Source organism: Micrococcus sp. NPDC078436 (assembly GCF_040702705.1).
Lineage (GTDB): Bacteria > Actinomycetota > Actinomycetes > Actinomycetales > Micrococcaceae > Micrococcus.
In genome coordinates this window covers 1-113,196 of record NZ_JBFBLX010000001.1, presented here as the reverse complement: position 1 = coordinate 113,196, position 113,196 = coordinate 1, and the positions used below count along the sequence as shown (strand labels likewise).

At 72.7% G+C, this 113,196-nt stretch carries 103 protein-coding genes, 1 tRNA gene and 3 pseudogenes (1 of these 107 only partly in view); 25 read left to right on the top strand and 82 right to left on the bottom strand.

All coding sequences use genetic code 11. The features are described 5' to 3' along the window. Nucleotides 1–966, bottom strand: the 5' portion of a protein-coding gene (prfB, locus tag AB0302_RS00535) for a peptide chain release factor 2 (protein WP_248115209.1). The gene continues 168 nt to the left of window position 1, outside the view; the window shows 966 of its 1,134 coding nt (coding positions 1–966); it begins with the start codon at nt 964–966; its stop codon lies beyond the left edge, outside the window. 128 nt (nt 967–1,094) lie between these two features. On the opposite strand from prfB, the gene AB0302_RS00530 reads away from it, so the two are divergent. The 5 genes from AB0302_RS00530 (at nt 1,095) to AB0302_RS00510 (ending at nt 7,700) form a co-directional block, all read left to right on the top strand. Then, complete coding sequence (locus tag AB0302_RS00530; RefSeq protein ID WP_319074764.1) at nt 1,095–1,850, top strand: succinate dehydrogenase cytochrome b subunit; 756 nt, start codon at nt 1,095–1,097, stop codon at nt 1,848–1,850. Beyond that, a complete protein-coding gene (locus AB0302_RS00525) occupies nt 1,847–3,871 on the top strand; it encodes a fumarate reductase/succinate dehydrogenase flavoprotein subunit (protein WP_366370213.1) in 2,025 nt (674 codons plus the stop codon). Before AB0302_RS00530 ends, AB0302_RS00525 begins: the two co-directional genes overlap by 4 nt. 13 nt (nt 3,872–3,884) lie before the next feature. Continuing rightward, entirely contained in the window at nt 3,885–4,637 is a 753-nt protein-coding gene (locus AB0302_RS00520) for a succinate dehydrogenase/fumarate reductase iron-sulfur subunit (RefSeq protein WP_366370212.1), read from the top strand. A 258-nt stretch (nt 4,638–4,895) separates the two neighbouring features. Beyond that, the gene (locus AB0302_RS00515) at nt 4,896–6,296 is read left to right on the top strand and encodes an anion permease (RefSeq protein ID WP_298713466.1); all 1,401 of its coding nucleotides are present in this window, start codon (nt 4,896–4,898) and stop codon (nt 6,294–6,296) included. Between the two features lie 480 nt (nt 6,297–6,776). Further along, entirely contained in the window at nt 6,777–7,700 is a 924-nt protein-coding gene (locus AB0302_RS00510) for a hypothetical protein (protein WP_366370211.1), read from the top strand. A 312-nt stretch (nt 7,701–8,012) separates the two neighbouring features. On the opposite strand, the pseudogene AB0302_RS00505 reads toward AB0302_RS00510, so the two are convergent. Continuing rightward, nucleotides 8,013–8,177 (bottom strand): annotated as a pseudogene (locus AB0302_RS00505) (ATPase, T2SS/T4P/T4SS family); the annotation flags it as partial. A gap of 100 nt (nt 8,178–8,277) precedes the next feature. Between AB0302_RS00505 and AB0302_RS00500 the strand changes: the two are divergent. Further along, the gene (locus AB0302_RS00500) at nt 8,278–8,745 is read left to right on the top strand and encodes a hypothetical protein (RefSeq protein WP_366370210.1); all 468 of its coding nucleotides are present in this window, start codon (nt 8,278–8,280) and stop codon (nt 8,743–8,745) included. A 131-nt stretch (nt 8,746–8,876) separates the two neighbouring features. Continuing rightward, a complete protein-coding gene (locus AB0302_RS00495) occupies nt 8,877–9,062 on the top strand; it encodes a hypothetical protein (RefSeq protein ID WP_366370209.1) in 186 nt (61 codons plus the stop codon). Between the two features lie 125 nt (nt 9,063–9,187). Here AB0302_RS00495 and AB0302_RS00490 read toward each other — a convergent pair whose 3' ends face one another. Beyond that, nucleotides 9,188–9,451: a hypothetical protein gene (locus AB0302_RS00490; RefSeq protein WP_366370208.1), complete on the bottom strand. Its 264-nt coding sequence runs from the start codon at nt 9,449–9,451 to the stop codon at nt 9,188–9,190. 80 nt (nt 9,452–9,531) lie between these two features. On the opposite strand from AB0302_RS00490, the pseudogene AB0302_RS00485 reads away from it, so the two are divergent. Further along, nucleotides 9,532–10,426, top strand: a pseudogene (locus AB0302_RS00485) (IS5 family transposase). 104 nt (nt 10,427–10,530) lie between these two features. Here AB0302_RS00485 and AB0302_RS00480 read toward each other — a convergent pair. The 4 genes from AB0302_RS00480 to AB0302_RS00465 are packed head-to-tail and all read right to left on the bottom strand — an operon-like array spanning nt 10,531 to nt 14,537. Further along, the gene (locus tag AB0302_RS00480) at nt 10,531–11,379 is read right to left on the bottom strand and encodes a nucleotidyltransferase (protein ID WP_366370207.1); all 849 of its coding nucleotides are present in this window, start codon (nt 11,377–11,379) and stop codon (nt 10,531–10,533) included. Further along, the gene (locus AB0302_RS00475; protein WP_366370206.1) at nt 11,376–11,891 is read right to left on the bottom strand and encodes an SLATT domain-containing protein; all 516 of its coding nucleotides are present in this window, start codon (nt 11,889–11,891) and stop codon (nt 11,376–11,378) included. Before AB0302_RS00475 ends, AB0302_RS00480 begins: the two co-directional genes overlap by 4 nt. A gap of 4 nt (nt 11,892–11,895) precedes the next feature. Then, on the bottom strand, nt 11,896–13,059 hold the full coding sequence (locus AB0302_RS00470) for a DUF262 domain-containing protein (RefSeq protein ID WP_366370205.1): 1,164 nt from the start codon (nt 13,057–13,059) through the stop codon (nt 11,896–11,898). Next, the gene (locus AB0302_RS00465) at nt 13,056–14,537 is read right to left on the bottom strand and encodes an adenine-specific methyltransferase EcoRI family protein (RefSeq protein WP_366370204.1); all 1,482 of its coding nucleotides are present in this window, start codon (nt 14,535–14,537) and stop codon (nt 13,056–13,058) included. Before AB0302_RS00465 ends, AB0302_RS00470 begins: the two co-directional genes overlap by 4 nt. Nucleotides 14,538–15,710: 1,173 nt before the next feature. Between AB0302_RS00465 and AB0302_RS00460 the strand changes: the two genes are divergently transcribed. The 3 genes from AB0302_RS00460 to AB0302_RS00450 are packed head-to-tail and all read left to right on the top strand — an operon-like array spanning nt 15,711 to nt 18,940. After that, a complete protein-coding gene (locus tag AB0302_RS00460; protein WP_366370203.1) occupies nt 15,711–17,909 on the top strand; it encodes an FtsK/SpoIIIE domain-containing protein in 2,199 nt (732 codons plus the stop codon). A gap of 3 nt (nt 17,910–17,912) precedes the next feature. Beyond that, complete coding sequence (locus tag AB0302_RS00455) at nt 17,913–18,494, top strand: dienelactone hydrolase family protein (RefSeq protein WP_366370202.1); 582 nt, start codon at nt 17,913–17,915, stop codon at nt 18,492–18,494. Continuing rightward, complete coding sequence (locus AB0302_RS00450) at nt 18,491–18,940, top strand: hypothetical protein (protein ID WP_366370201.1); 450 nt, start codon at nt 18,491–18,493, stop codon at nt 18,938–18,940. The genes AB0302_RS00455 and AB0302_RS00450 overlap by 4 nt, the downstream gene beginning before the upstream one ends. A gap of 18 nt (nt 18,941–18,958) precedes the next feature. Here the strand turns inward: AB0302_RS00450 and AB0302_RS00445 are convergent, their stop codons facing one another. Together AB0302_RS00445 and AB0302_RS00440 are read right to left on the bottom strand one after the other, a co-directional pair. Then, nucleotides 18,959–20,374, bottom strand: coding sequence for an MFS transporter (locus AB0302_RS00445; RefSeq protein WP_366370200.1), 1,416 nt, complete (start codon nt 20,372–20,374; stop codon nt 18,959–18,961). Between the two features lie 70 nt (nt 20,375–20,444). Continuing rightward, nucleotides 20,445–21,023 (bottom strand): hypothetical protein, encoded by a 579-nt coding sequence (locus tag AB0302_RS00440; RefSeq protein WP_298712786.1) that lies wholly within the window; start codon nt 21,021–21,023, stop codon nt 20,445–20,447. 155 nt (nt 21,024–21,178) lie between these two features. Here AB0302_RS00440 and AB0302_RS00435 point away from each other — a divergent pair, with 155 nt between their 5' ends. From AB0302_RS00435 to AB0302_RS00425, 3 genes are read left to right on the top strand one after another with little or no spacing between them, the layout of a single operon-like run. After that, complete coding sequence (locus AB0302_RS00435) at nt 21,179–22,324, top strand: LLM class flavin-dependent oxidoreductase (RefSeq protein WP_366370199.1); 1,146 nt, start codon at nt 21,179–21,181, stop codon at nt 22,322–22,324. Beyond that, nucleotides 22,321–22,992: a CE1759 family FMN reductase gene (locus AB0302_RS00430; protein WP_366370198.1), complete on the top strand. Its 672-nt coding sequence runs from the start codon at nt 22,321–22,323 to the stop codon at nt 22,990–22,992. Before AB0302_RS00435 ends, AB0302_RS00430 begins: the two co-directional genes overlap by 4 nt. Next, on the top strand, nt 22,964–23,497 hold the full coding sequence (locus AB0302_RS00425; RefSeq protein ID WP_366370197.1) for a MarR family transcriptional regulator: 534 nt from the start codon (nt 22,964–22,966) through the stop codon (nt 23,495–23,497). Before AB0302_RS00430 ends, AB0302_RS00425 begins: the two co-directional genes overlap by 29 nt. Before the next feature lie 71 nt (nt 23,498–23,568). On the opposite strand, the gene AB0302_RS00420 is transcribed toward AB0302_RS00425, so the two are convergent. The 8 genes from AB0302_RS00420 to AB0302_RS00385 all read right to left on the bottom strand — a co-directional run bounded on the left by AB0302_RS00420 (nt 23,569) and on the right by AB0302_RS00385 (nt 29,915). Next, the gene (locus AB0302_RS00420; protein WP_366370196.1) at nt 23,569–24,939 is read right to left on the bottom strand and encodes a trypsin-like serine protease; all 1,371 of its coding nucleotides are present in this window, start codon (nt 24,937–24,939) and stop codon (nt 23,569–23,571) included. Between the two features lie 134 nt (nt 24,940–25,073). Then, on the bottom strand, nt 25,074–26,039 hold the full coding sequence (locus AB0302_RS00415; protein ID WP_366370195.1) for an SseB family protein: 966 nt from the start codon (nt 26,037–26,039) through the stop codon (nt 25,074–25,076). Further along, nucleotides 26,036–26,821, bottom strand: coding sequence for a bifunctional 1-(5-phosphoribosyl)-5-((5-phosphoribosylamino)methylideneamino)imidazole-4-carboxamide isomerase/phosphoribosylanthranilate isomerase PriA (priA, locus tag AB0302_RS00410; protein WP_366370194.1), 786 nt, complete (start codon nt 26,819–26,821; stop codon nt 26,036–26,038). Before priA ends, AB0302_RS00415 begins: the two co-directional genes overlap by 4 nt. 10 nt (nt 26,822–26,831) lie before the next feature. Beyond that, on the bottom strand, nt 26,832–26,990 hold the full coding sequence (locus AB0302_RS00405) for a hypothetical protein (RefSeq protein ID WP_248115232.1): 159 nt from the start codon (nt 26,988–26,990) through the stop codon (nt 26,832–26,834). Further along, nucleotides 26,990–27,649, bottom strand: a complete 660-nt coding sequence (hisH, locus tag AB0302_RS00400) for an imidazole glycerol phosphate synthase subunit HisH (RefSeq protein ID WP_298712770.1) — start codon at nt 27,647–27,649, stop codon at nt 26,990–26,992. The genes AB0302_RS00405 and hisH overlap by 1 nt, the downstream gene beginning before the upstream one ends. Then, on the bottom strand, nt 27,649–28,230 hold the full coding sequence (gene hisB, locus AB0302_RS00395) for an imidazoleglycerol-phosphate dehydratase HisB (protein WP_248115321.1): 582 nt from the start codon (nt 28,228–28,230) through the stop codon (nt 27,649–27,651). The genes hisH and hisB overlap by 1 nt, the downstream gene beginning before the upstream one ends. 140 nt (nt 28,231–28,370) lie before the next feature. Beyond that, nucleotides 28,371–29,486 carry a histidinol-phosphate transaminase gene (locus tag AB0302_RS00390; RefSeq protein ID WP_366370193.1) on the bottom strand — a complete coding sequence of 372 codons (1,116 nt, stop codon included), beginning with the start codon at nt 29,484–29,486 and terminating at the stop codon, nt 28,371–28,373. Nucleotides 29,487–29,543: 57 nt separating this feature from the next. Beyond that, nucleotides 29,544–29,915, bottom strand: coding sequence for a LysM peptidoglycan-binding domain-containing protein (locus tag AB0302_RS00385; RefSeq protein ID WP_248115235.1), 372 nt, complete (start codon nt 29,913–29,915; stop codon nt 29,544–29,546). A gap of 247 nt (nt 29,916–30,162) precedes the next feature. On the opposite strand from AB0302_RS00385, the gene lexA reads away from it, so the two are divergent. Further along, entirely contained in the window at nt 30,163–30,885 is a 723-nt protein-coding gene (gene lexA / locus AB0302_RS00380) for a transcriptional repressor LexA (protein WP_248115236.1), read from the top strand. A gap of 22 nt (nt 30,886–30,907) precedes the next feature. Here lexA and AB0302_RS00375 read toward each other — a convergent pair whose 3' ends face one another. The 4 genes from AB0302_RS00375 to AB0302_RS00360 form a co-directional block, all read right to left on the bottom strand. Then, nucleotides 30,908–32,527, bottom strand: a complete 1,620-nt coding sequence (locus tag AB0302_RS00375) for a DASS family sodium-coupled anion symporter (RefSeq protein WP_366370192.1) — start codon at nt 32,525–32,527, stop codon at nt 30,908–30,910. A gap of 129 nt (nt 32,528–32,656) precedes the next feature. Then, nucleotides 32,657–34,753 (bottom strand): ATP-dependent DNA helicase, encoded by a 2,097-nt coding sequence (locus tag AB0302_RS00370; RefSeq protein ID WP_366370191.1) that lies wholly within the window; start codon nt 34,751–34,753, stop codon nt 32,657–32,659. Continuing rightward, entirely contained in the window at nt 34,750–36,363 is a 1,614-nt protein-coding gene (hflX, locus tag AB0302_RS00365; protein ID WP_298712756.1) for a GTPase HflX, read from the bottom strand. The genes AB0302_RS00370 and hflX overlap by 4 nt, the downstream gene beginning before the upstream one ends. A gap of 65 nt (nt 36,364–36,428) precedes the next feature. Next, nucleotides 36,429–36,752, bottom strand: a complete 324-nt coding sequence (locus AB0302_RS00360) for a GNAT family N-acetyltransferase (protein WP_366370190.1) — start codon at nt 36,750–36,752, stop codon at nt 36,429–36,431. A 293-nt stretch (nt 36,753–37,045) separates the two neighbouring features. Between AB0302_RS00360 and AB0302_RS00355 the strand changes: the two genes are divergently transcribed. Further along, the gene (locus tag AB0302_RS00355; protein WP_366370189.1) at nt 37,046–37,681 is read left to right on the top strand and encodes a methyltransferase; all 636 of its coding nucleotides are present in this window, start codon (nt 37,046–37,048) and stop codon (nt 37,679–37,681) included. A gap of 33 nt (nt 37,682–37,714) precedes the next feature. On the opposite strand, the gene dapF is transcribed toward AB0302_RS00355, so the two are convergent. The 12 genes from dapF to dapA all read right to left on the bottom strand — a co-directional run bounded on the left by dapF (nt 37,715) and on the right by dapA (nt 51,100). Beyond that, the gene (dapF, locus tag AB0302_RS00350; RefSeq protein ID WP_248115242.1) at nt 37,715–38,656 is read right to left on the bottom strand and encodes a diaminopimelate epimerase; all 942 of its coding nucleotides are present in this window, start codon (nt 38,654–38,656) and stop codon (nt 37,715–37,717) included. 10 nt (nt 38,657–38,666) lie between these two features. Continuing rightward, entirely contained in the window at nt 38,667–39,593 is a 927-nt protein-coding gene (gene miaA / locus AB0302_RS00345) for a tRNA (adenosine(37)-N6)-dimethylallyltransferase MiaA (RefSeq protein WP_366370188.1), read from the bottom strand. 2 nt (nt 39,594–39,595) lie between these two features. Then, entirely contained in the window at nt 39,596–41,125 is a 1,530-nt protein-coding gene (gene miaB / locus AB0302_RS00340) for a tRNA (N6-isopentenyl adenosine(37)-C2)-methylthiotransferase MiaB (RefSeq protein ID WP_366370187.1), read from the bottom strand. Nucleotides 41,126–41,134: 9 nt separating this feature from the next. After that, entirely contained in the window at nt 41,135–42,052 is a 918-nt protein-coding gene (locus tag AB0302_RS00335) for a regulatory protein RecX (RefSeq protein ID WP_366370186.1), read from the bottom strand. Beyond that, nucleotides 42,052–43,116, bottom strand: coding sequence for a recombinase RecA (gene recA, locus AB0302_RS00330; RefSeq protein ID WP_248115244.1), 1,065 nt, complete (start codon nt 43,114–43,116; stop codon nt 42,052–42,054). Before recA ends, AB0302_RS00335 begins: the two co-directional genes overlap by 1 nt. Before the next feature lie 204 nt (nt 43,117–43,320). Beyond that, complete coding sequence (locus AB0302_RS00325; RefSeq protein WP_248115245.1) at nt 43,321–43,539, bottom strand: DUF3046 domain-containing protein; 219 nt, start codon at nt 43,537–43,539, stop codon at nt 43,321–43,323. 131 nt (nt 43,540–43,670) lie between these two features. Next, the gene (locus AB0302_RS00320; protein WP_282442432.1) at nt 43,671–44,081 is read right to left on the bottom strand and encodes a helix-turn-helix transcriptional regulator; all 411 of its coding nucleotides are present in this window, start codon (nt 44,079–44,081) and stop codon (nt 43,671–43,673) included. A 129-nt stretch (nt 44,082–44,210) separates the two neighbouring features. Then, nucleotides 44,211–44,705, bottom strand: coding sequence for a nicotinamide-nucleotide amidohydrolase family protein (locus tag AB0302_RS00315; protein WP_298712737.1), 495 nt, complete (start codon nt 44,703–44,705; stop codon nt 44,211–44,213). Beyond that, nucleotides 44,702–45,349: a CDP-alcohol phosphatidyltransferase family protein gene (locus tag AB0302_RS00310; RefSeq protein ID WP_366370185.1), complete on the bottom strand. Its 648-nt coding sequence runs from the start codon at nt 45,347–45,349 to the stop codon at nt 44,702–44,704. Before AB0302_RS00310 ends, AB0302_RS00315 begins: the two co-directional genes overlap by 4 nt. Further along, a complete protein-coding gene (locus AB0302_RS00305) occupies nt 45,328–48,432 on the bottom strand; it encodes a DNA translocase FtsK 4TM domain-containing protein (RefSeq protein ID WP_366370184.1) in 3,105 nt (1,034 codons plus the stop codon). Before AB0302_RS00305 ends, AB0302_RS00310 begins: the two co-directional genes overlap by 22 nt. 49 nt (nt 48,433–48,481) lie before the next feature. Beyond that, nucleotides 48,482–50,167 (bottom strand): ribonuclease J, encoded by a 1,686-nt coding sequence (locus tag AB0302_RS00300; RefSeq protein WP_366370183.1) that lies wholly within the window; start codon nt 50,165–50,167, stop codon nt 48,482–48,484. Between the two features lie 15 nt (nt 50,168–50,182). Then, entirely contained in the window at nt 50,183–51,100 is a 918-nt protein-coding gene (gene dapA / locus AB0302_RS00295; protein WP_248115250.1) for a 4-hydroxy-tetrahydrodipicolinate synthase, read from the bottom strand. A 72-nt stretch (nt 51,101–51,172) separates the two neighbouring features. On the opposite strand from dapA, the gene AB0302_RS00290 reads away from it, so the two are divergent. Next, nucleotides 51,173–52,354 (top strand): heparan-alpha-glucosaminide N-acetyltransferase domain-containing protein, encoded by a 1,182-nt coding sequence (locus tag AB0302_RS00290; RefSeq protein ID WP_366370182.1) that lies wholly within the window; start codon nt 51,173–51,175, stop codon nt 52,352–52,354. Between the two features lie 19 nt (nt 52,355–52,373). Here the strand turns inward: AB0302_RS00290 and AB0302_RS00285 are convergent, their stop codons facing one another. From AB0302_RS00285 to AB0302_RS00275, 3 genes are read right to left on the bottom strand one after another with little or no spacing between them, the layout of a single operon-like run. Further along, nucleotides 52,374–52,838: a hypothetical protein gene (locus tag AB0302_RS00285; RefSeq protein ID WP_248115252.1), complete on the bottom strand. Its 465-nt coding sequence runs from the start codon at nt 52,836–52,838 to the stop codon at nt 52,374–52,376. Next, nucleotides 52,831–53,610 (bottom strand): 4-hydroxy-tetrahydrodipicolinate reductase, encoded by a 780-nt coding sequence (gene dapB, locus AB0302_RS00280; RefSeq protein ID WP_298712721.1) that lies wholly within the window; start codon nt 53,608–53,610, stop codon nt 52,831–52,833. Before dapB ends, AB0302_RS00285 begins: the two co-directional genes overlap by 8 nt. 24 nt (nt 53,611–53,634) lie before the next feature. Beyond that, on the bottom strand, nt 53,635–54,954 hold the full coding sequence (locus tag AB0302_RS00275; RefSeq protein ID WP_319074714.1) for a pitrilysin family protein: 1,320 nt from the start codon (nt 54,952–54,954) through the stop codon (nt 53,635–53,637). 1,317 nt (nt 54,955–56,271) lie between these two features. On the opposite strand from AB0302_RS00275, the gene AB0302_RS00270 reads away from it, so the two are divergent. Continuing rightward, nucleotides 56,272–56,715, top strand: coding sequence for a hypothetical protein (locus AB0302_RS00270; protein WP_298714707.1), 444 nt, complete (start codon nt 56,272–56,274; stop codon nt 56,713–56,715). A gap of 119 nt (nt 56,716–56,834) precedes the next feature. Here AB0302_RS00270 and AB0302_RS00265 read toward each other — a convergent pair whose 3' ends face one another. Together AB0302_RS00265 and rpsO are read right to left on the bottom strand one after the other, a co-directional pair. After that, complete coding sequence (locus tag AB0302_RS00265; protein ID WP_298714704.1) at nt 56,835–59,096, bottom strand: polyribonucleotide nucleotidyltransferase; 2,262 nt, start codon at nt 59,094–59,096, stop codon at nt 56,835–56,837. 255 nt (nt 59,097–59,351) lie between these two features. Continuing rightward, nucleotides 59,352–59,621 carry a 30S ribosomal protein S15 gene (rpsO, locus tag AB0302_RS00260; protein WP_002855292.1) on the bottom strand — a complete coding sequence of 90 codons (270 nt, stop codon included), beginning with the start codon at nt 59,619–59,621 and terminating at the stop codon, nt 59,352–59,354. 167 nt (nt 59,622–59,788) lie between these two features. Here rpsO and AB0302_RS00255 point away from each other — a divergent pair, with 167 nt between their 5' ends. Continuing rightward, the gene (locus tag AB0302_RS00255; protein ID WP_366370181.1) at nt 59,789–60,787 is read left to right on the top strand and encodes a CPBP family intramembrane glutamic endopeptidase; all 999 of its coding nucleotides are present in this window, start codon (nt 59,789–59,791) and stop codon (nt 60,785–60,787) included. On the opposite strand, the gene AB0302_RS00250 is transcribed toward AB0302_RS00255, so the two are convergent. The 19 genes from AB0302_RS00250 to AB0302_RS00160 all read right to left on the bottom strand — a co-directional run bounded on the left by AB0302_RS00250 (nt 60,788) and on the right by AB0302_RS00160 (nt 81,168). Then, a complete protein-coding gene (locus AB0302_RS00250; RefSeq protein WP_366370180.1) occupies nt 60,788–61,678 on the bottom strand; it encodes a methyltransferase domain-containing protein in 891 nt (296 codons plus the stop codon). A gap of 8 nt (nt 61,679–61,686) precedes the next feature. Continuing rightward, nucleotides 61,687–62,664: a bifunctional riboflavin kinase/FAD synthetase gene (locus AB0302_RS00245; protein ID WP_366370179.1), complete on the bottom strand. Its 978-nt coding sequence runs from the start codon at nt 62,662–62,664 to the stop codon at nt 61,687–61,689. Next, nucleotides 62,665–63,105: a hypothetical protein gene (locus tag AB0302_RS00240; protein WP_366370178.1), complete on the bottom strand. Its 441-nt coding sequence runs from the start codon at nt 63,103–63,105 to the stop codon at nt 62,665–62,667. It abuts the gene before it with no gap. An 8-nt stretch (nt 63,106–63,113) separates the two neighbouring features. Further along, nucleotides 63,114–63,482 carry a hypothetical protein gene (locus AB0302_RS00235; RefSeq protein ID WP_248115262.1) on the bottom strand — a complete coding sequence of 123 codons (369 nt, stop codon included), beginning with the start codon at nt 63,480–63,482 and terminating at the stop codon, nt 63,114–63,116. Continuing rightward, entirely contained in the window at nt 63,479–64,405 is a 927-nt protein-coding gene (gene truB / locus AB0302_RS00230; RefSeq protein WP_319074791.1) for a tRNA pseudouridine(55) synthase TruB, read from the bottom strand. The genes AB0302_RS00235 and truB overlap by 4 nt, the downstream gene beginning before the upstream one ends. Before the next feature lie 96 nt (nt 64,406–64,501). After that, nucleotides 64,502–64,951, bottom strand: a complete 450-nt coding sequence (rbfA, locus tag AB0302_RS00225) for a 30S ribosome-binding factor RbfA (RefSeq protein ID WP_319074704.1) — start codon at nt 64,949–64,951, stop codon at nt 64,502–64,504. A 90-nt stretch (nt 64,952–65,041) separates the two neighbouring features. Then, nucleotides 65,042–67,954: a translation initiation factor IF-2 gene (gene infB, locus AB0302_RS00220; protein WP_366370177.1), complete on the bottom strand. Its 2,913-nt coding sequence runs from the start codon at nt 67,952–67,954 to the stop codon at nt 65,042–65,044. Nucleotides 67,955–68,144: 190 nt separating this feature from the next. Further along, nucleotides 68,145–68,489 carry a YlxR family protein gene (locus AB0302_RS00215; RefSeq protein ID WP_366370176.1) on the bottom strand — a complete coding sequence of 115 codons (345 nt, stop codon included), beginning with the start codon at nt 68,487–68,489 and terminating at the stop codon, nt 68,145–68,147. An 86-nt stretch (nt 68,490–68,575) separates the two neighbouring features. Beyond that, on the bottom strand, nt 68,576–69,562 hold the full coding sequence (gene nusA / locus AB0302_RS00210) for a transcription termination factor NusA (RefSeq protein ID WP_248115266.1): 987 nt from the start codon (nt 69,560–69,562) through the stop codon (nt 68,576–68,578). Continuing rightward, entirely contained in the window at nt 69,563–70,153 is a 591-nt protein-coding gene (locus AB0302_RS00205; RefSeq protein ID WP_298714695.1) for a ribosome assembly cofactor RimP, read from the bottom strand. It abuts the gene before it with no gap. Nucleotides 70,154–70,211: 58 nt separating this feature from the next. Beyond that, nucleotides 70,212–71,003, bottom strand: coding sequence for a TSUP family transporter (locus tag AB0302_RS00200; protein WP_298984847.1), 792 nt, complete (start codon nt 71,001–71,003; stop codon nt 70,212–70,214). Nucleotide 71,004: 1 nt separating this feature from the next. Next, nucleotides 71,005–72,831: a proline--tRNA ligase gene (locus AB0302_RS00195; RefSeq protein ID WP_366370175.1), complete on the bottom strand. Its 1,827-nt coding sequence runs from the start codon at nt 72,829–72,831 to the stop codon at nt 71,005–71,007. A 219-nt stretch (nt 72,832–73,050) separates the two neighbouring features. Beyond that, entirely contained in the window at nt 73,051–74,037 is a 987-nt protein-coding gene (locus AB0302_RS00190; protein WP_366370174.1) for a GNAT family N-acetyltransferase, read from the bottom strand. Beyond that, a complete protein-coding gene (gene ispG, locus AB0302_RS00185; RefSeq protein ID WP_248115326.1) occupies nt 74,012–75,163 on the bottom strand; it encodes a flavodoxin-dependent (E)-4-hydroxy-3-methylbut-2-enyl-diphosphate synthase in 1,152 nt (383 codons plus the stop codon). Before ispG ends, AB0302_RS00190 begins: the two co-directional genes overlap by 26 nt. A 138-nt stretch (nt 75,164–75,301) precedes the next feature. After that, entirely contained in the window at nt 75,302–76,297 is a 996-nt protein-coding gene (locus AB0302_RS00180; RefSeq protein ID WP_366370173.1) for a hypothetical protein, read from the bottom strand. A gap of 97 nt (nt 76,298–76,394) precedes the next feature. Further along, nucleotides 76,395–77,753: a site-2 protease family protein gene (locus AB0302_RS00175; protein ID WP_366370172.1), complete on the bottom strand. Its 1,359-nt coding sequence runs from the start codon at nt 77,751–77,753 to the stop codon at nt 76,395–76,397. Then, nucleotides 77,750–79,042 carry a 1-deoxy-D-xylulose-5-phosphate reductoisomerase gene (dxr, locus tag AB0302_RS00170; protein WP_366370171.1) on the bottom strand — a complete coding sequence of 431 codons (1,293 nt, stop codon included), beginning with the start codon at nt 79,040–79,042 and terminating at the stop codon, nt 77,750–77,752. Before dxr ends, AB0302_RS00175 begins: the two co-directional genes overlap by 4 nt. Before the next feature lie 135 nt (nt 79,043–79,177). Continuing rightward, nucleotides 79,178–80,794 carry a cation acetate symporter gene (locus AB0302_RS00165; RefSeq protein WP_298714673.1) on the bottom strand — a complete coding sequence of 539 codons (1,617 nt, stop codon included), beginning with the start codon at nt 80,792–80,794 and terminating at the stop codon, nt 79,178–79,180. Then, complete coding sequence (locus AB0302_RS00160) at nt 80,791–81,168, bottom strand: DUF485 domain-containing protein (protein WP_248115275.1); 378 nt, start codon at nt 81,166–81,168, stop codon at nt 80,791–80,793. Before AB0302_RS00160 ends, AB0302_RS00165 begins: the two co-directional genes overlap by 4 nt. Before the next feature lie 227 nt (nt 81,169–81,395). Here AB0302_RS00160 and AB0302_RS00155 point away from each other — a divergent pair, with 227 nt between their 5' ends. Beyond that, a complete protein-coding gene (locus AB0302_RS00155) occupies nt 81,396–81,866 on the top strand; it encodes a GNAT family N-acetyltransferase (RefSeq protein WP_319074688.1) in 471 nt (156 codons plus the stop codon). 64 nt (nt 81,867–81,930) lie between these two features. Here AB0302_RS00155 and AB0302_RS00150 read toward each other — a convergent pair whose 3' ends face one another. From AB0302_RS00150 to AB0302_RS00130, 5 genes are read right to left on the bottom strand one after another with little or no spacing between them, the layout of a single operon-like run. Further along, nucleotides 81,931–82,815 (bottom strand): CoA ester lyase, encoded by an 885-nt coding sequence (locus AB0302_RS00150; RefSeq protein WP_366370170.1) that lies wholly within the window; start codon nt 82,813–82,815, stop codon nt 81,931–81,933. Beyond that, entirely contained in the window at nt 82,812–83,369 is a 558-nt protein-coding gene (locus AB0302_RS00145) for a MaoC family dehydratase (protein WP_366370169.1), read from the bottom strand. Before AB0302_RS00145 ends, AB0302_RS00150 begins: the two co-directional genes overlap by 4 nt. Then, entirely contained in the window at nt 83,366–84,553 is a 1,188-nt protein-coding gene (locus AB0302_RS00140) for an acyl-CoA dehydrogenase family protein (RefSeq protein ID WP_366370168.1), read from the bottom strand. The genes AB0302_RS00145 and AB0302_RS00140 overlap by 4 nt, the downstream gene beginning before the upstream one ends. Continuing rightward, nucleotides 84,550–86,712 carry a biotin carboxylase N-terminal domain-containing protein gene (locus tag AB0302_RS00135; protein ID WP_366370167.1) on the bottom strand — a complete coding sequence of 721 codons (2,163 nt, stop codon included), beginning with the start codon at nt 86,710–86,712 and terminating at the stop codon, nt 84,550–84,552. Before AB0302_RS00135 ends, AB0302_RS00140 begins: the two co-directional genes overlap by 4 nt. A gap of 8 nt (nt 86,713–86,720) precedes the next feature. After that, nucleotides 86,721–88,340: a carboxyl transferase domain-containing protein gene (locus tag AB0302_RS00130; protein WP_319074680.1), complete on the bottom strand. Its 1,620-nt coding sequence runs from the start codon at nt 88,338–88,340 to the stop codon at nt 86,721–86,723. Between the two features lie 112 nt (nt 88,341–88,452). Between AB0302_RS00130 and AB0302_RS00125 the strand changes: the two genes are divergently transcribed. Next, nucleotides 88,453–89,103 carry a TetR/AcrR family transcriptional regulator gene (locus AB0302_RS00125; protein ID WP_366370166.1) on the top strand — a complete coding sequence of 217 codons (651 nt, stop codon included), beginning with the start codon at nt 88,453–88,455 and terminating at the stop codon, nt 89,101–89,103. 3 nt (nt 89,104–89,106) lie between these two features. Here the strand turns inward: AB0302_RS00125 and AB0302_RS00120 are convergent, their stop codons facing one another. The 9 genes from AB0302_RS00120 to rpsB form a co-directional block, all read right to left on the bottom strand. Further along, nucleotides 89,107–90,516 carry a dihydrolipoamide acetyltransferase family protein gene (locus tag AB0302_RS00120; protein WP_319074677.1) on the bottom strand — a complete coding sequence of 470 codons (1,410 nt, stop codon included), beginning with the start codon at nt 90,514–90,516 and terminating at the stop codon, nt 89,107–89,109. Further along, nucleotides 90,513–91,589 carry an alpha-ketoacid dehydrogenase subunit beta gene (locus AB0302_RS00115; RefSeq protein WP_248115284.1) on the bottom strand — a complete coding sequence of 359 codons (1,077 nt, stop codon included), beginning with the start codon at nt 91,587–91,589 and terminating at the stop codon, nt 90,513–90,515. Before AB0302_RS00115 ends, AB0302_RS00120 begins: the two co-directional genes overlap by 4 nt. Then, a complete protein-coding gene (locus AB0302_RS00110; RefSeq protein ID WP_366370165.1) occupies nt 91,586–92,755 on the bottom strand; it encodes a thiamine pyrophosphate-dependent enzyme in 1,170 nt (389 codons plus the stop codon). The genes AB0302_RS00115 and AB0302_RS00110 overlap by 4 nt, the downstream gene beginning before the upstream one ends. A gap of 181 nt (nt 92,756–92,936) precedes the next feature. Then, a complete protein-coding gene (locus AB0302_RS00105) occupies nt 92,937–93,557 on the bottom strand; it encodes a DivIVA domain-containing protein (protein ID WP_319074674.1) in 621 nt (206 codons plus the stop codon). 58 nt (nt 93,558–93,615) lie between these two features. Continuing rightward, nucleotides 93,616–94,446 (bottom strand): phosphatidate cytidylyltransferase, encoded by an 831-nt coding sequence (locus tag AB0302_RS00100; RefSeq protein WP_319074673.1) that lies wholly within the window; start codon nt 94,444–94,446, stop codon nt 93,616–93,618. A gap of 26 nt (nt 94,447–94,472) precedes the next feature. Next, nucleotides 94,473–95,030 (bottom strand): ribosome recycling factor, encoded by a 558-nt coding sequence (gene frr / locus AB0302_RS00095; RefSeq protein ID WP_248115288.1) that lies wholly within the window; start codon nt 95,028–95,030, stop codon nt 94,473–94,475. A gap of 53 nt (nt 95,031–95,083) precedes the next feature. Beyond that, on the bottom strand, nt 95,084–95,854 hold the full coding sequence (gene pyrH, locus AB0302_RS00090) for a UMP kinase (protein ID WP_248115289.1): 771 nt from the start codon (nt 95,852–95,854) through the stop codon (nt 95,084–95,086). A 213-nt stretch (nt 95,855–96,067) separates the two neighbouring features. After that, on the bottom strand, nt 96,068–96,904 hold the full coding sequence (tsf, locus tag AB0302_RS00085; protein ID WP_366370164.1) for a translation elongation factor Ts: 837 nt from the start codon (nt 96,902–96,904) through the stop codon (nt 96,068–96,070). A gap of 110 nt (nt 96,905–97,014) precedes the next feature. After that, complete coding sequence (rpsB, locus tag AB0302_RS00080; RefSeq protein ID WP_366370163.1) at nt 97,015–97,941, bottom strand: 30S ribosomal protein S2; 927 nt, start codon at nt 97,939–97,941, stop codon at nt 97,015–97,017. Nucleotides 97,942–98,344: 403 nt separating this feature from the next. On the opposite strand from rpsB, the gene AB0302_RS00075 reads away from it, so the two are divergent. After that, complete coding sequence (locus tag AB0302_RS00075; RefSeq protein WP_366370162.1) at nt 98,345–99,031, top strand: peptidoglycan DD-metalloendopeptidase family protein; 687 nt, start codon at nt 98,345–98,347, stop codon at nt 99,029–99,031. Here the strand turns inward: AB0302_RS00075 and AB0302_RS00070 are convergent. Then, nucleotides 98,931–100,130 (bottom strand): glycosyltransferase, encoded by a 1,200-nt coding sequence (locus AB0302_RS00070; protein ID WP_366370161.1) that lies wholly within the window; start codon nt 100,128–100,130, stop codon nt 98,931–98,933. The two genes, AB0302_RS00075 and AB0302_RS00070, sit on opposite strands and share 101 nt — an antisense overlap. A gap of 446 nt (nt 100,131–100,576) precedes the next feature. Here AB0302_RS00070 and AB0302_RS00065 point away from each other — a divergent pair, with 446 nt between their 5' ends. Beyond that, nucleotides 100,577–101,467 (top strand): LysM peptidoglycan-binding domain-containing protein, encoded by an 891-nt coding sequence (locus AB0302_RS00065; protein WP_366370160.1) that lies wholly within the window; start codon nt 100,577–100,579, stop codon nt 101,465–101,467. A gap of 131 nt (nt 101,468–101,598) precedes the next feature. Continuing rightward, nucleotides 101,599–102,306, top strand: coding sequence for a hypothetical protein (locus tag AB0302_RS00060; protein ID WP_366370159.1), 708 nt, complete (start codon nt 101,599–101,601; stop codon nt 102,304–102,306). A gap of 8 nt (nt 102,307–102,314) precedes the next feature. Here AB0302_RS00060 and AB0302_RS00055 read toward each other — a convergent pair. The 8 genes from AB0302_RS00055 to glsA form a co-directional block, all read right to left on the bottom strand. Next, nucleotides 102,315–102,388 (bottom strand) — tRNA-Ile (locus tag AB0302_RS00055). 58 nt (nt 102,389–102,446) lie between these two features. Continuing rightward, complete coding sequence (locus AB0302_RS00050; RefSeq protein WP_366370157.1) at nt 102,447–103,670, bottom strand: glycosyltransferase; 1,224 nt, start codon at nt 103,668–103,670, stop codon at nt 102,447–102,449. A 46-nt stretch (nt 103,671–103,716) separates the two neighbouring features. Further along, nucleotides 103,717–104,658, bottom strand: coding sequence for a DMT family transporter (locus AB0302_RS00045; protein ID WP_366370155.1), 942 nt, complete (start codon nt 104,656–104,658; stop codon nt 103,717–103,719). 7 nt (nt 104,659–104,665) lie between these two features. Beyond that, nucleotides 104,666–105,307 (bottom strand): CDP-alcohol phosphatidyltransferase family protein, encoded by a 642-nt coding sequence (locus AB0302_RS00040; protein WP_298984891.1) that lies wholly within the window; start codon nt 105,305–105,307, stop codon nt 104,666–104,668. A gap of 107 nt (nt 105,308–105,414) precedes the next feature. Beyond that, nucleotides 105,415–106,416 (bottom strand): phage holin family protein, encoded by a 1,002-nt coding sequence (locus AB0302_RS00035; protein ID WP_366370154.1) that lies wholly within the window; start codon nt 106,414–106,416, stop codon nt 105,415–105,417. Nucleotides 106,417–106,577: 161 nt separating this feature from the next. Beyond that, nucleotides 106,578–107,414, bottom strand: coding sequence for an aldo/keto reductase (locus AB0302_RS00030; protein WP_298984895.1), 837 nt, complete (start codon nt 107,412–107,414; stop codon nt 106,578–106,580). Between the two features lie 105 nt (nt 107,415–107,519). After that, nucleotides 107,520–108,446, bottom strand: a complete 927-nt coding sequence (locus AB0302_RS00025; protein ID WP_298714600.1) for an SDR family oxidoreductase — start codon at nt 108,444–108,446, stop codon at nt 107,520–107,522. A gap of 75 nt (nt 108,447–108,521) precedes the next feature. Beyond that, the gene (gene glsA / locus AB0302_RS00020) at nt 108,522–109,478 is read right to left on the bottom strand and encodes a glutaminase A (protein WP_366370153.1); all 957 of its coding nucleotides are present in this window, start codon (nt 109,476–109,478) and stop codon (nt 108,522–108,524) included. Nucleotides 109,479–109,551: 73 nt separating this feature from the next. Between glsA and AB0302_RS00015 the strand changes: the two genes are divergently transcribed. Then, nucleotides 109,552–110,379: a hypothetical protein gene (locus AB0302_RS00015; RefSeq protein WP_366370152.1), complete on the top strand. Its 828-nt coding sequence runs from the start codon at nt 109,552–109,554 to the stop codon at nt 110,377–110,379. Nucleotides 110,380–110,489: 110 nt separating this feature from the next. On the opposite strand, the pseudogene AB0302_RS00010 reads toward AB0302_RS00015, so the two are convergent. Together AB0302_RS00010 and AB0302_RS00005 are read right to left on the bottom strand one after the other, a co-directional pair. After that, a pseudogene (locus tag AB0302_RS00010) lies at nt 110,490–111,026 on the bottom strand (YdhK family protein); the annotation flags it as partial. A gap of 738 nt (nt 111,027–111,764) precedes the next feature. Next, nucleotides 111,765–112,832 carry a 2,3-butanediol dehydrogenase gene (locus tag AB0302_RS00005; protein WP_298984919.1) on the bottom strand — a complete coding sequence of 356 codons (1,068 nt, stop codon included), beginning with the start codon at nt 112,830–112,832 and terminating at the stop codon, nt 111,765–111,767. Nucleotides 112,833–113,196 lie beyond the last annotated feature (364 nt).

Genomic DNA, 113,196 nt, shown 5'->3' with positions numbered 1-113,196 from the left:
GCGCATCTGGTCGCCCCAGGACGCCTTCACGTCGCCGGCCATCTCCTTCTTCTTCGCGTTCTCCTCGGCCTTGCGCTGCAGGAGCAGGCGGGACTGGAGGACGCGCAGGGCGGCGGCGCGGTTCTGGATCTGGGACTTCTCGTTCTGCATGGAGACGACGATGCCCGTGGGGATGTGCGTCATGCGAACAGCAGAGTCCGTGGTGTTCACGGACTGGCCGCCGGGGCCCGAGGAGCGGAACACGTCCACCTTGATCTCGGACTCGGGGATCTCGATGGAGTCGTCCGACTCGATGAGCGGCACGACCTCGACGGCGGCGAAGGAGGTCTGGCGGCGGCCCTGGTTGTCGAAGGGGCTGATGCGCACCAGGCGGTGCGTGCCGGCCTCCACGGAGAGGGTGCCGAACGCGAAGGGCGCGTTGACCTCGAAGGTCACGGACTTCAGGCCCGCCTCCTCCGCGTAGGCGGTGTCCATGACCTTGGTGGACCAGCCCTTCTGCTCGGCCCAGCGCAGGTACATGCGCATGAGGGTCTCGGCGAAGTCGGCGGCGTCCACGCCGCCGGCGCCGGCGCGGATGGTGATCACGGCGTCGCGCTGGTCGTACTCGCCGCTGAGCAGCGTGACGACCTCGAGCTCATCGAGGGTCTTGCGGATGCCGACGAGCTCTTCGTCCGCCTCCACCAGCAGGTCCGGCTCGCCCTCCTCGGTGGCCAGCTCCACGAGGCTCTCCAGGTCCCCGATGCGGTCCGCGAGCGAGGTGATGCGCTTGAGGTCCGCCTGGCGGTGGGAGAGCTTGGAGGTCACCTTCTGGGCCGCCTCGGGATCGTCCCAGAGGTCCGGCGCGGAGGCCTGGGCCTCGAGGGTATCGATGTCCGCCTTGATGCGCTCGACATCCGAGACCTGCTCGATGGAGGCGAGGGTGTGGCGCAGAGCGTCGATCTCTGCGGAGAAGTCAGTGTCAGCCATGGTGGGGCGAGTCTACCGCGCGGGGTGGGGCGGGGGTGGGGCGACGTCGGCGGCCCGGTCACGGACGATCCCGCCCAGGTCAGCGGGCATAGACTCACAGGGCAGTCACCGAACCGCCGGGAGTCGCCATGGCACAGTCCACCGTCCGCCGTCCCGCCGCTGCGCCGAAGGGCCCCGGGGTCCGCGCGACCCCGGTCCGCCACGGCCCCTCGAACGCCCTGCTGAAGGTGGTCATGGCCCTCACGGGTGCCGTCTTCACCGCGTTCGTGTTCGTGCACATGATCGGCAACCTGAAGGTCTACCAGGGCGCCGAGCACTTCAACGCCTACGCCCACTGGCTGCGCGCCGCGTTCGAGCCCGTCCTCCCCCACGAGGGCCTGCTCTGGATCCTGCGGGCGTTCCTCCTCCTGTGCCTCATCGGCCACGTGTGGGCCGCCGCGCTGATCGTGATCCGGGCCCGGCGCGCTCGGGGCCCGCACCCGCGGAGAAGGATCCGGCCCGGCTCGTGGCTGACGCGCGCGATGCCCACCACGGGCGTCGTGCTGCTCCTCTTCCTGGTCTTCCACGTGCTCGACCTGACGCTGGGGGCCCGGCCCGCGGCGCCCGACGTGTTCCAGGCCGCGACGCCCGAAGCGAGCAGCGCCTATGCCAACGTGATCGCCAGCTTCAGCCGCTGGCCCGCCTCGCTCGTCTACATCCTGGCCATGCTGGCCCTCGCGGCGCACCTCATCCACGGGATCGTGGCCATGGTGGCGGACCTCGGCATCGCCGGCGGACCCCGCTTCTGGCGCGTCCTGAAGCTGATCGCCCTGGTGCTCGGCCTCGTGATCGCGATCGGCAACATCACCATCCCCCTCGCCGTCCTGACGGGAGCCCTCGCATGAGCAGCCGCGCCGCCGACCACACCGTCGACCTCTCCTCGCGGGAGGCCACCCGACCCGCGGCCCCGCCCACCACTGCCCCCGCCGCCCCCTTCGTCCTCGACGGCCGCGCCCCCGACGGCGACCCGGCCACCGCCTGGACCCGGCGCAAGCTCGAGTACAAGCTGGTCAGCCCGCTGAACCGCCGCAGGTTCACCGTGGTCGTGGTGGGCACCGGCCTGGCCGGGGCCGGCTGCGCCGCGGCGCTCGGCGAGCTGGGCTACCACGTCGTGAACTACACGATCCACGACTCCCCGCGTCGCGCCCACTCCGTGGCCGCACAGGGCGGCATCAACGCCGCGCGCGGCCGCAAGGTGGACAACGACTCGCTCGGGCGCTTCGTGAAGGACACCGTCAAGGGCGGTGACTTCCGCGCCCGCGAGGCCGACTGCTTCCGCCTGGCCGAGGAGTCCGTCCGTGTGATCGACCATGCCGACGCCCTCGGTGCGCCCTTCGCCCGCGAGTACGGCGGTCAGCTGCGCACGCGCTCCTTCGGCGGCGTGCAGGTCTCCCGCACGTACTACACCCGTGGGCAGACCGGCCAGCAGATGGAGGTCTCCGCCACCAAGGCCCTCCTGCGCCAGGTGGCCGCCGGGACGGTGGAGCTGCGCACGCGCCGCGAGATGCTCGACCTGATCGTGGAGGACGGCCGGGCGCGGGGCGTCGTCGTCCGCAACCTGCTCACGGGCGAGGTCGAGGCGCAGACCGCCCACGCCGTGGTGCTGGCCACGGGCGGCTACGGGAGCGTGTTCCGCCAGTCCACACTCGCCAAGAACTCGAACGTGACGGCCGCCTGGCGCGCACACCGGCGCGGAGCACTGTTCGCCTCGCCGTCCTTCATCCAGTTCCACCCCACCGCGCTGCCGGTGAGCTCGCGCTGGCAGTCCAAGACCACGCTCATGAGCGAGTCCCTGCGCAACGACGGCCGCATCTGGGTGCCCGCCCGCGCCGGGGACGACCGCCCGGCGAACGAGATCCCCGAGGGCGAGCGCGACTACTACCTCGAGCGCAAGTACCCGGCCTACGGCAACCTCGCCCCGCGCGACATCTCCTCCCGCGCCGCGCGCGAGCAGATCATCGCCGGCCACGGCGTGGGCCCCCTGAGGAACAGCGTGTACCTCGACTTCCGGGATGCGATCGAGCGTCTGGGCGTGGAGACCATCAAGGAGCGCTACGGCAACCTGTTCGAGATGTACCGCGACGCCACCGGCGAGGACCCGTACACCGTGCCCATGCGCATCGCTCCCGGCGCCCACTTCGCGATGGGCGGGCTCTGGAGCGACTACGACCTGATGACGTCCGTCCCCGGCCTGTTCGTGGGCGGCGAGGCCGGCTGGGCCTATCACGGGGCCAACCGCCTCGGCGCGAACTCCCTGCTCTCGGCGTGCGTGGACGGCTGGTTCACCCTCCCCTACGCCGTGCCGAACTTCCTCGCGGACCACCTCCACGAGCCGCTCCTGGACGCGGACGCGCCCGCGGTGCGCGACGCCGTCGCGGGGGTGCAGGACCGGACCCGGCGCCTGCTGGAGATCCGCGGCACGCACTCCGCGGACCACTTCCACGCCGAGCTCGGCGAGATCCTCTACGAAGGCTGCGGCGTGAGCCGCACGGCTGCGGGCCTGGCCGAGGCACTGCGGCGGATCCGCGCGCTGCGCGAGCAGTTCTGGACCGACCTGCGCGTGCCCGGCACGGGCGAGCAGCTCAACCAGGAGCTCGAGCGCGCCGGGCGCGTGGCCGACTTCCTGGACATGGGCGAGCTCATGTGCCGGGACGCCCTGGACCGCGAGGAGTCCTGCGGCGCCCACTTCCGCGAGGAGCACCAGACCCCCGAGGGCGAGGCACTGCGCGACGACGACGCCTGGCGCTTCGTCTCCGCCTGGGAGCACGTGCCCGGCGACGACGACGTGCACCCCGGCGAGCCGGTGCGTCACATCGAACCCCTCGACTTCACCACGGTGAAGCTGCAGACCCGCGACTACCGGTGAGGACGGACGCACCATGAGACTGACCCTGGAGATCTGGCGGCAGGACTCCCCCGCCGCCGAGGGACGCTTCGAGACGTACGTGGTGGAGGACGCCACCGAGGAGATGTCCCTGCTCGAACTGCTGGACCGCGTCAACGAGCAGCTCGTGGAGGAGGGCCTCGAACCGGTGGCGTTCGACTCGGACTGCCGCGAGGGCATCTGCGGCGCGTGCGGCATCACCGTGGACGAGCGCCCGCACGGGCCCGTGGCCAACACGCCGTCCTGCCGCCAGCACCTGCGCTCCTACCGGGACGGCGACCGCATCCGCCTCGAGCCGTTCCGGTCCGACGCCTTCCCGGTGCAGCGCGACCTGGTGGTGGACCGCGGCGCCCTGGACCGCGTGGTGGCCTCGGGCGGCTTCGTGGGAGTCGACGTCGGCACCGCGCCGGACGCGGACGCGCGCCAGATCCCCTTCCGCACCGCCGAGAAGGCGCTCGACTTCGCGGCGTGCATCCAGTGCGGCGCGTGCGTGGCCGCCTGTCCCAACGGGTCCTCGCACCTCTTCACCGGATCGCTGCTGGAGCACCTCGCCACGCTCCCCCAGGGCCAGCCGGAGCGCGGCCGCCGCGCGCTGAGCATCACCGCGACGGCGGACGCCGAGTTCGGCCCCTGCTCCGTGTACGGCGAGTGCGCCCAGGTGTGCCCGGCCGACATCCCGCTCTCCGCCATCAGCGCGGTGAACCGGGAGGCCGTGCGCGCGCGGCTGCGCGGCGGCCGCGACGACTGACCGGCCGAGCGCCCGCACCCGGCACCCGGCACCCGGTGAGCCTGGTCTCACCGGGTGCCGGGAGCGCCTCGGAGATCCCCGCCGAGAGTAGATTTGTCCGTGTCAGAACCCGCACATCCGCGTCAACTCCGTGAGGGGATGAGCCGCATGGCTTCTTCCGTTTCCCCGTCCGCCGCCGCCCCGAACGGCTCTGTCACCGAGAAGGGCGCGGGCGCCGGAACAGCGCCTCCCGCGGCGGCGCCGCCGTCGTCCACGGGGATGATCCTGAAGGTCCTGGCGATCCTGCTGGTGACCGTGGCCGTGTGGCTGATTCCGCCGCCCGAGGGCGTGGACCCGCGCGGCATGCACATGGCCGGCATCTTCCTCGGCACCATCCTGGCGCTCATCCTCCAGCCGCTCCCGACGGCGTCCGTCGCCCTGGTGGGGCTGGCGGCGGCCATGATCACGGGCACCATGGACCCCGGCAAGGAGGCGCTCACGGGCTTCGGCAACAGCGCCGTGTGGCTGATCGTGGCGGCGTTCTTCATCGCCGACGGCTTCCTGCTCACGGGCCTGGGCCGGCGCATCGCGCTGTGGTTCGTCACCAAGCTGGGCAAGTCCAGCCTGGGCCTGAGCTACGGCATGGCCGTCACGGACCTGATCCTCGCCCCGGCGACGCCGTCCAACACGGCGCGCGCTGGCGGCGTCGTCTTCCCGATCATCTCCTCCCTGGCCCGCGTGCAGGGCTCCACCCCGGACACGCCGGAGTCCCGGCGCCGTCTCGGCGCCTACCTCTCGATGACCGCGGTGCAGGTGAACACGATCACCTCGGCCATGTTCCTCACCGCCATGGCCGGCAACCCGCTGGCCGCCAAGTTCGCGGCGGACAACGGCGTGCAGATCACGTGGGGCTCGTGGGCGCTGGCCGCGATCGTGCCGGGCCTCGTGGCGCTCGCCGTGATGCCGTGGGCGATGACCAAGATCTACCCGCCGGAGCTGACGAAGACCCCGGATGCCCCTGGACGCGCCCGCGAGCAGCTGCACCAGGCCGGCCCCATGAGCCGCGGCGAAGTGATCATGGCGGGCACGTTCGTCGCGCTGCTGCTGATGTGGGTCCTCGGCTCCCTGCTGGACCTCAACGCCACCGCGGTGGCGTTCGTGGGCGTCGCCGCCCTGCTCGTCACCAAGGTGCTCACCTGGAAGGACATGGCCGCCAACGGCGGCGCGTGGTCCACGCTCGTCTTCTTCGGCGTGCTCGTGGGCATGGCGACACACCTGAACGAGCTGGGCGTGATCGACTGGATCGGCCGCTCCGTCTCCGGCGCGGTCGGCGGCCTGCCGTGGTACGTGGCCTTCGCGCTGCTGGCCCTCGTGTACTTCTACGTGCACTACCTGTTCGCGTCCAACACGGCGCAGATCGTGGCGATGTACGCCGTGTTCCTGACCGCCGCGGTGGCCGCCGGCACCCCGCCGGTCTTCGCTGCCCTCGCCTTCGGCTTCATCGGCAACCTCTTCGGCGGCCTGGCCCACTACTCCTCCGGCCCCGCGGGCGTGGTGTACGGCTCCGGCTACGTGCCCACCAAGGAATGGTTCCGAGTGGGCTTCCTGGCGAGCCTCGTGAACATCGTCATCTGGACCGTGGTGGGCGGCGCCTGGATGAAGGTCCTCGGCATGTGGTGAGGTCCGCTCGGGAATGAGCAGCGCGCCCCCGCCTCGGGAGTCCTCCTCGACGCGGGGGCGTTGCCGTGTCCGGTTCCTCCCGCGCCGTGTCCGGTTCCTCCCGCGCCGTACGATTCCTCCCGCGCCCACCAGCGAAGCATCATGACCGCGCCGATGATGCGCCCGATCTCAGCGCCACCGCTCGAGGGCCTGGGCAATCTCCGCGAACGCCCGCTGCCCGGCCGCCACGCCGACCACGAGGTCGTCGGCGCCGTCGTCCGGTGTTGCTCCTGCGCCCCCCGTAACGGAAGTTCTCCCAGGCGAAGTTCGTACACAGCTTGCGCTCACTACAACCCCAACGACGACTACTGTCGACGATCGTCACTTTCCGTTCGGCCCTTAGACATATTCCGTTCATAGAAGTGTGAGAGTCTCCCTCACGTCTCCCGCTGCATGCGCCTGCTTTAGCGTGCCCAGTTTCAGTCCTATCGAAAGGCTGCCATGTCCTACACCTACACGCCCCAAGGCGCCGAGCTCAGGGATTCCCTCGAATATCTACGGGACATCCTCCGCAACCTGGACACGCAACACGCCAGGTACCGCCAGATCGTGCAATCCCGCATGGGTCGACTGCAGGAGCAACGAAAGCCTCTGCCGAAGCCTCTTCTGGCCATGGCGCTAGCGGCCGTCGTTGTGCTCGTGCTCGGCTTCGGTGGAGACTTCGGCTCCGCGCTGTATCGAATGCTCGGGATCGGCGTGGTCGCCATAGCACTGGGCGCCTACTGGATGACCCATAGTGCAGGTAGCGCCCGGGTTCTGTCGAGCATCCTGATCGCCGTCGGCGCGATGATCGACCTACTGTTGCTTGTCCCGGCGATCACGCACATCGAGCCCGCAGACTTCACGCTCCCACTGCTGGCGGCCGGCCTGATCCTGGCGCCCATCCTGGCCATCGCCATCCGTGAGAAGCGTCTGCCCGAAGTGAACGCCTCGATCGCAGAGCGCAACGAACAGATGCGCACGCACGCCATCAGCACGGCCGAACCCGAGCTGCGGCCGGTGCGTGAGCAGATCCAGGCGCTCAACGCCGCATATACGCAGGGCGGATTCGACGACTGGTTCCCGCACCGGTACATGTCCGGCGACGTCGTCGCGGTTCTGCATGAGCTGGTCCGCGACCGCCGGGCAGACACCCTGTCCGAGGCCATCCGTGAGTATGAGACCATCCTTCACCGTCAGGACATGGCAGCCAGGCTCGACGCGCAGGCAGCCCAGGCAGAGCGTCACGCTGCAGCGCAGGCCCGACGCGACGCCATCATCGGTGGCGCCTCGTTCGGCATGCAGATCTACCAGGGGAGTGCGACTCGACGGGCCATCCGCCAGGCGGCGGCTACGCCCCGCACCGTGTACCTGTACCGCCGCTGAGTCGGCCAAGACGAGAGACCCCCGGCCCCGCCTGGTGCCGGGGGTCTCTCGTGTTGGGAGGGAAGTTCAGTCGGCCTTGCATTGGATATACGCGCGGCGTTGCAGGACGGACCGCACGCGCCCGGTGAGCACGAAGGGCGCAAGGCCGTCGGGCGAGCTGCAACTGGCCCACGTCGATGCCCGACGAAGAGATGTCACGCCGCCAGCGGATATGCGCGCGGGCGAACTCGACAAGCAACGGCGGTTTCGGGATCTGACACATCGGGCGCGCGACCAGGGATTTCTGTCATAGTCACTGCACCCCCTGTAACAAACGTTCTCCCCGGCGAGCAGGGGCAGGGTGCACAGCTTGGTGAGGGCGTCGGAGGCCGAGTTGGCATGGATCGTGCACATGCCCGCCAGACCCGAGTTCAAGGCGACGAGCATGTCGAGCGCCTCAGCCTCGCGGACCTCGCCCACGATCAGGCGGTCCGGCCGCGTCGACGGCAGCAGGTCGCCGAGCAGGCAGCGGGTGTATCCGGCCAAGTACACCTGCCCGCATGCCGGCTGCCATGGCGTCACGCGCCGGATGGATGTCGTGGACGAGTTCGTCGAGCGGCACATCGTCGCGCTGCTGGAGGCAGAAGGCGTGCGGGTGCTGGGAGGGAACCAGAAAGCCGCAGATGAAGCGCTGGTGCGGGTCGAGGAGATCGAGGCGCAGATGGCGCTGGTCTCGGACCAGTGGATCGACCGGAAGATCACCCAGGCACAGTTCGACCGGCAGAACGCGCGGCTATTGGCGCAGCTGGAGGACCAGCAGGCGCAGTTGCGCTCTGCCAGGCCGGCGCTGGGCCTCGAGGAGTTCGCTGGCACCAACGCCGGCGACGCATGGGAAAACGCGACCGTCGTCGAGAAGCGGGCGGTGCTCAAGGTGCTGATCGACACGGCCGGCCTGCGGATTGACATCGACAAGATCGGCCCCGGCGCATTTTCAGCCGCTGGCGCAAATCCCTACGAAGGGATCCGGGTGGAGTGGGAGCAGGCGCTAGAGTCGTTCTCGAACTAATCACTTGAGTGTCGCTGCACGAAGAGGCAGCAGGCCGAGCCGGTACAGCCCCCGGCTCCGGGACGATTGTCCCGTGAAGGCCCAGACGCGGGGTCGCCGCACGAAGCACTCCTCATCATGAGGAGCATTCCGTGCAGAGCACTGCCATCCGAGACACCACCACTCCCGCAACGCACCTGCAGGCGTCCATCTCCAGGTTCCTGGACGCCAGGCCCGATTTCACCGACGAGTTGCGCGACCGGCTGGCTGTAGCACTCAAGCCCAGCACGCAGGACGCAGCGCGGGCCTCCCGCGGCTCGGAGGTCCTGGCGGCCTGAGAGACAGCGCTGCTGGCTCGCGTCGCCACAGCAACGAGAACAGCCCCAGCAGAGAAACCGCTGGGGCTGCGTTACGTTGCCGGAAGTCTCGAGGCTGCCGGCGCGAGCCAATGGCGATCGAGCGTTCAGTCGTCGTTCGGCAGATACCAGCCGTGCTCCCGCCGCCGCGGTTCGGGCGGGTTCAGGTTCTCGCGGTCGTACGCCTCGTTCGCACGACGGGTCATCTCTTCGTCATAGCGATGCAACTCGTTGTAGAGAGCAGTGGCCTTGTCCACGTCCCCGGACGACACGTACTGCTCCCTCAGGGCCTCGCGCTCGTCCTCGAGCTCCTGGTCGGAGAGCGGGCGGAGGCTTCCCAGAGCACGGGAGACGGAATCGAAGAGGCCCATGCCCGCCATGCTCTCACGGAGGGTTCACTCTAGGGCGTGTCTGACAATGAGTCCAGGGGCCGGCTGACACCCTGAAAGGCATGTCTCGTTTCCAGATGCTCTCCGATACCCAATGGGAACTGATCGCCCCGATGCTCCCGACCCAGACCGGTCGGCAGGGCCGGCCGTTCTCGGATGCCCGCACGATGGTGGAGGCAATCATCTACCGGTACCGGTGCGGGATTGCCTGGAGGGATCTGCCCGAGGTCTACGGGCCCTGGCAGACCGTGTGGACCTGGCACCGCCGGATGGCGGCCGAGGGCACCTGGGACACGGTGCTGACAAAGCTGACCGCCGCCGCTGACGCGCAGGGCTTGGTGGACTGGTCGGTCTCGGTGGACTCCACGATCGCCCGCGCTCACCAGCACGCCACGAACACCACCCGCCACACAGGGGGATGGATCGAACTACAAGAATCCGCGTGAAGAGCCGGCCGATCACGGCATCGGACGTTCTCGCGGCGGGCTGAGCACGAAGATCCATCAGCTCGTGGACGGGGCCGGGCTGCCGCTGGTCAGCCTGATCACCGCCGGCCAAGCAGGAGACTCGCCCATGCTGCTGCCGTTGCTGGGGCAGCTGCACGTGGCCCGCCCGGTGGGCCGGCCCCGGACCCGCCCGGACGCGCTCCTGGGCGACAAGGCGTACTCATCACGGGCGATCCGCGCCCACCTGCGTGCCCGCCGGATCAAGGCGGTCATCCCCGAGCCGGCCGACCAGTAGGGCCATCGCAGACGCCGCGGCCCCCGCGGTGGTAGGCCCGTGGGCCTTGACGCGGCCGCCTACAAGGGCCGCAACGTCATCGAGCGCCAGTACGCACAACTCAAGCAGTGGCGCGGGCTGGCAACCCGGTATGACAAGTACTCCACCGTCTACCGGGCCGCCGTGGTGCTGAACGCGGTGATCGCGTGGTCCAAACGATTGTCAGACACGCCCTAGCCGCCGACGCCATGAAGAGCTTCGTACGCGTCATTACCTTCCGCCCCCTTCGTGCACACAAGAGCCCAATGGGCGAGGATGCGTCCTATCCGAAGCGGAGCGATTCATGCCTGCACATTGAACAGCCGGATGTAGTGGGCAACGGCGCTGGCATGATCGTCCGCGTCGGAGGCGTCCTTCGCCAGCGCAGCTAGGCGTGCCGCCTCTTCAATTGCGTACTTCGCCATGATGGACTCGGCCAAGCTGCTCGTCCCGGTCACGATGCGACGCCCGTAGTTGGTGGGGTCATTCATATCGCGAAGGCCATCGCCCGTAAGACCCTTGAAGAAGTCCCTCAAGTCCCAGTCGTAGATGATGATCGTGTTGCTCAGCGCGTATTGAGCCGTACGCATCTCCAAATAGAACGAGGAGAGCGGGACCGAGTTCCAGGCTTTCCAGGTCTTCACGAGGCGGATCAAGCTCTTTGTCCGGCCGTCGGTCGCCTTCTGAGCCTTGTTCACATAGTCAAGGTGGACGGCAGGGTTACTGCGGATCCAGCCGGTTCCGCTGGGATCGGGGATGTCGTAGTCGTCGGTTTCCCTGAAGTAGGCCGGCGTAATCTCCACTGCGGGCGTGCCGTCGAAGTAGGTGATCCGAACTGCTGGACGATCGATACGGACTAGGCAATCTGGCAGCCCCCGAGCCAACGATGCCCGTAGCTGCTCCAACGCATCCCAAGACTTCGTCGGCCTGAGCCCTGGCATCGTCACGAAGTAGTCGACGTCGCTGCTATTGCTGATGGCGGTGCCGTGGTGCCACGAGCCGGTCTCGCGCATCCGGACGATCTTGAGATCCGACTCAAGCCACGCCTCGATGGAAGACCGATGGCTGGCAGCTGCGACTCGTGCGTCCTCGTCGGGCGTCATGGCCTTGATGATGGACGCCAGCGTCGATTGCGCTGTTGCTTCGGTCATGCAGCATCGACCTTGAATCGCTGTCCGCCATCACGTTCGATGTTCCGCTTGGCGAGCAGATATGCCAGACGCGGGATCGGATCGGCGGCGTGGTTCAGATCGGACTCCCGTTCAGCAAGCTGTGCGAGGGCGTTGCGAAGCTCAGGTAGAGCATCCATAGGCACCTGAATGTCGCGCAAGCGGCGGACATCGTTGCGAAGACGGGTGTAGTCGTTTCCGCTGCTCTGGGCACGCTCTGCGAGTCTGTCAGGGCGGGCACCGGTCATCAATGCAGCGGTGATCGCCGCCAGAACAGCCAAGACCCCGGACGCCACCTGCCCCGCTGCAGCGAACGTGATCACAGCAGCGGCGGTGCTCAAGGCTGCGGCGAGAGCACCGAGCGTCCAATGCAACCCCCGCCAGAACTTCGCCGCCTCCAGCTGCCCCTGGGCCGAGTAGATGGCGCTCTCGTGGATCCGGGAGACCTCGACGCTGATCGCGTTTCTCTGGGTGGCCTCTGCCGCGTCCGCCACAGTGCTACCTGTTGCCCTTGGAGCGGTTGTGGGGAACGCAGAGCATCTCGCAGTTTCCGAGATTGGTGGGTCCATGCTTTGACCATGCCGTGACGTGGTCCGCGTCCATCTCACCGTAGCTGTAGATGCGCGTGGCGTTGTTGTTCGTGCCGCTGGCGCAGATAGGGCAGTTCGAGACTCCCGTGTCCTCTGCCTGTTTGGTCTGCTTCTCGTAGGCAGCCAGCTTGGTCCTCTCATCGAAGACACGAACTTCAAGCAGCTTGGTCTCGACCTCGCCACCGAGGACGAACTCGTAGATCCCGCGCTTGTTCTTGACGTCGACGTCGCCCATGAGCTCGGCGATCCGCAGCTCCAGATCGGCAGGATCGTAACTGCCACCCTTGAACTCCTTGTGCAGCGGGCCCCACTTGACCGACTTCATCGGCGCACGCTTCTTGGGGAACGTCGTCTCAACCCAGTCGATGACGCCCTTGAAGTACAGCCACAGCTCGTTGGCATTCTTGTCGTGCTGGTGGGCAGCCATGTATTCGTCGATCTTGCCGTCGTTGAACCACTCGATGGCCGTCTCTAGGTAGTCCTGGCGAATTGGCGTTCCGGACATGTAGTCCGAGGCGATGCCGTAGGCAGGGCAGCCGTTTTTGCTGAAGTACTTCTTGGCAGCGGTCACCCATGGCCCGTGGTAGACGGCGTTACGGAGCTCCTGGTCTGTGAGTTTCTCGCCGGCGATGTTGATCGTCTTGAACCAATCGAGCTTCTCGGAATCGGTGCCCTCGCAGAGGTAGACCATGAGCTCATAGTCGAGGATCTGGTCTTGCTGGTCGCTCTGAAGGTTGTGGAAGGCGAGCTGGTGACCATCGATCTCGATGGAGAAGTCACCCTCGACGTACTGGCAAATCGAGATGGTTCGCTGCTGGCCATCGATGATCTCGTACTCGACGCCATCGTCGCCTGGCTCATCGATCACGGCCCAGTACATGACGTTCAAAGGGAAGTCCCGGCGCAGCGTCTCCAGGACGGCGTCACGCTGCTTGTCCTTATAGACGAACTCCCGCTGGTAAGGCGGACGCACGTCGAGCTTGCCCCCGTAAGCGCGGACGCCCAGCTCGTCGTTGTCTTCATAGCCCTCGATCAAGTCGCGGACCTTGATGCGCTGAAGCTCGATCTTCATTTGTCCGCCCCCTTGCGACGAATGAGAATGCGCTTGAACTTCTTCTCTCCGTCCACCACTGCGGCGGCGTTGAGGTCATAGACACCAGGCTTTCCAAACCTTTCGAAGTATGCCTCTCGACATTCTTGCGACGAGTACCAGCGGGTTCGGTGCGGATTATCAGGATCATTCGACTCAGTGGTCCCCACTATGTCGAACTGATCCGGATTGTGCTTTCCGAGGAAGGTGATGGGCACCCCCATAATGCCCCCGAAGTCCATTGGAATATCGACCGCCTTGCTGACCTCTATGGCGTCGTAGTTGTCATACGCGGGATAGAGCGCCGGGTCGTACTTCTTGTACAGGATCAGATCTTCGTGTCGCTTGGTGTGATCGAGGTTGGTAAACCACGCCGAACTGCCGATGGTCTGCCAGCGCTGACCGTTCTCGTCAGTTCGCTGTCCGGATTTGACTGGAAAGTCATCATTGATGCGGAACCACATCTGACCCGTGCCGGCTCGAGTGACGCCAAGCCATATGCGATTCTGCTCGACGTGCGGCCAGATCTCCTTGTATGTCACGGCATTCATGTTCCCGATGACGAGGAACTTCTTGTCGTACTTGATGAGCTGGGCGATGTACTCGCGGAACAAGCTGAACGGAGGGTTGGTAACAACGATGTCCGCCTGCTGGAGCAGTCCGACGCTTTCTGGCGATCGGAAATCTCCGTCCCCCCTGAAAGGCTGCACCTCGATCTCGTCGCGCCCTGGGATCCGGTCGCCATCCTTGTCACCGGTGTACTCGAGATAGACGGCCTGTTCGCTGTCCTCGGTGGAGAACAGGTCGATGTCCTGGCTCTTGTAGCAGGCGGCGATGAGCTTCTTCAGGCCGAGCTTTTCGAAGTTGTAGCTGAAGTAGTGGAAGAACTCGGACTCGCGGGGATCGTCGCAGTTGAGATAGACGACCTTGTCCTTGAAGTGCTTCTTGTAGTGCCGCACCTCCTTCTCGATGTCGGAGAGCTGCGTGTAGAACTCGTCGTCCTTGGCAGCCTTAGCGTTGCCCAGGCTGCGCTGCTTCGACGCCATCCACTTACCCCGTTCACCCGGCCGCTTCGCACCACCGGGCGCGGGGTGCGTCATCTGACAGGTACATCCTATCGAAGGGCTACGACCCGACCTGGGATGTGCGGCAAGACGGTCGTCGGAATGTAAGAGCAAAGATCCAGCTCGTGAGGGGGCGTTCAGCCAGATCTCCTCCACTCCGGGGTCGTCCATCAGCCGCTGGAGGGGTCCGAGACCGGCGATGCAGTCATAGAGGTCCTGTCTCGCCTGGCCGGCATCGTCCAGCGGCGGCAGGGAGCTCACCAGCGAGCGGGACTCGTAGCCCGAGACCGCCTCGTGGATCAGCAGCCGGACGCGTTCGCCCTCCCGTTGCGGATCGACACCCTGACGACGGACGACTTCTCTGACCTCGTCCTCGAGTATGCGCACGGCATCCATGCATCCTTCTGTGCCCGTTTGAAGCGCCGTCCCCCGGCGGCACCGCATGTCGTGATCGAACCTATCTCCCCGACTCGGATGGGTTCCATGGGGTTCCCCAAGTTGTGGACAACTGTTCATCGGACGTCTTCCCGGGGCAGGTTCTCCACAGTGAGGGACACCCCGTCGCGTCCGCATCGCCCCAGCTGTCATCCTGGCCGCGGCGTCAGCCCGGCGCCCCTGGACACCGGCCCCGAGAGGATCCGTCATGACCTGGACCGTGCGCCTCCTGGGCGAGTCCGGGGACGACGACGTCTGGGTCGTCTCCGACCTTCCCGCCGACCCCGCACGGCAGGACGACGAGGTCCGCCGCCGCTTCCCCGCAGGCTCGCTCCGCCGCGGCCGTTCCGCAGCCGGCGCCCTCACCTACGTCGTCCGTCCGGCCGGCGCAGGCCCGGCCCGACGCGCCCCCGGGCCTGAACTGAGCATCCTGTCGGACGACGGACCGGATGCGGGGCGGATCGCTCCCGTCTCGCCGGCCGGAGTCTCGGCGGGGCGCGGCACGGGCGACCTCCTCCTGGACGACCCGACCGCGCCCGCCCGCCCCACTCGGTTCGCCCTCGCGGCCGCCGGGCTCACGGTGCGACGGCCTGGCCGCTCGACGCCCGAGCAGTGGAACGGCCTGGAGCCCCTGCTCGTGGGCCGATGCTCCCTCGGAACGATGCGCGGGCCACAGCGTCCCCTGGACCCGCCCCGCGAGGTGGCGGCGGCCGTCGTCGACCTCGGCGGTCCCCCGGGCGAGCAGGCGATGCTGCTGCCGCTCCTCATGGCTGCCGGGCCGATCGTCATCGGCCTCGTGCTCGCCCTGACCAGCGGAAGCGGCCTCTTCCTGCTGTTCGGCCTGATGTCGGTCCTGACGGTCGGGACCATGATCGGCCTGCAACGACGTGCCCGGCGCGAGCACGCCCGTGCCCTGCGCGGCCGGCCTCGGAGCTGGCCGCCCGTCGCTCGGGCCAGGTGCCGTGCCCGGGTCAGGTCACCCGTGCCGCGCGGTCGCGCTCCGCGGATCGCTTCGGGGTCTCAGGGCAGGGGCAGGGGCAGGACGCAGCGTGCGTCCTCCGCTGGGGGACGGGCATGGGGCCGTTTCCGCTGTCCCGGCCGGAGGCCGCGCGGCAATGGCAGGAGGCCGTCGTCGTGTCACAGCCCGCCCTCTCCACCCTGGCCGACGAGCGGAGCATCACGGTGACCGGTGCACGGCGTCCCCTCGACGCCGCGGCCCGGTGGGCCCTCTTCCAGCTCCTGCGCCAGGCCGTTGCCGCTGGACTGACGCTCACGGTCACCACGCCCCACGGCAGGGAGTGCTGGTGGCGGGGCGGGGCGGCCGCACGCGAGCTGCACCTCGGTCTGCCGGCTTCGGACTGGGTCGCACCGACGCGGGCACGATGGCTTGAGGCGCTGGGCCGGGCCGACGTCGCTCCGCCACCCTCCGCGGATCCGCAGCGCCCGGTGTCCGAGGTGCGATTCAGCGCCGAGGCCGAGGATCCGTCCGTCCCCTCCGTGCCTGGGGATCGTCTCGACCTCACCGCCCGTTCCCTCCACCACGCCGGGGACGGGACCACGCTGGCCGACGTCGAGATGACGGGCATCTCCCCCGCGACCCTCACGTGGTGGCTCCTGGAGCTGGCCGACGACGTCGTCGGCCTCGGGCTCCTCTCGGGGACGACGGCGGCACCGCCGTTGCGCCCGCCGCCGCAGGTGGGGACGCTCTCGGCGGTCGACGGGGTCCGCGCGCCCGTGACGACGGGCGATCCCGCGCGTCCGGCCGCTGGCGGGCCGCCGGCCACGGGCGGGCTGTGGCTGGATCTCGCGGCCGACGGGCCCCACATCCTGGTCGCCGGGACGACGGGCTCGGGGAAGTCCGACCTGTTGCTGTCCCTGCTCGTGGGTCTGAGCGCGCACCACCCTCCGGCCGAGCTCGCCTTCATCCTGCTGGACTTCAAGGGCGGGGCATCCTTCGGGCATCTGGCCGCCCTTCCGCACACCATGAGCGTGGAGACGAACCACGTGGGCGCCGCCTCGCTGCGCGCCCTCTCGGCGATCAGCGCTGAGCTGAGGCGACGCGAGGCGCTCTTCGCGGGGCTCGGGGTGAGCGACTACCCCGCCTTCCGCCGTCGCCGTCCGGACGTGGCGCTGCCTCGCCTGGTGGTGGCGGTCGACGAGCTGCGGGTCCTCATGGACGACCACCCCGACGCCGGTGCGGTGCTCCAGCGCCTCGCCGCGACCGGGCGGTCCCTCGGATTCCACCTGCTGCTCGCGACGCAGCGGGCGACGGGTGCAGTCAGCGGGGACATCCGCTCCAACCTGGGCGCCACGATCGCCCTGCGCACGGCCACGGAGCAGGAGTCCTGGGACCTCGTCGGCTCGCGGGACGCCTTCCGCCTGGACGCCTCCCGCCCCGGATCGGCCATCCTCGCCCGGGCGGGCCGCGCGCCCGTCGCGTTCCGTGCCTCGCAGTGGGCGGTGGCTGCCGCCGAACCCGTGTGGCGGCGGGCGGGCGAGGAGGCCGTGCCGGCCGCCACCGCCGCTTCGTGGGAGGCCGTCGTGGAGCACGTGAGGGACGCGTACGCGCAGGGATGCTGGCCGACACCGGCGCCGGTGGTCTCTCCCGCCCTCCCGGGAGTGTGGGCCCCCGACCGCTCGAGCAGGCGGGGCCGCGACGCTCTCGCCCTCATCGACGACGCGTCCCGCGCACGGCACGTGGCCTGGCGCTGGCCGCACGGCTCCGCGGGGAACACGGCATGGATCGCGGAGGCGGCCGGCGGCCGCGAGCTGATCCTGGAGTCCGTCCTCGACGTGGCCGCTCGTGGGCCGGGCGGCGTGCTCGTGCTCGACGGCTCCGGAGAGACGGGTCACCCGGGCCTGCCCCATGGCCACACCGTCCTCACCCCCGACGGGGGTGACGAGGCCGCCCAGGCTGCCGTCGCGGCGCTCGACGCGCTCGCCGATCACGGCGGCACCGCGGTGGTCACCGGGTGGGCCGGCTGGGCAGGTCTCCGGGTGGGCGAGACGTACCGGTCCTTCGATGAGGAGCTGCACCACTGGCTGGGCACCCAGCGGGGGAGACGGGTGCGGTTCGCGGCCCTGGGCGGCCGCGACCTCGCGACCTCACGCCTCCTGCTGCACCTCCCCCACCGGTTCTACGTGCCGGCGGGCACGAGCGGGGAGCACCGGCTCGTGTGGCCGAAGGTCATCGCGGTGGAGCCGCTTCCCGGCCGGGCCGTCTTCGTCTCCCCCGATCACCCGGAGCCCGGCATCCCCGCTCAGCTGTCCTTCCCCAGCAGACGGCCCGCCCGCGGACCCGCTGCGGTGTCCGGCCCCGCGTCTACGCTGTGACCCATGGCTCAGATCATCCTCTTCCACCACGCCCTCGGCCTCACGGACGGTGTCCGCGACCTCGCCGAGAAGATCGCCTCCGGCGGCCACCAGGTGCACACCCCGGACCTCTTCGACGGCGCCGTGTTCGGAACCCCGCAGGAGGGCATCGCGCACGTGGAGAGGCTCGGCGGCTTCGAACGGATCGCGCTCGAGGGCATGCGCGTGGCCGCGGAGTTCCCGTCCGCGTCCGTCGTCGCCGGTGTCTCGATGGGCGTGGTCCCCGCCCACAAGGCGGCTCAGACCGTGCCCGCCTTCCGCGCGTGCATCGACATCTCCGGGTTCGTCCCGCTCACCGCGTTCGCCCCTCTGTGGCAGCCCCACACGGCCCTGCAGGTGCACCTCGCCTCCGAGGACGCCTGGGTCAGGGACGAGGACCTGCCGCTGGCCCGCTCGATCGCCGCGACGGATGAGAATCCGGACGCCCCCGCGGTGCTCTTCGAGTACGAGAGCGCGGAGCACCTCTTCATGGACTCCTCCACCTCCGGCTACGACGCCGACCTCACGGACGTGGTGGTCCGCCGCATCCACGAGCTGTTGGCGTGAACCTCTCCGCGCGCTCCGGAGCCCGGGCCCGCACGGGCGCCGGACGGACGGCGCTCGCCGCCCTGCTGCTGGCCGTGCCCGCCGCGGTGGGCTGGCTGTGGCTCGCCGTGCCGATCGACGGTGTCCTCCGGGTCCTCCTCCCCGTCCTCGGCTCGCTGGCCTCCCTCGCCGGGGCTGGGCTGCTGCTTACGGACGCACGGCGCCGAACGTGGGCCGCTGCCGTGCGCGTGGCGGACCTCGTCCTCGGCGGGCTCGGCGTGATCCTCACCCTCGCGTTCGGCGGGTCCTCCCTGTCCATGATCTCCACCCTCAGCGACGAAGGGTGGGACGCCGTCGGCTACGCCGCGGCCGCGTTCTCCGCCGCCGCCGCTCTCGTCGCGCTCGCCGCGGTCACGCTGCTGTTCACCATCGTGCGGCGCTGGTGGCCGGGCGACCTCACCCGCTGACCGCCGCCACCGCCGTGGTCAGCGCGCGGCACCCCGCCGTCGTCGGGTCAGCGTGGCCAGCGCGGCCACCGCCACGAGCACGAAGCCCACGAGGGCGGCGAACACGTAGCCGGCCGCCGGCGAGATCGCGTCGATGAAGACGCCCGCCACCGGCGCGCCGAGAGCGGCGCCCGCAGTCATGGCCGAGCCGTAGAAGCCCATCGCCTCGCCGCGGCGCTCCTCCACCACCAGGTTCGAGAGCCGCGAGGACGCAGCGGCCAGCGTGGGCGCCGTGAGCAGGCCCGAGGGGATCGAGGCGAGCGCCAGCGGCCACAATCCGTCCACGACCGCCATGGGCAACGTGAACAGGGCGAACAGGGCCATGAGCAGGTACGGGTGGACCTGGCGCCCCCAAGCCCCGTAGAACAGGCCGCCGATCGCCGAGGCACCGCACCACAGCGCATACACCACGCCCACCGCGGCCGCCTGGCCGGCGCGCTCCAGCTCGGCCACCATGGACACCTCGGTGCCCACCATCACGATGCCCGCCGCCATGGACACCACGAGCACGCCCAGGGCCTCCGGGGTGACCCACGCGAAGTTCTTCTCCCGCCACAGCGCGAGCCGCTCCCGCCGCGTCAGGCCCGGGCGGGCCTGGGGCACCGGCTCGGAGCCGTCCTCCGCGATGCGGGGCATGGCACCCGTGATGATCGGGATCGCCCCGGTCACCAGCGGCACGGTGCCCGTGGCGAGGTCCGGGGCGGTCATCTCCACGTGCATCGGCGCGCCGTGCACGGACTGGGCGACCGCCTGATCACGGTCCTCGGCCTCCGTGTACGGGTCGTCCGTGGCCGGCCCGACGACGGCCAGCTGGCTCGAGCGCGTCGGTGGGTTGAACCACATCAGCAGCAGGCCGCCAAGGGCGCTGGAGAGGCCCACGATGGTCAGCCCGAGCGCGCTGGACCACGTGGCGGCCACCACGGCGCCGAGGGCCGGGCCCATCATGAAGATGGTCTCGGTGACGATCGAGTCGAGGGCGAACGCCGTCTGGCGATCCTTGCCGTGGGTGAGCACGCCGAGGCCCTGGCGCACCACGGAGAAGATGGGCAGCGCGAACACGCCGCCGAGGAACACGGCCAGCAGCATCCAGGGGAAGGGCAGCCACGGCACGATCGGCCAGATGAGGGCCTCCGCCACCACGGACGGCAGCAGCGCCCGGCGCAGACCCTTGGCGTCGACCACGCGGCCGCGCCACGGAGCGCCGACGGCGATGCCCAGCGTCATGGCCGCCGCCGCGAGGCCGGCCTGGCCGTAGCCGAGGCCGAGCGTCAGCGCCACGTGCAGCGTGAGGATCACGCCGGCCGCCGTGTGGGGGAAGCGGGCGATGAAGCCCACCATCAGCAGATGGCGGATCCGAGGGTCCTGCAGCAACCGTCCGTACGCTCCGAAGTCCACCCCAGAAGCTTAGGGCTTCCGGTGTGTGGTGCAGTCCGGCTCACAGCGGGCCTGCCGAGACCGTGCCCGCTCAGTTCTTCCGCTGGTCCTTCGCGCGCAGCAGGTCCAGGGCGATCGCCGTGCCCAGCACCGCGCAGCGCACCACGGGCGGCATCGCGGGGTCCACGGTGAGCTGGTACCGCGAGCGCCCCGCGAGAGCGTTCAGGAACCCGGCGAACTCCGCCGTCACGCGGGCGATCTGCCGCTCCCCGGCCGCGAACGTGTAGTCGTAGTCGAACAGGTCGCCCGTCACGGAGAACCGAGTCCCGTCGACCACCTCCACGCTCACGGCGGTGCGGAAGAACGCGAACTCCCGGGCCACGTTGGCCAGCGGATACCCCTGCGCGTCGAACACCTGGAAGCGGTCCCGCCCGAAGGTCGCCGGGTCCTGCAGGTGGAAGAGGACGCGGCCGTCCTCCCCGTCCACCACGTCGAACTCACGCGAGCCCATCAGCATGCGGCTCAAGCCCCCGCCTCGCGTCACCACCGTCGCCACGGTCTCCCCGTCGGGGCCGAGGATCGCCATGTCGTTGGAGTTCCACGTGGTCATCTGCTGCACCGTCACGGCGTTCACGTGCGCGAGGCGGCCTGCGTCGAAGGTCCCGGTCATGCGACCAGTGTCCCGCCGTCGTCGTCCTCCCGGAATACCCCCGGCTCGGCACGCGTTGACGGATATGGTTCAGTTTTGAAAGACGACGAGGGGCCCGCCCCTCGCCCGTCCGGCACCGCCCCGCCCCGCCCCGCCCCGCCCCGAAGGAGCAGCCCATGCAGTTCGGCGTCTTCACGATCGGTGACATCACCACCGATCCGACCACCGGCACCACCCCCACCGAGCACCAGCGCATCAAGGACACCGTGCGTATCGCGCGGCACGCCGAGCAGGCGGGCTTCGACGTGTTCGCCACGGGCCAGCACCACAACCCGCCGTTCGTGGCCCCGGGCAACCCGCCCACGCTGCTCGCGTACCTGGCGGCCGTGACGGAGAAGATCCAGCTCTCCACGGCGACCACGCTCATCACCACGATGGACCCGGTGCGCCTGGCCGAGGACTACGCGTACCTGCAGCACCTCGCCGACGGCCGCGTGGACCTCACCCTGGGCCGCGGCAACACCGGACCCGTGTACCCGTGGTTCGGCAAGGACATCCGTCAGGGCATCGCCCTGGCCGTGGAGAACTACCACCTTCTCCACCGCCTGTGGCACGAGGAGACCGTGGACTGGAACGGGACGTTCCGCACGCCCCTGAACAACTTCACCCTCACGCCCCAGCCGCTCGACGGCGTGGCGCCCTTCGTGTGGCACGGCTCCATCCGCTCGCCCGAGATCGCCGAGCAGGCCGCCTACTACGGCGACGGCTTCTTCCACAACAACATCTTCTGGAACAAGGAGCACGTCATCCAGATGGTGCGCCTGTACCGCCAGCGCTTCGAGCACTACGGCCACGGCAAGGCACACCAGGCCTACGTGGGCCTCGGCGGCCAGGTCTACATGGCCAAGAACTCGCAGGACGCCGTCAAGGAGTTCCGCCCGTACTTCGACAACGCGCCGGTGTACGGCCACGGCCCCTCCCTCGAGGACTTCACCCGCCAGACCCCGCTGACCGTGGGCTCCCCGCAGGAGGTCATCGAGCGCACCCTCGGCTTCCGCGACTGGGTGGGCGACTACCAGCGTCAGATGTTCCTGATCGACCATGCGGGCCTGCCCACGGACACCGTCCTGAAGCAGATCGACATCCTGGGCGACGAGGTGCTCCCCGTGCTCCGCAGGGAGTTCGACGCCCTCACGCCGGCCGACGTGCCCGAGGCGCCCACCCACGCGTTCCTCGTCGAGCGCGCCCGTCGCGGCGAGGCGCCCGTCCCCGGCGGCGCCGAGGGCTCGGCCGCCCACGCGGAGCGGGAGTCCGGCCGATGAGCGCCGTCACCGGCCCGTTCACGCCCGAGACGCGGCACATCGCCGTCGTCTCCGGCGGCCTCGGGGAGTCGTCCCAGACCCGCATGCTCGCCGAGCGCCTCGCCGAGGCGGCCTCGAGTGCCCTCGCGGGCCGGGGCTCGGCCCCCGAGATCCACCTCATCACCCTGCGGGAGCTGGCGGTCGACGTCGCCCAGGCGCAGGTGACCGCCACCACCTCCCCGGCCCTGCGCGCCGCGCTCGACGAGGTCGAGCAGGCCGACGCCGTCATCGCCGTCTCCCCCACCTTCAAGGCGTCCTATGCGGGCCTTTTCAAGGCCTTCTGGGACCTCGTGGACGACGACGCCGTGCGCGGCACCACCGTGCTGCTCGGCGCGACCGGTGGCACCGCGCGGCACTCGCTCATGATCGACACCGCGATGCGGCCGCTCTTCTCCTACCTGCGCACGCGCATCATCCCCACGGCGGTGTTCGCCGCCTCGGACGACTGGGGCGAGGTGACCGGGGCCGCGGCGTCCATGCGGGACCACCCGCTGAACGCGCGCATCGCGGCCGCAGGGAGGGACCTCGCCGAGGTCATGCTCCTGCGCCCCGTGCGGCCGCGCCGCGCGAAGGGCGAGGCAGAGCTGGAGGTGACTCCGTTTGACCAGCTCCTCAACCCCGGCGCCTGAGCCGGTTCCCGGCGCCGCCGACGCCGCGACGTGGTACGGCTCCGCCCCCGAGGACCGCAGGCCTGAGGGTGCGGCCCAGCAGGCGTGGCGCGCGTACTTCGAGTCCACCCAGATGCTCTCCGAGCTGCTCGAGCGCGGACTGAAGCGGGACGCCGGGCTCTCGCTGGCCGACTACAACCTGCTGCTGCTCCTCTACGAGTCCCCCGATGGCCGCCTGCGCCTCGGAGAGCTCGCCGGGCGCATGGTCTTCTCCCCCTCGCGCATGACGTACCAGGTCAAGAGCCTCGTGGCCCGCGGCCTGATCGAGCGCCACCCCGCGGAACGGGACCGGCGCGGCTTCGAGGCTGTGATCACGGACGAGGGCCGCCGCGCCTTCCGCCGCGCAGCCGTCCATCACGCGCGCGAGATCGACGACCTCTTCCTCAGCGCCCTGGAGCCCGGGGAGGCGGAGACCCTCGGCCGGGTGTTCTCCCGGCTCGGCCACCGTCTCGAGGGGCGGTGCTGACGCACGAGGCCCGGTGATCCTCGCGGAATCACCGGGCCCGGTGTGCTGCTGTGGCCGTGAGGCCGGACGGATCAGCCGATGCGCTGGCCGCCCAGGGTCACCACCGTGTCCGCGGGGGCGTCGGCGGAGCTGACCGCGATCACCTTCACGGAGCCGCCGGCGGGGACGTCCGCCGGGACGTTGATCCAGGCCATCGGCTGCACGGTGTGCAGGTGCATCTCGCCCAGCACGGCGCCGTCCGCGTCCAGGGCGTAGACCTTCATGTACTCGAACCGGCCCTCGTCCGTGGTGATCTGGGTGCGGGTGCCGCGGGCCACGCCCTCGGCGGCGGTGTAGGTCACCTCGGTGGTGAGGTCCGGGGCCGGCGTGGCCTTGGCGGAAGCGGAGGCCTTGGCCTTGGCGGGAGCGGAGGCCTTGGCCTTGGCGGAAGCGGAGGCCTTGGCCTTGGCGGGAGCGGAGGCCTTGGCCTTGGCGGGAGCGGAGGCCTTGGCCGGAGCCACAGCCTTGGCCGCGGCGGGAGCCTTGGCGGCCTTCTTCTCCGCGGCAGCCTTCTTCTCCGCGGCAGCCTTCTTCTCGGCGGCCGCCTTCGCCTCCTGCTTCGCGATCAGCTCGTCGGCGATCTCCTTCTGCTCCTCCGCCGGGATCGTCGTGACCTCGGACTCGGCCACGGGGGCCGCTCCGGCGGTGGGCATGTCGGCGGCGTGCTTCGGGGCGGGGCGCGCGGCGTGCTTGGGGGCGGGGCGGGGGGTCTTGCCGGACGTCGCCGAGGAGGCCTTGGCGGCGTCGAGGGCACGGGTCGACTCGATCGGGACCATGATCGAGGACATGGCCTTCGCGTCGCAGCTGACCGCCTCGCCGTCCTCGTCGAAGGTCACCGGCGCGACGCCCGAGATGACGCCCACCACGCGCTGCTGCGCGTCGTAGACCGCTCCGCCCGAGTCGCCGGGGTGGGTGGTGGCGGCGTCGAGGGCGACCTGGTCGGCATAGCCGTCGGCGCACACGGCGTCGCTGTCGAAGGCGTGGGCGTGGCTCAGGGAGTTGGGGTGGCCCATCGGGACGGAGGAGCCGTGCGTGTACACGGTCTCGCCCGCCTCCACGGAGGCGGCGGGCCGGGTGGCCCAGTCGCCGACCACGCGGACGTCCTCGGCCAGGCCGATGCGCACCAGGTCCACGCCGGACTCGCCGGGCAGGGCGGTGACGGTGCCGATGCGCGCGCCCTCGGCGGAGCGCACCGGGGAGCCGACCTCCCACACGGCCCCGCCGCAGTGGGCCGCGGTGTAGGCGGTGGACTCGTCCACGATGGTCAGGCTGCACGCCCCGGCCGGCGCCGAGAGCGCCGATCCCTGGGTGAGCGGGGTGGACGCGAGGGCGGGGCCGGCGGCGGCGACCGCCACGGCGCCCAGCGCGGCGGTGGCCGCGCCGGTCAGGGTTCTGCTTCTCATGACATCTCCTCCAGATGGATGCCTAGGACCGGCCGGAAGTGCACGGTCGTCCAGGGCGGGGCGGCCGCAACGGCGGCGCCCCTCCCCCACCACGGTAGCCGATGGGGGTCGGCACGCCCATGGGAGCGCGGGGCTCAGGGCCGGCGGACGGTGATCTCCACGGAGTCGGCCCGCTCAGCCAGCAGGGGCAGGTCCGACAGCACCATGCGCAGCGTGGCGGCCATGAGCCGCACGTCGGCGTCGTCCGCGCCGCGGGTCGGCATGGCCACGACCTTGAGCTCCGGGCCCGAGCCGCCGCCGTTCATCACCGCGCCGGACGCCGTGCGCGTCGCGACGCCGGATCCCGGCGCGAGGCCGAGGTTCAGCAGGTGCGGCACGAGGTCCGCGACCTCCGCGATCTCATCGGCCACCTCCTGGTCCACGTACGACGGCGTCCACTCCTGCTGCTGTGCGAGCGCCCACACGGCGGGGCGGCGCACCACGTAGGTGTGCTCGGCGCCGGCGTCGACCACCACGAGCTCACATCCCTCGTCCACCGCCGAGAGGCACGCCCGCGGCATCCACACGGCCACCGGCCGCGCCTCGGGGTTCCACGCCGTGAGGGCGGGCACGTTCGTGAACACGGGCAGGGCGGCGCGGCCGTCGGCGGCGCGCAGGGTCACCAGGGCGACGTCGGCCGCCTTGTCCCCGTGCGCGCCGACCTCGTGCCCGTGGCCGGCGTGGTCCGCGTGGTCGTGCACGTCCGCCTCGTCGACCGCGAGCGTCGGGACCACCGCGGCGAAGACCCGGATGTGCCCGAGCACCGCGGCGACGTCCTGCTCGGTGGCCTCCGAGCGGGCAAGCCGCTCCATGACGTCGCTCCACCGGTCGTCGGCGGTGCCGTCGTCGGCGTCGAACGCGTGCAGCGGATTGGCGGAGCCGTCCACGCCGCCGCCGGCGAGGTCGCGGCCCTCCCACGGGACGCCGGCCGTGTCCGCGACGTTCTCCCCGGCCGTCTTCTCCCGCATCCGGTCCAGCGCGGCGCGGATGTGCCCCGGCAGCTCCCGCGATGCCGGCCGCTCGAGCGCGACGGTCTCCTCGTGCGCGGAGTCCGCGCTCATTCGGCCACCGCGAAGGGGTGCGCGGCCCGCGCCTCGTCCACCGTGGAGCCGCCGGCCACCGCGAGCGCCTGCTCGAGGCTGAACCGGCCCGCGTAGAGGGCCTTGCCCATGATGGCTCCCTCGACGCCGTCGCCCACCATCCCCGCGAGCGCGGCGACGTCCTCGAGCGAGGAGATGCCGCCGGAGGCGACCACGGGCTTGGCCGTCTTCGCGCACAGCTGCGCGAGGAGCTCGGTGTTCGGCCCCTTCAGGGTGCCGTCCTTCGTGACGTCGGTGACCACGTAGCGGGCGCAGCCGGCGTCCTCGAGGCGGGCCAGGACCTCCCAGAGGTCGCCGCCCTCCTTCGTCCAGCCGCGGGCCGCGAGGGTGGTGCCGCGCACGTCCAGGCCCACGGCCACCTGCTCGCCGTGGCGCTCGATCACGCGCGCCGTCCACGCCGGGTCCTCCAGGGCCGCGGTGCCGAGGTTCACTCGGGTCGCGCCCATCTCGAGGGCCCCATCGAGGGACGCGTCGTCGCGGATGCCGCCGGAGAGCTCGATCTTCACGCCGAGCTCCTCCACCACGCGGCGCATGACGTCGCGGTTGTCCCCGCGGCCGAACGCGGCGTCGAGGTCCACGAGGTGGATCCACTCGGCGCCGGCGCGCTGCCAGTCGAGGGCCGCGGTGAGCGGGTCGCCGTAGGAGGTGGCGGAGCCGGCCTCCCCCTGGACGAGACGGACGGCACGGCCGTCCTGCACGTCCACGGCGGGCAGCAGCTCGAGGGCGGGGGTGTTCGGGGTCATGGGGTACCTCTCAGCGGGAGACGGTCAGGAAGGCGGCGGCGATCGCCATGGCGGCGAGCACGAGGGCGATGACGACGGCCCACCCGGGGGCCTTCTGCGTGCGCATCGACCAGGCGGCACCGAGCAGGATGCCGCCGAGGGCGAGGTAGAGGACGGACCAGTAGGGCATCAGAGGGTCTCCAGCCAGTTGCGGAGCAGCGCCTGCCCGGCCTCGCCGGACTTCTCGGGGTGGAACTGCGTGGCGGACAGCGGCCCGTTCTCCACGGCGGCGATGAAGTCCGCGCCGTGGTGCGCCCACGTCACCTGCGGGGGGCGCATGGTGGGGATGGTCTGGTCGAACTCCCAGCGCAGCACGCCGTAGGAGTGGACGAAGTAGAACCGCTCGTCCTCGATCCCCCGGAAGAGCGCGGAGTCCTCCGGCGGTCGGACGGTGTTCCAGCCCATGTGGGGCAGGACCTCGGCCGGGAGCTCCTCGACCACGCCGGGCCACTCCCCCATGCCATGGGTCCGCTCGCCGTGCTCCACCCCGGCGTCGAAGAGGACCTGATGGCCCACGCAGATGCCCAGCACGGGGCGACCGCCGGCCACGCGGCGGCCGATCCAGCGGGTGCCGCCGACCTCGGTGAGGGCGCGCATCACCGAGGCGTAGGCGCCCACGCCGGGCACGAGCAGCCCGTCCGCGTCCAGCACGGCGTCCGGATCCCGGGTGAGCTCGACGACGGCCCCGGCGCGCTCGAGGGCGCGCACAGCCGAGTGCACGTTGCCGGAGCCGTAGTCCAGGACGGCGACGCGCGGGCGCACCCCGGGCACGGACGTGGGCGCCGCCATCAGAGCGCGCCCTTCGTGGAGGGCACGTCGTCCACGCGCGGATCGTCCTCGACGGCCGCGCGCAGGGCGCGGGCGAACGCCTTGAACTGGGCCTCCACGATGTGGTGGGGGTCGCGGCCGCGGACGACGTCCATGTGCAGGCAGATGGCCGCGTGCTGCGTGATCGACTCGAAGACGTGCCGGGTCAGGGAGCCGGTGAAGTGGCCTCCGATGAGGTGGTACTGCTGCCCGTCCGGCTCGCCCTCGTGCACCAGGTACGGACGCCCGGAGACGTCCACGACGGCGCGCGCGAGCGCCTCGTCCAACGGCACGGAGGCCTCGCCGAAGCGGCGGATGCCCCGCTTGTCCCCGAGGGCGACGCGGAGCACCTCGCCGAGCGTGATCGCGACGTCCTCCACCGTGTGGTGCACGTCGATGTGGGTGTCCCCCGTGGCGCGGACCCTGAGGTCGATCCGCGAATGGCGCGAGAGCGCCGTGAGCATGTGGTCGTAGAACGGGACACCCGTGGAGATGTCCGCGGCGCCGGAGCCGTCCAGGTCCATCTCCACGTGCACGTCCGACTCGCTCGTGGTGCGCTCCATGCGCGCCCGGCGTCCGGAGATCAGCTCGGCTTCCACGGGTCCTCCTGGGGATACGGGGTGACGGTCGCATCCATCCTAGGTTCGGCGGCGCATGCCCGGCCGCGCGCGTCGTTGCGTCTCGCGCGGCGGCCGGCGCGGGGTCACCGTGCACCCGCGGCGAGGGCCTCCTCAAGGGCGGTGAGGAACGCGGTGGTCTCCTCCTCCGTGCCCGCGGTGACGCGCAGGTGGTGCGGGATGCCGACGTCGCGCACCAGCACCCCCCGCTCGAGGAGCGCCTCCCACACGGCGTGCGCGTCCTCCAGGTGGCCGAAGAAGACGAAGTTCGAGTCCGAGACGGCCGGGTCCAGGCCCAGCTCGCGCAGCCGGGCCACGATCCGGTCGCGCTGGGCCTTGATGTCCGCCACGGTCTCCAGGAGCGTCTCCACGTGCTCGAGGGCGGCGATCGCGGTGGCCTGCGTGACCGAGGAGAGGTGATAGGGCAGGCGCACGAGGCGCAGGGCATCCGCCACGGCCGGGTCCGCGGCGAGGTAGCCGAGGCGGGCGCCGGCCAGGGCGAACGCCTTGGACATGGTGCGGGTGACGATGAGCCGCTCGCGCCCCTCCAGGAGGGTGAGGGCCGAGGGCGTGCCGTCGAGCGCGAACTCGGCGTAGGCCTCGTCCACGACCACCATGGCGCCCGGGCCGCCCTCGGCCTCGTTCCGGGCCTGGGCGGTGTAGACGGCCTCGATCACGTCCAGCCCGAGGGCGGTGCCCGTGGGGTTGTTGGGCGAGGCGAGGAAGACGAGGTTCGGACGGTGCTCGCGCACCATGGCCGCGGCATGCTCGGCCGAGAGGGTGTGGTCAGCGGCGCGCCCGCCGTCGACGAATGCCGTGTCCGTGCCCGCGGCCAGCAGCGGATACATGGAGTAGGAGGGGAGGAAGCTGAGGACGCTGCGGCGCGGCCCGCCGAAGGCCTGGAGGATCTGCTGGAGCACCTCGTTGGAGCCGTTGGCCGCCCACACGTGTGCCGCGGTCAGCCCGTGGCCGAGGTACCCGGCCAGGCTCTCCCGCAGCCGGGTGAACTCGCGGTCCGGGTAGCGGTTCAGCCCCCCGGCGACCTGCGCCACCCGTGCCACGACGGCCTCCGCGACCTCCGGGGGGACGGGGTGCGTGTTCTCGTTCGTGTTGAGCATGAACGGCACGTCCAGCTGGGGGGCGCCGTAGGGGCTCTGCCCGCGCAGGCCCTCGCGCAGCGGGAGGGAGGTCAGATCGGTCATACGGGCCATTCTAGGAACGGGAGCACGCCGAGCGCGCCGTGAGTCGCCGGCCAGCCCTCAGTCCCCCGCGGGCACGAACAGGGACTCGCCCAGCTCGAGCTCCCGGCCCTCCAGGCTGTTCAGCTCGGCGATCCGCGTCATGGTGGTGAAGGGGTCCTCCTCCGGCGCAGCCTCGGCGGCGATGGACCACAGGCTGTCCCCCGGCATGACCGTGACGGTCTCCAGACGCGCGCCCGGACCCTCGGAGGAGACCGCCGCAGGGGAGGTGAGGACGCCCGCGAGGAACGCCGCGACGACGGTGAGCACGGCCGCCGCCAGCATGAGCGGAAGCCCGCGGAGCACGAGACGGCCGCGCCTGTTGAGGCGGAACCCGCTCGGAGCGGGGCGAGCGGGGACGGGACGGGAGAGAGCTGCGGTCAGGGTGGTCATGGTGATGGTCGCCTTCCTCCCGCTGCGGGCGGGAATTCGAACGTGTGTTCGAACCTGTTCGAATCCATGTCTAGCACACACCTTCGAGACACGCCCAGCGTGGATCGAACATATCTTTGGATCCGGTGACGGACTCCACTAGGGTCGAGGGCACCGGACGTGCTCCGACCCGCGGTGGATCGCCTACAGGGCAAGACCATCAGCAGGGGTGGACACGCTAAGCGACCTCGGGAGAACGGACCGCCGCATGGCCACCCCTGACCACCAGACCCCAGCCGGGTCCGCCCCCTCGCTCACGTCCCGCCAGCGGCGGATCGTGGAGACCATCCGCCACGCGATCGCGGAGTGCGGCTACCCCCCCTCCATGCGGGAGATCGGGGACGCGGCGGGCCTCGCCTCGCTCTCCTCCGTCACGCATCAGCTCGGCCAGCTCGAGCGCTTCGGCTACATCCGCCGCGATCCGGGCCGCCCCCGCGCGCTCGAGGTGCTGCTGGCCGAGGACGGGACGACGCTGACTGCCGAGACGGCCTCCCCCGTCGCCCCGGTCTCCGAGCTCCCCCAGATCCCCTCGTGGCACACGGACGCCGCCGAGGGCGACGCCGTCTCCATCCCGTGGGTGGGTCGGATCGCGGCCGGCGGCCCCATCCTCGCCGAGCAGCAGGTGGAGGAGGTCATGACGATCCCGCGCCGCCTCACGGGTGAGGGCGAGCTGTTCATGCTCCGCGTCTCCGGCGACTCGATGGTGGACGCCGCCATCTGCGACGGCGACTGGGTGGTGGTGCGCCGGCAGGAGACCGCGGACAACGGGGACATCGTGGCCGCGCTGCTCGACGACGAGTCCACCGTGAAGACCTTCCGCCAGCGCGACGGCCACACGTGGCTGCTCCCCCAGAACACCGCCTACGAGCCCATCATGGGTGACCACGCCACCATCATGGGCCGCGTGGTCACCGTGCTGCGGGCGCTCTGAACGGCGCCCGCGGCGCGGACGGTCAGACCAGGCCGAGCCACCGCCAGTACGTCGCGGAGAAGAGCAGGACCATGAGGTAGCCGATCACCGTGATGGGCAGTCCCGCCTTGAGGAACTGCATCGGGGTGAACGCGCCCGTGCCGTACGCGAGCATGTTCTGCGGCGCGGAGACCGGCAGCAGGAAGCCGAAGCAGATCAGGAACTGCATGATCACGACGAACCCGAGGCCGCCCTCCGCGGCGTTCGGGATGGACGCGGCGAAGGCGATGAACACCGGGATCAGGGCGCTCGAGAGCGCGGTGGCCGAGGCGAAGCCCAGGTGGATGAGGATCGTGAAGGCGCCCATGACGGCGATCAGCGCGACGATCGGCAGCTCGGCGAGGCCGAGCGCGGTGAAGGTGCGCTCCGAGAGCCACGCGGCGGCGCCCGTCTTGAGCAGCAGCGAGCCGAGCGAGATGCCCACGGCGAACACCACGAGCGTGCCCCAGTTGACGAGCTTCTCCACGGTCTTCCACGAGAACACGCCGACGCGCGGGAGCAGGAGGAAGGCGACGGCGGCCAGGGTCACGGTGGTCGCATCGACGGGATGCAGGACGCCCTGGGTGGCCCACGCGGTCACCAGGAGGACGGCCACCACCGTCAGGCGCATCTCCTTGCCCGTCATCGGGCCGAGGGCGGCGAGGTCGCGCTGGACGACCTCGCGACCGCCGACCATGCGGTCGGTCTTCGGCTTGATGGCCCAGCGCATCACGAAGTAGAGCACCACGGACATGACGGCGGCCCACGGCGCGCCCCACACGAACCACTCGAGCCACGTGATCTGGCGGCCCATCTGGTCCTGGATGAAGCCGACAGCGACGAGGTTCTGGGCCGCGGAGGTCATGATGCCGATGTTCCAGATGGAGATGGCCTGCGCGGCGGTGATGACGAGCAGGGCGCTGAGCTTCGAGTCGGTCGGCATGCCGAAGACCGCTACGAGGCCCATGAGGATCGGCACCACCGCGCCGGCGCGTGCCGTGGCCGACGGGACGAAGAAGGACAGGATGATCGTGATGACGATCGTGCCGATGAGGATGTTGCTCGTCTTCTCGCCGGCGAACTTCAGCACGAGGAGCGCCACGCGCTTGTGCAGCCCCGTGGCCTGCATGGCGGCGGCGAGCACGAGGGCGCCGGCCACGAGGGCCACCGCGGAGTTGGAGAAGCCGCCCAGCGCGAGCCCCAGGGCGCCTGACGTGCCGAGGGCGGTCTCCGGGTCCGCCATGTCCGGGGCGAATCCGACGAGGAACGCGATCAGCCCGATGATGAGCACGGCGCTGACCGGGTAGGTGACGGCCTCGCTCACCCACATGATGACGGCGAACGCGAGGACCGCGAGCGCCCGCTGTCCGGCGACGGAGAGTCCGAGCTCCTGCAGGCCGGGCATCAGGGCCACCGCGGCCATCGCGGCCATCGCGAGGACGGCCAAGGCCAGCCACACCGGCTTGAGGTTCAGGTGCGCCAGGAAGGAGTCGTGGTGGCGATTCGCCGCGCGCTCGTGCGCCCGGACCACCTCCCGCTCCTCGCGGGCCTGGCCGCCCAGGGAGGCGCGGCGTTCGGCCGTCCTCCGCAGTCGATGGGATCCTGAGGTCCTGCCGGTGGCCATGGCCGCCCGCCTTGCCGCCGCGCGCGGCGGCGTGCTCGCTCCGGAGGGCCGCGGGGCCGGGGCCCTCACCACGATTCTAGGCCTGACGTGGGCTCCTGACGGCCGCTGGTCGGGTGTCCTCGGACGCCCTCAGTCCTCCTCGGCGAGGCGCGCCAGCACGCCCCGCACCACCTGCCGGTCCGTGGTCCGCCAGAAGTCCGGCAGAGCGCTCGTGATGTAGCCGCCGTAGCGCTCGGTGGCCAGACGTGAGTCCAGCACGGCGACGACGCCGCGGTCCCCGACGGCGCGCACGAGGCGGCCGGCGCCCTGGGCCATGCGGACGGCGGCGTGCGTGGCCGACACCTTCATGAACCCGTTGCCGCCGTGCCGGGCGATGTCCCGCGTGCGCGCCTGGGAGAGCGGGTCGTCCGGGCGCGGGAACGGGATCCGGTCGATCACCACGAGGCGCAGCGAGGAGCCCGGCACGTCCACGCCCTGCCACAGGCTCATGGTCCCGAAGAGGGAGGCGTCCCGCTCCTCGGCGAACTGCCGGACGAGTGCGGAGAGGGTGGCATCGCCCTGGCACAGGATCGTCTGCGTCGGGCCCAGCCGGCGGCGCATCTCCGCCGCGGCGTCCTCGGCGGCCCGCCGGGAGGAGAACAGGCCGAGCGTGCCGCCGTTCGAGGCCTTCATGAGCTCCCCGAGCTCGTCGAGGGACTCGGGGGAGGCCGTCCTCCCGGGACGCGGCAGGTGCCGGGCCACGTACAGCACGCCCTGGCGGGGATAGTCGAAGGGGCTGCCGACGTCGAGGGCGGTGTACGCGGGGGCGTCAGGCCCGGCGAGGCCGACGTCACCGGCCACCGAGTCGAACCGCCGCTCCCCCGTGCCCACGGTCAGCGTGGCGGAGGTGAGCACCGTGGTGGCCTTACCGAAGAGCCCCTCACGCAGCTTGCCTGCCACCGAGATGGGGGCCACGTAGAGCTGCGGCGGGTCCTCCTCGTTGCCGGGCTGCCAGCCGACGCCGGGCTCGAAGTGCCCGGGCCGCGTGGCCCACAGGACCTCCGGGAAGTCGGCCTCGGGGCGCGCGGCGAGCATGCGCTCGGTGACCTCGAGGACCTCGACGAGGCGGGAGCGGGCCATCTGGTGGCCGCCGTCGCCGTCGGCCTCCTTGTCCTTGCTCTGGCCGAGGTCTGAGAAGCACTGCCGGGCGGCAGCGAGGACGGCGGCCAGCGCCTGCTCCTGCACCTCGTCCGGGCCGGTGGCGAGCAGCCCCGAGGGGGTGCCCGCGAAGGCGCGGTCCAGGGCAGCACCGGCCTGCACGAGGTCCTCGACCGCCACCGAGGTGTGGCGCCGGACCGAGGTGGCGGCGCCGTGCACGATCGAGCCGGAGAGCTGGCCCGTCACCGCGCCGGTGACGCGGTCCTGCAGCTCGTGCGCCTCGTCCACCACCACGGCGGAGTAGGCGGGGAGCACGGCGAGTCCCTCGAACGCGCTGATCGCGAGCATCGCGTGGTTGGTGACCACCACGTCGGCGTCCGCGGCGTCCGCGCGGGCGTGCTCCGAGAAGCACTCGTCCGCCATGGGGCAGCGGGACGCGCCGAGGCAGTCCACGGCCGAGACCGAGACCTGCCGCCAGGCGCGGTCCGTCACGGGGACCTCGAGGTCGTCGCGGTCGCCCGTCTCCGTCTCGTCCGCCCACGCACGCAGGTACATGACCTCCTTGCCCAGCAGCGACGACGGCCCTGAGGCCCCGTCCGCGGCGGAGCCGATCACGCCGCCGTCGTCGGCCACCGTGAAGAGGGCCTCCTCGCCCTCGTCCCCGGGATACCCGCCGTCCACCTTGTGCCGGCACAGGTAGTTGGAGCGCCCCTTGACGAGCGCGACGACGGGCTCGCGCGGCAGCTCCCCCTTCAGCGCCTCCACGAGGCGCGGGGCGTCCCGCTTCATGATCTGCGCCTGGAGGGCCAGGGTGGCCGTCGCGATCACGACGGGGTCCTCCTGGTCCATGGCGTGCTGCAGCGCCGGGATCAGGTAGGCCAGCGACTTGCCGGTGCCGGTCCCGGCCTGGACCAGCAGGTGCCGCCGCGACTCGAGGGCGCGCGCGACCTGCAGGACCATCTCCTTCTGGCCCGCGCGCTCCTGGCCGCCCGTGGCCTCGACCACGGCGTCCAGGAGCCGCAGCGCCTCCCTCTCCCGATCCGTGCGGGGGGCCGAGACGGCCCCCTCCGCGGCGTCCGCCCCGCTCATGAGGCGTCGGAGTCCACGCGGTGCTCCGCGAGCTCGGCGGCGATGTCCTCGCGCACGAGGACGGTCAGGCGGGTGCCGCCCTCCTCATAGGCCTCGGCGAGGATCTCCGCATCCGCGGAGTGCAGGCGCGAGACCACGTCGCCCCGCGTGAACGGGACGAGCAGCTCGAGGCGCACGCTGGGCCGCGGGATCGTGGCCGCGATGGCCTTCTCCAGCTCGTCGATGCCGGCGCCGGTGCGGGCCGAGACCACGACGGTGTGCGGCTCCTTCGAGCGGATGCGGGCGATGACCACGGGATCCGCCGCGTCCGCCTTGTTCAGCACGATGATCTCCGGGATGCGCTGCGCGTCCACCTCGGCCAGCACGCCGCGCACGGCGGCGATCTGCCCCTCGGGGTCCGGGTGCGCGCCGTCCACGACGTGGAGGATGACGTCCGCGTCCGCGACCTCCTCCAGGGTGGAGCGGAAGGCCTCCACGAGCTGCGTGGGAAGGTTGCGCACGAAGCCCACGGTGTCCGAGAGCGTGTAGCCGATGCCGTCCGGGGTCACGGCCTTGCGGACCGTGGGGTCCAGGGTGGCGAACAGCGCGTTCTCCACGAGCACCCCCGCGTGGGTGAGGCGGTTGAGCAGTGAGGACTTGCCCGCGTTGGTGTAGCCGGCGATGGCCACGGACGGCACCCGATTGCGCCGGCGGTTGGCCCGCTTGGCCTCGCGCGCCGGCTTCATGGCGGAGATGTCCCGGCGCAGCTTGGCCATGCGCGTGCGGATGCGACGGCGGTCCAGCTCGATCTTCGTCTCGCCAGGGCCGCGGGAGCCGATGCCCTCGCCGCCGGCCGCACGGCCGCCGGCCTGGCGCGACATGGACTCGCCCCAGCCGCGCAGGCGAGGCAGGAGGTACTCGAGCTGGGCCAGCTCGACCTGCGCGCGGCCCTCGCGGGACTTCGCGTGCTGCGCGAAGATGTCCAGGATCAGCGCGGTGCGGTCGATGACCTTGACCCGCACCACGTCCTCGAGCGCGCGGCGCTGGGACGGGGCGAGTTCGGAGTCCACCACCACGGTGTCCGCGCCGGAGAGGGCCACGATCTCCGCGAGCTCACGGGCCTTGCCCTTGCCGAGGAACGTGGCCGGGTCCGGGGTCGCGCGGCGCTGGATGACACCGTCCAGCACCTCCGAGCCCGCGGTCTCCGCGAGCGCGGCGAGCTCCTGGAGGGAGTTCTCGGCGTCCTCCGCGGTGCCCTCGGTCCACACGCCCGCCAGGACCACCCGCTCGAGGCGCAGCTGGCGGTACTCGACCTCGGACATGTCCTCGAGCTCCGTGGAGAGCCCGGCCACGCGGCGCAGGGAATGGCGCGCGGCCAGTTCGTCCTGGTCGCCGTCGAACTCGGTGTGCTCGTCCCCGCCCTCGGCGAGCGCGAGCGCGCGGCCCCCGACGACGGACGCCCGATCGCGCGTCTCGGAGGCCTGCTCGGACGCGTCGTCCCCGCCGGACGCGCGGCGAGCGTCGTCGGCGGCGAGGATGCGGTCGATCACGGCCTGGATCTCGTCCTCGGATCCTGCCGCGGCGGGTCCCGGCCCGTTCTGGCCGGCGGTGTTCTGGTGCTCTTCAGTCATGGTCTCCTCTGGGCGCCCGTCGGTGGGGCCCGGTTCGAATCAGCGTAGTGGGTGGGGCGGACGCGCTAGCGGTCCTGTGGAGCTCGGGCGACGTCCTCGCGGGTCCACGCGTCCAGCCGGCCGGTTCCCTCAGGCGGCCGCGCGATCAGCGCCTCCAACGGTGCGGTGGCGATCCCCCTGCCCTCGTGGTCGGGGTGGACGGCGATCGCGTCGATCATGGCGGGGCCGGCCTCCTCGGCGCCCTCCGCGCCGGGCTCGACGTCGAGGATCCCGAGGACCTCACCGCCCGAGCCGACGGCGACCCACCGGGTCGAGGGGAAGGACAGGGCGCGGCAGCGCAGCCAGCTCGGAGTGTCCGGCGGGCGCGCAGGGCGCAGCGTGATGCTCATGGGGATGTCCTGTTCGCGTCAGCGGGGCCCGGGCGCACGGAGGCGACGCCTCAGGGGCGGGATGCGGGGTGTGACGGCGGCCGGAGCGGGGCTCCACGGCGGGCGTCAGGCGAACAGCAGGAACATGAATGACACCCTACCCGGCCCTCACCGCAGCGGGAAGCCTCTCCCCCGTGGGCGAACACCCTCTCCGACATGGCGCCGCAGGCCGCCCCGGCGCCGCCGACCACGCCACGGTCCCCGTGAACGGCGCCGGCCAGGCGAGACGGTCCGCGGCCCACCGCCTGACTACGATGGTCCGCGTGAGTCAGCCAGCCCACTACTTCTCCCCCGACCCCGGGACGCCCGAGCGACGCCGGCGGATCGAGGTCGAGCTCGCGGGCCGGACCGTGGCCGTGCAGACGGCCAACGGGATCTTCTCGCCCGACGGGATCGACAAGGGCACCGCCGCCCTGCTCTCCGTGGTCCCCGTGCCGCCGTCGCACGGCGCCTTCCTCGACGTCGGCGCGGGCTGGGGACCGCTCGCCCTCACGCTCGCACTGCGCTCGCCCGAGGCCCATGTGACCGGCGTCGAGGTGAACGAGCGGTCGATCGGTCTGGCCCGGGAGAACGCGGCCGCCGTGGGCGCCGAGAACGCGGTGTTCCTGCGGCCCGAGGACGTGCCGGCGGACGCGGGCTTCGACCTCATCTGGTCCAACCCGCCCATCCGCGTGGGCAAGGAGGTGCTCCACGAGCTGCTGGAGCGCTGGCTGCCCGCGCTGAACCCGGGCGGCGAGGCGTGGCTCGTGGTGCAGAAGAACCTCGGGGCCGACTCGCTGCAGCCCTGGATCGCCGGGATGCTCGAGGACCGCACCCCGGGGGCGTTCACCGTGCGGCGCGCGGCGACCGTCAAGGGGTTCCGCATCCTGACGGTGACCCGGCAGGCCTGACCCGCGGCCGGAGCGTCGGCCGGCGACCGGGTCTCAGCCGCGCAGCTCGCCGTCGAACACGAGCTCGGCGGCCCCCGCGAGGACGACGTGCTCCTCTCCGTCGGAGGCCAGGACGAAGTCCACCGCCAGCACGCCGCCCGGGACCTCCACGAGCCACGAGTCCGCGCCCTCGGGCCCGGCCCACACGCGCATGGCCGCCGCGGCCGCGCACGCGCCGGTGCCGCACGACTGGGTCTCCCCCACGCCGCGCTCGTGCACGCGCATCCGCACCCGGCCCACGCCCCCCTTGACGAGCGGCTCGTGGGCGGCCACGAACTCCACGTTGGTGCCGTGCGGCGGCTCGGGGTCCACCTCGGGAGCCGTGTGCAGCTCCAGCGCCTCGAGCTCTGCGAACGCCCCGAGCGGGACCACCGTGTGGGGGTTGCCCATCGAGATGCTCAGGCCGGGACGGGCGTCCGTCAGCCCGGTGGCGCGCACCATCGAGTCGGCGGCCGCGTCCTCCGCGAGCTCCGGGTCGATCAGGCTCCAGGGGCCCATGTCGATCGCGTAGCCGTGCTCCATGCGGGTGACGGACTTCGCGCCCGCGCGGGTTCCGATGGTCAGCGCCGAGCCGACGGGCAGGTCCACGAGCTCCTTCTCCACGAGGAAGTGGACGAAGACGCGCACACCGTTGCCGCACATCTCGGCGACCGAGCCGTCCCCGTTGCGGTAGTCCATGAACCACTCGGCCTCGGGAGCCGCCGCCAGCACCTCGCGGCCCTCGGGGAGGTGCGCCGAACGCACGGCGCGGATGACGCCGTCGGCGCCGATCCCCTGGTGGCGGTCCGCGAGCATCGCGACGCGGGAGGGCTCGAGGTGCGCGTTGCCGTCCGGGTCGGCGATCAGCACGAAGTCGTTGCCCGTGCCGTGGCCCTTCGTGAAGGGCAGCGTGGGCGTGGTGTCGACGACGGCGGAGGCGCCGGGCAGGAGGCTCATGCGGGCCAGTCTAGGAGGCGGGCTCGGCGGCGAGCACCGCGAGGGAGCGCTCGAGGACGTCGGGGGCGAGGGCGTCGACCCAGCGCACGCGGGGATCGGCGCGGAACCACGTCTCCTGGCGGCGGGCGAAGCGCCGGGTGGCCACCACGGTGCGCTCGACGGCGTCGCCCAGGCTCGCGGTGCCGTCGAGGACCTCGAGCACGGGCGCGTACCCGATGGCCTGGGAGGCGGTGCGCCCCTCCCGCAGGCCGGCGGCGTCGAGGCGCCGCACCTCCTCGACGAGCCCGGCGTCCACCATGGCCGCGACGCGCGCGGCGATGCGCGCGTGGAGCACGGCGCGGTCGATCCGCAGCCCGAGCTGCACGGCCGGCGCCACGGAATCCTCGTAGCGCCGCCGCGGCATGAACGCCGAGAACGGCCGGCCCGTGATCCGGTGCACCTCGAGGGCGCGCACCAGGCGCCGCTCGTCCGCGACCTTCTCCGCGGAGACCGGGTCGACGGCGGCGAGCTCGGCCCGCAGCGCGGCCTCCCCGCGTGCGGCCAGCTGGGCCTCGACCTCCCCGCGGACCGCCGGATCGGTGGGAGGGAACTCCAGCTCGTCGAGGGCCGCACGGACGTACAGGCCCGACCCGCCGACGAGGATCGGGGGGCGACCCCGCGCCCGGATCTGCGCGAACAGCTCGCGGGCGCGCCGCTGGAAGTCCGCGACGGAGGCCTCCTCGCGCACGTCCAGGACGTCGAGGAGATGGTGCGGGACGCCCTCGCGCTCGGCCTCCGTGACCTTCGCGGTGCCCACGTCCATGCCGCGGTAGAGCTGCAGCGCGTCACCGTTGACGATCTCCCCGTCCAGCCGGTGCGCGAGGGCGACGGCGAGAGCGGACTTGCCGGTCGCCGTCGCCCCCACCACGGCGACGACGGGCGGGCGCGCGGCCGGCATGCTCACCCGCGCGGGCGGATCGTCGGCATGCCGAGGCGCGTCGCCCCGGAGGCGGAGGGGGCCGTCCCGTCCGTCGCGCCCGGGCCGGGGACGCCGCAGGACTCGGCCTGGGCCCGGTCCCACGCGTCGCCGGCGCGCGTGCGGCGCAGGGCGTAGTCCTCGGGGCCCGGATCCGCGATCGCGAAGAACGGGCGCGCCTCGGTGACGGTCACGGTGACGAAGTCGCCCGGGCGGGGCGTCTCGGCGCCCTCGGGCACGGAGAAGTGCACGAGCCGATTGTCCTTCGCGCGTCCGGCGAGGCGGCCGCGCTCGGCCGCCTTCGAGCCGGAGTCGGCGGTGACGAGCAGCTCCTGCCGCGTGCCCGCGAGGGTGGCCATCTCCTCCGCGGAGATGCGGTCCTGCAGCGCGACGAGCCGCTCGAAGCGCTCCTGCACGACGGCCTTGGGCACCTGGTCCTCCATCTCGCCCGCCGGCGTCCCGGGGCGGATGGAGTACTGGAAGGTGAACGCCGAGGCGAAGCGGGAGGCCTCGACCACGCGCATCGTCTCCGCGAAGTCCTCCTCGGTCTCCCCCGGGAAGCCCACGATGATGTCGGTGGTGATGGCCGCGTGCGGGATGCGCTCGCGGACCCGCTCGAGGATGCCGAGGAACCGGGTGGAGCGGTACGAGCGGCGCATGGCCTTGAGGATCCGGTCCGAGCCGGACTGCAGGGGCATGTGCAGCTGGGGCATGACGTTCGGGGTCTCGGCCATCGCGTCGATGACGTCGTCGGTGAAGGCGGCCGGGTGGGGGCTCGTGAAGCGCACGCGCTCGAGGCCCTCGATCTGACCGCACGCGTGCAGCAGCTTCGCGAAGGCGCCGCGGTCGCCGAACTCGACGCCGTAGGAGTTCACGTTCTGGCCGAGGAGGGTGACCTCCACGGCGCCGGCGTCCACGAGCGCCTGCACCTCGGCGAGGATCTCCCCCGGGCGGCGGTCCTTCTCCTTGCCGCGCAGGCTCGGGACGATGCAGAACGTGCACGTGTTGTTGCAGCCCACGGAGATCGAGACCCAGCCGGAGTGCGTGGAGTCGCGCTTGGTGGGCAGCGTGGAGGGGAACACCTCGAGGGACTCGAGGATCTCCATCTCGGCCTCGGCGTTGTGGCGGGAGCGCTCGAGCAGCACGGGCAGGGAGCCGATGTTGTGGGTGCCGAAGACGACGTCCACCCAGGGCGCCTTCGCCTGGATGGTCGCCTGGTCCTTCTGGGCGAGACAGCCGCCGACGGCGATCTGCAGGCCTGGGTGCGCGGCCTTCACGGAGCGGAGGTTGCCGAGGTTGCCGTAGAGGCGGTTGTCCGCGTTCTCGCGGACGGCGCACGTGTTGAACACGACGAGGTCCGGCTGGTGGCCCTCGCCCGCGGGGGCGTAGCCGGTCGACTCCAGGAGGCCGGAGATGCGCTCGGAGTCGTGCACGTTCATCTGGCACCCGAAGGTGCGGACCTCGTAGGTGAGGCCGTCGTGCGGGAGGGCGGGGGCGGGGTCCGTCAGAGTCACCGGACCATTCTAGGAGGCGTCCGCCTCGTGCTCCCCGAGGACCTCCGTGACCACCCCGAACGCGAGTCCGGGGGCGTAGCCCTTCCGACCGAGCATCCCGACGAGGCGGCGCACCGCCTTGTCCCGCTCGGCGCGGTTCTCCGGGGAGTCGGCCGGCGGCACCGTCTTCCCGCGCATCCGGCGGCGGGCGAGCTCGAGGGCGGCGGCGCGCTCGTCCTCCGGCTCGATGGCCTCGAGGGCCTCCTCGGCGACGTCCCGGTCCACGCCCTTCTCGTGCAGCTCCCGGCCGATGGCCCGGCGGGACAGGCCCCGGCCGCGGTGACGACTGCGCACCCACACCTCGGCGAAGGCGGCGTCGTCCACGAGCCGCACCTCCTCGAAGCGGTCGAGCACCTGCTCGATCAGCTCCGGCTCGGCCTCGCGCTCCGCGAGCTTGCGCTCGAGCTGGCCGCGCGAGCGCGGGCCCATCGCGAGCTGCCGCAGCACGACCTCGCGCGCGGCCTCCGCGCGCTCCCGGGGGTCCGCGGGCAGGGGCGCGGGCCCCGGCCGACGACGTCGGCGAGGACGCGCGGCCTCGTCCGACGCCTCGGCGCTGCGGCCCACGACGGACGGCTCAGGCTCCGGAGCGGGCGGGGACGAGGGCGCGGCGGCCTTCGGCGCGCGACGCTTCTTCGTGCCCGGCGCCGTCGTCGGGCCCGGAACCGTCCTCGCGCCGCTGGTCCACGGCAGTGGCGTGACCCCGCCCGTGGTCGGCGCGGGGCTGGGCAGGTCGCTCGCCCGCGTGAGGAGCGCGCTCAGGTCCGCCGGCTCCGGAGGCGCCGGTTCCGCCGGCGAGGCCGCGGCGGGATCCAGCCCGGCCAGGTCGAGCCAGAGCCGGGCCACCTCGGAGTCCCGGGAGTCGTCGAACCCGGCGCCGTGCCCCGACATCAGGCCTTGGTGTCACCCGCCACGGCCGCGAGGACCGGCGCCCCGTCCTCCTCGGCGGCCTCCGGGTCCACGCCGATGCCGAGCTTCGTGAGGATGCGCTGCTCGATCTCGAGGGCCAGGTCCGGGTTGTCCTTGAGGAACCGGCGGGCGTTCTCCTTGCCCTGGCCCAGCTGGTCCCCGTCGTACGTGAACCAGGCGCCGGACTTCTTGACGATGCCCTCCTCGACGCCCATGTCGATCAGCCCACCCTCACGGGAGATGCCCACCCCGTAGAGGATGTCGAACTCGGCCTGCTTGAAGGGCGGGGCCATCTTGTTCTTCACGATCTTGACGCGCGTGCGGTTGCCGACGGGGTTGCCGCCCTCCTTCAGCGTCTCGATGCGGCGCACGTCGATGCGCACGGAGGCGTAGAACTTGAGGGCCTTGCCGCCGGTGGTGGTCTCCGGGGAGCCGAAGAACACGCCGATCTTCTCGCGCAGCTGGTTGATGAAGATAGCGGTGGTCTTGGTCTGGTGCAGGCGGCCGGTGATCTTGCGCAGCGCCTGGGACATCAGGCGGGCCTGGAGACCCACGTGGGAGTCGCCCATCTCACCCTCGATCTCCGCGCGCGGCGTCAGGGCCGCCACGGAGTCGATGACGACGATGTCCAGGGTGCCGGAGGAGACCAGCATGTCCATGATCTCAAGGGCCTGCTCGCCCGTGTCCGGCTGGCTGACCAGCAGCGCGTCCGTGTCCACGCCGAGCTTGCGGGCGTAGGCCGGGTCCAGCGCGTGCTCCGCGTCGATGAACGCCGCGATGCCGCCGTTGCGCTGGGCGTTGGCCACCGCGTGCAGGGCGAGCGTGGTCTTGCCCGAGGACTCCGGGCCATAGATCTCCACCACGCGCCCCCGCGGGAGGCCGCCGATGCCCAGGGCCACGTCCATGGCCACCGAGCCGGTCGGGATGACCTCCACCGGCGCCTGGGTCTGATCGCCCAGGCGCATGACGGAGCCCTTGCCGAACTGCTTGTCGATCTGGGCCAGTGCCGCCTCGAGGGCCTTCTCACGATCCGTCACGTTGCTCATCCTTCACCCCTTGATGTGGTCTGTGCTCGTGCGGGACTCTGCGACGCCCGCCTCGGCCATGTCAGTGACACTACGAGGTGGGGCGGACACGTTAGGCGCGCACCCAGTCTGCTGTGCACGGGCCGGCGGCCCCTGCGGCTGTGCAGGACTCTACCCCATGGATTCGAACACGTGTTCGAAGCGGTGCCCCGACCCGCCGCAGGGTCAGCGCGTCGGCGGCACGTCCCGCCCGAGACGCCGTTCGGCGGGGATGTCGTTCAGCTCGCAGACGGCCCGCCACACGGCCCGCGGATCCACGCCCGCGGACAGCGCCTCCCGCGCCGTGGCGTCCAGTCCCGGCAGGTGCAGGCTGTCCGCCTCGACCGCGGCGCGCGCGGCGCCGAACTCGTCGTCCATCAGTCTCCAGAACTCGCTCACCCGCACGGTGGCCCTCCTCTGCTCGTCACGGACTCCTCCTCGCGGGGGCGCGGCCCCTCGCCCGGGGCCGGCCTCCCCCGCATGCACACGGGCGCCCCGCCGTGATGGCAGGGCGCCCGGAGGCGGAGCGGTGGGGATCAGCGGCCGGCCAGGGAGCCCAGCTCCGCGGCGCCGGCCTCGCCCATGCCCTCGGGCACGGTGTCCGGGATGACCACGCCCTCCTGCTCGGCAAGGCGGTCCGAGACCTCGCGGAGCATGAAGGACAGGGGGACGTCGAGCGCCCCGCAGATGGAGGCCAGCAGCTCGGAGGAGGCCTCCTTCTGGCCGCGCTCCACCTCGGAGAGGTAGCCGAGGGAGACGCGGGCGTCGTGGGAGACCTCGCGGAGCGTGCGGCCCTGCCGCTGGCGCACGTCACGCAGGACGTCGCCGATCTCGTGCCGGAGGACGGGCATTGTGCGCTCCTTGATGTCGGGGGTCTCCGCGCGGGGGCGAGGCTGCTCGCCGACCCAGCGGGTGATGCCGTTGGCATGGACGGGGTGTCGCATCATGTCTATCGCGTGCTCCTGGACTTTCGCTGAGGACGCCGGACGGGGGCCTGATCCCCCACGGCCGTCTTCTTGACTCGTTCCATTCAACCGGCTGGAGGCCGGGTTCATTCCCGCTCGGCCGCACCGCGCTCAGGAACCCCCGCGACGCTCCCCCGCGGTGGCGAGCCGCTCGAGGCACGCGACCACGGTCCCCCGGCGGATCGCGGCCCGGTCGCCCGGCAGGCGCAGCCCCCACGCCTCGGCCTGCTCCACGCCCGCCTCGTCCGTCCACGCCAGCGCGATGAACACGGTCCCCACCGGCTTGCCCTGATGGGGCTCCGGCCCGGCCACGCCGGTGGTCGCCACGCCGACGTCGGCGCCCAGCACCCGGCGCGCACCGCGCGCCATGGCCTCGGCCACCCCGGGATCCACGGCCCCGCGCTCGGCCAGCAACGCCGCCTCGACGCCGAGCACCTCCGCCTTCACGCGGTTCTGGTACGCCACCACACCGCCCTGCAGGACGGCAGAGGCGCCCGGCACGTCCGCGAGGGTGGCGGCCACGAGGCCCGCAGTGAGCGACTCGGCGGTCGCCAGCGTCAGCTCGTCCCGGGCGAAGCGGGCGACCACCTGCGCGGCCGTGCTCATGCGGCGGTCCGGCCCGCGAGCGCGTCCCGGCGGAGCGCGGCGGCGTCGCGGACGTACTCCACGCCGGTGACCACCGTCAGCGCGGTGGCCACGCCGATCACGGTCCAGCCCAGCCACGGCCACCAGCCGCCCACCAGGGCGCCCAGCGGCATGAGCAACAGGCCGATGCCCGCCGCCTGCAGCACGGTCTTCAGCTTGCCGCCGCGGCCGGCCGGCATGACGCCGTACCGGATCACCACGAAGCGCATGAGGGTGATGCCCCATTCGCGCACGAGGATCACGATCGTCACCCACCACCACAGCTCGCCCAGGAGGGAGAAGACCACGAGCGCGGCCCCCGTGAGCAGCTTGTCCGCGATCGGGTCCGCGATCTTCCCGAAGTCCGTGATCAGCCCGCGCGCGCGGGCGATGTCGCCGTCGAGCTTGTCCGTGTACATGGCCGCCGCGAACAGCCCGAAGGCCACCCAGCGCGCCGTGAGCGAGTCCTGGCCCCACGGCCCGCCCGCCCACAGCACCCACACGAAGAAGGGGACCATCAGGATCCGCACGCTCGTGAGGATGTTCGGCAGGTTCCAGGCCGACGGCCGCTCCCCCGCTCGGCCCTCGGCCGTCCGCTCCGTGCTCATCTGCCCGTCAGCTCCCATGCGTCCTCGGATTCCCCCTCGTCCTCCCCATCGTCCCAGGCCTGGGCCTGCGGACGGGAGTCGAGGTCCTCGGCCACCAGGTCACGCGGTGCCGCGGACGACGACGGCGCAGGCGCCGGAGCAGGCCCCGCCGGCGGGGTGTCCCCCGAGATCGCGGCGAGCACCTCGGCCACCTCGTCGGGCTTGACCAGCACGTCGCGCGCCTTCGACCCCTCGGAGGGGCCGACGACGCCGCGGGACTCCATGAGGTCCATGAGGCGGCCGGCCTTCGCGAAGCCCACGCGGAGCTTGCGCTGCAGCATGGAGGTCGAGCCGAACTGGGTGGTCACCACGAGCTCGACCGCCTGCAGGAGCAGGTCCAGATCGTCGCCAATGTCCTCGTCGATGACCTTCTCGGTCTTCTCCGGCACCACGTCGTCCCGGTACTGCACCTGCATCTGGGCCTTCACATGCTCCACGACCGCGTGGATCTCGGACTCGTTCACCCACGCGCCCTGCACGCGCATGGGCTTCGACTTGCCCATGGGCAGGAAGAGCGCGTCGCCCTGGCCCAGGAGCTTCTCGGCGCCGGGCTGGTCGAGCACCACGCGGGAGTCCGTGACGGAGGACGTCGCGAACGCCATGCGGGAGGGCACGTTGGCCTTGATCAGGCCGGTGACGACGTCCACGGAGGGGCGCTGGGTGGCGAGCACCAGGTGGATGCCGGCGGCGCGCGCGAGCTGGGTGATGCGCACGATCGAGTCCTCGACGTCCCGCGGGGCGACCATCATGAGGTCCGCGAGCTCGTCCACGATCACCAGCAGGTACGGGTACGGCCGGAGGACGCGCTTGGAGTCCGGCGGCAGCTTCACCTGCCCCGCGCGCACCGCCTTGTTGAAGTCGTCCACGTGCTTGAAGCCGAACGCCGCGAGGTCGTCGTAGCGGGTGTCCATCTCCTTCACCACCCACTGGAGGGCCTCGGCGGCCTTCTTGGGGTTCGTGATGATGGGCGTCACGAGGTGCGGGACGCCCTCGTAGGCCGTGAGCTCCACGCGCTTGGGGTCGACCATGACCATGCGGACCTCGTCCGGGGTGGCCCGCATGAGGATCGAGGTGATCATCGAGTTCACGAACGAGGACTTGCCCGCGCCGGTGGCGCCGGCGACGAGCATGTGCGGCATCTTCGCGAGGTTGGCCACCACGTAGCCGCCCTCCACGTCCTTGCCGACGCCCATGACCATCGGGTGGTCGGTGCGGTGCGCGGCCTGCGAGCGCAGGACGTCGCCGAGCACCACCACCTCCTTGTCCGGGTTGGGGATCTCGATGCCGATGGCGCGCTTGCCGGGGATGGGGCTGAGGATGCGCACGTCGGAGGAGGCCACCGCGTAGGCGATGTTCTTCTCGAGCGCCGTGACCTTCTCCACCTTGGTGCCGGGGGCGACCTCGACCTCGTAGCGCGTGACGGTGGGGCCGCGGGAGAAGCCGGTGACCTGCGCGTCCACCTTGAACTCGGTGAACGTGGTGGTCAGCGCGGCGACGACGCGGTCGTTGGCCTCGGAGCGCTCCTTCGGCTGCGGGCCAGCGGGCAGCAGGTCCGACTGGGGCAGCGTGTACGCGGCGTCCCCGCCGAGCTCGGCCTGCCGGCCCCGGGCCGGAGCGGCGGTCATGGGCGGCACGGGGGCCGGCGTGCTCACCGCCGGCACCGGGGCAGGCACGGCCGACGCCGACTCCTCCTCGGGCTCGGCCGCCTCCTCCACAGGCTGCGTCGGCTCCTCCGCCTCGCCGTCCGGCGTGGCGGCGTGACGGGCGCGGGCGTGCTCGCGGACCCGCTCGAGGGCCCGGTCGGCGGCGGTGGGGCGCTTGACCCCCGGGGGAAGCACCGGGGCCGCGTCCTCGTCCACCCAGGGGTCGAACGACTCGGCGGTGGCGTCGCCGCGGGCCGCGGGAGCGGCCAGGTGCTCCTCCGCGTCGAACACGCCCTGCTGGCCCCGCGCGGGACGGCGGGGGGCGGGCGCGGCGGCGCGCGGCTCGAGCACGAGCGTGGCGTCCTCCTCCGTGGCCTCCGCGGCCTCCGCGGTCCCGGCGGCGTGGGAGCCGGCCCCGGCCGCGGAGTCCAGGATCACGGGAGAGTCGTAGGCGGCACTCTCGTGGCCGCGTTCGGATGCAGCGTCCCGGCCGCGGTCACGCCGCCCGAAGAGGCGGGCGAACAGGCCCGGGCGGGGACGCGCGGAGTCCTCCGCGGCGTGGCTGCCCACGGCGTCGAGGTAGGACTGGTCGTGGTCGGGGTGGGTGCGCGCGGGCTCCGCGGCCTCCTCCCCGGCGGCGCGCCGCTCACGGCGTGCGTCCCGGCGCTCGGCGCGGCGGGCCGAGGCGCCCTCGGGGTCCTGGCCGGTGAGCCAGTCGTACGCGCCCGTGATCCGTTGCGGGATGGACCCCAGCGGGGTGGCGGTGAGGACGAGCAGGGAGAAGAAGGCGAGGGCGGCCATGAGCACCCACACGGGGACGGCCGTCAGGAGCGAGGCGAGCGGGACGGTCGCGAGGTAGCCGACCATGCCGCCGGCGTGCAGCACGTCCTCGAAGGACTCTGCGGCCGAGGGCAGCCCGCCGGCCAGGTGGGCGAGGCCGCTGCCCGCCACCGTGGCCATGAGCAGGCCGATGATGATGCGGCCGTTGGCGCGCAGCTCCTGGGGCGTGCGGAAGCACCGCACCGCCACCACGAGCAGGGCGAGCGGCAGCAGGAAGGCGAACCATCCCACGGTGCCGCCCACCACGCGGTGGACCACCTCGCCGAAGCCCGGCGTCTCCCGCAGGCCCCACCACTCCACCGCGGCGATGACCGCGGCGACGATCAGCAGGAGCAGGCCCGTGCCGTCCCGGCGTTCGTCGCGCGGGATGCGCACGTCACGGCCGAGCTTGCGGAAGAGCGCGCCCACGGGGGTCGCCACTCCCATCCACGCCGCGCGCAGGGCGCGGACAGGGGCGGGGGGCTGATCGGAGGCAGCGGCGGTCGCGCCCTTCCCGGCGGAGGCCCGGGCGGCGGTGGAGCCGGCTCGGGTCTTCGACGAGGAGGACGACGACCGCGGGGGGGAAGTGCGGGTCGCCATGCCCTCCACGGTACCGTCCGGGGCGGACGCGACAGCGCCCGCAGGCGTGTCAGGCCTCGAGGATCACCGGTACGATCATGGGGCGGCGGCGCAGGCGGCGGTTGACCCACGTGCCCATGGTGCGGCGCACGACCTGTTGCAGCTGCTGCGTGGTGTGCTCCTTCTGGCCCTGCACGGCCTCCTCGATGGCGCGGGCGATCTTCGGCTTGATCTCCTCGAAGACCTTCTCGTCCTCGGCCACGCCGCGGGCGTGCACGTCCGGGCCGGACACGATCGCGCCGCTCTGGCGGTTGACGACGGTGACGATGGAGATGAAGCCCTCCTCGCCCAGCACACGGCGGTCCTTGAGGTCGAGGTCGGAGATCTCGCCCACGGAGGAGCCGTCCACGTAGACGTAGCCGCAGTCGACCTCGCCGACGATCTGCACGCGGCCGTCGGTCATGTCCACCACGGTGCCGTTGGCGGCCAGGATGACGTTCTCCTTCGGCACACCCGTCTTCTCGGCGATGCGGCCGTTGGCGATGAGGTGGCGCGTCTCGCCGTGCACGGGCATGACGTACTCGGGCTCCACGATGTTGTAGCAGTAGAGCAGCTCGCCCTCGGAGGCGTGGCCGGAGACGTGGACCTTGGCCATGCCCTTGTGGACCACCTGCGCGCCGAGCTTCATGAGCCCGTTGATCACACGGAACACGGAGTTCTCGTTGCCCGGGATGAGCGAGGAGGCGAGGACCACGAGGTCCCCCTCCTGCAGCTGCACCTGGTGGTCGCCGTTGGCCATGCGGGACAGCGCGGCCATGGGCTCGCCCTGGGAGCCGGTGACCATGAGGACGACCTCGTCGTCCCGGTACTTGTCGATCTTGCGGATGTCCACGAGGATCCCGTTGGGCACGTTGAGGTAGCCCAGCTTCTGCGCGATCGTCATGTTCCGGATCATCGAGCGGCCGCCGAAGGCGACCTTGCGCTTGTGCTTCGCGGCGGCGTCGAGCACCTGCTGGACGCGGTGCACGTGCGAGGAGAACGAGGCGACGACGATGCGGCGCTCGGCCGTGGCGAAGTAGCGCTCCAGCGTGGGGCCGATCTCCTTCTCCGTGGTGGTGAACCCGGGGACCTCGGCGTTCGTGGAGTCGGTCATGAACAGGTCCACGCCCTCCTCGCCGAGACGGGCGAAGGAGCGCAGGTCCGTGATGCGGCCGTCGAGCGGCAGCTGGTCCATCTTGAAGTCTCCGGTGTGCAGGATGCTGCCTGCGTCCGTGTGGATGGCGACGGCGAGGGCGTCCGGGATGGAGTGGTTCACGGCCACGAACTCGCACTCGAAGGGGCCGTACTCCTCGACGTCCCCCTCCGTCACCGGGACGAGGACCGGCTTGATGCGGTGCTCCTCGAGCTTGGCCTCGATGAGGGCCAGCGTCAGCCTGGAGCCGATCAGCGGGATGTCCTTGCGCAGGCGCAGGAGGTAGGGCACGGCGCCGATGTGGTCCTCATGACCGTGGGTCAGCACGATGCCGACGACGTCGTCGAGGCGGTCCCGGATGTAGTCGAAGTCGGGGAGGATCAGGTCCACGCCCGGCTGGGTCTCCTCGGGGAAGAGCACGCCGCAGTCGACGATCAGGATCTTGCCGTCGATCTCGAAGGTGACCATGTTGCGGCCGACCTCCTCGAGGCCGCCGAGCTGCACGATGCGGCAGGTGTCACGGGCGAGCTTGGGCGGGGTGGACAGGCGGTTGCCTGGAGTCATGTGAGGGAGTCCTTGTCAGAAGGTGATGCCGGCCTCGGCGAGGTCGGCGCGGATGAGGGAGAGCTCGTCGGCGGTCGCCGGGACGAGGGGCAGCCGCACGGCTGCGGAGGGAATGTGGCCCTGGGCGGCGAGCACGGCCTTCGCGGCCACGGCCCCCTGGACGTGGGTCATGATGCCGCGCTGGACGGGGTCCAGGGCGAAGTGGTGCTCGCGGGCGGCGGTCAGGTCTCCGGCCGCCACCGCGTCCACGAGGGCGCGGTACAGGGCGGGGGCCACGTGCGCGGCCACGGAGACGACGCCGACGGCGCCGAGCGCCATGAGCGGCAGGGTCGCGCCGTCGTCGCCGGAGTAGAGGTCCAGGTCCGAGTGCGCGAGGACCGTGGTGGTGGACTGCAGGTCGCCCTTGGCGTCCTTGAGCGCCCGGATGTTCGGGTGCGCCGCGAGCGCGATGAGCGTCTCGGGCTGGATCGGCATCACGGAGCGGCCCGGGATGTCGTAGAGCATGATCGGCAGGTCGACGCCGTCCGCGATGGTCTCGAAGTGTGCGCGGATGCCCGCCTGGTTGGGCTTGTTGTAGTACGGGGTGACCAGCAGCAGGCCGTCCACGCCGGTCTTCGCGGCGAGGCGGGACAGGTGCAGGCTGTGCGCGGTGTCGTTGGTGCCGGTGCCGGCGATGACCGCGGCGCGGTCCCCCACGGCCTCGACCACGGCCCGGAACATGTCCAGGTTCTCCGCGTCGGTGAGCGTGGAGGTCTCCCCCGTCGTGCCGGTGACCACGAGGCCGTCGGCGCCCTGGTCGACGAGGTGGGCGGCGAGCGACTGCGCGGCCGCGAGGTCCACGGCACCGTCCTTGGTCATGGGCGTCACCATGGCCGGGACCACCGTGCCGAAGAGCTTCTCGGTGGGGGCGGTGGTGTGACGGGCGGCGTTCATGCTCTCCAGCCTACCTGCGAGAATGCCTGCGTCCGGGACCCGGGCGCCCACCCCGCCCTCCGAGGAGCCTAGATGACGCACCCCGCCCCGCCCGCACGGCTGGCCGGAGTGGACGCCGCCCGTGGCGTCGCCCTGCTGGGGATGGTCGCCGTGCACGTCACCGCCCCCCTCGACGCCGACGGGGAGCCGAGCCTGGCCCACCTCCTCTTCGGGGGGCTGGCCTCGGTCCTCTTCGTCACACTCGCCGGGGTGGGCCTCGCCCTCATGACGGGCGGGGCGGCCGGAGCGGACCCGGCCCGCCTGCCCCTGCTGCGCCGCCGGATCGCCCGCCGCGCCGGCCTGCTCTTCGCGCTCGGGCTGGTGTGCGCGTGGCTGGGGACGCCCGTGGCCGTGATCCTGTGCCACGACGGACTCCTCTTCCTCCTCGCCCTGCCGTTCCTGGGGATGCGGGCCCGCGCGCTCGCACTGCCGGCGGGGGTCGGGCTGATCGGCGGCCCCGTGCTGGTCTTCGCGCTCAGCGCGGCGGGGCAGGCCCTGCTGGGGCAGGAGGAGTTCCTCATGGACGCCCGCCTGTGGGTCACCCCCGCCCCGGAGCACCTCCTCACCCCGGGGCTGCTGCTCACCGACCTGCTGCTGACCGGCTACTACCCCGTCCTCTCGTGGATCGGCTTCCTGCTGCTCGGCCTGTGGCTGGGGCGCCTGGAGCTGGAGCGTCCGCGCGTGGCCGCGGCCCTGCTCGCCGGAGGCGCCGTGGCCGGGGCGGCCGCGAGCGCGGCCGGTTCGTGGCAGCACCACGACCCCGCACAGCTCCAGCGGATCGCCGCCGGCACGGGCGTGTCCCTCGCCGAGCTGCCGACGGCCCTGGCCACGGGGGACCACCGCCTCGCATGGCTCGTGCCCGATCCGCTGTGGCTCGCGGTGGTGGCCCCGCACTCGGGATCCGTGCTCGAGGCGATGCGCGCGGCGGGCTGGGCGGCGGCGGTCCTGGGGCTGTGCCTGCTGGCCGCGCGGGCGAGCGGCCTCCGCCCCGCGCTCGCCCCGCTCGCCGGGGCCGGGCGGGTGACGCTCAGCCTCTACGTGGGGCACCTCGTGCTCATCGCCGCGCTGGGCGCGGCGGGGCTGCCGTCCGAGGGCGGGGCCGTCGTCGCCGCGTTCTGGATCCTGTGCCTGGGCGCGGGCTTCGCGGCGCTGCGCACGGGGCGGCGGGGCCCGCTCGAGGCGGGCGTCGCGGAGCTCTCCCGCGCGGGCGAGTGAGGCCCGCGGCGGCGGGGGCTCAGCCCTCGGCGTGCAGGCGGACGGCGTCGCGCGCCGCGGCACGGGCCCGGCGGCGGTCCCCTGCGGCGTCGTAGGCGAGGGACAGCCGGTAGCGGGCACGCCAGTCCCGCGGCGCAGCCTCGACCTCGGCCCGGCAGGTCTCGAACTGGGCGTCGGCCGCGGCGCGGTCGATCCGGCCTCCGGGCGAGCGCGGCAGGTCGTCGGCGGGCAGCTCGCCGTCGGCCGCCAGGATGCCGGCGAGCCGCTCCGTCTGGAGACCGAAGCGCAGCTCGCGTGCCAGCAGGAGCAGGCCCAGGACGACCACGACGATCACGGCGACGCCGATGGCCTTCGCCACGAACTGGGGCGCAGACATGAAGGCGACGGCGAAGTACACCGCGATCGCGGAGAAGAAGAGCAGGAGCGCGCTCGTGAAGCCCACCCACACCTTGGACGCGAGGGTCGAGCGGGTGGTCTCAGCCAAGGTCGAGGTATCCGTCCAGTCCGTAGGTGAGACCGGGGCGGGAGGCCACGGTCCGGAGGCCCAGCACGACGCCCGGCATGTAGGCGCCGCGGTCGAAGGCATCGTGGCGCACCACGAGCTGCTCCCCCGGCCCGCCCAGGAGGACCTCCTGATGGGCCTCGAGGCCGCGCAAGCGCACGGCGTGCACGTGCACCCCGTTCACGACGGCGCCCCGTGCTCCGTCGGGATCACGCTCCGTCGCGTCGGGCGAGGGGCCGACGCCCGCCGCGGCCCGCGCGTCGCCGATCAGCTCGGCGGTGCGCACCGCCGTGCCGGAGGGGGCGTCCAGCTTGGCGGGGTGGTGCAGCTCGATGAGCTCGACCGACTCGAACCACCGCGCCGCCTTGGCGGCGAACGCGGAGGCGAGCACCGACCCCACGGAGAAGTTGGGGGCGATCAGCACGCCGACCCCGGGGTGCTCGGCCAGCCGGGCCTCGAGAGCCACGCGGCGCTCGGGGCCCCACCCCGAGGTCCCGACGACGGCGTGGAGCCCGTTCTCCACCGCGAAGGCGACGTTGTCCGGCGAGGCGTCCGGGACGGTGAGGTCCAGGACGTGGGTGGCGCCGGCGTCGACGACGGCCGTCAGCGGGTCCCGCGAGCCGAGCTCGGCGGCGAGCTCGAGGCCCTCGGCGGCACGGACGGCCTCGACGGCCCGGCGGCCCATCTTGCCGTTCGCGCCCAGGACGGCCACGCGCGGGGCGGCCTCGGGGGCAGCGTGAGGGGTGTCAGACATGGGATCCAGCTTAGTGGTCGCGCCTCAGGCCGGAGCGACGACGACGCGTCCCCGCTCCCCCGCCGCCAGACGCGCGGCGACGGCGCGGACCTGGCCGACGTCGACGGCGCGCACTCGCTCGAGCGAGGCGGCGAGGTCGACGAACTCGCCCGTGACCAGCTCGGCGCGGCCGAGGCGCGACATGCGGGCGCCGGTGGACTCCATGCCCAGCACGGTGCCGCCGCAGAGCTGACCGTGGGCGCGGTCGAGCTCCTCGGCCGTGATGTCCTCGGAGGCCATGCGGTCGAGCTCGGCCTCCATGAGGGCGGAGACCTCGTCCACCCGGTCCGGCTGGCAGCCCGCGTAGAGGCCGTAGTAGCCGGCGTCGGAGTAGCCCGCCGAGAAGGAGTACGTGGAGTAGGCGAGGCCGCGCCGCTCACGGATCTCCTGGAACAGCCGCGAGGACATGCCGCCGCCGAGCACGGACTGCATGACTCCGAGGGCGAAGCGGTCCGGGTCCGTGGTGGAGAGGGAGCGGCCGCCGACGATCACATTGGCCTGCTCCACGGCCTTCTCCACGGTGTGCGTGCCGGTCAGCACGCGGGAGGCCGCGGCGCCCGCGGTGTCGACGCCGCGCCGCGGCGCCGGGGACGCCCCCGGAGCCAGGTCCCAGCCGGAGCGGCGCAGGGCGTCGAGGACGAGGCCGCAGACGACGTCGTGGTCCAGGTGGCCCGCGGCGGTGACCACCAGCTCGTCCGGCCGGTACCAGTGCCGGTAGTGGGCGAGGACACGCTCGCGGCTGACGGCGAGGATGGTCTCCGGGGTGCCGCCGATGGGGCGGCCGAGCGGATGCCCGTCCAGCATGACCTCGGCGAGCTTCTCGTGGGCGACGTCGACGGGGTCGTCGGCGTCCATCGCGAGCTCCTCCAGGATGACGCCGCGCTCGGTCTCGAGCTCGTCCGGGTCGAGGACGGACGAGGTGAGCATGTCCGTGAGGACCTCGACGGCCATGGGGAGGTCCTCGTCGAGCACGCGCGCGTGGTAGACCGTGGACTCCTTCGCGGTGCCCGCGTTGGACTCGCCGCCCACGCGGTCGAAGGCCGCGGCGATGTCCATCGCCGAACGGGTGGCGGTGCCCTTGAAGAGCAGGTGCTCCAGGAAGTGGGTGGAGCCGTAGCCGTCGGTGGACTCGTCCCGCGAGCCGACCGCGACCCAGTAGCCGATGGTGACGGAGCGCTGGTCCGGCATGGACTCCGTGAGGACGCGCACGCCGCCGGGGAGGACGGACCGCCGGACGACGGACCCGTTGCCCTCGTCCGCGAGGACGCCGTCGAAGTCCAGGGGGATCTCACGCTGAATGCTCATGCTGGCCATTCTGTCCGATCGGCGGAGGCGGGGTGTGCACGGCGGTGCGGCACCGGTCGTCGCGCAGGGTGACCCTGCGGCGCAGCAGGGGAGGGAAGATCCGGGCCCGCGACTCCATGGCGAGCAGCTGACCGGACTCCGGTGCCGTGGAGAGGCGGGGCAGAAGGAGACAAGCGTCCTCCGACGTCGCGCCGTCCTCCCCCGCCCCGCTCGAGGCGGGGCCGAGCATGGCCCGGGCGACGCCGCCCGGGACGGGGCCGTGACCGGGGAGCCACGCCGGGTCACCGGCACCGGCACCGGCACCGCAGGCGTGGCCGAGGAGCGACCGGTGGAGTGCGCGTGGGGATGGTCGCCCGTGCCCACGATGGTGGCCGCATCCCGGGTGAGGCCGGCGAACGCCGCGACGGACTGCTCGAGGGGCAGCAGCGCACTCAGGTGGGCCATGCCCGCGCCCGCGGCAGCCGGCGCCGGGCGCACGCTCACCCGCCGCTGCGCAGGGGACCGCTCCCGACGCTCCACCGCGCCGGCCTGATCCAGCCGCAGTGCGTGAGCACGGGCCTCGCCTCCGAGGCGACGGATCCCCGTCCCACCGAGCCTGTCCGCCATGAGCTCGTCCACCCGGCGGCGCTGCTCGGGCTCGAGCCAGATGCTCTCCCGCACCATGACCGTCGCGTGCTCCTCCGAGATCAGGCCGCGGGTGAGGGCCGTCAGCGTGAGCAGCATCTCGTGGACGAGAGCACGGTCCATGCCCACGTGCCGACCGCCGCGGTGGGGAGACTCCCGCCGGGCGAGCGCGACCTCCGCGCCCAGCCCACGGCAGCGGTCCCGCCGGGCGATGCCCCGCTCCCCCTCGGCTGCGGAGCGCAGCGCGTGGAGACGGGCCGTGAGCGTCGCCTGGGCGGCGGAGGCGGAGGCCTTGAGCTCCTCGAGCGCGCGAACGGCCTCGAGGCAGGCGGACTCGTCCTCAGGGAGGTCGGCGGCGGCCCGCTCCCGGACGACGTCGACGACGTGGTCGGCGCCCAGGGGCCGGTGGCCCAGATCCGCTGTGCGAGTGAGGCCCGGGGAGGATGGCCGATCCGGGCACAGCGGCTGATCCAGATGAGGGACGCGCGCCGGATCTTCACAGGGCTCGCCCAGGGCGGGGGCCTCCGCCCCGCTCCGCGCCCGCGCCCCGCGCGTCACCGTCCGCTCATCCATGACCCCCACGCCACGAAGGGTCCCGGACGGGTTGAGCGAGCCGCCCAGAATTGTGGAGGAGCGGTCGGGACGGTGCCCGCCCCCCTGCGCATGCCGCCTCACGCGGCCTAGTCTGACGTCATGAGCGCGTCCGTCCCCTCCCGATCGAGCCGGTCCAGCCGCTCCCCCGGCCCCGCCCGCACCGTGCTGCTCGTCGCGGTCGGCGCCCTGCTGATCTACGTCACGCAGGCCCTGGTGCCCACTCTCCTCGACGGCAGCGGGTTCACCTGGAGCGCTCTCCTCCCCGGCCTGGATCCGATCGTGGTGCTCGGTCCGCTCGCATGGGCGGCCGTCACGGGGCTCCTGCTCCTCACGCGCCGCACCGGCCCGGCCCGGCTCGTCCTCGGCGGCCTCGCGGCCTATGTCGCGGGATTCGCCGCCGGCGCGATGATCCTCGACTCCGGGACGCACGCCGGAGGCTGGGACCTCGGGTGGGAGATCGTGTTCTTCGTGATGATGAGGCTGGGCGCATGGGTGCCCGCGCTGCTGGTCAGCATCGCCGTCGCGGCATTGTCCCGGCGCTGACCCGGCCCTGCCCCGGCCTTGCCCCCCCGTACGACGACGACGCCGCACCCTCCAGCGGAGGGCGCGGCGTCGTCGTGCGTCAGGCGGAGGCGATGGGCCTCAGCCCCGGATCACCGGGATCAGGCCTCGGTCTGCGAGGACTCGATGGCGTCCTCGGTCTCCGAGTCCGCGGCGTCGTCGGCCACGACCGGGGAGAGAGAGAGCTTGCCGCGGTCGTCGATCTTGGTGATCTCGACCTGGACCTTCTGGCCCACGCCGAGGACGTCCTCGACGTCGTCCACGCGGTTGCCGCCGTTCATCTTCCGGAGCTCGGAGATGTGCAGCAGGCCGTCCTTGCCCGGGGTGAGCGAGACGAAGGCGCCGAAGGTGGTCAACTTCACCACGGTGCCGAGGTAGCGCTCGCCGATCTCGGGGACCTGCGGGTTGGCGATCGCGTTCACGGCCGAGCGGGCGGCCTCGGCCGAGGGGCCGTCGGTCGCGCCGATGAGCACGGTGCCGTCGTCCTCGATCGAGATGTCCGCGCCCGTGTCGTCCTGGATCTGGTTGATCATGGCGCCCTTGGGGCCGATGACCGCACCGATCTTGTCCACGGGGATCTTCACGGCGATGATGCGCGGCGCGGTGGGCGCCAGCTCGTCCGGGGTGTCGATCGCCGCGTTGAGCACGGAGAGGATGTGCAGACGGGCCTCGCGGGCCTGGGTCAGCGCGGCGGCCAGCACGGAGGCCGGGATGCCGTCGAGCTTGGTGTCCAGCTGGATCGCGGTGACGAACTCCGAGGTGCCTGCCACCTTGAAGTCCATGTCGCCGAACGCGTCCTCGGCGCCCAGGATGTCGGTCAGGGCCGCGTACTGGGTCTGGCCGTTCACCTCGGCGGAGACCAGGCCCATCGCGATGCCGGCCACGGGAGCGCGCAGCGGCACGCCCGCGTTCAGCAGGGACAGGGTGGAGGCGCACACGGAGCCCATCGACGTGGAGCCGTTGGAGCCGAGGGCCTCGGAGACCTGGCGGATCGCGTAGGGGAACTCCTCGCGCTCCGGCAGCACCGGCACGAGCGCACGCTCGGCGAGCGCGCCGTGGCCGATCTCGCGGCGCTTGGGCGAGCCCACGCGGCCGGTCTCGCCGGTGGAGTACGGCGGGAAGTTGTAGTGGTGCATGTAGCGCTTGGACGTCTCCGGCGCCAGCGAGTCGATCTGCTGCTCCATCTTGAGCATGTTGAGCGTGGTGACGCCCATGATCTGGGTCTCGCCGCGCTCGAAGATCGCGGAGCCGTGCACGCGGGGCAGGACCTCGACCTCGGCGGTGAGCTTGCGGATGTCCGTGAGGCCGCGGCCGTCGATGCGGACCTGCTCCTTGAGGATGCGCTGGCGCACGACCTGCTTGGTCACGGAGCCGTAGGCCTTGGCGATCTCGCCGCGGCGGTCGGCGAACTTCTCGCCCTCGCCGGCCAGCTTCTCGATGACCTCGCGCTGGTAGTCGTCCGAGGCGGACTCGCGCTCCTGCTTGTCCCCGATCGAGAAGATCTCGGTGAGGCGCTTCGAGGCGAGCTTCTCGACGGCGGCGTACGCGTCGTCCTCGTAGTCCTTGAAGACCGGCACCTCGACGGGCGCCTTGCCGGCGCGGGCGGCCAGGTCGGCCTGGGCCTCGCACAGCGCGCGGATGAACGGCTTGGCGGCCTCGAGGCCCTCGGCCACGACCTCCTCGGTGGGCGCGGAGGCGCCGGAGTCCTTGATGAGGGTCCAGGAGTCGGGGGTGGCCTCGGCCTCGACCATCATGATCGCGACGTCGTCGCCCGAGACGCGGCCGGCGACGGCCATGTTGAACACGGCGTCCTTGAGCTGCGAGTGCTTCGGGAAGGCGACCCACTGGCGCTTGCCGGAGCCGTCGTCCATCAGCGCGACGCGGACGCCGCCGATGGGGCCGGAGAACGGCAGGCCGGAGAGCTGCGTGGACAGCGAGGCGGCGTTGATGGCCACGGTGTCGTAGATCTCGTCGGGCGCGATGGAGGTGACGGTCACGACGACCTGCACCTCGTTGCGGATGCCCTTGACGAACGCGGGGCGCAGCGGGCGGTCGATCAGGCGGCAGGTGAGGATGGCGTCCGTGGACGGACGGCCCTCGCGGCGGAAGAACGAGCCGGGGATGCGGCCGGCGGCGTACATGCGCTCCTCGACGTCCACCGTGAGGGGGAAGAAGTCGAAGCCCTCGCGCGGGGACTTGCCCACCGTGGTGGCGGACAGCATCGACGTCTCCTCGTCGATGTACACCATCGCGGCGCCGGCGGCCTGCTGGGCGAGGCGGCCGGTCTCGAACCGGACGGTGCGGGTGCCATAGGCACCGTTGTCGATGACGGCTTCGGCGAACGTGATCTCAGGACCTTCCATGGGGTCCCTCCTTTCAGGACGACGAGCCCGCGTCGGTGCCATCGTCCTGGTCTTCGATCGAGGCCCTCGGCCTGCCCGCTGCGAGGCGGGCGTCCGGGAGCCACTGTCGAGGACCGCGAAGGATGGGTGCGGGTCCGTCTGGGTGGTTCTCTTGCTGGTGCGGACCGCCCGGTTGGCGGCGCACGGTTCCTACACTAAGGGCGGCACCGGTGTCCGCGGGAGGTCCCACGGGCCGATGCCGCCCTCAGCGGCGGGTCACTTGCGGAGGCCGAGGCGCTCGATCAGTGCGCGGTAGCGCTCGATGTCGACCTTCTGCAGGTAGCCGAGCATGCGACGACGACGGCCCACGAGGCCCATGAGGCCACGGCGGGTGTGGTGGTCGTGCTTGTGCTCCTTGAGGTGCTCGGTCAGGTCCTTGATGCGGCGCGAGAGCACCGCGATCTGGACCTCCGGGGAGCCGGTGTCGCCCTCGTGAGTGGCGTACTCCTTGATGATCTGCTGCTTGACAGCGGGATCCAGGGCCATGTCAGGCCTCCTTCTCTTCGGTACCGCGAACGGGGAGCCGCGCGAGCCCGAGGGCACGGCGCGGGGCCTCTCCACCGCGGACTGCAGGGAGGCCGATGGTCGAGTCTACCGCAGGATCATCCCGACGGCGGAGGCGCCCGACGGCGCGCCGCCCCTACGGTGGTGCCGTGACCTCCGCTCCCCCGCCGCTCGGCCCGCTCGGCCCTCCCCTCCGCCCGCTCGACCTGCCCCTCATCGGCCACGAGTACCCCCAGCTGCTGCGGACCCCGCGCAGCCGGTGGTGGCAGCCGCTGCTCTCGCTGCTCCTCGTGCTCGGATCGCTGCTGGCCCTGATCGCGGCGCTGCTGCCGGCCATGTCGGCCGCGATCCTCTCCGAGGTCGGATGGGACGCGCTCCTCTCCTCCGACCCGGAGGACGTCGCCGCGGTGGAGGAGGCCGCCTTCTCGAACTCCGCGCCGCTGACGCTCCTGAACAACCTGCCGCTCATCGCGCTGATCGGCGTCGCCCTGCTCGCCGTGGCCGTCTGCCACCCCGTGGCCGCCCGGTTCGTCCACTCGGTCGAGGGCCGCGTGCGCTGGCACTGGCTGCTGCGCGCGCACCTCGTGCCGCTGCCGCTCTTCCTCGTCTACGTGCTCGGCACCTGGGCCCTCGACGGCACCCCCACCGCCCCGCGCTCCGAGGACTGGGCCTGGCTCCTGGCCATGACGTTCGTGCTGACCCCCCTCCAGGCCGCCGGCGAGGAGTACCTGTTCCGCGGCTGGCTGCTCTTGGCCATCGGCTCGTGGTTCCGCCGCCCCGTGCCGGCCGTGGTGCTCACCGCGCTCGTCTCGGCCGGGACGTTCGCCCTGGCCCACGGCTCCCTCGACCCGTGGATCCTGCTGGACCTGGCCGTGTTCGCGGTCGCCGCGGTGGTCCTGACCTGGCGCACGGGCGGGCTCGAGGCGGCCTTGGCCCTGCACGTGGTGAACAACGTCGTCATCCTCGCCGCCGGCACCCTCGCGGGGACCGTGGACGAGAGCTACGTGGACGCGGAGGCCACGGGCTCACCCCTGGCGACCCTGGTGTCCGTCGTCGTGATCTCGCTCGCGAGCGCCCTGCTGCTGTGGCAGGCGAAGCGGGCGGGCGTCGCCCGCGCCGTGCCGGTCAGCGTCGGCGCGCGCCCCTGATCAGCGGCGCCGAGGGGCCGTCGCCCGCCACGCCACCGTGACGTAGGGCAGCTCGATCACGGCGCCCGGCGCATGGCCGAGGTGCTCGAGGAGGTACCAGTCCAGGTTCGCGGCCATCCTGGCCCGGGTGGCCTCGGAGGCGCGCAGCCAGGACGCACGCGATGCCATGAGCCCGTGCAGCTGCGGCACGGGCTGCTCCACGGTCCACGTCCACCGCGCGTGCTCCTCCGCTCCGAACGGAGCCGCGAACCGGCGCTGCTCCGGCTTGGCGGCGTGAACGTCGCCGGCGCGCATGATCCGGGTGAGCCGGTGCACCCACGGCACGGAGGTGTCCAGCTGGTTCCACACCGCCGCGAGCCGCCCGCCCGGGCGCAGCACCCGCGCGGCCTCGGCGCTCGCAACGGGCACGTCCGTCCAGTGCCACGCCTGGGCCGCCACCACGACGTCGGCGCTCGCCTCCGGCAGGCCGGTCGCCTCGGCCGTGCCGGGCAGGGCGCGGACGCGGTCGGGCAGGGCGGGGTCGAGTGCGGCGACGTCGCGCTCGAGCACGGCCCGCATGGCCTCCGACGGCTCCGTGGCCACGACGCCGCGGACCCGTGAGGTCGGTCGCGCCGCCAGCTGCCGCGTGAACAGGCCCGTTCCGGCGCCGAGCTCCACGACATCGAGACCGCGCCCCGCGGCGGTCGGCTCCGACGCGGCCGGATCCGTCAGCACCCAGTCCACGCACGCCTCCGGATAGGAGGGCCGGACGGCGTCGTAGTGCTCCCCCGCCGCCGCTCCGCCGAGGTCGAAGGGGTTGGGTGCGTCCGTGCGCGGCCGCGCGGGGCGGCCGGGCAGGCTCGGGACGGGCCGGCCGGGCAGGCTCGGATCGGGCTGCTCGGGGACGCTCACGGCGGCGTTCAGGACGGGCGCGGCGCCGCGCCGAGGATGGCGCGCGCCCGGTCGACGTCGTCGCGCATCTGGGCAACAAGCTTCTCGACGCCCTCGTAGGCGACCATGCCGCGCAGGTGCTCGACGAACTCGACCTCGACGTGCTGACCGTAGAGGTCGAAGTCCTCGACGCGCTCCTCGGGGCGGTCGATCACGTGGGCCTCGACCACGCGCGAGACGCCCTCGAAGGTGGGGTTGGAGCCGATCGAGATCGCGGCGGGGTGGGCCGCGCCGTCGGCGTCGTGCAGCCAGCCCGCGTACACGCCGTCGGCCGGGACCATGCCGGCCACGTCCGCCGCGAGGTTGGCCGTGGGGAAGCCGAGCTCGCGGCCGCGGGCGAAGCCGTGGACGACCTCGCCGGCGAGCACGTGGTTCCGGCCCAGCACGGCGGCCGCCTGGGCGACGTCGCCCGCGGCGAGGGCCTCGCGGATCCACGTGGAGGAGCAACGGCGCTCGGGCGTCGCGCCCTCGAGGGCCGGGAACTCGTCCACCGCCTCCACCTCGAAGCCGTGCCGCTCCCCCAGGGCCACCATCGCGGCGAAGTCGCCGGCGTTGTCCTGGCCGAAGCGCACGTCGTGGCCCACGACGACGGCGCACGCGCGGAGCCCGTCCACGAACATGCCCCGCACGAATTCCTCGGGGCCCTGCCGGGCGAACTCGAGGCTGTAGCGCTGCAGCAGGACGGCGTCGATCCCGGCCTCCTCGAGGAGGAGCAGCCGCTGCTCGGTGCTCACGATGTCCCCGTGCGGGACCTCGGGGCGGTGCACGGCGCGCGGGTGCGGCGTGAACGTCACGGCCACGGCGAGGGCGTCCTGCTCGCGGGCCAGCTCGACGACGCGGCGCAGCACCTGCCGGTGGCCGCGGTGCACGCCGTCGAAGTTGCCGAGCGTGACCACGGTCCGCCGCAGGTCCGCGGGGACCTCCGCGAGGCTGTTCCAGATCAGCATTCAGCGCACCCCGGCTTCGTCGGCGTGGGAGGGCCGGTGCGCGAGCAGCCAGGCCAGGCCCACGATCGGCAGCACGAGCGGGATGTAGCCGTAGCCCGCGCCGAAGCGCGACCACACGGTCTCGTCCGCGAACAGCTGGGGGTCCAGGAGGGTCAGCAGGCCCACCCCCACGACGCCCACGAGCTCCACGCCCACGGCCGCCACCGCGACGCGCCACGCCCGCGCACCCGTGCGGGCGAGCGAGAGGGTGGCCACGATGTACACGAGGGCCGCGAACGCCGAGAGCAGGTACGCCAGCGGCGCCACGCTGAACTGGGTCAGCAGCTGGAAGAGGCTGCGCGCGAAGGCCGAGAGCGCGAACACGGCGTAGACCATCACGATGATCCGGCCGAACCCCTGGTTGCGGGGGGCGCGGGTGCTGCGGGCGGGCGTCGTCTCCATGGGTCCTCTCACCACTGTCCGAACCAGATGACCTGCATGCGGTGCAGCATGACCACGATGGTCGGCCCGACGACGGCCAGCACGAGGTTGGACCAGCGCGTCTTGTCCGAGGCCGCCCAGCCCACCGCGACCACCGGCACGATGAGCGCCGTGAGCACGTAGCCCCAGAACTCCCAGCCGGGCCCGTTCAGCGGCTGCCCGCCGAGCTGGCGGAACGCCGCGGCCCCCGCGTACACGAGCAGGAAGAGCTCGACCGCGGCCACGGAGAGGATCGAGGAGTCGGCGGGGTGGCGTCGCACGGCCGTCATCACCACGCAGGTCAGGAAGGACAGGACGCCGATCACGGTGCCCGCCCAGAACCATCCGTCGAGGATCACGCGTCGCCCCCCGCCGGTTCGAAGACCAGGTGGGGCCGGGCCACGTCACGGCCCGCGCGGCGGCCGTCCTGCAGAAGCGCGACGACGGCGCCGCCGGGGGCCCGTCCGGCCACGAGGGCGGCCTCGCCGCCGGAGGAGGGCGGAGTCGGCGCGCCGGGCGTGCCGGAGAGCTCGCCCGAGGGGTCGATCGCCCGCCCGAAGGAGAGCTCCCGCGCCTCGTGCTCCGTGAGCTCGCGCACCGGGAAGAGGACGGCGGCGGCCGCGGAGAGCTCCGTCATGGAGAACCGCTCGGCGAGCTGGTCGAGGGTCACGGCGTCGGCCACGTCGAACGGGCCCACGTGCGTGCGGCGCAGCGCCGTGAGGTGGCCGCCCGTGTCGAGGGCCTCCCCCAGGTCGCGCGCCAGCGCGCGGATGTAGGTGCCCGAGGAGCAGCGCACGGTGACGTCCAGGTCCACGAGCCGGCCGCCGTCGAGCCGCCGGAGGTCCGCGACCTCGAAGGAGTGCACCGTGACTGCACGGGCCGCCAGCTGCACGTCCTCCCCCGCGCGGACGCGGTCGTAGGAGCGCTTCCCGGCGACCTTGATCGCCGAGACCGACGACGGGACCTGCTGGATGCGGCCCGTGAGGGCGGCGACGTGCTCCGCCACGCGTTCGGGGGTGACGGCGTTCGCCAGGCGGGTGGCCACGACCTCGCCCTCGGCGTCGTCCGTGACGGTCGACTGCCCGAGGCGGATGGTCGCCGTGTACGTCTTGTCCGTGCCCGTGATGGCGGTGAGCAGCCGGGTGGCCTTGTTCAGGCCCACCACCAGCAGGCCCGTCGCCATGGGGTCGAGCGTGCCGGCGTGGCCCACCTTGCGGGTGCCGGCGAGCCGCCGGACCCGCCCGACGACGTCGTGCGAGGTCCAGCCCTGCGGCTTGTCCACGAGGACGACCCCCGACGCCGCCGTTCCCGGGGCGTCGGGGGTCTGTCCCGCAGGGGTGTGTCCTGCGGCGGTGCGCGCGTTCACGTCGGCGTCGCCTCAGGCCCGCTGCTCGTCGTCGTCGGCGTCGTCCTCGGCGGTGCGGTACGGGTCCGCGTCGCCGGCGTACTGCGCGCCCTCGCGGGCCTTCGCCAGCGCGGCGTCCCGCTCCTTGGCGGCGCGGAGGACGTCCTCCAGGTGCGCGGCCGCCTCGGGGACGGTGTCCGCGACGAACTCGAGCGTCGGCACCAGGCGGATGGTGAGGCCACGTCCCACCTCGCGGCGCAGCACGCCGCGGTTCTCCTGGATGGCCGCGTGGGCGGCGTCGACGGCCGCGTCGTCGCCGAGCACGGTGTAGTAGACGGTGGCGTGCTGGAGGTCGTTGGTCACGCGGACCTCCGTCACGGTGACGGGCTCCACGCGGTCGTCCTTCACGGCGCGGCGCAGCGCCTCCGCCACGAGGACCTTGATGCGCTGGGCCAGTCGGCCAGCACGGGCCGGATCGGCCATGGCTGCACTTCCTTCCGGTTCAGCCGGCCGCGGTCGCGGCCGGCACGGTGGGGCGCCGGGGTCCCTCACGGGGCCCCGGCGCCCCCTCGATCACGCGCGGGGCTTCTCCTGCATCTCGAAGGTCTCGATCACGTCGTCCTCCTTGATGTCGTTGAAGCTGCCCAGGCCGATGCCGCACTCGTAGCCCTCGCGGACCTCGGTGGCGTCGTCCTTGAAGCGGCGCAGCGACTCGATCTTGAGGTTGTCCGCCACCACCATGCCGTCGCGCACGAGGCGCGCCGAGGCGTTGCGGCGGATGAGGCCCGAGCGCACGAGCGTGCCCGCAATGCTGCCCCACTTGGAGGAGCGGAAGACCTCGCGCACCTCGGCGGTGCCGAGCTGCACCTCCTCGTACTCCGGCTTGAGCATGCCCTTGAGGGCGTTCTCGATGTCGTCGATCGCGTCGTAGATGACGGAGTAGAACCGCATGTCCACGCCCTCGCGGTCGGCCAGGTCGGCCACCCGCTCGGCAGGACGGACGTTGAAGCCGATGATGATGGCGTTGTCCACCGTCGCCAGGTTCACGTCGTTCTGCGTGATCGCGCCCACGCCGCGGTGGATGACGCGCAGCTGCACGTCGTCGCCCACCTCGACCTTGAGGAGCGAGTCCTCGAGCGCCTCCACCGGACCGGCGGCGTCGCCCTTGATGATGAGGTTGAGGGTGTCGATCTTGCCCTCGGCCACGGCCTGGTCGAAGTCCTCGAGCGTGATGCGCTTGCGGCGCTTGGCCAGCTGGGCGTTGCGCTCGGCGGCCTCGCGCTTCTCCGCGATCTGACGAGCGGTGCGCTCGTCCTCGGTGACCAGGAAGGTGTCGCCGGCACGGGGCACGGACGACAGGCCCAGGACCTGGACCGGACGCGACGGGGTCGCCTCCGAGACGGTGTCGCCGTTCTCGTCGAACATCGCGCGGACGCGGCCGTGGGCGGAGCCCACCACCACGGTGTCGCCGACCCGCAGCGTGCCGGTCTGCACCAGCACGGTGACAACGGCGCCGCGGCCCCTGTCGAGGTTCGCCTCGATGGCCACGCCGCGCGCGTCCTTGGTGGGATTCGCCGTGAGCTCGAGGGCGGCGTCCGCGGTGAGCAGGACCGCCTCGAGCAGCTTGTCGATGTTCTCGTTGTTGCGCGCGGAGACGTCGACGAACATGGTGTCGCCGCCGTACTCCTCGGGCACCAGGCCGTACTCGGTGAGCTGGCCGCGGATCTTCTCCGGCGACGCGCCCTCCTTGTCGATCTTGTTGACCGCGACCACGATCGGCACGTCGGCCGCCTGGGCGTGGTTGAGCGCCTCGACGGTCTGCGGCATGACGCCGTCGTCGGCGGCGACCACGAGCACGGCGATGTCGGTGACCTTCGCACCGCGGGCACGCATGGCCGTGAAGGCCTCGTGACCGGGGGTGTCGATGAAGGTCAGGCGTCGCTCCTCGCCCTCGTGCTCCACCGGCACCTGGTACGCGCCGATGTGCTGGGTGATGCCGCCGGCCTCGCCCTCGGTGACGTTCGCCGAGCGGATCGAGTCCAGGAGGCGGGTCTTGCCGTGGTCCACGTGGCCCATGACGGTGACGACCGCGGGGCGGGGCGCCAGGTCGGCGTCGTCCTCGTTGGCCTCCTCGGCGTCGAGGTCGATGTCGAACGCCTCGAGCAGCTCCTTGTCCTCGTCCTCCGGGGAGACGATCTGGACGCGGTAGCCCAGCTCCTCGCCGAGCAGCTGGAAGGTCTCCTCGTCCAGGGACTGGTTGGCCGAGGCCATCTCGCCCAGGGTGAAGAGCACCTTCACGAGGTCCGCGGTGTCCGCGCGGATCTTGTCGGCGAAGTCCGCGAGCGAGGCGCCGCGCCGCAGGCGCAGGATCGTGGTGCCGTCGCCCTTGGGGACCTTGACGCCGCCGATCTCGCGGGTGTGCTGCTGCTCGAACTCCTGACGCTTCGCGCGCTTGGACTTGCGCCCCTTGCGCGCTCCGCCGCCGCGGCCGAACGCACCCTGAGCGTTGCCACGGCCGCCGCGGCCGCCGGGACCACCCGGACGGGCCGGACCGCCGCCGGGCGCGCCCGCGCCCGGACGGCCACGGCCGCCGCCGCGGCCCGGAGCGGGCGCAGGGGTGATCTGCTTGGGCATCATGCCCGGGTTCGGACGGGCGCCGCCCGCACCGGGGCGAGGGCCCGCGGCGCCGGCCGCGGGACGCGGACCGCCGGGACGGGGACCGGCCGCGCCCGCCGCCGGACGGGGGCCGCCCGGACGCGGCGCGCGGTCCTCACGGCCGGCGCGCATGCCCTGCGAGGGCGCGAACGGGTTGTTGCCCGGACGCGGCGCACCGCCGCGCGCACCGGCACCGCCGGGACGGGCGCCCGGACGCGGGGCGCCGCCGCCGGGGGCAGCCTTCGAGGTGAACGGGTTGTTGCCGGGGCGCGGGGCGCCCGGCTTGGCGCCGCCCGGCTTGGGAGCGGCCGCGCCCGGGGTGGGCGTCGAGGCCGCCGACGTCGGCGCGGAGGGCGTCGACGCGGCGGGGGCCTGCGGCGTGCCCTGTCGGGACTCCTGCGGGGCGGCCGGAGCCGGCGTCGGAGCCTGCTCGGGCGTCGGCGCGGGAGCCGGCGTCGGGGTGGGAGCCGGGGTCTCGACGCGGGCGGGCGCCTCCGGCGCGGCGGCCTGACCCGGCTTGGGAGCCGCAGACCCGGGCTTGGGTGCGGCCGAGCCCGGCTTCGGGCCGCGCGGCGACGGGGTGGGCGCGCCCTGGGCGGACGTGCTCGGGACACCCGCCGCGGGGGCGGAAGGGGCGGCGGGCTTCGCGGCGCCCGTGCCGCCGGCCTTGCCGGCGCCGGGGTAGGCGCCGCGCAGCTTCTTGACCACCGGGGGCTCGATGGTGGAGGAGGCGGAGCTGACGAACTCGCCGAGATCCTTGAGGGTGCTCAAGGCCTCCTTGGAGGTGATGCCGAGCTCTTTGGCGAGCTCATGGACGCGGACCTTTGCCACGGTTCTCCTGTTCTGGCCTCACGGGCCTTCAGGGGAGCCGGGGGGCTTCCGATTCAGCGCGGCGCGAGACCGTTGACGTTTGTCCAGGCCGCACGGGACACCTCGAGGGTGCGCGCGCCGCGGCCTGCCTGATAGCAGGGGGTGAAGTTCATCGTTGGGCACTCATGCTTCAGTGCTCATCGGGTACGCATCAGATCTCTGACCCGCCTTCATCTGTCGTGTCTGCAGCCGGTGCGGCGTTCCGCGTCCGCGCGGCGCTCGGGGATCCCTCGCCGGGACCGCCCGCCTCGCGTGTGAGCCCGTCGGCGTCCACGGCGGCCTTGAAGGCCCGGTGGAACGCCCGACGGCGCACGGCGAGGAGGAGGCAGTCCGGCCCGGGGTGCACCCAGGCACCGCGTCCGGGACGTCGACGACTCCGGTCCCAGACGACGGTGGGGGGTTCCGTCGCGGGGTCCAGTGCCACGCGCACCAGCTCTTCCTGGTCCGCCCTCGCCCGGCATCCGATGCAGGTCCGCACGACCGTCTGGGACGTCATGCGGTCACCTCACACGGTGTCGGAACGAGAATGGACCTCATCCATCCTAGCGCGTCCCGGCCGGGATCTCCTCCCGGGCCCGGGCATCAGTGCCCGGGCGCCTGCGCCGCGGCGCCGTCGCCGACGATGTCGATGCGCCAGCCGGTGAGCTTCGCGGCGAGGCGGGCGTTCTGGCCCTCCTTGCCGATCGCGAGGGAGAGCTGGTGCTGCGGGACCACCACGCGCGCGGAGTGCTGGTCGGCGTCCACGATCTCCACGGAGACCGTCTGGGCCGGCGAGAGGGCGTGGGCGATCATCGCGGCCGGGTCGTCCGAGTGCTCCACGATGTCGATCTTCTCGTCGCCGAGCTCGGTCATGACGGCGCGCACGCGCGAGCCCATCTCCCCGATCGCGGCGCCCTTGGCGTTGATGCCCGCCCGGGTGGCCTTGACCGCCATCTTGGTGCGGTGGCCGGCCTCGCGGGCCAGGGCCGTGATCTCCACCGAGCCGTCGGCGATCTCGGGGACCTCGAGCTCGAAGAGGCGCCGCACGAGGTTCGGGTGCGAGCGGGAGACGGTCACGGACGGGCCCTTGCTGCCGCGGTTCGCGGAGACCACGTAGGTGCGCAGGCGGCGGCCATGGGGGTACTGCTCCCCCGGCACCTGCTCGGGCGGCGGGAGCACGGCCTCGAGGGTGCCCAAGTTCACCTGGATCATCTGGCGGTTGTTGCCCTGCTGGACGACGCCGGAGACGAGCTCTCCCTCCTTCTCCTTGAACTCGCCCAGCACCTTGTCGTCGTCCGCCTCGCGCAGGCGCTGCAGGATGACCTGGCGTGCGGTGGACGCCGCGACCCGGCCGAAGCCGTTGGGGGTGTCGTCGAACTCGCCGACGGCCGCGCCCTCCTCGTCCAGCTCCGTGGCCCAGATGGTCACGTGGCCGCTCGTGCGGTCCAGCTCCGCGCGGGCGCGCTTCAGGGCGCCCGGGGTCCGCTGGTACGCCATGAGCAGGGCCTGCTCGATGGTGGGGACGAGCCGGTCCAGCGGGATGTCCCGCTCGGCCACCAGCATGCGCAGCGCGCTCATGTCGATATCCACTTATGCCTCCGTGTGCTCTGCCGTGTGCTCGGCCCGGTCCGGGGACTCACCGGGCTCGCGGGCGGTGCCCCACTCTACCTGCACCACGGCCGGCCCCAGTCGGTCCATCCCCACCCGCTCGGCCGGCAGCTCCTTGGCGGGCATGCCCTTCTTGGCGCCGGGGCGGACCACGACGAGCTCGACGTCGTGCTCCCCGACGTCTGTGAGGCGCGCGGTGATCGGCTCGGCCCCGTCCACGGACACGCTCACGAGGCGGCCCACGTTGCGCTCGAAGTGGCGCGGCTGCGTGAGCGGGCGATCGACGCCGGCCGTGGTGACCTCGAGCATGTACTCGCCGGCGCCCACACCCGGGACCTCGTCCCCGGCGGCGTCCAGCGCGGCGGAGACGCGGGCGCTCAGGGCGGCCACCTCGTCCAGGCTCAGGCCCTCGGGTCCGGCGGCGCGGTCCAGGACGACCTCCACGGTCGGGGTGGCGGCGGCGCCGGCCACGCGCACCTCCTCCACCACGACGCCGGCGTCGGCCACGGCGTCCTCGACCATCGCCGTCAGCGCGGCGCTCTCGGGACGGTCGGTGGTCTCCTGCGGGTCCATGCGGGGCTCCTGAGGGGTCGGGGGCGGGCAGGGCCAGCGTACCGCCGCGGTCGGCGCCTCACCCCACGAGCGGGGCCAGGGTGTCCGCGCCCACCTTCACGATCAGCGCGGAGACGACCGCGAGGAAGACCACCCGGATGAACCCGGTCCCCCGCGCGATCGCCATGCGCGCGCCCACGTAGCCGCCCGCGAGGTTGGCCGCGCCGAGGAGGAGGCCCAGGCCGAGCACCGCGTGGCCCGCGGGCAGGAAGAACGCCAGGGCGCCGAGGTTGGTGGCCAGGTTGACCACCTTGGCCTGGGCCGAGGCTTGCAGGAAGTCGTGTCCGAGCAGCGCCACCAGTCCCAGGATGAGGAAGGTCCCCGTGCCGGGCCCGATCATCCCGTCGTAGAATCCGACCGCCCCGCCGAGGGCCAGGGCCCGCGTCAGGTGGGCCGCCCCCGTGTGCTTGAGGGCGGCGACCCGGCCCAGCTGCGGTCGGGTCGCGGTGACGATCCACACCGTCACGAGCGCCGCGAGGATCACGGGCCGGATCACCCCCGTGGGGAGCAGCGTGGCCACGACCGCCCCGCCGAGGGAGGTCGCGAAGGCCAGCGCGGCCATGGGCAGCGCCGTGCGCAGGTCCGAGCCGAGCCGGCGCCGGTAGGTGATCGCCGACGTCGCGGTGCCGAACACGGAGCCCAGCTTGTTGGTGGCCAGGGCCTGCACGGGCGTGAGTCCCGGCACCAGCAGCATGACGGGCAGCTGCAGCAGCCCGCCCCCGCCGACGACGGCGTCCACCCAGCCGGCGGCGAAGCCCGCGGCCAGGAGCAGCAGCACCAGGCCCGTCGTCAGCTCGACGGCGCCGAACATCTCAGCGCCCGTGACGCACCTCGGCCACGACCTCGGCGACCGCGTCGGCCACCGGCACGGTGCGGGCCTCCCCCGTGGCACGGTCCTTGAGCTCGAGCTCGCCGTCGGCCAGGCCGCGGCCGATCACCACGGCGGTCGGCACGCCGATCAGCTCGGCGTCCTTGAACTTCACGCCGGGGCTCACCTTGGCGCGGTCGTCCACGATCACGGTGAGACCGTGGGCCTCGAGGCCCTCGGCCAGGTCCAGGGCGGCGGCGACGCCGTCCTCCCCCTTGGTCGCCACGACCACGTGCACGTCGGCCGGGGCGACCGCGCGCGGCCACGCGAGGCCCTTGTCGTCGCGGTAGCGCTCGGCGATCGCGGCGACGGCGCGGGTCACGCCGATGCCGTAGGAGCCCATGGTCACCACGACCTGCTTGCCGTTGACGTCGAGGACCTTCAGGTCGAGGGCCTCGGCGTACTTGCGACCCAGCTGGAAGATGTGCCCCATCTCCATGCCGCGGCGGGAGTGGAGCGGGCCGGAGCCGTCCGGGGCGGCGTCGCCCTCGCGCACGACGGTGGCCTCGAGGACCGCGTCCCATCGGAAGTCGCGGCCGGCGACGACGCCGAAGGCGTGGCGCTGGTCCGCGTTGGCGCCGGTCACCCAGGCGGTCCCGGGGGCGACACGCGGGTCCACGAACAGGGGCAGGCCGGACACCGAGCCCTCCGCGCCGAGCACGGGGGTGCCCTCGATCTCGCCGGCCCCGGCCGGGCCGATGTAGCCCTTGACGAGGGCGGGGTGGCGCTTGAGGTCCTCGGCCGCGGCGGCCTCGACCGTGGGCTCCCCGACGACCCCGAGGGCCGGGCCGACGGACGCCTCGAGCCGCTTGACGTCGACCTCTCGGTCGCCGGGGACGGCGACGACGAACTGGCGGCGCTCGCCGCCGTCGACCACGGCGGTGAGCACGACGCACTTGAGGGTGTCCGCGGCCTCCCACGGGCGGTCGGCCCGCGGGGCCAGGTCGTTGGCGACGTCCACGAGCGCCGCGATGGTCGTGGAGTCCGGGGTCTCCTTGACCTCGGCCGCCGGCAGCGCGGCCATCGCGGCCTCGTCGAGGGGCTCGGGGGCCACGGTGGTGACGGCCTCGACGTTGGCGCGGTAGCCGCCGTCGGACTCCACGAAGGTGTCCTCGCCGACCTCGGTGGGGTGCAGGAACTCCTCGGAGCGGGAGCCGCCCATGGCGCCGGAGGTGGCCTTCACCGGCACGACCTCGAGGCCGAGCCGCTCGAAGATGCGCAGGTACGCGGCGCGGTGGGCCTCGTAGGCGTCGTCGAGGCCGGCGTCGTCCACCGTGAAGGAGTAGGAGTCCTTCATGACGAACTCGCGGCCGCGCAGCAGGCCGGCGCGCGGGCGGGCCTCGTCCCGGTACTTCGTCTGGATCTGGTACAGGTACGCCGGCAGGTCCTTGTAGGACGAGTAGAGGTCCTTGACGAGGAGGGTGAACATCTCCTCGTGCGTGGGGGCCAGCAGGTAGTCGGCACCCTTGCGGTCCTGGAGGCGGAACAGGCCGTCCCCGTACTCCTCCCACCGGCCGGAGGCCTCGTAGGGCTCGCGCGGCAGCAGCGCGGGGAAGTGCACCTCCTGGGCGCCGATGGCGTCCATCTCCTCGCGCACGACCGCCTCCACGCGGCGCAGCACGCGCAGGCCCAGGGGCAGCCACGTGTAGATGCCGGGGGCGGCGCGGCGGATCATTCCGGCCCGCACGAGCAGCTGGTGGCTCGCCACCTCGGCGTCGGCCGGGGCATCGCGCAGGGTCCGCAGGAACAGGGTGGACATGCGCAGAGGCATGGGAGGACTCCTTCAGGGGCAGCGCGCGAGCACGGGTCGGTGGACGCCGGCCGGTGCGTCGGGGGCGTCGTCGACGTCGATCCTAGCGGCCGGCCCGGCCTCGTCCGGCTGCGTCCTCGGTGCCCGGGCACAGGAGGTCCGCCGCCGAGGGATCCGCGGCCGACCCGGCGGTGCATCCCAGGGGCGGATCGGACGCGGAACCAGACCCGCGCACCCCCGTCAGTAGAGCACCGTGGCGAACGTGCCCACGCGCTCGAACCCGACGCGCGCGTACGTGCGCAGCGCGGCGGTGTTGTACGCGTTCACGTAGAGGCTGACCACGGGCGCGTGACGCCGTGCCAGCCCCACGACGGCGGCCATCGCCCCGGCCGCGAGCCCGCGCCCGCGGTGCTCCGGGTGCATCCAGACCCCCTGGATCTGGGCGCACCGGGAGGAGAGCACGCCCACGTCCGCCTTGAAGCGCAGCGGGGGGCGGGCGCCGGCGCCCGGCGTCGGGGCATCTGGTGCCGGGACGCCCGGCGTCGGGGCGTCTCCGGGGACGATGAACACGCGGCCGGACGCGATGAGCCCCCGCACGCGCTCGCGGTACTGCTGCGCGCCGCCGAGGAACGGGGAGAAGCCGAGCTCCTCCTCGAACATGGCCGCGCTGGCCGGCAGCACCCGGTCATAGTCCCGCGGCCCTGCCGGGACCACGTCCGGGAGCGGCGCGACGGCGGGCCGCTCCCCCGCCACGAGGAGGGGCTGCTCCTCGCGCACGGAGCGCGGCCGGTGGCCGGCGGTCCGCAGGGCGCGGCCGATCGTCAGCACCGCGGCGGCCGGGCCGTACACGGATCCGAGGCGGCGCCGCAGGGCGACGACGGCCGCGGCGAGGGCGGCCGCGTCGTCGTCGGTCGCCGTCGACTCGGCGCGGCCGGGCGGCACCACCGGCACCACGTTCGAGCCGACCCACGCGGCGGCGCGCAGCGCGCCGGCGGGGGCTGCGGCGTCGGGGTTCTCGGGGACGCCCAGGAAGAGGGTGCCGCCCGCTCCCCCGCGCGGGCCCGCCCGGCGACCGGCCTCGAGCAGGGACTCGACGAAGACGTTCGCCACCGGGTCGCGGCGCGCGAGGGCCGCGAGTGCGGGGGTGTCGGCGTCGGTCAGAAGGCGGACCCGCCCCTGCGAGGCCTGGCGGACGGCAGCGTCAGTGGACGGAGACCACGGGGGCACCGGCGGCAGCCTGGTCACCGGAGCCCTCCTCGTGGCCCATCTCCGCGGCGATCCGGCGGGCCTCCTCGATGAGGGTGTCCACGATCTGGTCCTCGGGCACGGTCCGAATGACCTCGCCCTTGACGAAGATCTGGCCCTTGCCGTTGCCCGAGGCCACGCCGAGGTCGGCCTCCCGGGCCTCGCCCGGGCCGTTGACGACGCAGCCCATGACGGCCACGCGCAGCGGGACGGTGACGTCCTTGAGGCCTTCGGTGACCTCCTCGGCGAGCGTGTACACGTCCACCTGGGCGCGGCCGCACGAGGGGCAGGAGACGATCTCGAGCCTGCGCTCGCGGAGGTTGAGCGACTGCAGGATCTGCAGGCCGACCTTGATCTCCTCGACGGGCGGGGCGGAGAGGGACACGCGGATGGTGTCGCCGATGCCCTTGCCCAGCAGGTAGCCGAACGCGGTGGCCGACTTGATGGTGCCCTGGAAGGCGGGGCCGGCCTCGGTCACGCCGAGGTGCAGGGGCCAGTCGCCCTCCTCCGCGAGGAGCTCGTACGCGCGGGCCATGATCACCGGGTCGTTGTGCTTCACGGAGATCTTGAAGTCCTTGAATCCGTGCTCCTCGAAGAGGGACGCCTCCCACACGGCGGACTCCACGAGGGCCTCCGGCGTGGCCTTGCCGTGCTTCTGGATCAGGCGGGGGTCGAGGGAGCCGGCGTTGACGCCGATGCGCAGGGAGGTGCCGTGCTCGGCGGCCGCCTGGGCGATCTCCTTGACCTGGTCGTCGAACTTGCGGATGTTGCCCGGATTCACGCGCACGGCGCCGCAGCCGGCCTCGATCGCGGCGAACACGTACTTCGGCTGGAAGTGGATGTCCGCGATCACGGGGATCGTGGACTGCCGCGCGATGACCTTCAGCGCGTCCGCGTCCTTGTCCGTGGGGCAGGCCACGCGCACGATGTCGCAGCCGGCAGCGGTGAGCTCCGCGATCTGCTGCAGGGTGGCGCCGATGTCGTGGGTCTTGGTGGTGGTCATGGACTGCACCGAGACCTGGTGCTTCGAGCCCACCCCCACGGAGCCCACCCGGATCTGCCGGGTCGGCCGGCGCGGGGCCAGCACGGGCGGCGGGGCGGACGGCATTCCAAGGCTGACGGGCACGGCAGCGCTCCTCACGGTTCTCGGGTCGGCGGCGAGAGGCCGTCGCTTCATCCGTCCCATCCTAGGCCCCGGTGCACGGCGGCACCGGGGCCCGGCGGGGGCGGTGAGGACGGCCGGGGATCACTGGAAGGAGACGAGCCAGGGCTTGGGGTCGTTGGCCATGGTCTGCTCCGGGGTCATCATCGGCTTGTCCTCGTCGTAGAAGTTCTTCCAGGCCATGCGGATATGGTCCGGGAGGTTCTTGCGGAGGATGCTGTACGTCTCCTTCTTGAGCCGGTGGGTGCCGTGCCCGTCCGCGTGGAGCAGGAAGGCCAGGCCCTCGCGGGCCACGATCTCCGACCGCTGCTCGATCATGGCCGAGCGGAACTGATGCAGGACGAACAGCTTCTCGGGGAGCCCCTCGGAGGCCACGAGGTCCGAGAGCCACGCGCTGGTCTCGTTGATCTCGGCGGCCGTCACCTGGCCGATGTCCCGCATGTGCTTCTGTCCCGGACGCAGCCGCCACTCCGGGTCCAGGGCGAGGCCGACGTGGGGCCGCTTGAGCAGGTCCTCGATGCGCTTCGCCTGGGTGGGGAAGTCCTCGAAGCCGGTCTGCAGGTCCAGGATGACGTGGATGCCGGCCTCGCCGGCGCCGTCCACCCACTCCTCGAGGCGGTCGCGCTTGACGGGCCGGGAGTACGCGCCGTCGGGGCCCGCGTCCGCCGAGGCCACCGTGGCGATCATCTCGAACGCCGGCTGGATCGGCTCCTCCGAGAACGGCTCGTAGGTCTTCGCGAGCGCCCGCACGCGCTCGATGGACGCGGGGAGGTCCTGCTCGCCCAGGACGCCGAGGGCACCGGTGCCGGGAGTGCCGTACAGGGCGACGAACCGGCGGGCCGGGAAGATCTCCCGACCGCCGCCGGGCAGCTCGCCGGACGGGGTGGGCGTGGCCGAGGACGAGTCCGCGGCGGACTCCGAGGCCGAGGCCGAGGCGGGGGGCGCCGACGAGCTGGCCGCCTCCTGGGAGGCGGGTGCCGAGCAACCGGCCAGGCCCGCCGCGAGGGAGCCGAGACCGAGGAGGGTGGCGCGGCGCGTCAGGACGCTCGGAAACGGGAAGGCGTCACGAGAGGCATTCACAGCAACGATCCTAGGGGACGCCCTCCGGGCAGGCCGGGCGGGCCGGGCGGCGCCGCGGCTTCGTGCCCGGACTGTGACCTTCCGGGCCGTCCGCCCGTCAGAAGAGCCGCACGGGCTCCACGAGGTCCGCCACGATCAGCAGCAGGCCCATGGCCAGCATGGCCCCGGCCACCACGTACGTCAGGGGCATCAGCGCGGCGAGGTCGAACGGCCCGGGGTCCGGTCGCCCCCGCAGGCGGGCCCCGCCGCGGCGCAGCGCCTCGTAGAGCGCGCCCGCCACGTGCCCGCCGTCCAGCGGCAGCAGGGGGATCAGGTTGAACACCAGCAGGGCGACGTTCACCCCCGCCACGAGCGAGAGCACCATCGCGGCCTTGTCCCCGAACGAGACCTCGTCCAGCGCCGCCGCCTCCCCCGCGATCCGCCCGACCCCGACGACGGACATGGGGCCGTTCGGATCGCGCTCGGCCGGGGTGAGCACCGCGACGGCGGTGTCCCACAGCCGCTGGGGCAGCACGAGGACCACGTCCGCGACGCCGCGGATCTGCGTGCCCACCAGGCCCACCGCGTCCAGCGGCGTCCCCGTCACGGTCTCGGTCTGCGCCCCCATGCCGATGAAGCCCACCTGCTGGGTGCGGGCGGTGCCGTCCGGGGCGCGCTCCGGCTGCCCGACGGCGTCCGTCACCGGCCGCTCCGTCAGCCGCGGGGTGATCGTGGACTCGATGCGCCGCCCGTCCCGCTCCCACGCGATCGCGGTGGGCCGGCCGGCGCGCTCGCGGATGGCAGCGGCGAACGCGTCCCAGTCCTCGACGGGGACGCCGTCGAAGGCGACGACGGTGTCTCCGGGCAGCATGCCTGCCTCGTGGGCCGGCGCCACGGGGTCCCCGGGCCGGCACTCCTCGGTCTCGCCCGCGGCGGCGCGCGCCTGCTGCTCCTGCGCGGGGACGACGCAGCGGAAGACCTCCGCCGCCGTCGTGCTGGGCTGCGCGGTGCCCACCGTGGTGACGAGCAGGGCGGTCAGGGCGAGCGCGATCAACAGGTTCATGGCCGGGCCGCCGAGCATGATGACGATCCGCTTCCAGACCGGCAGCGAGATGAAGGTGCGCCCCTCGTCCCCGGGCCGCAGCTCCTCGGCGGCCTGGGCCCGTGCGTCGTCGGCCAGGCGCCCGAACTGGCGGAAGAGCCCCGTGGAGGACGCGCGGGGCGCCTGCCCCGCACGCGGCGGTGGGAGCATGCCCACCATGGAGACGTAGCCGCCGAGCGGGAGCACCTTGATCCCGTACTCGGTCTCCCCGCGCCGCCACGAGGCGACCGTGGGGCCGAAGCCGATCATGTAGCGCGTCACGCGGACGCCGAAGACCTTGGCGGGCACGAGGTGGCCCACTTCGTGCAGCGCGATCGAGAGGGCCAGGCCCAGGGCGACGGCGAGGACGCCGAGCACGAACCAGGCGGCGCTCATGCCCGCGCCCACCGGCCCCGGGCCGCGGCGCGGGCCCAGCCCTCGACGGCCAGGACGGCGTCGACGCTGAGGTCTCCCGGCGCGTGGCCGTGGCCGGCGGCGTCGAGGACGCGCTCGGGGGCGTAGTCGCCGAGGACGGCGCGGACCGTCTCCAGGATGCCGTCGAAGGAGAGGCACCCCTCATGGAAGGCGTCGACGGCCTCCTCGTTGGCGGCGTTGAACACGGCCATGTGCGTCGGCGAGGCGGCCGCGGCCTCCTTCGCGAGGCGCACCGCGGGGAACACCTCCTCGTCGAGGGGCTCGAAGGTCCAGGTCGCGGCGCGGGTCCAGTCGCATCCGCCCACGGCTCCGGGCACGCGGCGCGGCCAGCCGAGGCCGAGGGCGATCGGCAGGCGCATGTCCGGCGGGGAGGCCTGGGCGAGGGTGGAGCCGTCCGTGAACTCCACCATGGAGTGCACGACGGACTGCGGGTGGACCACGACGTCGATGCGGTCCAGGGCGACGTCGAAGAGCAGGTGCGCCTCGATCACCTCGAGGGCCTTGTTCACGAGCGAGGCGGAGTTGGTGGTGACCACGCGGCCCATGTCCCACGTGGGGTGGGCGAGGGCCTGCGCGGGCGTGACCGCGCGCAGCTGCTCCCGGGTGCAGCCCCGGAACGGACCGCCCGAGGCGGTCAGGACCAGGCGGGCGACCTCGTCCGCCGTGCCGCCGCGGAGCGCCTGGGCCAGCGCGGAGTGCTCGGAGTCCACGGGGACGAGCTGGCCGGGCGCCGCGGCGGCCTTGACGAGCGCGCCCCCCACGATGAGCGACTCCTTGTTCGCCAGGGCGAGGCGGTGGCCCGCCTCGAGGGCCGCGAGCGTGGGGCGCAGGCCGATCGAGCCGGTGATGCCGTTGAGCACGGTGTCCGCGCCGGTCCAGGCCGCGATGCGGGTGGCCGCCTCGGGGCCCGTGAAGAGCTCGGCGGCGGGAGCCGGGCGGCCGAGGCGTGCGGCGGCCGCCGCGATCGCCGCGCGCAGCTCCTCCGCGCCCGCCGTGGCGGAGCCCACCGCCTCGACGCCGTGGCGGACGGCCTGCTCGGCCAGGAGGGCGGTGTTGGAGCCGCCCGCGAGCGCGACGGCCCGGAACCGCTCGGGGTCCTGCTCGATGACGTCCAGGCCCTGGGTCCCGATCGAGCCGGTCGAGCCGAGGAGGGCGACGCGGCGGGGGGCGCCGTCGCCTCCGCCGGAGGGGTCGTCGGCGCGGACGCCGGGGGCCGGGAGGGTGTAGTCGGCGAGGGATCCGTGGGTCACCGGGCCATCATGCCAGCGGCGGCTGGGAGGAGGGCGGGACGGTGGAGTGCCGGGATGCCGGGGACGACGACGGCGGGACCGCACCCGTGAGGGTGCGGCCCCGCCGTCGTCAGGGGTGGGCGGATGCCCGCGGCGTCAGTGGCTCACGGCCTTCTCGGCGCCGATGCCGGTGAGGGAGCGGACCTCCATCTCGGCCTGCTTGCCCGGGTCCTCGGCGCGCGAGGACGTCACGGAGCCGAGCCAGCCGAGGAAGAAGGCCAGCGGGATCGAGACGACGCCCGGGTTCTTCAGCGGGAAGAGCACGAAGTCCGCGCTCGGGATCATGGCGGCCGGGTTGCCGGACATGACCGGGGAGAACACGATCAGGACGATCGCGGAGAGCAGGCCGCCGTACATGGACCAGAGGGCGCCGCGCGTGGTGAAGCCCTTCCAGAACAGGGAGTACAGGATGGTCGGGAGGTTCGCCGATGCGGCCACGGCGAAGGCGAGCGCCACGAGGAACGCGACGTTCTGGCCCTGGGCGCCGATGCCGCCGAGGATGGCGAGGATGCCGATGACCACCACGGTGATCTTGCCGATGCGCACCTCATCCTCCGAGGACAGGGGCTTCTTCGCGATCACGGGGCCCCACACGTCGTGCGTGAAGGACGCCGCCGCCGTGAGGGCGAGGCCGGCGACGACCGCGAGGATCGTCGCGAAGGCGACCGCCGAGATCAGCCCGAGCAGGATCGACCCGCCGAGCTCGAACGCCAGCAGCGGGGCCGCCGAGTTCACGCCGCCGGGAGCGGCGAGGATGCGCTCGGGGCCGATCAGTGCACCGGCGCCGTAGCCCAGCACCAGGGTGAAGAGGTAGAAGGCGCCGATGAGCACGATCGCCCACACCACCGACTTGCGGGCCTCCTTGGCCGTGGGCACGGTGTAGAAGCGCATCAGGACGTGCGGCAGGCCGGCGGTGCCGAGGACGAGCGCGAGGCCCAGGGAGACGAAGTCCAGGCGCGTGGTGAAGTCCTTGCCGTACTGCAGGCCCGGCTCGAGGATGGCCTCGCCCTTGGGGTTGAGCTCGACGGCCCGGCCGAGCATCGCGTTGAAGTCGAAGCCGAAGAGGGCGAGCGCCCACACGGTCATGACGCCCGCGCCGAGGATGAGCAGGATCGCCTTGATGATCTGGACGTAGGTGGTGCCCTTCATGCCGCCGATGAGGACATAGGCGATCATGAGCACGCCCACGATCACGATCACGAGCGCCTGGCCGCCCCTGTCCGTGATGTTGAGCAGCAGGGCGACGAGGCCGCCCGCGCCGGCCATCTGGGCCAGGAGGTAGAAGAGGCAGACGGCCATGGTGCCGAAGGCGGCGGCGATGCGCACCGGCTTCTGGCGCAGGCGGAACGAGAGCACGTCGGCCATCGTGAACTTGCCTGTGTTGCGCAGCAGCTCCGCCACGAGGAGCAGGGCGACGAGCCACGCCACGAGGAAGCCGATCGAGTACAGGAAGCCGTCGTAGCCGTAGAGGGCGATCGCGCCGACGATGCCGAGGAACGAGGCCGCCGAGAGATAGTCGCCCGCGATGGCGGTGCCGTTCTGGGTGCCGGAGAAGCCTCGGCCTCCCGCGTAGAAGTCCGCCGAGGAGCCCGAGGTCTTGGAGGCCCGGATCACGACGACGAGGGTGACGACGACGAACGCCGCGAAGATGCCGATGTTGACCATCGGGTTGCCGACGGCCTCCGCGGCCAGGAGGGGGGCGAGGGTGCTCATCGGATCTCCTCCGTGGGGTCGGCCGCGTGGGAGCCCGCCTCGCGCTCGAGGCGCTCGCGCAGCGCCGTGGAGCGCGGGTCGAGGGTGCGGTTGGCGAAGCGGACGTACGCCGCCGTGATGGCGAACGTGGTGACGAACTGCAGCAGGCCGAGGACCAGGCCCAGCGTGATGTTGTCGTGGAGGCGGATGGCCATGACCTGCGGGAAGAACGCCCCCAGGATGACGAACAGCAGGTACCAGACGAAGAACGCGACCGTCATGGGGAACGCGAACGAGCGGTACGTGCGGCGCAGCTCCGTGAACTCCTCGGACTGCTGGGCCGCGCGGAACTGCTCGGGGGTCGGCGCCGGTGGCGCGACGGAGTGGGGTGACATGGGTGCTCCCTCAGGGGGCGGGCGTCCGGCCGCGGAGCGGGCGGAGCGGTGTGTGATGACGCTCACATCCTCTCCCGCGAATGCTCCGCGCGTCAACCACTTTGTATACATACGCCAGTGCGTGACCGATTGTGACGACGGCCCCTGCCAGTCCCCCGGTGATAGCGTTGCCGAAAGACTGCGGGCGGCCGCCGCCGCCCGCCCGCTCACCCGAGAGGTCCACCGCCGTGCCCCTTCGTGACGTCCGCCCCGAGGACCTGGACGAGTTCTTCGTGCACCAGCAGGACGAGGACGCGAACCAGATGTCCGGAATCGCCCCCCGCAGCCCTGCCGACCGCGGGGTCTTCGACCATCACTGGGGCACCCTGCTGCGCGACCCCCGCGTCCAGGTGCACACCATCGAGCACGAGGGCCGCGCCGTGGGCGCGCTGATCTGCTCCGAGCAGGACGACGCCGCCGAGCTCTCCTTCTGGACGGCGCAGGAGTTCTGGGGCCTCGGGCTGACCACCTCGGCCGTGGACGAGTTCCTGCGCGGGTACCCGCACCGCCCCGTGCGGGCCCACGTGGCCGAGGACAACGCGGGCACCGTCAGGGTCCTCTCCCGCCGGGGGTTCGAGGTGGTGGGCGAGGAGAAGGTCTTCTCCAATGCCCGCGCCGCCGTCATCACCGAGCTCGTCATGGAGCTCGGCGCGGACTGAGGCCGGCTGGAACGCGACGGCGCCGCGGAATGCCTCCCGCGGCGCCCCTCCTGTATACAGCCGTTCAGTCCCCCGCCGGCACCCGCCCGAGGGTCAGCCGGGCCTGGGCGAGCACCACCTCGTCCACCATGGTGCCGTCCAGCTCGAAGGCGCCGTGCGCCCCCTCGGCCGCCGCGAGCACGCGTCGGGCCCGGGCCACCGCCTCCTCGCTCGGGGCGTAGGCCTCACGCACCACGGGGGCCTGCGCCGGGTGGAGGCACACGGTGGCCGCGCACCCGAGCGCGACGGCGTCCTCGGCCTCCGCGGCGAGGCCCGCGTGATCCTGCAGGTCGAGGAACACCGCGTCCCACGCCGCCGTGCCGTGGGCGGCGGCGGCGAGCAGCACGGTCGCTCGTGCGTGCCGGACGACGGGGCGGTAGGCGCCGTCGGCCGTGCGCGAGGACGTGCCGCCCATGGACGCCACGAGGTCCTCCGCGCCCCACATCAGCGCGCCCACGTGGGGGTGCGCCGCGAGGGCGGGCGCGGCGAGGATGCCCGCCGCGGTCTCGCACAGGGCCACGACGCGCACGTCCTCCCCCAGCGCCGCCACGAGGCCGTCCACCTGCGCGGCGGACTCCGCCTTGGCGAGCATGAGCGTGCGCCACCCGGTCTCCGTGAGCATCGCCAGGTCCGCGGCGTGGTCCGGCGTGCCCGCCGGGTTCACGCGCACGACGACGCGGTCCGCGGCGAGCGGTCCGCCGTCCGTGCCGCCCGTGGCCCGGCCTTCCCAGGCAGCTCGCACGGCGTCGCGGGCGGCCGGGCGGGAGGCCGGCGTGACGGCGTCCTCGAGGTCGAGGATCACCGCGTCGGCGCGGTCGAGGGCCTTGGCGAAGCGCTCGGGTCGGTCCGCCGGCGTGAACATCACGGCCGGGCCGAGGGCCAGGGGCCCGGCCGCCGTGGGGGTGCTCATGCCCGGGTCTCCATGGAGCCCTGCTTCGCCTTCGCCTCGGCGTGGGCCGACGCCGTCCACATGAGGCAGGTGCGCTGGGCCCGCACGACGACGTCGCCGTGCTGGTTCTCCCCCGTCATCTGGAAGGTGACGATGCGCTGGCCCGGTCGCGAGGAGGACTCCCGGACCGCGGTGACCTCCGAGCGCCCGTAGAGGGTGTCCCCGTGGAACACGGGGTGCGGGAAGGCGATCTCCCCCAGCCCGAGCTGCGCCACGAGCGTGCCCTGCGTCGTCTGCCCGACGGCGAGGCCCACGAGCGTGGACAGCGTGAGCATGGAGTTCACGAGCGGCTTCCCGAAGGGCTGCGCGGCCGCGTACGCGTGGTCCAGGTGCAGCGCCTGCGGGTTCATCGTCAGCGTGGTGAAGAGGACGTTGTCCGCCTCCGTGAGCGTGCGGCCGGGCCGGTGCAGGTACACCTGGCCCACCGCGAGCTCGTCCGCGTAGCGCCCGCGCTGCTCGATGACCTCGGGCCCTGTGTTCTCCGCGCCCGGCGTGGGGGTCTCCGCCACCGTCACAGCCCCAGGTCGCGCGCGATCAGCATGAGCTGCACCTCGGTGGTGCCCTCGCCGACCTCGAGGATCTTGGAGTCGCGGTAGTGGCGGGCCACGAGGGTCTCGTTCATGAAGCCGTAGCCGCCGAACACCTGGGTGGCGTCGCGGGCGTTGTCCATGGCCGCCTCGCCGGCGATCATCTTCGCCATGGCGGCCTCGGTCTTGAACGGCTTGCCGGCCAGCATCTTCTGCGCCGCCTCGTAGTAGGCCAGGCGCGCGGCGTGGGCGCGGGCCTGCATGCGGGCGATCTTGAAGGAGACGGCCTGGAACGTGCCGATCCTCTGGCCGAACGAGGTGCGCTGCTTCGCGTAGGCGACCGACTCGTCGACGCAGCCCTGGGCCACACCCGTGGCGAGCGCGGCGATGGCGATGCGGCCCTCGTCGAGGATCTCGAGGAAGTTCGCGAAGCCGCGGCCGCGGGTGCCGAGCAGGTTCTCCTCGGGGACGCGCACGTCGGTGAAGTGCAGGGCGTGGGTGTCGGAGGAGTTCCAGCCGACCTTGTCGTACGGCTTGGCCACGGTGAAGCCCTCGGTGCCGGCGGGCACGAGGATCGTGGAGATCTCCTTCGCGGGGCGGCCGTCGGGGCCGGTCTTGCCCTCCACCGTGCCGGTCACCGCGGTGACGGTGACGAGGCTCGTGATGTCCGTGCCGGAGTTGGTGATGAACTCCTTGGCGCCGTTGATGCGCCACATGCCGTCCTCGAGCACCGCGGTGGTCTGGGTGCCGCCGGCGTCGGAGCCCGCGCCGGGCTCGGTGAGGCCGAAGCCGGCCAGGTTCTCGCCCGCCACGAGGCTGGGCAGCCAGCGCTCCTTCTGCTCCTGGGTGCCGAACTTCAGCAGCGGCATCGCGCCGAGGGAGACGCCCGCCTCGAGGGTGATGGCCACCGACTGGTTGACGCGGCCGAGCTGCTCGAGCGCGAGGGCGAGGGCGAAGTAGTCGCCGCCCATGCCGCCGAACTCCTCGGGGAAGGGCAGGCCGAACAGGCCCATCTCGCCCATCTGCTTCACGATCTCGTACGGGAACTCGTGCCGGGCGTCGAGCTCGGCGGAGACGGGGGCCACGACCTCGTCCGCGAACTCGCGGACGGTGTCGGAGAGGACCTGGTAGTCCTCCTCGAGGGCGGGCAGGGTGCGGTGCTTGGTGCTCATGCGGACTCTCCAGAGGTGGTGGGCACATCGGCGGTGCCGGGGGTGTGAGGGGTGACGGTGGCGACCAGCCCGCGCGCGGGCACGGACTCGCCGGGACGGACGTGGACGGTGACGACGCCGGCGACGCCCGCGGTGACGGGGTGCTCCATCTTCATGGCCTCGAGGACGGCCAGCTCGGCGCCGGCCTCGACGTGCTCGCCGGTGGACACGGACACCGCGACGACGGTGCCCGGCATGGGAGCCCGGGCCTCCGGGGAACCGCCGCCGGCGGGGGCACGACGCGCGGCGGCCGCGGCGCGCGACGCCGCCACGCGCTCGGCGCGGCCCAGCCGCTCGATTCGCCAGGTGTGCCCGCCGGAGTGGACCCACGCGGCGTCCGGGTCCGCGGGGTGGCGCAGAGATCGACCGCCCGCGTGCCCGGGCTCCGCCCCGTCCTGCGCGGACGGCCCGTCCTCCGGGGCCACCGACCCGGGCCCGCGCCACAGCACGCAGAGGTCCTCCCAGCGCAGAGGCAGCGCGGGGGCGGGGGCGCCCGCGGCGCGCCAGGCGTCCTGGCGGTGCCAGGCGCCGGCCGGCTGCACCCGCAGACCGGACGCGGCCAGGGTCGCCTCGTCGATCCCCTGGACCGTCAGCGCGGAGGTGAGGGCCTCCGGGGCGAAGGCGGCGCCGGCCGCGTCCCAGACCTCCGCGCGGGGGGCGGGGGCCTCCCATGCCGGTGCCTCGTCGATCAGGGAGGTCCTCAGGCGGCCGGCCCGGACGTCGTCGCGCGCCACGAGGTCCCGCAGCCACGCCAGGTTGCTCGTGACCCCGAACAGCACCGACTCCGCGAGCGCCGCCTCGAGGCGGTCCAGTGCCTGGGGGCGGTCCGCGCCGGAGGCGATCACCTTGGCGACCATGGGGTCGTAGTGACCGGTGACCTCGGGCTGGTCCGGGCCCTCGGACCGGCCGGGGGCGTCGTCCTCGGAGTCCGGCGGGAAGAGCAGGGTGTCCACGCGGACCCCCTCCCCCCGCGGCGGCTCCCACAGCAGCACGGGCCCGGCGGCGGGGAGGAACCCGTGCGCGGGGTCCTCGGCGTAGACGCGGGCCTCGGCGGCCGCCCCCTCCAGGGTGACGTCCTCCTGGCCGAAGCCCAGGTCCTGTCCGGCGGCGATCCACAGCTGCAGCTCCACGAAGTCCACGCGCTCGCCGCGCACCCGCACGACCTCCTCGGACACGGGGTGCTCCACCTGCAGACGGGTGTTCATCTCCATGAAGAAGAACTCGTCCGGGTCCTCGTCCGAGACGAGGAACTCCACGGTGCCGGCCCCCACGTAGCCCACGGACTCCGCGGCGTCCACGGCGGCCCTGCCGAGACGGGCGCGCAGCTCGGCGCCGTGCGCCAGGCCGGTGAGCAGGGGCGCGGGCGCCTCCTCGATCACCTTCTGGTGGCGGCGCTGCAGGGAGCACTCCCGCTCCCCCAGGTGCACGGTGCGCCCGTGGGTGTCCGCGAAGACCTGCACCTCGATGTGCCGCGGGGCGGTGATGAGCCGCTCGAGCAGGAGGGTGTCGTTCCCGAACGCGGAGCGCGCGGTGCGGCGGGCGGAGGCCAGCGCGGCCGGCAGCTCGTCCGCGGCGTGCACGGCCACCATCCCCTTGCCGCCGCCGCCCGCGGAGGGCTTGATCAGCAGCGGGAAGCCGACGCGCTGCGCCTCGGCCACGATCTGATCGTCGGTGAGCGTGGGGTCGGCGATGCCCGGCACCACCGGCACGTCCCGCGCCGAGACGGTCTCCTTGGCGCGGATCTTGTCCGCCATCGCGTCCAGCGACGCCACGGGCGGGCCCACGAAGACGACGCCGGCCGCCTCGAGCGCCCGGGCGAAGTCCGCGTTCTCGGAGAGGAACCCGTAGCCGGGGTGCACGGCCTGCGCCCCGGTCCGGACGGCGGCCGCCACCACCGCGTCCACGTCCAGGTAGGACTCGCGGGCGGGGGCCGGGCCGAGGCGGACGGCGAGGTCCGCCTCGCGCACGTGGCGGGCGCCGGCGTCGGCGTCGGAGAACACCGCCACGGAGCGGATGCCGAGGCGGCGCAGGGTGCGGATCACGCGCACGGCGATCTCGCCGCGGTTGGCCACGAGGACGGTGTCGAAGAGGGCGGGGCCCTCGGCGGGGGTCTGGGTCATGGTCAGGCTCACATCCGGAAGAGGCCGAAGCGGGCGTCCGGCAGGGGGGCACGGGAGATGACGTCGAGGGCCATGGCGAGCACGCGGCGGGTCTGGCCGGGGGTGATGATGCCGTCGTCCCACAGGCGGGCCGTGGAGTAGAGGGGGCTGCCCTGCTCGTCGTACTGCTGCCGCACGGGGGCCTGGAAGGCCTCGACCTCCTCGGCGGTCATCGGCTCCTCCCCCTTCGCGGCGCGCTGGTCCTGCTTGACCTGGGTCAGCACGGCGGAGGCCTGCGGCCCGCCCATCACGGAGATGCGGGCGTTGGGCCACATCCAGAGGAACCGCGGGGAGTAGGCGCGGCCGCACATCGCGTAGTTGCCGGCGCCGAACGAGCCGCCGATCACCACGGTCAGCTTGGGCACGCGACACGTGGCGACGGCGGTGACCATCTTCGCGCCGTCGCGGGCGATGCCGCCGGCCTCCGCGTCCCGGCCCACCATGAAGCCGGAGATGTTCTGGAGGAACAGCAGCGGGATGCCGCGCTGGTCGCACAGCTCGATGAAGTGCGCGCCCTTGCGGGCCGAGTCGCCGAAGAGGATGCCGTTGTTGGCCAGGATGCCCACGGGGTGGCCGTCGATGCGAGCGAAGGCGGTGACGAGCGTGGTGCCGTAGAGCGGCTTGAACTCGTGCACCGAGTCGGCGTCCACGAGGCGGTCGATCACCTCGTGCACGTCGTACGGGGCGTTGACGTCCACCGGCACCACGGAGGTCAGCTCCCCCGGGTCCTTCGCGGGCTCGAGGGAGGGGTGCACCTCCCACGCGGGGCGGGCCGGCGCGGGCAGGGTGGCCACGATGTCCCGCAGCAGCTGCATGGCGTGGACGTCGTCGTCGGCCAGGTGGTCCGCCACGCCCGAGCGCTCGGCGTGCAGGCGCCCGCCGCCGAGGTCCTCGGGGGTGACGTCCTCGCCGATCGCGGCCTTCACGAGGGGCGGGCCTCCGAGGAAGATGGTGCCCTGCTCGCGGACGATCACGGTCTCGTCGCACATGGCGGGCACGTACGCGCCGCCCGCGGTGGAGGAGCCGCACACGGCCGCGAGCTGCGGGATCCGGCGCGAGGAGAGCAGTGCCTGGTTGCGGAAGATCCGGCCGAAGTGCTCCCGGTCCGGGAACACCTCGTCCTGCTTCGGCAGGAACGCGCCGCCCGAGTCCACGAGGTAGAGGCAGGGCAGGTGGTTCTCGAGGGCGATCTCCTGGGCACGCAGGTGCTTCTTCACGGTCAGCGGGTAGTAGGTGCCGCCCTTCACGGTGGCGTCGTTGCCCACCACCATCACGGCGCGGCCGTGGACCAGGCCGATGCCCGCCACGACGCCGGCGGCGGCCGGGCTGTCCTCGCCGTACACGCCGTGCGCGGCGAGCGCGGCGATCTCGAGGAACGGCGAGCCCTCGTCGAGGAGCGCGTCGATGCGGTCCCGCACCAGGAGCTTGCCGCGGCCGGTGTGCCGCGCGCGGGCGGACTCGGAGCCGCCGAGCGCGGTGCGGGCGACGAGCTCGGCGAGCTCCGCCTCGAGGCGGGCATGGCCGGCGGCGTGGCGCTCGGCGGCGCTGGCGGGCGCGGCGGATGCCTCCGCGGTGGGACCGGCGGTCATGAGACCCCTTCCAGTGAATGATCACTAACTGAACCTGCTCCCAGTGTAGTGATCAGGATCACGGGCGCAAACGCCGTCACGGCCCCGTCGGGCCCGCCCTAGAGTGGCAGGCATGCCCTCCGCAGCACCCTCCGCCGAGACCCCGGGCGCGGCCCCGCCCCGCGCCGACACACCCGCCCCCACGGCCCGTCTGGCCGCGAAGGCTCGGCGCCGGGCGGACCTGTTGGCCGCGGCCGCCCGACTGTTCGCGGCGAGCGGGTTCGACGCGGTGCGCCTCGAGGACATCGGCGCGGCATGCGGGATCAGCGGGCCCGCCGTCTACCGGCACTTCGCGAACAAGGCGGCCGTGCTCCGGGAGATCCTGGAGACGGCCAGCCGCGACCTCCTGGCGGGCGCGCTCGCCACGGAGGGCACGCAGGCCCCGGGCGAGCCCGTGCTGCGCGCGCTCATCGCCTTCCACGCCGACTTCGCCCTGGAGAACCGGGACGTGATCCGCGTGCAGGACCGGGACCTGCGGGCGCTGCCCGCCGCCGAGCGCGCCGAGGTCACGGCCACGCAGCGCGCCTACATCGACGTGTGGGCGCGGCAGCTCACCGCGCTGCACCCCGACGACGACGCCGCCGCGGCGGTCTTCCGGTCCCAGGCGGTCCTCGGGCTGCTCAACTCGACGCCGCGCTCCGTGCGCCGCACGCCCGCGGACCGGGCCGCGCGTCGGGCGACCCTGATCGCGATGGCGTGGGCCGCCGTCGCGGCCCACGCCTGAGCATCAGACCATCGCCAGGGTCATCCCGGGCCGGCGCAGCATCGCACCGACGTCGGCGAGGAAGCGCGAGCCCTGCTCGCCGTCCACGAGGCGGTGGTCGAAGGAGAGCGAGAGCGTGACGACGTCGCGCAGCGCGATCTCCCCGCGGTGCTCCCACGGCATGCGGCGCACGGCGCCGAGGCACAGGATGGCCGCCTCCCCCGGGTTGATGATGGGGGTGCCGGTGTCCACGCCGAACACGCCGACGTTGGTGATGGTGAACGTGCCGCCCGTCAGCTCGGCCGGACCCAGCGCGCCCTCGCGCGCCGTCGACGTCAGCCCGGCGATCGCCTGGCCCAGGGCCCTGAGGTCCATGGCCTGGGCGTCCTTGACGTTGGGCACCATGAGCCCGCGGGGCGTCGCGGCGGCGAAGCCGAGGTTCACGGCGTTCTGCTGCACGATCACGCCGCGCGCCTCGTCCCAGCGCGCGTTGACGTCCGGGGTGCGCTCCATGGCCAGCAGGCAGGCTCGGGCGGTGAGCGTCATGGGGGTGAGCTTGACGTCGCGGAACGCGCGGTCGGCCTTGAGCTCGGCCAGCAGCTCGAGCGTCTCGGTCACGTCCACCTGGAGGAACTCGGTGACGTGCGGCGCGGTGAACGCCGACTGCACCATGGCCGCCGCGGTCGCCTTGCGCACGCCCTTGACGGGGACGTCCACCTCGCGGGGACGCCCGCCCAGGGTGCGCACGGAGCCGGTCGCATCGCCAGCGGCCGACGGCGCGGACGACGCGGCCGCGGGCTCGGCGGCCGCAGGCTGGGCGGCCCGCAGGAACGCCTCGACGTCCTCGCGGGTGATCACCCCGCCGACCCCCGAGCCGGTCAGGGACGTCAGGTCGACCCCGCTGCGCTTGGCGAACAGGCGCACCGGCGGGGTGCACCGGGGGCGCTCCCCCGTGCCGCGCTCGACAGCCGGGGCGATGGGCTCCGCGTCCGCGGCGAGCGCCGGCGCCTCGCCCGGGGCGTCGGGGGCCTCCTCGGGGCCGGCGACGGGGGCCGACTCGACCGCGGCGGACGGGCCCGCGCCGCGGCGGGCGCGTCGACCCGGCTTGCCGGCGTCGGGCGCGGCGCCGTAGCCCACGAGCGTGGGCACCCGGCCGCCGTCGCCGTCGGAGCCTGCGGGATCGTCCCCGGCGCCCTCCACCGTGAAGGTGACGAGCGGGGCGCCCACCTCGACGGTGGCGCCCTCCTCAGCGTGCAGCTGGGCCACGACGCCGGCGAAGGGGCTCGAGACCTCGACGACGGCCTTGGCCGTCTCGACCTCGGCGAGGGTCTGATTGACGGTGACCGCGTCGCCGACGGCGACGCGCCACATGGCGATGTCGGACTCGGTCAGGCCCTCGCCCAGGTCGGGCAGGCGGAACGTCTTCTGGCTCATCGGGTCTCCTCCCCGTCGGCGCCGGCGGCGTGCGCGGCGAGGAACTGCTCTGCGGTCTGCGGGGCGGCGAACGCGTCCACGGAGTCCAGCGAGTTGGGCCGGCCCATCGCGCGGTCCACGCCGTCGAGGATGCGGTCGAGGTCCGGCAGGTGCAGGTGCTCGAGCTTGGCCGGCGGGTACGGGACGTCCATGCCGGTGACGCGCACCGGCGGAGCCTCGAGCCAGTGGAACGCGCGCTCGGCCACGGTGGCCACGAGCTCCGCGCCCAGGCCGCCCGTGCGGGAGGCCTCGTGGGCCACCACGAGCCGGCCGGTGCGGCGCACCGAGGACTCCACGAGGCCCGTGTCGATCGGCGAGAGGCTGCGCAGGTCCACGACCTCCACGTCCACGCCCTCCTCGGCGGCCACCTCGGCGGCCTGCAGGGCCGTCTTCACGAGCGGTCCGTACGAGACGAGCGTGACGTCGGAGCCGGGGCGCAGGATGCGCGCGGGGCTCAGCGGCGGGACGGCGGCGTCCACGTCCACCTCACCCTTGTCGTGGTAGCGGCGCTTGGGCTCGAGGTAGATGACCGGGTCGTCCGAGGCGATGGCGCCGCGGATCATGTCGTAGCCGTCCTGCGGAGAGGACGGGGAGACCACGCGCAGGCCCGCGGTGTGCAGGAAGTACGCCTCGGGCGACTCGGAGTGGTGCTCGGGCGAGCCGATGCCGCCGCCGAAGGGGATGCGGACGGTCACCGGCATGGGCACGGCGCCCCGGGTACGGGCCCGCAGCTTGGCCAGGTTCGCCACGATCTGGTCGAAGGCCGGGTACACGAAGCCGTCGAACTGGATCTCGACGACGGGCCGGTAGCCGCGCATCGCCAGGCCCACGGCCGTGCCGACGATCCCGGACTCGGCGAGCGGGGTGTCCAGCACGCGGTCCCTGCCGAACTCCTCCTGGAGCCCGTCCGTGATCCGGAAGACACCGCCGAGCGCGCCGATGTCCTCGCCCATGAGCAGGACCTTGGGGTCCTCCGCCAAGGCCCGGTGGAGGCCGCGGTTGATCGCGCGGCCGAACGTCATGCGCTCGCTCATGCGCCTGCCTCCTCGTCGTCGAACTGGGCCAGGAACAGCCCGTGGTCCCGGTGCTGGCGCTCCAGCTCCTGGTGCGGCTCCGCGTACACCTCCGAGAACATCGTGTCCGGCCCGTCCTCCACGAGTCCCTCGAGCGCGCGGCGGACCTCCGCGGCCAGCTCGTCGGCGGCCGCCTGGGCCTCGGCGCGGATCGCGTCCACGTCCTCGCCGAGCGAGGCCAGGTGCGCCTCGACACGCGCCAGGGGGTCGCGGGCGCGCCAGGCCTCGAGCACCTCGGGGTCCTGGTAGCGCGTGGGGTCGTCCGCGGTCGTGTGCGGGCCCATGCGGTAGGTGACCGCCTCGATGAAGGTGGGGCCGCCGCCCTCGGCCGCGCGGGCCACAGCCTGGCGCGTGGCCGCCAGCACCGCGAGGACGTCGTTGCCGTCCACGCGCAGGGCGGGGATGCCGAAGCCCCACGGGCGGTCCGCGATGTTCCGACGGGCCTGCAGCCCCACGGGCTCGGAGATGGCCCAGTGGTTGTTCTGGCAGAAGAACACGACGGGCGACTGGTAGGTCGCGCTGAAGACCATGGCCTCGTTCACGTCGCCCTGGCTCGTGGCGCCGTCGCCGAAGTAGACGATCGTGGCGGCGTCGGCCTGGTCGCGCTGGACCCCCATCGCGTAGCCGACGGCGTGCAGCGCCTGGGCGCCGATGATGATCTGTTGGGTGGCCACGCCGGTGGCCTTGGGATCCCAGCCGGAGAACGTGGATCCCCGCCACACGCGCAGCAGGTCCAGGGCGGGGACGCCGCGCAGCAGGGCCACGCCGTTCTCGCGATACGAGGGGAAGACGAAGTCGTCCGCGCGCAGGGCGGCGGCCGAGCCCACCTGGGACGCCTCCTGGCCCAGCAGCGGGGGCCACAGGGCGAGTTCACCCTGGCGCTGCAGGTGGGTGGCCTCCGTGTCCAGCCGGCGCACCACGGTCATGCTGCGGAGGAGGTCCGCGAGGACGGCGGCGTCCACGTCCTCCAGCCACGGATCGAGCTCCGGCGAGGGGACGCGGGTCCCCTCGGCGTCGAGCACCTGCAGCGTCGCGCCCGCGGACGCGTGCCCGTCCTCGAGGGGGGTGTGGCCGGCGGCGGGATCGGTGGAGCCGTGCTCCACGGGGGTGGGGTGCACCAGGGTCATGAACTCAGCCTTCCATACGTCGCCCCAGGTGAGGGGCGAGGGTGGAGGCGTCCTGCGCGGCGGGGGTGGGCGGCGTCAGGGCGCGTCTGAAATGTGATTGTAGTCACATGGTGGACGCGATTTGCAATCGGCGCCCCGGACCGCCCCGCGCCGGGCGAGGCGGTCCTGGACGCCGGGCGGGTCAGCCGCGGCGCAGCAGCACGTCGACGGCGGCGTCCAGGTAGGCGTCCACCTGCGCCTCGTCGTAGCCGTCGCGGCCCTCGGCCTCGGCGAAGGACGACCGGCGGACGTCGTCGGCGGTCAGCGGACGGTCCGCGTCGTCGCCGCGCTCAGCGGTGACGCGATCCGTGCTCCCGAGGGTCGCGCGGAGTCGGTCGAGGAGGGCGTCGACGTCGTCGACGGCGTAGGCGGGGGCGTCCTCGCGGGTGGGGCGGCGGAAGCGCTCGGCGGGTGCGCGGTCCGCGCGGTCCAGGAGCTCGCGGGTGCTCTCCTCGAGCGCGGCGTCCCACTCCCCGTCGCCGTGCTCGCGCACGACGGCGTCCCGCTCAGCGGCGGTGAGGGCCTCCTCGAGGCGGTCCAGGGCGTCGTCCACCTCGTCGGTGGCGTAGCCGCCGTCCACGGTGGCGAAGCGAGCCTGGCGCACCTGCTCGGGGGTGAGCTCGCCGCGTCCCTCGGCGGCCTCGCGGGCGCGCTCCATGAACGCGTCCACGTGGGTGGGCTCGTAGCCGATCTCGTCCGACTCGACGGTCTGGAAGACGTGGTCGGCGGAGGGAACGGCGTCCTTCGGGGGGCGGGGGGTCATGGCGTCTCCTGCGGGGTGGGTCGGAGCCCCGCGGTGCGGGGCGGCGGGGGGAAGGGGATCAGGTGAACGGCAGCGCCATGACCGTGTAGGCCACGGGCGCCGCGAAGACCAGGGAGTCGAGTCGGTCCATGATCCCGCCGTGGCCCGGGAGCATCGAGGACATGTCCTTGATGCCGAGCTCGCGCTTGACCATGGACTCGGAGAAGTCGCCGCACGTGGCGGCCGCCACGGTGAGCACGCCCAGCAGCGCGCCCACCCACCAGGGCTGGCCCACCAGCAGCGGCACCGCCACGACGCCCACCAGCACGGAGCCGGCCAGGGAGCCGCCGAGGCCCTCCCACGACTTCTTGGGGCTGATGCGCGGGGCGATGGGCGTGCGGCCGAAGCGGTAGCCCACGGCGTAGCCGAACGTGTCGTTGGACACCACCATGAGGAGCAGGCACAGCACCATCATGCGCCCGTGCGGCTGGGCGAACAGCGCCACGCCGAAGGAGAGCAGGAAGGGGGCCCACAGCACCACGAACACGCCGGCGAGGATGAACTGCCCCGTGGGCCGACGCCGCGTGGCCGCCGTCCAGAGGCACACGGCCAGGAGTGAGGCGAGCAACGCCAGGAACAGGGCGGGGACGCCGCCCCACCACGTGGCCAGCGGCAGGGCCGCCGCGGCGATCCACAGCGGCGGGCATGGGACGTCCATCCCGATCCCCCGCACGGCGGCCGCCACCTCGGAGACCCCGCCCAGGAGCAGCGCCACGAGGAGCGTCACCAGCACCCACGGCAGCCACACGAGGCCCACCAGGGCGACGGCCAACAGGCCGGCCCCCACGACGACGGCGGACTTGAGGTCGCGGCCGCCGCGCGGGGGCGCGGGGATGGGGGCGGGTGTCATCGAGGCGGGACGCCGGAGCGCGAGGATCAGACCTCGAGCAGCTCGGCTTCCTTCTTCTTCGACATCTCGTCCACGAGGTCGACGTGCTTCTTGGTCAGCGCGTCCAGGTCCTTCTCGCCGCGCGTGCCCTCGTCCTCGCCGATCTCGCCGTCCTTGACCGCCTTGTCCATGGCCTCCTTGGCCTTGCGGCGGGCGTTGCGGATGGAGACCTTGTGCTCCTCCGCCTTCGACTTCACGAGCTTCACGTACTCCTTGCGGCGCTCCTCGGTCAGCTCCGGCATGACCACGCGGATGACCTTGCCGTCGTTGGACGGGTTGGCGCCGATCTCCGACTCGGACAGCGCCTTCTCGATGTTGCGCAGGGCGCTGGTGTCGAAGGGCGTGATGAGCAGCGTGCGGGCGTCCGTGGTGGTGAAGGACGCGAGCTGCTGCAGCGGGGTGTAGGAGCCGTAGTAGTCCACCATCACCTTGGAGTACAGCCCGGGGTTGGCGCGGCCGGTGCGCACGGCGGCGAAGTCTTCGCGCGTGGCCTCGATGGTGCGGTCCATCTGCTCTTGCGCGGACTGCAGGGTCTCCTGGATCACGGTCTCTCCTCGGTGGTGCGGTTCGGGTCTGGTGCCATCCTACGCGGCGGGGCTCACGGGGTGACGGTGGTGCCGATCGGCTCGCCGAGCAGCGCGCGGGTCACGTTGCCCGGGCCCTCCATGCCGAACACGCGCATGCTCAGGTCGTTGTCCTTGCACATGGTCATGGCGGTCAGGTCCATCACGCGGATGTTGTTCAGCAGCGCCTCGTCGTACGTCAGGTGCTCCAGGCGCCGGGCCGTGGGGTCCTTCTTGGGGTCCGCGGTGTACACGCCGTCCACGCCGGACTTGGCCATCAGCACCTCGTCCGCGCCCACCTCGAGCGCCCGCTGTGCGGCCACGGTGTCGGTGGAGAAGTAGGGCAGGCCGGTGCCGGCGCCGAAGATCACGACGCGGCCCTTCTGCATGTGGCGGATGGCGCGCAGCGGGATGTAGGACTCGGCCACCTGCTCCATGTGGATGGCGGACTGCACGCGCGTGGACACGCCGGCCTGGAGGAGGAAGTCCTGCAGGGCCAGGCAGTTCATCACGGTGCCGAGCATGCCCATGTAGTCGGCACGCCGGCGGTCCATGCCGCTCTCGGAGAGCTCGGCGCCGCGGAAGAAGTTGCCGCCGCCGACGACGATGGCGATCTCCACCCGGTCGGCCGCGGCGGCGATCTGCTCGGCGATCCCGCTGACGGTCACGGGGTCCACGCCGACGCTCCCGCCGCCGAACACCTCGCCCGAGAGCTTGAGCAGGACGCGGCGCCGGCCCGTCTCGTCGGCGTTCTGCTGCGCGGTCTCGGCCGTGCGGGGGGCTGCGGGGGCGCGGTTGGACTCCATGGGGATCTCCTGGCGTGACTGGGGGACGAGGGGCCGCCGGCCGCGCGGAGGCGCGGGGCGGGCATCGTGCGCGAGTCTACCGGCCGGCGTCGTGGGCCCCACCCCCGGACCGGCACCCGGAGACGGCGTCGGACACGGGACGAGCCGCGCCCCCACCGATGAGGTGGGGACGCGGCTCGTCTCGAGTGCTCCGCCCGGCGCGGGCGGCGCGGATCAGGCGCCGACGCGGAAGCGGGCGAAGCCGGCGACGGCGGTGCCGGCCTCGGAGGCCACCTTGCCGACGGTGGTCTTCGGGTCCTTCGCGAAGGGCTGGTCCACGAGCACGATCTCCTTGAAGAAGCCGGTCAGGCGGCCCTCCACGATCTTCGGGAGAGCCTGCTCCGGCTTGCCCTCGGCGCGCGCGGACTCGTCGGCGATGCGACGCTCGTTCTCCACGGTCTCGGCCGGGACGTCCTCGCGGGAGAGGTACGTGGGCGAGTAGGCGGCGGTGTGCACCGCGATGTCGTGCGCGGCCGTCTTGGCCTCCGCGGAGTCGGCGTCGACGGCGAGCAGCACGCCCACCTGCGCCGGCAGGTCCTTGGAGGTCTTGTGGAGGTAGGCGTCCACGAAGGAGCCCTCGACGCGGGCCAGACGGCGCACGACGACCTTCTCGCCCAGCAGGGCGCCCTCCTCGATGACGTAGTCGCCCAGGGTGCGGCCCTCGTGGTCGGAGGCCAGCAGGCCCTCGACGTCGGTGGCGCCGGAGGCGACGGCGGCGCGCAGCACCACGTCGCCCAGGGTGATGAACTTCTCGGCCTTGGCCACGAAGTCGGTCTCGCAGTTGAGCTCGATCATGACGCCCACGCCGTTCTCGACGGTGGCGGCCACGAGGCCCTCGGCCGCGGAGCGGCCCTCGCGCTTGGTGGCGCCCTTGAGGCCCTTCACGCGGATGATCTCGGTGGCCTTCTCGGCGTCGCCGTTGGCCTCGTCGAGGGCCTTCTTGACGTCCATCATGCCGGCGCCGGTGCGCTCGCGCAGGGCCTTGATGTCAGCAGCGGTGTAGTTCGCCATGCTCGTTCGGTCCTTCCCGTGGTGGGGTGGTGCGGGATGTGCTGGGGATGGGATCCGGGGTGGGCGGCCCGGTGCCGATGGGCACCGGGCCGCCCCTCACCCGGACGGGGTCACTCGGCCTGGGCCGGGGCCTCGGTCTCGGCCACGGTCTCCTCGGCCTGGGGCACCTCGAGGGCCGGCGCCTCGGTGGCGCCCGGCGCCACGGCCTCGCCGGCGGCCGGAGCGGCGGCCGCGGGGGCCTGCTCCTGGGCCTGCGGGGCGGCCTGCTCGGCGTTGTGCTGCTCGAGCAGCTCGCGCTCCCACTCGGCCATCGGCTCGGCGGCGGACTGACCGGACTTGCCGCCGTCCTGGCGGGCCATCAGGCCCTCGGCCACGGCGTCGGCCACCACGCGGGTGAGCAGGTTGACGGAGCGGATCGCGTCGTCGTTGCCCGGGATCGGGTAGGTGACCTCGTCCGGATCGCAGTTGGTGTCGAGGATCGCCACCACGGGGATGTTGAGCTTCTGCGCCTCGTCGACGGCGAGGTGCTCCTTCTTGGTGTCCACGATCCACACGGCGGAGGGGGTCTTCGCCATGTTGCGGATGCCGCCGAGGTTGGCCTGCAGCTTCTGCAGCTCGCGGTTCAGGAGCAGGAGCTCCTTCTTGGTGTGGCCGGAGCCGGCGACGTCCTCGAAGTCGATCTCCTCGAGCTCCTTCATGCGCTGCACGCGCTTGGAGACCGTGGAGTAGTTGGTGAGCATGCCGCCCAGCCAGCGGTGGTTCACGTAGGGCATGCCCACGCGGCCGGCCTGGTCGGCGATGGCCTCCTGGGCCTGCTTCTTGGTGCCGACGAAGAGGATGGTGCCGCCGTGGGCCACCGTCTCCTTGACGAACTCGTAGGCGCGATCGATGTAGGACAGCGACTGCTGCAGGTCGATCACGTAGATGCCGTTGCGCTCGGTGAGGATGAAGCGCTTCATCTTGGGGTTCCAGCGGCGGGTCTGGTGGCCGAAATGGACACCGGAGTCGAGGAGCTGGCGCATGGTCACGACGGGCATGACGTTTCCCTTCTGTGGCAGCCGTGGCACCCCGCGCTTCGCGCGCGGGCGGTCTGCCGGTCGGTTCTTGACGGTTGTCGGCCGCACGGCACGTGCGACCCCTGGCATCAGGACGGCGGCTGCCGGGCCCCGCGTGCACCCCCGACGACGCCGTGGCGGCGGAGGCGGGGGACCGAACGTGGGGGCTGGGCTCGCCGGAGCGGGCCCACCCTGATGCGCGTAGTCGGTGCCCGAGCGCACGGCGAGACGCCGGCGCAGGACACCGCTGGGGCCAAGCCTACCGCACCCGGGGTCGGCCGGACGCGGCCGGCCCGCTCCTGCACAGCGCGCGGAGAGCCCCGCTCCGTCCCCCATCCCGGGCCCGATCGAACCGGGCGGGGCGCGCCCCGGGCAGGCTGTCCGCATGGCCGGATCATCCCCTCCGCTCCCCCGCCCCCTCCGCGGCCCGCGGGCCCTCGCGGTGCTCGCGGTGCTCGCCACCCTCCTGGCCACCCTGCTCGTCACGTCCGTCTCCGTGCCCCTCACGGGCGATCCCTCCGCGGATCCCGCCGCCGCGCCGCACGGGCTGCTCGCCGCGGGCGAGGCGCGGCCCGGGTGGCGCGCGCCCGTGGCCGGGGCGGGACCGCAGGACGTCCGCCGGGCCTTCGCCGCGCCCCTCCAGCCGTGGGGGCGCGGGCACCGCGGCGTGGACCTGGCGACGGGCTCAGGGGCCGTCCGCTCCCCCGCGGACGGAACGGTGCGGTTCGCCGGCGGCGTGGTGGACCGTCCCGTGCTCACGATCGCCCACGACGACGGTCTCGTGAGCTCGTTCGAGCCCGTCACCGCCCTGGTCCCGGTGGGCGCGCGCGTCTCCGCGGGAGAGGTGGTGGGGACAGCCGACCCGCTGGGCGCGCACTGCCTCGTGCCGTGCGTCCACTGGGGCGTGCGCCGCGAGGACGGGTGGCGCGTGGGAGGGGCCCTCTTCGACCGCTACGTGGATCCGCTCTGGCTCATCGGCTGGAGCGGTCCCTCCGTCCTGTGGCCGCAGCACGGTCCTCGGCCACCCGGCGTGCCAGCCGCAGCAGGGCCCGCGCCGAGCGGTCCCAGCTGAACCGGGCCGCCTGGGCGGCGCTCGCGCGGGAGGCCCGCGCGAACTCCGCCGGGTCTTCGAGCTCGCGCACCCGCGCCACGAGGGCGGCGGCGCGATCGCCGTCCAGCGGCACGCCGCGGTACGCCAGCGTGCCGGCCCCCGCGACCTCCTGGAAGATCGGCAGGTCCGAGCAGATCACGGGGGTGCCGTGGGCCATGGCCTCGGCGACGGGCAGGCCGAACCCCTCGGCCCGGGAGAGCGTGACGAGGGCCGTGGCCCGCCGCAGCAGGTCCGCGTACTCCGCCTCGGAGGCACCGCCGTGGAAGAGGACCCGGGCGCCGGACTCCCCGACGGCGGCGCGCCGTCCGGCCAGCCGGGCCTCCAGCTCGGCCCGTCGCTGCGGCGGGATCGGGGACAGCAGGTGCAGCTCGTAGCCCGGCAGCGCGGGGGCGGCGTCCAGCAGGGACTCCACGTCCTTGTAGTCCATGAAGGAGCCCATGTAGACCAAGAGCCGCTCCGGGGCGGCGTCCGGGTCCCGCGGCGTCGCGACGTCCGGCGGCGCGTTGCCGATCACGTGCACGGGCCGGCGGGTGAGGCGGTGGCGGGCGATCAGCTCCGCGGTGGTCTGCGAGACCGTTGCCACGGCGTCGCCCCGGTCCAGCAGGAGCCGCTGCGGCGCGTAGCTGAGGTGGTAGGCCCGCCAGAGCCAGCGGATCGGCTCGGGGAGGCGCCCCGGCGGGGTGGGGTGCTCGTAGTAGATGAGGTCGTGCAGCGTGAGGATCAGGCCGTAGGCCCGCCCCCACGAGCCCATCGTCTGCATGGGCGAGAACACCACGTCCGGCTCGAGCGCCCGGACCTGCCGGGCCACGAACGGCTCCCGGACGGAGACGGGGCCGGAGACCCGGTGCCACGGGACGCCCGCGGGGAGCAGGGCCAGCTGGCGCTCGTCGGCGATGAGCATGGCCGTCCGGACGCCTTCGCCGTCGGCGTCCCCCGACGTCGTCGTGATCCGGTGGACGGCCTCGATGAGGCTCGCGCCGTAGCGGGAGATGCCGTCGTGGAAGTCGGTGCGCGTGTAGCGCGCGTCCAGGAGGAGGCGCAGGGGGCGAGGGGCGGTCACCGCTCCACGCTAGCGCGCCCGGCCCACCGCAGGCCGAGACCCCCGTGAGCGTGGGGCCGGCCACGAGCGCGTCGACGTCGGCCCTCGGCACCGTGCGCCGCGCCCGCGAGAGGGCTGCCGCGCCCCCGGCGGTGGACGGGCGAGACGAGCCCGGAGCGACGACGTGGAGAACGTGTCCTGCGGCACACTCGCGAGGCGCGCAAGGCCTCGTCAGCGCAGGATTTCGTGGATTGCCCCTGGATGTTCCCCGGCGTTCATATTGCGTTTCGATAACGATCCGGTATCTTTGATCACGGATCGGTTGCGATCCACTCCGGGCTTCCCCTCGCACCCTGCGTCCCGGTCTCTCCATCACTGTTCATCACTCGCACCAGCGGTCCGGCTACACCCGGGCACCACGTGGCGCCCTGCCCGAAGGACGCTGGTCACGAATGGGAAGTAGCGCCATGACTGAGATCTCCCCCGCCATCCGCCGTCATCACCGCGTCGCCGCGGCCTCCTTCGCCCTCGCCCTGAGCGCCGGCACCCTCGCCGGCGTCGGCACCGTCGCCGCGGCGCCCTCCGCGCAGGCCGCCGAGTCCACCTACACCGTGCGCTCCGGCGACACCCTGTGGCGCATCGCCGCCGCCAACGGCGTGGCCCTCTCGGAGCTGATGAGCCTCAACGGCCTCTCCGGGTCCTCGATCATCTACCCGGGCGACGTGCTGCGCCTCACCGGCACCACCACCGCGGCCCCGGCCCCGACCTCGGGCGGCACCTACACCGTGCGCGCCGGCGACGGCTGGTGGGTCATCTCCCAGCGCGTCGGCATGAGCATGTCCGCACTGACCTCCCTGAACGGCATGACGACCTCGACCATGCTGCACCCGGGCATGGTCCTGAAGACCTCCACCGCCGTCGAGCGCACCTCCACCACCGCTCCGGCCCCCGCCCCGGCCCCGGAGCCGGTGCGCCAGTCCTCCTCCAAGCAGGCCGCGATCGACTTCATGGTCGCCAAGGTCCGCAGCTCCTCCACGTACTACGCCTGGGGCGGCAACGGCCCCTACGGCTACGACTGCTCGGGCCTCGTGAAGCAGGCCATGGCCCAGTCCGGCATCACTGTGGCCCGCACCAGCCACGACCAGTACGTGAACGCCCCCACCAAGGTCTCGCGTGCCAACGCCCAGCCCGGCGACCTCGTGTTCTGGGCCAACCAGTCCACCGGCCGCATCTACCACGTGGCCATGTACATCGGCGACGGCAAGATCGCCCACGCGCTGAACCCCACCGCCGACCTCGTCATCACGGACATGAACATCATGTCCTCGAACATGCTCTCTGTGGTGGGCCGCTACTGAGCCTGACCCCCGCCGCCTGAACGGCGGCACGGGAAGCCCGACGCCGGCCCCCGCCCCACGCGACCGAACGGTCCGGGGCGGGGGCCGGCGTCGTCTGCGGTCAGGACGGCGCCAGGACTAGGCTGGCGGCCATGACCACCCTTCTCTGGGGCGCGGTGGCCGCGTCGTCGCTGCTGCTGGGCGCCGTGCTCGCCACCCTGCGTGACTGGCACCGGGGAACGATCGGCCTGATCCTCGCGTTCGGCGCGGGAGCCCTCATCGCCTCCGTGTCCTTCGAGCTCGCCGAGTCCGGAGTCGAGGCGGCCGGCCCGATGCCGGTGGGCGTGGGCCTCGTGGTCGGGGCGCTGGCCTACTTCCTCGGCAACGGCTACGTGGAGCGGCGGGCGAAGCACTCCGGGGGCGGCGCGTCCTCGGGCGCGTCCCTCACCGTGGGCGCGCTGCTGGACGGCATCCCCGAGCAGGTGGTGCTCGGCATCGGCCTGGCCATGGGCGAGGGGGTCTCGATGGCCCTGCTCGTCGCGGTCTTCATGTCCAACCTGCCCGAGTCCATCGCCGCCTCGGCGGACTCGCTGAAGGCCGGCAAGTCCAAACGCTCCGTGCTGCTGCAGTGGACCGTCGTGTTCCTGGTGTGCACCCTGGCGACCGGCGCGGGCGGCCTCCTCGCGGATGTCGCCTCCGCCTCCTTCACGGGGGGCGTGCAGGGCTTCGCCGCCGGCGCCCTGCTCGTGATGCTCATCGACACGATGGTGCCCGAGGCCCGCGAGGAGGGCGGTGAGACCGCCGGCCTGGTCACCGTGGTGGGCTTCGCGATCGGCGCGTTCCTCTCCCTCACCGGGTGAGGGTCCTGTAGGGCGTGCGGGACTTGAACCCGCGACCGAAGGATTATGAGTCCTCTGCTCTGACCGACTGAGCTAACGCCCCTGGCCCGCGCACCGGCGCGGGACCCGCCCATCCTAGCGAGGACGGGGCCGGCGTCGCCTCAGAGGGCCGCGCGGACCTCCGCCACCGTGGCACCGCGGTAGAGCCGCTCGAAGAGGTCCACGCTCTTCTCGGCGGAGTGCCGCACCGCCTTGGCGTGGGAGGCCTCCCCCATCGTCGCGCGCTCGGCGGCCGGGAGCTCCAGCACGCGGGCGATCCGCTCCGCGAGCGCGACGTGGTCGCCGGGCGGGAAGAGCCAGCCGTTGACGCCGTCGTCCACGAGGTGGGGCAGGGCCAGCGCGTCGGCGAGCACCACCGGGGTGGAGGCGCTCATGGCCTCGAGGGAGACCAGGGACTGCAGCTCCGCGGTGCCGGGCTGGCAGAAGACGTCCGCGCGCAGGTAGGCCCGGTGCAGCTCCTCCTCGGACACGTGCCCGCGCAGGTGCACGCGCTCCTCCACCCCCTCGGCGGCGATGACCTCGCGGAGACGGTCGCGCTGCTCGCCGTCGCCCACGATCTCCGCGTGTGCGTCGAGCTCGGGGCGGGTGCGCGCCAGGTGCGCGACGGCCCGGATGAGCACCTCCACGTTCTTCTCCACGGCCAGGCGGCCCACGAAGAGGATGACGGGGTGGTCCGGCTTCTCCACGACCTCGCCGGGGGCGAGCTCATAGGCCGCGGCGTCGATGCCGTTGGAGATCGGCAGGACCCGCTGGAGGCCGGCGTTCTCCGCCATGGCCTTCGCGGCGAGCGCGGTGGGGGTGGTGACCGCGGCACCCTTGCCCATGAGCCGGCCCATGTCCCTCCACGAGTTCCGGGAGACGATGTCCCGGAACCACTGGGGGAAGGGCAGGAAGGGGTCGAGGTTCTCCGGGATGAAGTGGTTGGTGGAGACGGTGCGGATGCGGCGCCGCTCGGCCTCGATGATCGCGGCCTCGCCGATGAAGTAGTGGCACTGCGCGTGGACCACGTCCGGCTGGACCTCGCGGAGGACGCGGCGCATCCCCGACTTCGCGTGCCACGGCATCACGAAGCGGTAGTACTCGTGCGTGAACGCCTTCACGGAGGAGAGCCGGTGCACGGTGGCCTCAGGGCGGTGCTCGACGGCGTCCGGGCCGGCCTCGTTGCGCGCCGCGATCACGTGCACGTCATGGCCGCGGGCGTGCAGCGCACGGGCGAGGCGGAAGCAGAACACGGCGGCCCCGTTGACGTCCGGGGGGTAGGTGTCCGCGGCGATCAGCACCGTCAGCGGACGGCCCTCGGACTTCCGGGGGGCGCGGTCGGTCACGGGTGACCCTCTCTGGACTCAGGTGGTGCCGCGGATCGGCGTCGGCTCAGCGTGCCTCGCGGCGGGCCACCACGTCCGGGTGGCTGCGGGAGAGCTGGATGATGCCCACGGTAGCAACAACGGCGGCGGCCATCAGGGCGGAGGCCACCCACAGGGGCAGGTGGGGGCGCAGCTCGTCCAGCACGGTGACGCCCACGAGCACGCCGACCATGGGGTCGACCACGGTCAGCCCCGCCACCACGAGGTCCGGGGGGCCGTAGCGGTAGGCGGTCTGCACGAAGTACACGCCCAGCAGGGCCGCGGCGGCGAGCACGGCCACTGTGCTCCAGGACGGGAGCCTCCCCTCGAGGATCCGCACCGCGGTGAGGCGCACGCACACGGCCACGAAGCCGTAGAGCACACCCGCCGCCACGATCGGGACGATCGCGCTCGCCCGCCGGCTCAGCCACGCGGCGGCGACGGCTCCCGCGGCCACCACGACCCACGCGATCAGCACCGTCTCGCGCTCCTGGGCGTCCGTGGGCACGGCGGTCGGCTTGGTGGCCTGCATGGTCACGAGCACGAAGCCCACGGAGCCCGCCATGCACGCCCCGACGGCGGCCCACGTGCGCGGACCGATCCGCAGGCGCTCCGTGCGAGCGTGCAGCACCGTGGTGATGGCCACCGCGATCGCGCCGATCGGCTGCACGACGCTCAGCGGGGCGTTGGCCAGGGCGATCACGTTGAGGGCGATGCCGGCCAGCATGAGCACGCCGCCGAGCAGCCAGACCGGGGAGCGCAGCATGGCCAGGGCCCCGTGCAGGGCGCCGCGGGCGCGCTCGGCGGTGGGCGTCGTCGTCGCCGGGGCGGGCGGGGCGGCCACCGTGCCGCCCGAGGGGATGGCCGCGGCGGGCGGCTGCGTGCCGCGCACGCCGGCGGCCTGGCGCTCGCTGCCGAGCGCGAGGAAGAGGGCGCCCACCAGCGCGCACAGGACCGGGATCAGGTACACGGGGTGCTCACCCGGCCCACGCCGCGCGGTCGCGGGGATCGACGCCGGCGGCCCGCAGGGCGGCGGCCTTCGCCACGGCGCGACGCAGGTAGTCGAGCGTGGCCGCCACGTGGAGGATGCTCCCGGCCGCCACGAGCACGAGCGACACGGCGGTCCAGACCGCCGTGTCGGCCTCCGGGACGCGGGAGAGCAGCAGCGCGGGGGCGCCGGCGAGCAGGATCGCCGTGCGGACCTTGCCCAAGACGGTGACGGTGAGCTCCGGGCTGCCGCGGAACAGCCACGCGGAGACGGCCGCGAGCACCAGGTCCGGGACGATCACGGCGAGCGCGAACCACAGCGGGGCGATCCCGGTGCCGACGAGCGTGACCGCGACGACCATGAGGGAGAGCCGGTCCGCCGCCGGGTCGAGCCAGGCGCCGACGGTGGACATCATGTCGAACCGCCGGGCCACGTAGCCGTCCACCCAGTCGGTGCAGGAGAGGACGGCCAGGACGATGAAGGCCGTCAAGTACTCCCCCGACGTCGTGAGCCACACGAACACGGGCACGAGCCCGAAGCGGGCGAGCGTGATGAGGTTCGGCGGCGTCAGCCAGTCCTCGCGCACGGTGTACGCATGCCCCTCCCGCAGGCCGGCATCGATCAGGCGCATCGCTCACTCCAGGGACGTCGGGCGGGTTCGGGACCACCCTACCGACGACGACGCCCCGATCCGCGCGGATCGGGGCGTCGACGTCGTGGGACCGCGGCCCCGGAGGATCAGTCGCGCTTCTTGCCCTTCGTGCCGAGGCGGGTGGCCAGGACGGCGAACGCGGTGGAGGAGGCGCCCAGGAGGGCCAGCGGCTGCCAGCGGTCCTTCACGTAGTCCTCGGCGGCGGCGGCCTGCTCGCCGGCGCGCGCGGCACCGGTGTACGGGGCGGTCTGGTCCAGGGCGTGCGCGGTGTCCGGGGTGGCGCCACGGCCCTTGCGCTGCGCGGTGAACGCGGCGATCTGGCCCTTCACGGAGGCGCGCTCGTCCAGGCCGGAGCGGATGTCGCCCAGGTGACGGCGGCGCAGGTCGGCGCGACGGCGGACCTCGTCCTCGGAGGCGGAGCCCTGCTCGGGATGCGGGGCGGCCTCGCCGCGCTTCTCCGCCTTCTTGTTCTCCTCCTGCTCGATCTTCTTCCGCTCGGCCTCGCGCTGCTTCTCGATGCGCTTGGCCTCGGCACGCTCCGCCTTGAGGCGGTCGTACTCGGCGGGGTCGAAGTCGTTGCCCTCCTTGAGGTAGCCAAGGTCGTACTCGAGGTTGCGGATGGTCTCGGCGGGCACGAGGGGCATGGCGCCCTTGACCTGCATGGCACCGATGCCGGCGAAGAGGAGGCCGAGCACCAGGAACGCGAGCGCCACCATGAGGGCGGGGAACCAGAACTGCGGGTCGGCGAACGCGCCGATGAGCGCCACCACGAGGGCGACGAGCACGAGGGCGAGGAAGAAGAGGCCGACAAGGGCCAGGGCGGCGCCGATGCCGGCCTTCTTGCCGGTGCCCTTGAGCTGACCCTTGGCGAGCGCGAGCTCGTCCTTGAGCTGCAGGGGCAGGAGGCGCACGACGGCGGCCAGGAGGTCGGAGAGGGAGCTGGCGCGCGTCTGGGCGGTGACCGGCGTGGTGGGGCGCGGGGCGCCGGCGGTGCGGGTCGTGCTCCCGGGGTCGGTGGTGGCGGCCGAGGTGGCCGGGCGCGGCGCGTCGACCCTCAGCGAGTCGGCGGCAGGGGCCTGATGGGACATGGGGTCATGCCTTCCGTGTGGTGCGGCGGAGGAGCGGCCGAAGCCAGGCGGCGGCCTCGTGAGGTGTTCGGATCAAAGTTATCACCGCCCGCCTCCGCGAGAGCGGGGGCGGGCGGCGGGCGCAGGCGACGACGGAGGCCGCGACCGGCTGAGTCGACGGGTCAGAAGTCGATGTCCGCCGGGTCCGGGCCGATGCGGCCGTCGGCGCGGTCGAGGCCGTCGATGCGGGCGATCTCGTCCTCGCTCAGCCGCACGTCCGCGGCGGCGAGGTTGGAGGCGATGCGCTCGGGCGTGACCGACTTGGGGATCACCACGTTGCCGATCGCGAGGTGCCATGCGAGGACCACCTGGGCCGGCGTCGCGCCGTGGGCCTCCGCGATCTCGGTGATCACCGGGTCCTCCAGGACGTCCCCGCCCTGGCCCAGCGGGGACCACGCCTCGGTGAGCATGCCGCTGCGCTCGCCGAATGCGCGCAGGTCCCGCTGCTGCCAGTAGGGGTGCAGCTCGATCTGGTGGATCACCGGGGTCACACCCGTGGCCTCGATGATCTCCTCGAGCTGGGCCTGCGGGAAGTTGGAGACGCCGATCGAGCGGACCCTGCCCTGGCGCTGCGCCTCGATGAGGGCCTTCCAGGTCTCCACGTACTTCCCCTGGGACGGCTTGGCCCAGTGGATCAGCCAGAGGTCCACGTAGTCCGTGCCGAGCTTCTCCAGGGACACGTCGAGCGCGGCGAGCGCCTCGTCGTACCCCTGGTCCGAGTTCCACACCTTCGTGGTGACGAACAGCTCCTCGCGCGGGACGCCGGCGGCCGCGATCGCGCGGCCCACGCCCTCCTCGTTGCCGTAGATCGCGGCGGTGTCGATGTGGCGGTAGCCAGCCTGGACGGCCTGCTTCACGACGTCGACGGCCACCTCGTCCTCGACGCGCCACACGCCGTAGCCGAGCTGGGGGATGGACTGGCCGTCGTGGAAGGGGACGGCGGGGACGGCGGTCGTCATGGTGCTCTCCTCGGGTTCGTGATGCTGGTCTCGGTGGCTGACTCTACGACGCGCGCGTCCGTGGCGCTGACGACGTCGCGCGGAGGCCGCTCACGGCGGGGAACGTCACGGGGTGGGGGTGCCGCCGTTCGCGTTCAGCGTGTCCCCCGTGACGTAGCTGGACTCGCCCGAGGCGAGGAACACGTAGGCGGGGGCCATCTCCACCGGCTGGCCGGCGCGGCCGGTCGGGGTGTCCTGGCCGAACTCCACGAGCCTGTCCATGGGCTGGCCGTAGGAGACCTGGAGGACGGTCCAGATCGGGCCCGGGGCCACCGCGTTCACGCGGATGCCCTTCTCCGCGACCTGCTGGGCGAGGCCCTTGGTGAAGTTGTTGATCGCGGCCTTCGTGGCGGCGTAGTCCAGGATCATCGGGTTCGGGTTGTAGGCCTGCACCGAGGTGGTGTTCACGATCGCGCTGCCCGGGCCCATGTGCTTCAGCGCCGCACGCGAGAGGGTGAACATCGAGAGGATGTTGATCTGGAACGTCTCGAGCACCTGCTGGTCGGTGAGCGTCTCCAGGCTGTCGGAGATCAGCTGCTGGCCGGCGTTGTTGACCAGGATGTCCAGACCCCCGAGGCCCTGCACGGCCTCGTCCACGAGCCCGTTGCGGTAGTCCTCGTCCAGCAGGCTGCCGGGCAGGGCGACGGCGGTCCGGCCCGCCTCCTCGATCGCCTTCAGGACGCGGTCCGCGTCGGGCTGCTCCTCGGGCAGATAGGCGATGGCGACGTCGGCGCCCTCGCGGGCGAACGCGACGGCGACGGCGGCGCCGATGCCCGAATCGCCGCCCGTGATGAGGGCCCGGCGTCCCTCGAGGCGGCCCTTGCCCACGTAGGACTCCAGGCCGATGTCCGGCACCGGATCCGTCATGATGTCCAGGCCGGGCGCGTCCTGGCGCTGCTCCGGCGGGGAGACCTTCGGATGGCGGGTGCTCGGATCGTCGTGGGCGAGCTGCGAGCCCTGCACGGGGCTGTCCTTCTGGTTCGTCTCGGTCATGGCCTCGACGCTACGCCGCGGATGCGGGGTGGTGGCAAGGGTGGGCGGGCCACCGGATCGGGGGGCCGGCGCAGGTCAGTCCGCACCGCGCAGCCCCGCCAGGGCGCCCCGGTGGCGCAGCACGTGCAGGTCCCACCGCTCGCTGAGGCGTTCGAAGATCCCGATGCCGCGCATCGAGTTGCCGCGCTCGTCGAGGCGGGGGGACCACGTGGCGATCCCGACGGCGCCGGGCACCGCGCCCAGCAGGGCCCCCGAGACGCCGCTCTTGGCCGGCACGCCGACCTCGGCCACCCACTGGCCGGTGGCGTCGTACATGCCGCACGTGAGCATGACGGAGAGGGACTGCTCGGCCACCCACTCCTGCAGCACGCGCTCCCCCGTGAGCGGGTTGACCCCACCGGCGGCGAGCGTGGCGCCCATGACCGCCAGCTGCGGCGCGGTGACGAGGATCGAGCACTGCGTGAGGTAGCCGTCCACGGCCTCTCGGGCCTCGATGGGCAGCACGCCCGGGTCGGCCAGCAGGTGGGCGAGGCCCAGGTTCCGGTCGGCCCGCGCGCTCTCCGCCGCGCGGACGTCCTCGGACACCTCGAGGCGGGCCCCGGCCATCGCGCTGTAGCGGTCCAGGAGCAGCCCCGCACGCGTCTGGGCGTCCTTCCCGGGGACGAGGGCGTGGGCCATGATCGCGCCCGCGTTGATGAGGGGGTTGTACGGGCGGCCGTCGTCGTGGAGGGAGAGGTGGTTGAACGCCTCCCCCGAGGGCTCGACGCCGACGTGCTCGAGCACCGCGTCCAGGCCGACCTCCTCGAGGACCACCGCGTAGGTGAGGGCCTTGGAGACCGACTGCAGGGCGAACGCGTGCTCGGCCTCCCCCGCCGAGGCCTGGTGCCCGTCCACCGTGCAGACGGCGGCGGCCAGGCCGTCCCGCTGCCGGCCGGCGACGTCGTCCAGGTAGTCGGATGTCTCCCCCGAGTGGTCCGGCTCGACCTCCTCGAGCGCGGCGGTGAGAGCGGCGTCGAGACGGTCGGTGTCCATGCCGGCCAGCCTAGTGGACGGGCCCTCGGTGGCTAGGGTGGGGGCATCCGTCCGCCCGTCGAGAGGCAGTCCCGTGTCCCGCGCCGACGTCACGACCATCCCGCCCGAGAAGTCCCGGCGGGTGCTGGCGGCCGAGGCGCTGGCCGCGCGGTGGGACCGGCCGATGGGCATGCTGGGCGTGCTCTTCCTGTTCGTGGTGCTGGGCCAGCTGCTCGTCACGGAGCCGCGCTGGGCTGCGGTGCTCACCTGGCTGGGCTGGGCGTTCTGGGCGGTGTTCCTCGGCGAGTTCCTGCTGCGCGCCTACATCGCCCGGTTCAGCACGGAGTTCTGGAAGCGGAACTGGTGGCAGGTCGTGTTCATGCTGGTCCCGTTCCTGCGGTTCTTCCGGGCGCTGCAGGCGCTGCGGCTGGTCCGGCTCGCCCGGCTCTCACGGGTGGCGCGCGTCGGCGGCATCCTCTCTGCCGGCATCCGCGGCTCCCGTTCCGCCGGGCGCCTGCTCTCCAGTCGCCTGGCGTGGCTGGCGGCGGTGACCGCCGTCGTGATCCTGGCTGCGAGCCAGCTGCTCTACGCCCTCGAGGCCGTGGAGGACTACACCGACGCGCTGTACCAGACGGCCATGGCCACCATCACGGGCTCGGGCATCGCGGCGGACCACCCGGGGGCACGCGTGCTGTCGGTGGCGCTCGCCGTCTACTCCGTGGCGGTGTTCGCCACCCTGGCCGGCTCCCTGGGCGCGTACTTCCTGCGGGGCGACGAGGCGAAGGAGCACGAGCGCGCCCGGCAGGACGAGGGGCTCGCCGAGGTGCTCCACGCCGTGGAGGAGGAGCACGCCGCGGAGGCCGCGGCCCGGCGGGCGGCCTGCGGACCGCGGGGCAGCCACCAGCGCGGGGCGCAGGAGTAGGGCCGTGAGGGTCGGGACCTCGGACTGGACCGACAGGCGCCGGCGCGGGACCTGCTCCCCCGCGGGGCTGCGGATCGCGGACCAGGTCGACGGCGTCACCGTGCGGGCCGGACCTCGTCCTCCACGACCCACTTGTGGTCCGTGACCTTCTCGCCGCCGTCCGTGGGGGTGTAGTCGACCTGGTAGGCGGTGGTGTCGAACGCGCCGGTGACGGTGGCCTCGGCGCCCTTCATGCCGGGCATGTGGTCGGCGGTCAGCGTGACCTCGGTGCCCACGGGGTAGGCCGGGTCGTCGGCCTCCTCGATGCCGGCCGGCGAGGGGCCGCCGTCCATCGCGTGCTCCATCGAGTGGCCTGCGTGGCCGGAGGCGGCGGCCGATCCGCTCGCGTCCTTGGAGCGCATGTCGTCCATGCGGCTGGCGGCGGCTGACGACGCGTCCGAGGCGGCGGATCCCACGGCTGGGCCCGCGGAGGAGGCCAGGGAGCTCGCAGCCGCCCCGATCGAGGGAGCGGCCGAACCCACCGCGGCACCCGCCGAGGAGGCGGCGTCCGTCACCTTCTCCTGGTCCTCGGCGGAACAGCCGGCGAGGGCGAGGGCACCCGCGAGAAGGGCGGCGGTCAGGGCGGGGCGGGTATGCGTGGAGCGCATGCGTGGAGCTCCTCCGTGCTCGTGCCGGTTGCGCGGCGCACCGGGCGTGCAGACCACTCCAGGTCGGCGGTCCGCGGTACTGCCAGGTCTCCGGTGAGCGGCGCGGACACCGTCATCGCGGAACTCCTGGGAGCACGGGGCGGGCCTGGCGCACATCCCTCCCTGCGGTGTGCCGAACACCACGGGTGATCGGTCCCCTCTGCGTGCACCAGTCCGTGCCTCCGGCCGGCGCATGTCCGACGTCCCGTCGCTCTCCGACGCCCAGCGAGTGCTGACCACTCCGATGCTCCCATCCCGGGCCGGCCCGTGGGTCATCTCCTTCTCGGAGACGGGCCCCATGGTCAGGCGATCCTCGACCGCGCGGGCATGCTGCTGAAGGCAGGGTGGCACGCCAGTGCCACGGCGCAGCGGGGCCGAGTCCGTCGCGATGGCTCCGGGCATACTCGTCCGAGCACATCGCGATCCCGCGCCCCTGCCTGATCCGGTGGGAGCGCCGCTCCACAGCATTGCTGCCCCGGTAGCGCAGGCGTTGGTCCTCGCCGACGTCGATCGGCCGCCCGGGGCGACCGCGGCGGTACGCGATCTGATCGGCCCTCGCGGGGATCGAGCGCCATTTCCCGAACCTCTCGGGCAGGTCCCGCCACGGAGCCCCGGTACGGAGCCTCCACGTCCCGGAACGCTGTGGCTCCACGCCCTCGTCGGGCGGATGCGGGCCGGCGAGGTGGTCGAGACAGGCGCTCAGAGGCCCTTGCCGGAGGGGGAGACCAGGATCTTCACCGCCGTCTCGTTGTGGTGGATGAGGGTGTCGAAGCCCTTCTCGACGATGTCGTCGAGCGCGATCTTGCCCGTGATGAACGGCTTCAGGTCCAGGTCCCCGTCCTCGAGCATCTTCACGGTGTCCGCGTGGTCATGGGCGTAGGCGATCGTGCCGCGCAGGTCGATCTCCTTCATGACGAGCTTGTGCAGGGCGACCTTGGGCTCGTGGCCCCAGATGGACTCGTTCACGATCACACCGGCCGGGCGGACCGCGTCCAGCAGCATGTCCAGGACCACATCCACCGAGGTGCACTCGAACCCGACATCGGCACCGCGGCCGTCCGTCAGCTCCTTGAGCTTGGCCGGCACGTCGACCTCACGCGGATCGAACGCGTCGTCGGCCACGCCCGCGTCGAGGACCTTCTGGCGGCGCAGCTCGGAGAGCTCGGAGACGTACACCCTCAGGCCCTTGCCCTTGAGCACCGCCGCGGTGAGGGCGCCGATGGGGCCGGCGCCGCCGATGATCGCGGTGCCGGAGGTCGGCGACCCGGCGCGGACCCAGGCGTGGTGGGCCACGGAGAGCGGCTCGATGAGGGCCGCCTCGTCCAGCGCCACGGAGTCCGCCACCGGGTGGACCCAGTGCCGGTCGACGGCGATCTTCTCGGCCAGCCCGCCACCCTCGCCGCCGAGGCCGATGAAGTTCATGTCCGGGGCCAGGTTGTAGTGCTCGTCGTCCCGATGCTCGGGGCGGATGATGTAAGGCTCGACAACGACCGACTGCCCCACCTCGAGGTCCGTGACGCCCTCGCCGAGCGCGGCGACGGTGCCTGACATCTCGTGCCCGAGGGTCACAGGGGCGGAATCGCCGGAGATCGGGTGGGGGTGCCCGTGCGGCGGGATGAAGATGGGGCCCTCGAGGTACTCGTGCAGGTCCGTTCCGCAGATGCCGCACCAGGCGACGTCGATCAGCACCTGGCCGGGGCCGGCCGTGGGCGTGTCGATCTCCTCGATGCGGATGTCCTTCTCGCCGTGCCAGCGGGCTGCGCGCATGGTCATGATGACTCCTCCTGCTGTGTGTGGATGGTCCATCGAGGACACCTACGGGTCCTCTTGCACCTCAAGACACTCCCACCGTTCCACACCCTTCCCCTGAATCCGAGGTCTCGTGGTCGCCGGCGTCATGAACGGGGTGAGGGCGGGTCAGCCCCTGTCGGGTCCGCCGTGAACCCAGTCTGACGTGATGCTCTCGCGGGAGCCGGGGGCATGTAGAAGGGATGTTGAAGCGTCCCGGGTTTCGTGCCGCTCCTATGTGGGTGCCAGCTCTCGGTTGAGGGCGGCGTAGTAGGCAGTCTCGTACTCGGCCGGGGTGGTCATAGCCAGGGACGAGTGGAGCCTTCGATTGTTGTACCACTCG

Coding starts and splice junctions, on each gene's coding strand:
- AB0302_RS00530 (WP_319074764.1), top strand. CDS start 1,095: ATGGCACAGTCCACCGTCCGCCGTCCCGCCGCTGCGCCGAAGGGCCCC.
- AB0302_RS00525 (WP_366370213.1), top strand. CDS start 1,847: ATGAGCAGCCGCGCCGCCGACCACACCGTCGACCTCTCCTCGCGGGAG.
- AB0302_RS00520 (WP_366370212.1), top strand. CDS start 3,885: ATGAGACTGACCCTGGAGATCTGGCGGCAGGACTCCCCCGCCGCCGAG.
- AB0302_RS00515 (WP_298713466.1), top strand. CDS start 4,896: ATGATCCTGAAGGTCCTGGCGATCCTGCTGGTGACCGTGGCCGTGTGG.
- AB0302_RS00510 (WP_366370211.1), top strand. CDS start 6,777: ATGTCCTACACCTACACGCCCCAAGGCGCCGAGCTCAGGGATTCCCTC.
- AB0302_RS00490 (WP_366370208.1), bottom strand. CDS start 9,451: ATGGGCCTCTTCGATTCCGTCTCCCGTGCTCTGGGAAGCCTCCGCCCG.
- AB0302_RS00480 (WP_366370207.1), bottom strand. CDS start 11,379: ATGACCGAAGCAACAGCGCAATCGACGCTGGCGTCCATCATCAAGGCC.
- AB0302_RS00470 (WP_366370205.1), bottom strand. CDS start 13,059: ATGAAGATCGAGCTTCAGCGCATCAAGGTCCGCGACTTGATCGAGGGC.
- AB0302_RS00465 (WP_366370204.1), bottom strand. CDS start 14,537: ATGGATGCCGTGCGCATACTCGAGGACGAGGTCAGAGAAGTCGTCCGT.
- AB0302_RS00455 (WP_366370202.1), top strand. CDS start 17,913: ATGGCTCAGATCATCCTCTTCCACCACGCCCTCGGCCTCACGGACGGT.
- AB0302_RS00440 (WP_298712786.1), bottom strand. CDS start 21,023: ATGACCGGGACCTTCGACGCAGGCCGCCTCGCGCACGTGAACGCCGTG.
- AB0302_RS00435 (WP_366370199.1), top strand. CDS start 21,179: ATGCAGTTCGGCGTCTTCACGATCGGTGACATCACCACCGATCCGACC.
- AB0302_RS00430 (WP_366370198.1), top strand. CDS start 22,321: ATGAGCGCCGTCACCGGCCCGTTCACGCCCGAGACGCGGCACATCGCC.
- AB0302_RS00420 (WP_366370196.1), bottom strand. CDS start 24,939: ATGAGAAGCAGAACCCTGACCGGCGCGGCCACCGCCGCGCTGGGCGCC.
- AB0302_RS00415 (WP_366370195.1), bottom strand. CDS start 26,039: ATGAGCGCGGACTCCGCGCACGAGGAGACCGTCGCGCTCGAGCGGCCG.
- priA (WP_366370194.1), bottom strand. CDS start 26,821: ATGACCCCGAACACCCCCGCCCTCGAGCTGCTGCCCGCCGTGGACGTG.
- AB0302_RS00405 (WP_248115232.1), bottom strand. CDS start 26,990: ATGCCCTACTGGTCCGTCCTCTACCTCGCCCTCGGCGGCATCCTGCTC.
- hisH (WP_298712770.1), bottom strand. CDS start 27,649: ATGGCGGCGCCCACGTCCGTGCCCGGGGTGCGCCCGCGCGTCGCCGTC.
- hisB (WP_248115321.1), bottom strand. CDS start 28,230: ATGGAGCGCACCACGAGCGAGTCGGACGTGCACGTGGAGATGGACCTG.
- AB0302_RS00390 (WP_366370193.1), bottom strand. CDS start 29,486: ATGACCGATCTGACCTCCCTCCCGCTGCGCGAGGGCCTGCGCGGGCAG.
- AB0302_RS00385 (WP_248115235.1), bottom strand. CDS start 29,915: ATGACCACCCTGACCGCAGCTCTCTCCCGTCCCGTCCCCGCTCGCCCC.
- lexA (WP_248115236.1), top strand. CDS start 30,163: ATGGCCACCCCTGACCACCAGACCCCAGCCGGGTCCGCCCCCTCGCTC.
- AB0302_RS00375 (WP_366370192.1), bottom strand. CDS start 32,527: ATGGCCACCGGCAGGACCTCAGGATCCCATCGACTGCGGAGGACGGCC.
- AB0302_RS00370 (WP_366370191.1), bottom strand. CDS start 34,753: ATGAGCGGGGCGGACGCCGCGGAGGGGGCCGTCTCGGCCCCCCGCACG.
- hflX (WP_298712756.1), bottom strand. CDS start 36,363: ATGACTGAAGAGCACCAGAACACCGCCGGCCAGAACGGGCCGGGACCC.
- AB0302_RS00360 (WP_366370190.1), bottom strand. CDS start 36,752: ATGAGCATCACGCTGCGCCCTGCGCGCCCGCCGGACACTCCGAGCTGG.
- AB0302_RS00355 (WP_366370189.1), top strand. CDS start 37,046: ATGGTCCGCGTGAGTCAGCCAGCCCACTACTTCTCCCCCGACCCCGGG.
- dapF (WP_248115242.1), bottom strand. CDS start 38,656: ATGAGCCTCCTGCCCGGCGCCTCCGCCGTCGTCGACACCACGCCCACG.
- miaA (WP_366370188.1), bottom strand. CDS start 39,593: ATGCCGGCCGCGCGCCCGCCCGTCGTCGCCGTGGTGGGGGCGACGGCG.
- AB0302_RS00335 (WP_366370186.1), bottom strand. CDS start 42,052: ATGTCGGGGCACGGCGCCGGGTTCGACGACTCCCGGGACTCCGAGGTG.
- recA (WP_248115244.1), bottom strand. CDS start 43,116: ATGAGCAACGTGACGGATCGTGAGAAGGCCCTCGAGGCGGCACTGGCC.
- AB0302_RS00320 (WP_282442432.1), bottom strand. CDS start 44,081: ATGATGCGACACCCCGTCCATGCCAACGGCATCACCCGCTGGGTCGGC.
- AB0302_RS00315 (WP_298712737.1), bottom strand. CDS start 44,705: ATGAGCACGGCCGCGCAGGTGGTCGCCCGCTTCGCCCGGGACGAGCTG.
- AB0302_RS00310 (WP_366370185.1), bottom strand. CDS start 45,349: ATGGGAGCTGACGGGCAGATGAGCACGGAGCGGACGGCCGAGGGCCGA.
- AB0302_RS00305 (WP_366370184.1), bottom strand. CDS start 48,432: ATGGCGACCCGCACTTCCCCCCCGCGGTCGTCGTCCTCCTCGTCGAAG.
- AB0302_RS00300 (WP_366370183.1), bottom strand. CDS start 50,167: ATGACTCCAGGCAACCGCCTGTCCACCCCGCCCAAGCTCGCCCGTGAC.
- dapA (WP_248115250.1), bottom strand. CDS start 51,100: ATGAACGCCGCCCGTCACACCACCGCCCCCACCGAGAAGCTCTTCGGC.
- AB0302_RS00290 (WP_366370182.1), top strand. CDS start 51,173: ATGACGCACCCCGCCCCGCCCGCACGGCTGGCCGGAGTGGACGCCGCC.
- dapB (WP_298712721.1), bottom strand. CDS start 53,610: ATGTCTGACACCCCTCACGCTGCCCCCGAGGCCGCCCCGCGCGTGGCC.
- AB0302_RS00275 (WP_319074714.1), bottom strand. CDS start 54,954: ATGAGCATTCAGCGTGAGATCCCCCTGGACTTCGACGGCGTCCTCGCG.
- AB0302_RS00270 (WP_298714707.1), top strand. CDS start 56,272: ATGAGCGCGTCCGTCCCCTCCCGATCGAGCCGGTCCAGCCGCTCCCCC.
- AB0302_RS00265 (WP_298714704.1), bottom strand. CDS start 59,096: ATGGAAGGTCCTGAGATCACGTTCGCCGAAGCCGTCATCGACAACGGT.
- rpsO (WP_002855292.1), bottom strand. CDS start 59,621: ATGGCCCTGGATCCCGCTGTCAAGCAGCAGATCATCAAGGAGTACGCC.
- AB0302_RS00245 (WP_366370179.1), bottom strand. CDS start 62,664: ATGCTGATCTGGAACAGCCTCGCGGAGGTCCCCGCGGACCTGCGGCGG.
- AB0302_RS00240 (WP_366370178.1), bottom strand. CDS start 63,105: ATGGAGACGACGCCCGCCCGCAGCACCCGCGCCCCCCGCAACCAGGGG.
- rbfA (WP_319074704.1), bottom strand. CDS start 64,951: ATGGCCGATCCGGCCCGTGCTGGCCGACTGGCCCAGCGCATCAAGGTC.
- AB0302_RS00215 (WP_366370176.1), bottom strand. CDS start 68,489: ATGACGTCCCAGACGGTCGTGCGGACCTGCATCGGATGCCGGGCGAGG.
- AB0302_RS00205 (WP_298714695.1), bottom strand. CDS start 70,153: ATGGACCCGCAGGAGACCACCGACCGTCCCGAGAGCGCCGCGCTGACG.
- AB0302_RS00200 (WP_298984847.1), bottom strand. CDS start 71,003: ATGTTCGGCGCCGTCGAGCTGACGACGGGCCTGGTGCTGCTGCTCCTG.
- AB0302_RS00195 (WP_366370175.1), bottom strand. CDS start 72,831: ATGCCTCTGCGCATGTCCACCCTGTTCCTGCGGACCCTGCGCGATGCC.
- ispG (WP_248115326.1), bottom strand. CDS start 75,163: ATGCCGTCCGCCCCGCCGCCCGTGCTGGCCCCGCGCCGGCCGACCCGG.
- AB0302_RS00175 (WP_366370172.1), bottom strand. CDS start 77,753: ATGAGCGCCGCCTGGTTCGTGCTCGGCGTCCTCGCCGTCGCCCTGGGC.
- AB0302_RS00165 (WP_298714673.1), bottom strand. CDS start 80,794: ATGAGCACCCTCGCCCCCCTCCTGGCCGCGGAGGCCGTCGGCAACCCG.
- AB0302_RS00160 (WP_248115275.1), bottom strand. CDS start 81,168: ATGTCACCCCACTCCGTCGCGCCACCGGCGCCGACCCCCGAGCAGTTC.
- AB0302_RS00150 (WP_366370170.1), bottom strand. CDS start 82,815: ATGAGCACCCCCACGGCGGCCGGGCCCCTGGCCCTCGGCCCGGCCGTG.
- AB0302_RS00140 (WP_366370168.1), bottom strand. CDS start 84,553: ATGAGCACCAAGCACCGCACCCTGCCCGCCCTCGAGGAGGACTACCAG.
- AB0302_RS00135 (WP_366370167.1), bottom strand. CDS start 86,712: ATGACCCAGACCCCCGCCGAGGGCCCCGCCCTCTTCGACACCGTCCTC.
- AB0302_RS00130 (WP_319074680.1), bottom strand. CDS start 88,340: ATGACCGCCGGTCCCACCGCGGAGGCATCCGCCGCGCCCGCCAGCGCC.
- AB0302_RS00125 (WP_366370166.1), top strand. CDS start 88,453: ATGCCCTCCGCAGCACCCTCCGCCGAGACCCCGGGCGCGGCCCCGCCC.
- AB0302_RS00120 (WP_319074677.1), bottom strand. CDS start 90,516: ATGAGCCAGAAGACGTTCCGCCTGCCCGACCTGGGCGAGGGCCTGACC.
- AB0302_RS00115 (WP_248115284.1), bottom strand. CDS start 91,589: ATGAGCGAGCGCATGACGTTCGGCCGCGCGATCAACCGCGGCCTCCAC.
- AB0302_RS00110 (WP_366370165.1), bottom strand. CDS start 92,755: ATGACCCTGGTGCACCCCACCCCCGTGGAGCACGGCTCCACCGATCCC.
- AB0302_RS00105 (WP_319074674.1), bottom strand. CDS start 93,557: ATGACCCCCCGCCCCCCGAAGGACGCCGTTCCCTCCGCCGACCACGTC.
- AB0302_RS00100 (WP_319074673.1), bottom strand. CDS start 94,446: ATGACACCCGCCCCCATCCCCGCGCCCCCGCGCGGCGGCCGCGACCTC.
- pyrH (WP_248115289.1), bottom strand. CDS start 95,854: ATGGAGTCCAACCGCGCCCCCGCAGCCCCCCGCACGGCCGAGACCGCG.
- tsf (WP_366370164.1), bottom strand. CDS start 96,904: ATGGCGAACTACACCGCTGCTGACATCAAGGCCCTGCGCGAGCGCACC.
- rpsB (WP_366370163.1), bottom strand. CDS start 97,941: ATGCCCGTCGTGACCATGCGCCAGCTCCTCGACTCCGGTGTCCATTTC.
- AB0302_RS00075 (WP_366370162.1), top strand. CDS start 98,345: ATGGCCGGATCATCCCCTCCGCTCCCCCGCCCCCTCCGCGGCCCGCGG.
- AB0302_RS00065 (WP_366370160.1), top strand. CDS start 100,577: ATGACTGAGATCTCCCCCGCCATCCGCCGTCATCACCGCGTCGCCGCG.
- AB0302_RS00060 (WP_366370159.1), top strand. CDS start 101,599: ATGACCACCCTTCTCTGGGGCGCGGTGGCCGCGTCGTCGCTGCTGCTG.
- AB0302_RS00040 (WP_298984891.1), bottom strand. CDS start 105,307: ATGCGCCTGATCGATGCCGGCCTGCGGGAGGGGCATGCGTACACCGTG.
- AB0302_RS00035 (WP_366370154.1), bottom strand. CDS start 106,416: ATGTCCCATCAGGCCCCTGCCGCCGACTCGCTGAGGGTCGACGCGCCG.
- AB0302_RS00030 (WP_298984895.1), bottom strand. CDS start 107,414: ATGACGACCGCCGTCCCCGCCGTCCCCTTCCACGACGGCCAGTCCATC.
- AB0302_RS00025 (WP_298714600.1), bottom strand. CDS start 108,446: ATGACCGAGACGAACCAGAAGGACAGCCCCGTGCAGGGCTCGCAGCTC.
- glsA (WP_366370153.1), bottom strand. CDS start 109,478: ATGGACACCGACCGTCTCGACGCCGCTCTCACCGCCGCGCTCGAGGAG.
- AB0302_RS00005 (WP_298984919.1), bottom strand. CDS start 112,832: ATGCGCGCAGCCCGCTGGCACGGCGAGAAGGACATCCGCATCGAGGAG.